Here is a 112660-nt window from a genome sequence, read left to right on the forward strand (position 1 = left end):
GCGAGCGTCCTGCCTATACCATCGCCACCGGTCAGCCGGCCCCTGTACCTGGCTCGGCCGTCACGCCGGCGACCGGAACCGCACCCGCGCCGGAGGCTCCGAAGCCTTCCAGCAGCCTCGTTGCCGGTACGCGGCCGCTCGTCGTGGCCATCGATCCCGGTCACGGCGGCCAGGATCCGGGCGCGATCGGCCCCAGTGGCCGCTACGAGAAGCATGCAGTGCTCGCCATTTCCAAGGAACTGGCCCGGCAGATCAATGCCACGCCGGGCATGAGGGCCTACCTGGTCCGCGATACCGACGTCTACGTGGAACGCCCGCAACGTGCCCGCAAGGCGCGTGGCGCGAAGGCCGACATGTTCGTATCGATCCATGCGGATGCTGCGGAAAACCGCAGTGCGTGGGGTTCGTCGGTATACGTCCTGTCCCTGCGCGGCGCATCGTCGCAGCACGCGCGTTGGCTGGCCGACAAGGAAAACGCCTCCGACCTGGTCGGCGGTGTGCGCCTGACCAAGGACACGCTGTCAAACGTGTTGCTGGATCTCGCCCAGAGCGGCCACATGAAAGCGTCGCAGGACGCGGCAGGGCACGTGCTGACCTCGCTGAAGGGATTGGGCAAGACCCACAAGCCGCAGATCGAGTTCGCCAACTTCGAAGTCCTGCGCAACTCCGACATGCCGGCGATGCTGGTGGAGACAGGTTTCATCTCCAATCCGGACGAGGAGAAGCGCCTGTTCGACCCGGCCCACCAGCGCAAGGTGGCAAGCGCCGTGCTGGAGGGTATCCAGTCCTACTTCACCCGCCAGCCGCCGCCTGGCACGTTGTTCGCCGCGCGCGCGCAGGCGGAAGCCGAGGCGCGTACCGTCGCCGCCGGTGGTGCTGCCGGCGCGCCCTGATCCCGCAAGCGCTCGGCTATCATCACGTCTGAATTCCCCGGGACGGCGCGCCAGCGCCGCCAGCACGTGCCGATCCGCCAGCTCCCCGATACCCTCATCAACCAGATCGCCGCCGGCGAAGTCGTCGAACGCCCCGCGTCCGTGGTCAAGGAACTCGTGGAGAACGCGCTCGATGCCGGCGCTCGCCGCGTCGACATCGACCTGGAAGAGGGCGGCGTCCGCCTGATCCGCATCCGCGACGACGGCGGCGGCATCGCGCCGGACGAACTGCCGTTGGCGGTGTCGCGCCATGCCACCAGCAAGATCGCTTCGCTCGACGACCTGGAGGCGGTGGCCACGCTCGGCTTCCGTGGCGAGGCCCTGCCGTCGATCGCCTCGGTCAGCCGCTTTGCGCTGACGTCGCGCCGTGCGCAGGACGAGCATGGCGCTTCGTTGCAGGTGGAAGGCGGCAAGGTCGGTGAAGTGGCGCCCAAGCCGCACGCGGTCGGTACCACGGTGGAAGTGCGCGAACTGTTCTACAACGTGCCGGCGCGGCGCAAGTTCCTGCGTGCCGAACGCACGGAGATGGGCCACATCGAAGAGTGGTTGCGGTCATTGGCGCTGGCGCGCCCCGACATCGAACTGCGGGTGTCGCACAACGGGCGTCCGTCGCGGCGCTACAAGGCCGATGAACTGGAATCGCTTGCGCGGCTGGGCGAGACGCTGGGCGAGGAGTTCGCGCGCAGCGCGCTGCGCGTGGACCATGCCGCCGCCGGCCTGCGCCTGCATGGCTGGATCGCGCTGCCCGGTTACTCACGGGCCAGCGCCGACCAGCAGTACGTTTATGTCAACGGACGTTCCGTGCGCGACCGCAACATCGCGCATGCGGTGAAGATGGCCTATCAGGATGTGCTGTTCCATGGCCGCCAGCCTGCGTACGTATTGTTCCTGGAGCTCGATCCCACGCGTGTGGACGTGAACGTCCACCCGGCCAAGCACGAAGTCCGCTTCCGCGACACGCGATTGATCCACGACTTCGTCTACCGCACGCTGCATGAAGCTTTGGCGGAGACGCGGGCGGGCATGGTGCCGCAGGGCGGCGCTGCGGCACCGTTTGCCTCGCAATCCGCCACGTCCGTGCCTTCTGCATGGATGCCCACGCAGCAGTCTCCGCTGGGACTCAACGTGGCCGAAGCGCCGGCGGCATACGCAGCGCTCTATGCGTCCGCGCCCACGACGTCCCCGGACTCGCAGGCGATGTATTCCCCGTCATCCATGCCGGTGATGCCGGCGAACGACGCGGAAGGCATTCCTCCGCTGGGCTTTGCCATCGCGCAGCTGCATGGCATCTATATCCTGGCGGAGAACGCCGACGGGCTGATCGTGGTGGACATGCACGCTGCCCACGAACGCATCGGCTACGAAAAACTGAAGGGCGCGCACGACAGCATCGGCCTGCGGACCCAGCCGCTGCTCGTGCCGCTGGTGCTGGCGGTGGCCGAGCGTGAGGCGGACGTGGCCGAGCGCGAGGCCTCCACGCTCGCTGCGCTGGGGTTCGATGTCACCCGCAGCGGTCCGCAGTCGCTGAGCGTGCGCAGCATCCCGGCCCTGCTGTCCAATGCCGAGCCGGAGGCATTGCTGCGCGACGTGCTGGCGGACCTGCGCGAGCATGGCGAAAGCCGGCGCGTCGCCGCCGCGCGCGACGAACTGCTGGCGACGATGGCCTGCCACGGCGCCGTGCGTGCCAACCGGCGCCTCACGCTGCCTGAAATGAATGCACTGCTGCGCGAGATGGAAATCACCGAGCGCTCCGGGCAATGCAACCATGGCCGTCCGACCTGGACGCGCTTTTCGTTGAGCGAGATCGACCGCTGGTTCCTGCGAGGACGCTGAAATGGGGAAGAACACGGGATGGCTGGGGATGGCCATGCTGCTGGGCCTGCTGGCCGCGTGTGGGGGTGATGGCGGGAAGGGCGCGACGACCGGCAAGGTCGTGGATGCCGGCTTCCTGGCTGACAACACCGCCTGGCGCGAGCAGCGGAAGAATGAGCTCGTGGCACCGGACGGCTGGACCAGCCTCGTCGGCCTGCACTGGATCGAACTGAAATCGCACTTCCTCGGCAGCGGACCGGCCAGTGGCATCAAGCTCGCCGTGGGCCCGGCGAAGATGGGCATGTTGACCCAGCAGGAAGGCCGCATCTTCTTCACGCCCGAACGCGGTGTCGACCTGACGTTCGACGGCGAACCGCTGAAGGGGCGCGTGGAATTGCAGAGTGATCGCGATCCTTCGCCAAGCACCGTCGGATTCGATGAAGCCAAGGGCACGCTGTCGGTCATCGAACGCGGAGGACGGCACGCCTTGCGCGTGAAGCATGCCGATGCCGAGTCGCGTACGCAGTTCGTGGGACTGGACTACTGGCCCATCCAGGAAGCCTGGCGCGTGGAGGGGCGCTACATCGCGCACCCGCCGGGCAAGACGTTGACCATCGTGGACGTGATCGGCGTGACCAACGAGTCACCGAATCCCGGCGCAGTCGAATTCGAACGCGATGGCAAGACGTTCCGGCTCGAAGCGCTGGGTCCGCCCCAGGGGCCGTTGTTCTTCGTGCTGGCCGACCGCACCAGCGGGCACGGCAGCTATCCTGCAGGCCGTTTCCTCGATGCGGACGGACCCAGCAACGGCAAGGTGGTGCTGGACTTCAATCGCGCCTACAACCCGCCGTGCGCGTTCACGCCGTACGCCACCTGTCCGCTACCACCGGCGGAGAACCGGCTCGACCTGCTGGTCGACGCAGGTGAAAAGGCATATGCAAAGCCCATCAAAGTGCTCTGAAAGGAAGGATCCGATGCTGTTGCGCCGTTCGCTGAAAACCCTCGTGCTGGCCGGGCTGCTGGGCAGCGCGTCCGTGCTGGCGGCAGACGCCCCCAAGGTGACGGGAGCGCCCGTACCGCTGCTGTGGAAGGTGTCCGACAAGGACAACGCGGTCTACCTGCTCGGCTCGTTCCACCTGCTGCGGACCAGCGACTATCCGCTTTCCGTCGACGTCGACGCCGCATTCGCCGATGCCGAGCGACTGTTGTTCGAACTGTCGCCCGAGGAAATGCAATCCCCGGCGCTGCCGCAGCTGATGATGCAGGCGGCCATGCGCACCGATGGCAAGACGCTCCAGCAGGACCTGGACGCGGCGACATGGACCCGGCTTGACGCGTGGGCCGGCAAGAACGGTGTGCCGCTGGCTACCTTCAACGGTTTCGAGCCCTGGTTCGTCGGTCTCACCATCAGCATCGTCGAGATGACCAAGCAGGGACTGGATCCGAAGCTGGGCCTGGACAACCACTTCATGGACAAGGCCAAGGTCGCCGGCAAGCCGACCGGCGGGCTGGAACGTGCGCAGGAACAGATCGGCGTGCTGGACGGTATGGACGCCAGCGAGCAGCGCCAGTTCGTCACCGAAGCGCTGGAACAGGCCGACAAGGGGTCGGCGGAAACCGAGCGACTGCACCAGGCCTGGCGTCGCGGCGATGCCGAAGGCCTGTGGGCCGGCATGACAGCCGACATGAAGCGCCAGTACCCGCGCCTGTACCAGCGCATCAACGTGGACCGCAACGACGCGTGGGTGCCGAAGATCCGGCAGATCCTCACCCAGCCCGGCGACGACGATGCGCTGGTCGTCGTCGGCGCCTTGCATCTGCTGGGCAAGGATGGCGTGGTGGAGAAATTGAAGGCGCAGGGGTATGCGGTCGAGCGCGTGTGCTCGGCATGCGCGAAAGGCGGTCGTTGACCCGCCTGGAACTCAGGGCGCCTGGACCGGCTCCATCACGATGCAGTCGACCGGGCACGCAGGCACGCAGAGTTCGCAGCCCGTGCACAGCGGATCGATCACCACGTGCATGTGCTTGGCACCGCCGATGATGGCGTCCACGGGGCAGGCCTGGATGCACTTCGTGCAGCCGATGCAGTCGGCTTCGACCACCACCGCGACGATGGCCGGCTTGTGGGTGCCGCGCGTGCGATCATAGGGCAGCGGCGGCACTTCCAGCACCCTGGCGAGGGCTCGCGCGCCCTCATCGCCGCCGGGCGGGCAATGGTCCACGCGGGCGTCGCCACGTGCCATCGCCTGGGCGTACGGCAGGCATCCGTCATAGCCGCACTGGCCGCATTGGGTCTGCGGCAGCAGGCGGTCCAGCCGTTCGACCAGATCGGCGTTCATCGCCGTGGCGCGGCCTCGCGGATCAGCGCACCGGCATGCCGGGCAGGGCGCCGGCATCCGCATCCAGCAGCGCCAGCGCGCCACCGTCGAAACCGGCCGACAGGATCATGCCCTCACTGACACCGAAGCGCATCTTGCGCGGGGCGAGATTGGCGATGAACACCACGTTGCGACCCACCAGCTTCTCCGGCTCGCCGTAGCTGGTGCGGATGCCGGAAAAAATCTGTCTCTGGCCCAGGTCGCCCGCGTCCAGCAGGAAGCGCAGCAGCTTGTCGGAACCGTCGACGAAACCGCATTCCAGCACCTTGCCGATCCGCAGGTCGAGCCGGGCGAAGTCATCGATGCCGATGACACTCGCGGCACCCTGGGTTTCCGCCGTCGCCACGGGTTTCGTTTCCGTCTTCTTCTCCGCTACGGCAGGTGCGGGTGCGGCCAGGGTGTCCTTGGAGGCGTCGGTCATGGCGTCGATCAGTTTCGGGTCGATACGGGTGAACAGCGGCGAGTAGGGCTGGATGGTGTGGCCGAGCAGCGGCGCAGTCACGTCGCCCCATACCACCACCGGCGCGCTGAGGAAGGCTTCGGCCTCCGCCGCCGTGCGCGGCAGCACCGGCTTCAGCGCGGCGGCCAGGATGCGGAACAGGTTCAGGCCCTGCGTGCAGACGGCCTGCAATCCGGCGTCGGCGCCGTCCTGCTTGGCGATCACCCAGGGCTTCTCGTCGTCGATGTACTTGTTGGCCTCGTCCGCCAGCGCCATGGTCAGACGCAGTGCGGTGGCGGGCTCGTTGCGTTCATAAGCCTCGGTGATGGGGCCGAGTGCGTCGACGAAGCGCTGGTACATCGCCGGTTCCGGCAACACGTCCGCCAGCTTCCCGCCAAAGCGCTTGTCGATGAAGCCGGCGCAGCGACTGGCCAGGTTGACGAACTTGCCCACCAGGTCCGCGTTCACGCGTGCGATGAAGTCGCCCAGGTTCAGATCAAGATCATCCACGCCGCCCGCGGACTTGGCCGCGTAGTAGTAGCGCAGCGCCTCCGGCTCCAGGCCGACGTCCAGGTAGGTACGCGCCATGATGAAGGTGCCGCGCGACTTGGACATCTTCGCGCCATCCACGGTCAGGTAGCCATTGACGTGCAGGCGCGTGGGCGCGCGCAGGCCGACGCCCTGCAGCACGGCAGGCCAGAACAGGCCGTGGAAGTTGACGATGTCCTTGCCGATGAAATGGTGCAGTTCGGTGTCGGTGCCCGCCTTCAGGTACGGGTCGAAGTCCATGCCCAGGCGCGCGCACAGCGTGCGGAAGCTGCTCAGATAGCCGATCGGCGCATCCAGCCACACGTAGAAATACTTGCCCGGCGCGCCGGGGATCTCGAAGCCGAAGTAGGGCGCGTCGCGCGAGATGTCCCAGGCGCGCAGGCCACCCTCCGCATCGAGCCATTCGCGCAGCTTCGCCTTGACGCCCGGCAGTGCAACGTCGCCGGCCAGCCATTCGCGCAGGAACGCCTCGAAGCGGCCGACCTCGAAGAAGTAATGTTCGGAATCGCGGATCTCGGGGGTGGCGCCCGACAGCACGGATTTCGGTTCCTTCAACTCCGTCGGTGCGTAGGTGGCCCCGCACACTTCGCAGTTGTCGCCATACTGGTCGCCCGAACCGCAGTTGGGGCAGATGCCCTTGATGTAGCGGTCCGGGAGGAACATGCCCTTGGCCGGGTCGTAGAACTGCGCGACGCTGCGGCGCGCGATGTGGCCACCGGCCTCCAGGCGCCCATAGAACGCTTCGGTGAGCTCGCGGTTGGCGACCGAATTGGTGGAGTCGTAGTGGTCGAACGCCACGCCGAAGGCGGCGAAGTCGCGTTCGTGCCCGGCCTGGATACCGGCGATGAAGACTTCGGGCGTGACGCCCGCCTTCTCGGCGGCCAGCATAATGGGCGTGCCATGGGTGTCATCGGCACAGACGAAGAAGACCGTGTCGCCGCGCATGCGCCGTGCCCGCACCCAGATGTCGCCCTGGATGTAGCCCACCAGGTGACCGAGGTGCAGCGGTCCGTTGGCGTACGGCAGGGCGTTGGTGACGAGGGCGGTGCGGCTCATGGGGTGCTTCGCGACGGGGGGCCGCGATTATCGCATGGACCGGTGCGCGCCCTTCCTGCGCCCGGAACGCGACGGGCCCGGCATGACCGGGCCCGCAGCACTGCTGGAACAGCGGTTACTGGCGGATCCAGGTCTGCGACTTGCAGATGAAGGCGATGCAGCCGGAGACCTCCAGCTTCTTGCCGCCCTCGATCAGTTCCATCTTCGACTTGTACACCTTGCCTTCGTCGGGCTTCAGGATCGTGCCGCCGCTCCATTCGTTGGCACCGTCGGCCTTCATGCCACGGATGATCTCCATGCCGGTGATGGGCTTGTTCTTGCGGTCGTCCTTGCACTTGTCGCAGACCGGATTCGGCTTGCTCGGATTGAGCAGCTCGATGATCCGGCCGCTCAGCGTACCGTTGGCGGCACGGGTGATTTCCACGATGGACTTGGGCTTGCCGGTATCGCTGTCGATGGTCTTCCAGCGCCCGGTCGCGTCGGCAGCGGCGGCCGACAGCGACAGGCCAAGCAACGGAACGGCCAGGCAGGCGGCCAACAGGGTCTTGCGCATGTTCCCCTCCCAGGGATGTCGGTCAGACCCGCCGACGAGGATCGGCGGGGTGGCCTCTTTATACCGCATCCGGTGGGGTATGGAAGGACTCAGCCGTCCTTCCGCGTCCCCAGCTCGCTTTCGTTCCGTTCAGGCGTCTCCGGCTCGGTGGCATCGACGTCAGGCTTGGCGTCCGGGATGCGGGAGGCGGGTTGCTGGGCGGGGAGTTGCTCAAGGTCGCCCACGCTGACGCGACCGATGCGGGGCTTCATCCAGACGTTGTCGTGCCAAGCTTGGTACTGCTTCGGGTCCCAGTACTTCTCGTCGAAGAACTTGCTGCCGTCGATCTGTTCGAAACCATTCGGCCCCGGCACGTAGATCTGCACGTTGCCCGCAAACCCGGTACGGCTGCCGGTGATCTTCCGCCGCTCGCGCCGAAGGGTGGTCGCGATGCGCGGCTGGGCCGCCGCATCGCCATACTTGGCGTATACCGCGGCACCTTCTTGCACTGCGCGCTGCCGCTCCGTCTCATTCAGCGCGTTCCAGTAACGCTCGCGCAGCCCGAGGAATCCTGCATAGCCGCGTTCAGCGGCGAGGTCCATCCAGGCATAGGCCAATGCCACATCCTTGGGGGCGCCCTGACCGTTCCACAACATCTCGCCCACCATGCCTTGCGAGGGCTTGTCGGCATAGAAGGCGGCGCGCTGGAAGAACTTCAGCGCATCCTCGTACCGCCCTTGCTTGAATTCCTCCATGCCGAGCAGCCGGTACCGCAGGTCCGGGTGAGCCGACAGGAAGCCGGCCGACAGCATCAACCTGTCTTGGGTCGGGTCCGGTGCAGCAGCGTTCTGCGCCAACGATGTCATCGCCGTTGTCGGCAGGAGCAGTGCGGCAAGCAGCATCACGGTTTTCAGCGGCTTCATGAACATCCTTTTCCCCGAGAGCGTGCCGACCATTCTGTGAATTCGATCGCGGGACTGCCTGTATCGAAAGTCACGATGGGACGACGATAAATAAACGGCCGGCCCTCGTGGGGCCGGCCGTTGACGAAACCACGTGATGCTCAGTTGGTGCGATTGGGAGAGCCGACCGTGACGGTGCCGCCGATGTGGCGCGAGAAGAACTCCAACATGGTCGTGTATAGCTTCACGCGGTTCTCCACATCATAGAAACCGTGCATTTCGCCCGACTGGATGATCATACCTTCCGGCGGATTGCCGGCCGCGATCAGCGCCTTGTTCATCAACTCGGTCTGCTCCGGCGGTGTGCGTACGTCGCGGGCACCCGCGGCAAGGTAGACCGGAATCTTCACTTCGCCGGCACGACGCGCCGGCGAGTTCTCGGCCCAGGACTTCGTGTCGCTGCCATGGGTACGACGGAGGTAGCGCTGGCCGGATTCGCGCTCCGGGATGTCGCCCTTCTTGAACATCATGTCCACGTCGTAGACGCCGACATAACCGAATGTGCACTGGAACAGACCGGGTGCGCGGATCGGCGCCATCAACGAGGAGTAGCCGCCGAAACTGCCACCGTAGATGCAGATGCGGTCCTTGTCGACATAACCTTGGCCGATGGCCCATTGGGTCGCGTCGACGATGTCGTTCTGGATCCCCTGGCCCCATTGCAGGTGGCCGGCGTCCTGGAACGCCTTGCCGTAGCCTCCCGAGCCGCGATAGTTCACCTGCAGGACGGCGTAGCCACGGCTGGCCAGCAACTGCGCTTCCCAGTTGAAGCCCCAATTGTCGCGCGGGCCGATCGGGCCGCCGTGGGGATTGACGATCAGCGGCAGGTTCTTGCCGTTGGAGCCATGGGGCAGGGTGAGGTATCCGTGGATGAGCTTGCCGTCGCGCGATGTGAAGTTGAACGGCTTGACGGAGGCCATCTTCTTCTTGTCCAGCTCCGGCTTGCGCTGCATCAGGAACCGCGCCTTGCCCGTGTCGCGGTCGTAAAGATACAGCTCGCCGGGGTTGCTGTCGCTGTATACGCTGACGATGATCTTCTTGCCATCCTGCGTCTGGCTGGCAAAGTCGACCATCTGCCCTTCGAAAGCGCCTGCGAGCGAGGCATAGAGTTCGGCGTCCGGGCTATTCTCGTCGATCAGCTTCACGGCGGGAGCGCCGGCCTCGGTCACCACGCCGACCAGCGTGGATTCGTCGGTCGACCAGATGTAGTCGGAGACCTCGGCGACCTTGTCCTGGAACAGCGGAGTGAACTCGCCGGTCGCCGTGCTCAGCGTCCCCACGGCGGCCGGGGCCTTGCCGTCGTCCTGCTCCGCATACACGGTGCCAGCCACAGTCGTGCGGATCACGGACAGGTGCTTGCCGCCGGACTTGGAGGCATTGACCAGCGTCCAGCCCTTGTCGTCGCGCCGGTAAAGCTCGGTGCGCTCATCGTATTCGCCTTCTTCGTCCTTGCTGGACGAGCAGACGGCGAAACGCGGCTCCTTGTCGGCGTCCAGCGCGATGCTGCAGTTCTCCTTCGGCGCGCGACCCAGCGAGACACGGCGGCCGCTCAGGGTGTCCATGCGGTAGACCTCGGTGCCGACGCCTTCAGACGAGCGCGGACTCGTCGCTTGCATGATCACGTTCTGGTCATCGTCGCGCAGCGTATCGAGCAGCGAGAAGCGCTCCGAACCCACGGTCTTGCCGCGTTGGGTCGCATCGCGGGTACCGTAGAAGATCAGCGGGCGCGGCTGGCTGCCGTCGGCGTTCACCGCAAACCACTCGCCGGTATTGAAGGGCTGCGCGTAGCCGCCCAGCTTCTTGATTGCGTTAAACATCAGGCGGTCCGGGCTGACCCAGTAGAAACTGCCTACGCTCTTGTTGTCGGGCAACTGATTGACTTTGACCAGCTTCAAGTCGCTGGTGCGCATGACGGCGAGCACGTCCTGCTCGCCCTTATCCACGGTGATGGCCAAGTACTCACCATTCGGCGAGATCTTGACGGTGCCGTATGCCGGATGACTGACGAAATCCCTGATGGGCGCCAGCTGTGGTGCGGCCGAGACGCTCAAGGGAAAAGACATCACCAACGAGAGGGTGATCATGAGGGCATTCTTGCGTTTCACGGACTTCTCCTGAATTCCTAAGTGCCGATCGATTCGATACGTTTACCAAACAAAAGCCCGGCTTGCGCCGGGCTCCTGCCAATCATGATCACTGATCAGTTGAACTTGTAGCTGAAGCTGACGAAAACTTCGCGCCCGATTGGGCTGTAGGCACGCCAGAAGAAGGGATACGTATTGAACGTATCGTCTTCAGGAGCCAGCTCGTCGAGGACGTTGTTGATCGCGATGCCGACCGTTGCCTTTTCGGTGATCTTCTTCGACACCTGCGTGTTCCAGATTACGTAGGAACCGATGCGACCCGTCTCCGCCCAATTCGGCAGGGAGCCCCAACGATAGCCGTTGAGGTTGACGTTCCAATCGTCCCGTTCCCAGTTCACTTCCCAGTTGACGCGGCTGCGGAAGTTGAAGAACTGCTTGTCATCGCGGATGTTGCGAATGCCGCTGCCGGGGAACTCTTCTTCTTCCAGCTTCAGCACGTGGGTCCAGCCCAGGCCGAAATTGAAGTCGCCCAGGCGATCGGTATCCAGCTGATAGCGCCACTTCGCGTCGATGCCAGAAGTTTCCAGCATCGACTGGTTGAACGGGAACGACAGGTAAGAATCGATCTCGTCGTCGTTGATTGCATCCACGCCCGTGCGCGTCACCAGGCTGGTGAAGAACCGGCAAGCGTCCGAGGTGCCATCGACGGTGCTGCCGTTGCGATCGGTACCGAGCAGGCACGCCGCCTCTTCCCGCATGAGGTAGCTAGTGGAGATGTCGCTGACAGCGCCTTCCAGTTTGATCCGGTAGGCATCGACGCTGATCGACATGTTGTCCGTCACGTCCCACACGACGCCAAGCGTTGCGGAACGTCCCTCTTCCTCTTGCAGCTCCGTGCTGCCGCTGCGAGTACCGAAGACGCTGTAGGTGTATGCAGCGGCGCCGCACGGGTTCGGACTGCCAGCCGGCGGAGCCGGGTTCAGGCCGTCGCGGCGGCAACGGTACTCGTCGAGCACGGTGGTGAAGAAGCCGGATTCCTTCGCGAAGACATAGTGCATGTCCGGTGCGCGGAAGCTGGTGGCGTAGCTGCCGCGGATCAGCAGGCTGTCGACGGGGCGGAACTCGAGGCCGGCAGACCAGGTAAAGGCGCCGTCCACCTCGGTGATGTCATCGTACTTGTCGTAGCGGCCCGCCAGATTCATCTTCAGCGTTTCGAAGACCGGGATGCTGAACTCCACGCCAAGTGCGTATCGGTCGCGATCTCCGCCACCGCCGGTGCCCGTCAGGTTGTAGATCGGGTCGGGACCGGTGTAGTCGGGCGCGATGCGAGGGTCGTTCTGCAGATCATACTTCTGGCTGGCAGCTTCGATCGTCGCCGCTATGCCTAGTGCGCCCGCCGGCAGTTCGAACAGATCGCCGGATAGCGTGAACGACGCCTGGGACACTTCGGATTCGGCATCGGTGCCCACTGTGGTGATCAGCGAACGGTAAGTATCACCCGTCAGCGGCGTGAAGAAGCGATTGACGTTGAAATTGACGACCGGATACGGACCTTGAAAGAGGCCTGTGTTCGGTCCCAGGAAGTACTCGCGGATTGCATTAGCGCGGAAACGCGGCTGCTTGACCTCCAGGTCATAGCGCGCGTGCGAGATCGCCGCCTCCCAGTCGAAGCGATCGTTGAACAGGGTGCCCCTCAAGCCGGCCGCAACGTCGAACGAACGTTCGCTGACGGTCGTCTGTTGCGCACCCAATCCACCCAACTCGCTCGGCGTGAAGATGCGCTGCGAGTCCAGGATGGCACGACGGGTGGCGTCGTAAACCAGGCCGGACTGCCAGAACTGCGTTGCAGAAGCGATCTTAGCGTCCGCGCTTGACGCACTGATTTGCGCGAAGGCCTGCAGGCCGCCGTCGAAATCATACGTTCCGTACAGATAACCACTCAGGTTCTCGTCGGAGTTGCGGATCTGCTGGGTCGCGGGATAGCCAAAGTAGCCGCAGGTTCCGCGGGCTTCGAGCTCGTACTCACTGAAGCGCGCACAAGCCGAAGCGGGCGTGTCGCCGGTGGGATAGATGTACGCGTTGAGGCCCGTACCAATGGAACGGTTGCGCAAGCGCAAGCCGATCGTTGCCAGCGCGTTCTGCGGCTCGACGGAGGGATCGTCGCGGTAGGAGTCCATGAAGTCGCGCTGCGAAGCGAAGATTTCTTCGCGCGTGAGGTACTCGGCCGCGTACGTCACACTCCAGTTGTCGCCGGTCTTGCCACCGACCCACTGGACGCGACCGCTGTCGCCGCCACCGCGGGTGGTGGTGCCGCCGCGGAAGGTGACCATGTCGCCTTCATAGTTCGACTTCATGATGATGTTGACCACACCGGCCACAGCGTCGGAGCCGTAAATTGCCGACGCGCCTCCCGACAGCACTTCGATACGTTCGATGGCTGCTGCGGGAATGTTGGCCAGGTTCACCGCATTCGACTGGCTGTTGTAGGGCAGCGGGTAGTCGGCGGTGCGGCGGCCGTTGACCAGGACCAACTGGTAGCCCGGGCCGAGGCCGCGCAGGTTCAGGAAGCTGGCGTTAGGGGTAAAACCGTTCTGGTTCAGTTCGTTCTGCACCGAACCGGTGAACTCGGTCAGCGTGTTCAGAGCGTCGTAGACGGTCGAGAAACCCTGCTTCTCGATGTCTTCAGCCGTGATGACCGTGACCGGGGCGGGACCCTCGATTTCGGCCTTCTTGATGCGCGAGCCGGTCACCGTGACCTTGTCCAGCGTGGACGTCGCTTGCGAAGACTGCTGAGTGGAGCCGGCCTCTTGGGCGATCGCGGTGCCCGCGAACGGCATGACTAGAGCAGTGATCAATGCCGCGCTGAGGCGGCTGCGCTTGGGCGCAATCGTATTGCGAACTGACATGTGGTGAATCCCCTAAACTGTCAATGGATGCGGCCCCCACTGGACTGATCCTTCAGCCCCAGCCGCACGTAAACGTCCTCGTGACCCGACGTTAACATGGGATTAACGCGGATGCCCATAGCACGGAAACATGTTACAGGCGTTACTGTTGTAAACGTGACCTACGTCACAATTTTATCCAGGAGCTGGCTTGAAAGTGGAATACCTGTCTCAAATCACGCTGCCTGGAATGCCGGCAGAGCTGAACATAGGCCTCCGTTGGAGCGCCTCCTCCGGGTCCTCCGGGGAGGAGGTCTCCCTGCTGGCCGGATTTCCGCTTGAAGGGATGCGGAGCGGCATCGAGTCGCAGGTTGTGGAGGCTCTGGCTGCGCGGCAGCTGCGACTGGCCTCCCTGTCGCTCACCTCCCGCATCGCCTCCCACGCCGTCCAAGGCGCCCTGTCCCCGCACCCCCGCGTCCGCAACGTCATCGCGGTCGGCTCCGGCAAGGGTGGGGTGGGGAAATCCACCACGGCGGTGAACCTGGCCCTGGCGCTGGCTGCCGACGGGGCGCGGGTCGGTGTGCTAGATGCCGACGTCTACGGACCCAGCGTGCCGGCCATGCTGGGCCTGTCGGGGCGGCCGGACAGCCCGGACAACAAATCGATCGAGCCGATGCGGGCGTTCGGGGTGGAGGCCATGTCCATCGGGCTGCTGGTGGACCAGGACACCCCCATGATCTGGCGCGGACCGATGGCCACGTCGGCGCTGATGCAGCTGTTCAACGACACCCTCTGGGGCGATCTGGACTATCTGCTGATCGACCTGCCGCCGGGTACCGGCGACATCCAGCTGACGCTGGCGCAGAAGATCCCGGTCGCGGGGGCCGTCATCGTGACCACGCCCCAGGACATCGCGACGCTGGACGCGAAGAAGGCGCTGAAGATGTTCGAGAAAGTCGAAGTGCCGGTGCTGGGCATCGTCGAGAACATGGCCGTGCATACGTGCTCCAACTGCGGCCACATCGAACACCTGTTCGGTCAAGGCGGCGGCGAGCGGATGGCGGCCCAGTACGGGGTGCCGCTACTGGGCTCGCTGCCGCTGGACATCGCCATCCGCGAGCAGGGGGATGCCGGCCAGCCGGTCGTGGTGGCTGCACCGGACTCGCCCGTCGCGCAGGCCTACCGGCAGACGGCGCGGGTGATGGCGGCCACGCTGGCGCAGCGGCCGCGGGCGACCGTGCCCATCGCCTCGTCGCTGGTCTAGCGGCCAGCCGAAGACGGCGGGCCGGGGCCCGCCCTACAATTCCCCGTCCGTCGCGCGCCGCCCGCGCGACCTTTGCCCCCAGACCAGGATTTGCATGAGCATCAAGAGCGACCGTTGGATCCGCCGCATGGCCGAACAGCAAGGCATGATCGAACCGTTCGAGCCGGGGCAGGTGAAGCAAGTCAACGGCGAACGGATCGTCAGCTACGGCACCTCCAGCTACGGCTATGACGTGCGCTGCTCGCGCGAATTCAAGGTGTTCACCAACATCAATTCCACCATCGTCGACCCCAAGCACTTCGACCCGAAGAGCTTCGTGGACATCGAAGCCGACGAGTGCATCATCCCGCCGAACAGCTTCGCGCTGGCACGCACGGTGGAGTTCTTCCGCATCCCTCGCGACACACTGGTGGTCTGCCTGGGCAAGAGCACCTACGCGCGCTGCGGCATCATCGTCAACGTCACCCCGCTGGAGCCGGAATGGGAAGGCCACGTGACGCTGGAGTTCAGCAACACGACGCCGCTGCCGGCACGCATCTACGCCAATGAAGGCGTGGCGCAGATGCTGTTCTTCCAGTCCGACGCCGACGATGTCTGCGAGACCAGCTACAAGGACCGTGGCGGCAAGTACCAGGGCCAGACCGGCGTGACGCTGCCGCGCACCTGAGCGTCTCTCGATCACGTTGAAAGGAATCAGCATGCAGACACCGCCGCAGATGCCGCAAGATCCCTACCACGCTCCCGACGCCGATGTTGCCGGTCCGCACGGCGCGGGGGCACCGGATTCCGATTTGCGCTGGCTACGGTTGGCCGCCGTGCTGATCGATGGCTGCATCGGGCTCGTGGCGATCGTGCCGCTGATGTTTGTCGGAGGCTACTGGCAGGCGGCATTCGAAGCGGGACGGTCCGGTGGTCTCGGGCTGATGCCGTTTGGTACGACGCTGCTATGGGCCGTGATTGGCTTCGTCGTGTTCGTGCTCATCCAGGGTTACCCCTTGCACGCGACGGGCCAGACCTGGGGCAAGAAGCTGCTGTCCGTCAGGATCGTCGATCTGCAGGGCAACAAGCCTTCGTTGGTGGACCTGTTGGTGAAGCGCTACCTGCCGACGCAAGCCATCGCCAATATCCCGTGCCTGGGAATGCTGTACGTGCTGGTCGATTCGCTGATGATCTTCCGCCAGGACCAGCGCTGTCTGCACGACCTGATCGCGGGCACGCGCGTCATCCGCGCCAACTGATAGAACGTCGTCGCGTCAGTGCTCCGCGCCGGCCGCAAGGCGGGCATCCATGCGTGTATTCAGCGCCACCTTCACGGCAAGACGGAGCGCTTCGGTCACCGTCTCCACCGCCACACTGGGTGTGCCGGGATGCATGGATGCCTGGGCAGGCGAGTAGGGGATGTGGATGAAGCCCGCGCGGACGATGCGTTGGCGCCGCAGCGCATGCATTAGTCCGTAGAACACGTGGTTGCAGACGTAGGTGCCGGCGGTCTGCGAAACCTCCGCTGGAAATCCCGCTGCGTTCAGCGCGTGGCGCATCGCTTTGACCGGTAGCGTCGAAAAGTAGGCGGCCGGACCCTCCGCGACCACCGGCACATCGACCGGTTGCTGGCCCGTATTGTCGGGAATGCGTGCATCGTCGATGTTGATCGCCACGCGCTCGAGCGAGAGCTGCGCGCGACCGCCGGCCTGGCCGACGCAGATCACCAGCGCAGGGCGCATGTCCCTGAGCGCGGCGCGCAGCGCTTTCAGTGACGCGCCGAACGCGACCGGCAACTCGCGCGCCACCACACGATGCCCGGCGATGCGCGTGCCGTGCAGCGCGGACACCGCCTGCCAGCTGGGATTGACCTGTTCACCACCGAACGGCTGGAAGCCGGTCAGCAGCACAGTGCGCGTCATCATCATCGGATATCCCGGCGGCAGAGGATCAGCGGAAACATAGCCAGGCCATCAGCAGCACGTTGGTGCCCATCAGCCACAGTCCGGTGGCGGCCTGCGCGCGGATCACGCCGTACTGGTCGTCGAGCCCCAGCAGCACCGCCGGCACGATGTTGAAGTTGGCGGCCATCGGCGTCAGCAGCGTGCCGCAGTAGCCCGTCAGCATGCCGATCGCCCCCAGGATGGCCGGGTCGGCACCATGCCGTTGCACCAGCAGCGGCAGGCCGATGCCGGCCATCATCACCGGGAATGCGGCAAACGCATTGCCCATGATCACGGTGAACACCACCATGCCCAGCGCGAAGGCCAGCAGGCAGGCCATGCGGCTGTCGGCGGGGATCACCATCGAGACCAGCGATGCCACCGCTTCGCCCACGCCACTGGCCGCGAACACGCCACCCAGGGTCGCCAGTACGAGCGGCAGCAGCGCCGCCCAGCCCAACGTGTCCAGCAGCCGCCGGCCTTCGTCCGCGGCCTGCAACGCACGCTGGCGCGTCACCACCACCGCCGCGAGCGCGGAGACCGTGCAGGCCAATGCCAGCCCGGTCAGCGTGAGGCCGGTGGAAGCGAACAGCGGTGTTCCGCCAAGCGATACGTGCGGCCCCGCCACCACCACCAGGATGGTCAGCGCGGGAATCAGCAGCGCGGGCAGGAACAGGCGATGTCCCAGCCGCAGCGCGGAGGCGAGGCGCTCGGCTTCGGGCGCTTCATCCTGCGGTTCCCGTCGCATGCGCGTGGCCATCAGGGCGAGCGCGATGACCGCGGCACCGGCCAGCTGCGCGGGCAGCGGGTCGCCGGCCTTGCTGGCGCGCAGCACGTGCCCGCCGCCCGCGAACAGCAGCGCGATCAGGCCCCAGAACGCGGCGTGTGCATACCGGTGCTGGCGAAGGTTCCGCCACCCTGCGTAGGCCAGGAAGGCCGCCAGCAGCAGGTAGAACTGGTCAATCGACAGCATCGCTGCGCTCCTTCGGCACAGCGTGGCGATCCAGCCCGCGCTGGAACAACACGATGCGCACCGCGTGGATGACGAACGCGGCAATCGCCGTCGGCAGCGCCCACAGCGCGATCTGCAGCGGCTCCAGCGCGATGCCGTGCTGGGCGTAAAAGCCCTGGATCAGCAGCACCGCCCCGAACGCCAGGAACACGTCTTCACCGAAGAACCGGCCGATGTTGTCGGTGGCGGCGGCCATCGCATGCACGCGTTGCGCTTCCTCGCGCTGGAGGGGCGCGCGGGTCTTTTCCGCGGCCGATTCGGCCATGGGGGCCAGCAACGGGCGCACGGTCTGCGCATGGCCGGCAATGTCGATCAGTCCCACCATGCTCAGCCCCTGGCGCACCAGCAGATAACCCGCAAGCAGCCGCGAAAGCGTCAGTCCGCGCAACTGCGCGATCCAGCGCAGCGCGTGCTCGCGCAGACCTGCGCGTTCCAGCAGTCCGATGGTGGGCAGGGTCAGCGCGAACATCAGCAGCGCGCGATTGGAGACGAAACTTTCCCCCAGCAAGGCCAGCAGTTCGGAGATCGACTTGCCGGCGGCCATGCCGCTGACCAGGCCCGCGCCGACCACCACGATCACCGGGTTGAAGCGCAGCACGAAGCCCGCGACCACCACCGCGATGCCCAGCAATGGCCAGTAGTTCATGCGCGACGCTCCATGCTGCGTACCGCGAAACCGGCCGCTTGGATGGCTTCGCGCAGCGCACGCGCGAAGGCCGCGGCGTCGGCGCGGTCGCCATGCAGGCAGATGCTGTCGGCCTGCAGGGGTACTGGAGGTCCGGTGCGAGAGACCACTGCACCCTCCCGCAACATCCGGGTGACCTGCGCCACCGATGCTTCGACGGAAGGCAGGCATGCATCGGCATGGGTGCGCGGCGTCAGGCTGGCATCGGATTCGTAGCGGCGCTCGGCGAAGGCTTCATGCGCCACCTTCAGGCCCCGTCGTTCACCGGCGGCAGTAAGCGCGCTGCCGGAAAGTCCGTACAGCACCAGGCCGGGATCGTGGTCGCACACGGCCTGCGCGATGGCGCCCGCGAGCGCCGCATCCTGCGCCGCCTGGTTGTACAGCGCGCCATGCGGCTTGACGTGGTGCAGGCGTCCCCCGGCGGCACGCACGAAGCCATCCAATGCCGCGATCTGGTACAGGGTGAGCGCATACGCGGCGGCGGGTTCGATCGCATGCGGAATGCGGCCGAAGTTGTCGCGGTCCGCATGCGACGGGTGCGCGCCGATCGCCACGCCGTTGGCCAGGCACAGCGCTACTGTCTTCTGCATGGTGAGCGGCGACCCGGCATGGAAGCCGCAGGCGATGCTGGCCGAACTGATGAAGGGCAGGAGCGCGGCATCATCCCCGCAGTCCTCGCCCAGGTCGCAGTTGAAATCGATGTCGCGCGTTGCGTGCATGCGTTGAGCGTACCCCAGGCTTACAGGCGTTGTGCGATGGCCAGCCGCAATCGCGCCAACCGGTGCTGGTACCCGAGCGCGAGTGCGCGGGCTTGCCGCAGGTCGATAGGTTCGAAGTGGACGGATTCGCCGGGGCGCAGCTGGGCCGCCCGGCCCAGGTCGCAGGCAATCACATGGCCCAGGCGCGGGTAACCGCCCACCGTCTGTGCATCGGCGAGCAGCAGGATCGGCTGCCCGTCGGGAGGAAGTTGCAGCGTGCCGACCGCCACCGGCTCGGAGATGCCGCTGCCGTCCTGGGCTTCAAGCGGTGCCCCGTCCAGTCGAAGACCCTGCCGGTTGCTGTTCGGATGGACGCGCCAGCGCTGCGTGCCGAGCGCCGACGCTGCTGCGTGGAGCAACGGGACATAGCGCAGCACGTGCCGATCCACGGTCCACGGATCGTCGGGATCTATCCACCAGGCAGGAAACCGCGGCTGCGGAGCGGCAGCCTGTGCGCTGCCGGAAGGCAACAGATCGCCAGCACGCAAAGCACGCCCTTCATGACCGCCGAAGCCGCCGCGCAGGTCGGTGCTGCGGCTGCCCAGCGTCGGTGCGACATCCATGCCGCCGGTCATCGCCAGCCAGGCGCGCGCGCCGTCGCGGACCGCGCCCAGTTTCAGCTCTCCGGCCGGTAGATGGATGGGGCGACCCATCGGCAAAGGCAGGTCATTCCACGAGGCCTGCACGTGTGCGCCCACCAGTGCGATGAGGGAGGGGCGGGGCAGGCGAAGGCGTGGCCCCTGCAGCACGATCTCCAGCCCCGCGCAGGATTCCGCGTTGCCGACCAGCCGGTTGGCCAGTGCGAGCGCAGACGGATCCAGTGCGCCGGCGCGCGCAACGCCCAGGTGACGCCAGCCGGTGCGGCCCTGGTCCTGCACGGTGGTCTGCACACCCGGTGACAGCACTTCCCAGCGGCTCATGCGGCACCCGCCAGCGCGGCGAAGGCTTGCGCATCGATCGGCACGAAGCGGACCTCATCACCCGGCAGCAGCAACGAGGGCGCATCGCGCAGCGCATCGAACAGCACCAGTGGCGTGCGTCCGAGCAGGCGCCAGCCACCGGGGCTCGCATGCGGATAGATGCCGGTCTGCGCGCCGCCCACGGCCACGGAACCGGCGGGTACGCGTGCGCGCGGCGTCGCCAGTCGCGGCAGCGCGAGCGCGGGATCCAGGCCCAGCAGGTAGGGGAATCCCGGCGCGAAGCCGATCATTGCGACGCGATAGAGCGGTGCGCTGTGGCGCGCGATCAGCTCGGCTTCCGCCAGCCCGAGTTCACGTGCGGCCGCTGCGAGGTCCTCGCCGAAACCGGCGCCGTAGCACACCGGAACTTCGTGCAGCGTAGGCGTCGCATTCTCGAGGGGCGACGGCGGATCCGACCACCCGGCCACGGCCTGCGCGATCACCTCACGGGGATCCTCGCCCGGCATGTACGCGCTGTCGAAAAACACGCCGAGGCTGGCGTAGGCCGGCACCAGGTCGCGCAGCCATGCGGGTGCCAGGCGGCGCAGATGAAGGGCCAGCGCATGCACGCGCTGGTTGGTGGCGCCGTCGATGCCATCGCCGAAGCGCACCAGCAGCGCATCGTCACCCAGCAGTTCGATCAGGGGGGCGCTCATCGCAGCCGTTGCTGCCAGCGGGCAACCTCGTCAGCCAATGCCCCGGGGGCGTGCCGGACCGCCGCGCCGCTGCCCCACACCGGCCCCGGCCATGCCGCATCGCCCTCATGCCGTCCGACCAGGTGGACATGCAGTTGCCGCACGATGTTGCCGAGTGCACCAATGTTGAGCTTCTGCACGCCATCCTGAGCACGGATCAGGTGGCCCGCCTGATTGATCTCGGCCAGCAACAGGCGTTGCTGGCCGCCGTCCAGTTCCAGCCATTCGGTGACGTCTGCGACGCGCGGCACCAGCACCAGCCAGGGGAAACGCATGTCGTCCATCAGCCGGACTTGCGACAGCGGGCCGTCGGCGATGAAAACACTGTCGGCGGCCAATCGCGGGTCGAGGACGAAGTCGCTCATGAAAGGTGGGTCCTGAAGAAATCGAGCGTGCGCTGGCGCGCCCTCTGGGCACTGGCGGGATCATAGTCGGCGCGCAGGTCGCAGTTGAACCCGTGTCCGGCGGGGTAGGTATGCACGGCCATCTGCGGAAGGGCGTCGCGATGCGCCTGCACCATGTCCGGTGGGATGGAGGCATCCTGTTCGCCGAAATGGAACATCACCGCTGCGCGGGGCGTCTCACCCAGGAACGGCAGGTTGCGCGCGCCGTAATAGCTGACAGACGGCAGGCCCAGCCGCAGCGCGGCGAGCAGCGCGACCGTACCGCCCCAGCAATAGCCCACGCTGCCGATCCTGCCCTGGCCCGCCAGCGCATCGGCCGCGGCGCGGGTGATGTCGGATGCGCGCTCCAGGCCCAATGCACCGATCAGGACCTTGCCGCGCGCGATGCCGTCGGCATCGTAGTCCAGTTCCACGCCGTGCTCGACCGGGTCGAAGTAGGCAGGTGCCAGCGCGACATAGCTGTCGCGCGCAAATCCTTCGGCCACGGTGCGGATATGCGGATTGACGCCGAAGATCTCCTGCACCACGACCAGCGCGCCGCGCGGTGTTCCCTGAGGATCGGCCCGCCAGGCATGGATGCGGCCATGCGGGGAATCGAAATGGGTCCAGTAGCCCATGCATGCGGTCCGGTCGTGGGGAACGGGACAGTGTAGGGCGCGCGCGGCGGGGCTGTGTGCCGGGGCTGGCTGAACGCTCCAGCCCTGGCCGCCGGTGGCCGGAGGCTATAATCCGCGCCCCGTACATGCCGCCGCCGTACTCCCCATGTCCCTGCAGAACCCCAAGGTGGGCTTCGTCAGCCTCGGCTGACCCTGACATATTTTGCGTAGATTCGGGCGGTTTTCCGCCAGTCGGACGCGGCGAAAACTAAAAAAACCCCAGAATTTCTGGGGTTTTTGGTAAGGCCGATTCAGCAGATGCAAGAGCTAGAGGGTGACCAGCTCCGCGAGCTTAGCCGCGATGCCTGCCATCGGCTCCTCTGCAGTGTTCAAGCCGCTCCGTGAGCCGAGCAGAGGACTGACTTCGCGGAGAGCCTCATACGTCGTGTCGTGCACAATGGGAACGAGCAAGTCACGCGCCAAGAGGGCTGAAAGTTCTTTGTCAGCGATGCCTTCTGCCGCGACACGGGTTAGCAGCGCAGGGGTCACAAGCACGATCCCGACTCGCGACTTCGCCAACCCCTTATCGATTTCACGAAGCAACGACGAGCCGAGCAGGACGTCCTTCTCGCTGAACCACACGGAGACACCGTGGGACTCAAGCTGATCGTGGAGTTCTTTCGCAGCTCCTTTCCGGTCATCCCACGCATGACATAGGAAGACGTCTCGGAGATCGGGTACCGTCGCTCGTCTTTCAAAGCTTTCGCGGACGGGCGTGAGTGTCCGCACTTCTGCCGGCGTGTAAACCGTAGGAGAACCTGCTCGCGACCAGCGCGGTCTTGAATTGCCGCCAGACCCGCCGCCACTGCTACGGCCTCCCGAGCTGCCACTGCTCCCTGACTGGTAATAGGGCGGTGAGTAGGGTGGTGAATAGGAGGAATACGATCCATATCCGCGAGAGCGGCCGCCGCATGCGGGACATTCCGCTGCTCCGCTGGCGGTGCGATGTCCTCTGGTTGGTGCTGTGCATCTAGCCATGTCGTAGAACCTCCTATCCGTGATTGTTCATTGAAATTCAAACGCTAGAGTGTCCCCAACCCGGAAATTCCGGATCTTTGTATCGCTATTGCACCGCCTTCAGATGGCGTGCAGGCCGGTCATCGAGTGGTTTAATGCCGTAGGCCATGCACATTTCGGAGGGATGGATGTGCAATGCACTAGATAGTTCAGCGATGCTGTACCCCAAGTCGCGAAGGTGTAGATCAACAATTTCCGACAGCACCTTGGCAGGCTCTCGTCGTACAGCAACTGACTCGGGTTCCGCCCGCCTATAGCCCAATGCACTCATCTGCCGCCATAGGTATTGCGCCTGTGCGTCTGACGTGGCTCCAACGGACTGACTGCGCATAAGCAGCGCGGCCATTGAAACGCGCCAAACTGGCTTCAGTGAAGCCAGCTTCTCGATACTAATTCGGTCAAGAAGGTATGGTCGAATGTCGCGGCGCGGCATCAGTAGTGCACTGGCGAATTTGTTTGCCTCATCCTCCATCGAGGGCGAGGGCACGCTATGCATGATGAGATGCCCCAGCTCGTGGGCAAGAGTGAAGCGCTGCCTATCTCCCGGGGCGCTCATATCGATAAAAATACAAGGCGGAGTGCCCAGTGTCCGGATTGTCAGGCCATCAACGCCAATGGAGGAAAGGTCGCACTCAATGACAATGATGCCAGCGCGTTCGATGTACGACACGAGATCGTAGAGAGGGCCGTTCGGGATGAGCCAAGTGCGACGAACCATCTCAGCAATGAGTTCGACGTCGCCGTCATATGCATCCACATCAAGGGCCGGCAGCGGAAGCTCACCGCTGAATTCAGCTGCTGCAAGCAGGCGCCGCACATGCATCAGCCTGATGTTTAGGTCTGCTTCGAGCTTTTCCAGTGCCCGACTTCCCGTACTTGCTTTGCGGCGGTACATGGCGTTGCCGTGCAAACTTATGGGCAAGCCGAATGCTCGATCTGGCTCAAAAAAAATGCTACTCGGAAAATCGACTGCTTTGGCGATTCGCTCTATTACTTCGCTCGCTGGATCCGTGATTAACCCTGCCTCCATTTTAGAGATGGCGGCCTGCGACACGCTCGCCTCGTCAGCGAGTTGAGCTTGGCTCTTGCCGCGGGCCTGTCGCACCGTGCGAAGAATTTCCTTATTGAAAGTAACCATTACTGCTTGCCGGTATCGGCTGCCTCGTCTTGTTTCTTCTTTTGCGTCTTCGGGCGCACCAAGCCAGTGGACGCGCTGTTCTTTGCAGGAGCGGAGTCTGGCTGATTGCTGGGCAGGGCGACAACAGATTCTTGGCGCAAGAGGGAATACGTCCATTCAACACTCTTGCCGTTCCGGGCGACCACAGCGATGTCGCTGATGCTCGTGCCAGTCTTGTCTAGTACGTAGGTCACTTCCACGCGCTGGGCGGATGAGACCCCTGTAAGAGGGAGCTGGGGATCATGGAAGCACAGGGCTTCTTGTGTGGGGTAGTTACTGGTAAAGCCCGAGCTGTCGGCCTTCTTGAGTCGGAACGCCACTTTGCCGTCCACCAAGAAGTGGAACGAATGATTCTTCGGCACAACCTTCACGTTCGACATTTGGGAGATTGCGACCGTGGCGTAGTGGACCGCCTGCTCCCATACGAAGTTGGCGCGACCACGCTTCTGCCAGTGGCCTGCGTATGGCGTGCCCCGCCAGTCCTTCCAAGCACGCAGAAATGCATCAGTCAGGACTGGCTCCAGAGGAGCTAGGGCGGTTTCCACGGTCGCGCGGTCTGGGAGTGTCATGTTCGTCTTCGCGGTGGCGGCGACGACAAATCTTGCATCAAATTATAACCAAGTCAATAACCGGCGCTGCTGGTACGATGCCGCCCCCTTGAGGGTCGCTGCTGGGTGCCTGTGGGTATCCATTGCCCGCCCGAAGTCGGCAATTCTCGCAGCCGTTGAATCGACCAGGGCTCTAGGCACCCAAGAAATCCGAGAAAATTGTTTTGAATCAATCTGATGGGCGATTGTCCTGCTGATCTTATTTCGGTAGGAAAAATGCTCCATGAGTCGATTCAAAATCCCGAGAAATATCTTATGAATCAATTACATACATCGCCAAAGGTTGGATTCGTATCGTTGGGGTGCCCGAAGGCCCTGGTCGACTCCGAACGCATCCTCACCCAGCTCCGTGTGGAGGGATACGACATCGTGCCGACCTATGACGCAGCCGACGTGGTGGTGGTGAACACCTGCGGCTTCATCGACTCCGCCGTAGCCGAATCGCTCGACGCCATCGGCGAGGCGATGAACCAGAACGGCAAGGTCATCGTCACCGGCTGCCTGGGCAAGCGCCCGGAGCAGATCCGCGAGCAGTACCCCGATGTGCTGGCGATCAGCGGCCCGCAGGACTACCAGAGCGTCATGGAAGCACTGCATGCGGCGCTGCCGCCGAAGCACGATCCGTTCGTCGACCTGGTGCCGGACTACGGCATCAAGCTGACGCCGCGGCACTACGCCTACCTGAAGATCTCCGAAGGCTGCAACCACCGCTGCAGTTTCTGCATCATCCCGTCAATGCGCGGCGACCTGGTGTCGCGTCCCGTCGACGACGTGCTGCGCGAAGCCGAGCGCCTGGTGCGAGGCGGGGTGAAGGAACTGCTGGTGGTGTCGCAGGACACCTCCGCGTACGGCGTCGACGTGAAGTACGCCGAGCGCGAGTGGCGCGGCAAGGCGTACCAGACGCGCATGAAGGCACTGTGCGAAGGACTGGGCGAACTCGATGCCTGGGTACGCCTGCACTACGTCTATCCCTATCCGCACGTGGACGACGTTGTCCCGCTGATGGCCGAAGGCAAGGTGCTGCCGTATCTGGACATCCCGTTCCAGCATGCCAGCCCGCGCATCCTCAAGCTGATGAAGCGCCCGGGTGCTGTCGACAAGACGCTGGAGCGGGTGAAGCGCTGGCGTTCCATCTGCCCCGACATCACCCTGCGCTCGACGTTCATCGTTGGCTTCCCGGGGGAAACGGACCAGGAGTTCGAAGAACTGCTGCAGTTCCTCGACGAAGCGCAATTGGATCGCGTCGGCGCGTTCGCCTATTCGCCGGTCGAAGGCGCCGCCGCGAACCTGCTGCCGGATCCGGTGCCGGAAGAAGTCAAGCAGGAGCGCCTGGCGCGCTTCATGGAGAAGCAGGCGGAGATCTCCGCCGCCCGTCTCGAGGCCAAGATCGGCACCGTGCAGCAGTGCCTGGTCGACCTGATCGAAGACGACATCGCCGTGGCGCGCTCGAAGGCCGATGCGCCGGAGATCGATGGCCTGGTGCACATCCAGAATGGCGGCGAGCTGGGTTTGCGCGTCGGCCAGTTCGTCGACGTCGAGATCACCGAGAGCGACGAACACGACCTGATCGGTGATGCCATCGCCGGAACGGCAGGCACGCCGCTCGATCTCAAGGTGCTGTGACCGCGCCAGCGACAGGAGCACACGCGGGCAATGGCCGGCGTCGTTTTGTCGCACCCTTGCGTGAGCAGGTGGATGCCGCGTGTTTCCGGCATCCCGTGTTCGGCGGGTATGGCGAGCACCTGGACCTGATGACGGCCACGCGATGGCCGGATACCGAAGCCCTCAATGCGCGGATGCCGCCGTCGGGGCATCGCTTCGTGATGCAGGACGCGACCCTGCTCGCCGACGGGCTGCACTACGAAGCACGCATCGCACAAGGGCGCATCGCAACGCGCGCAGAGAACTGGCACGACCTGTTCAATGCCATGGTCTGGATGCGCCACCGGGCCCTCAAGCACGCCCTCAACCAGCAGCAGTGCCGACATATCGCACGAATGGGGACACGTGAGCGCAGTCCTGCCCAGCAGGCGCTGACCCAGTTCGATGAAGCCGGTGTCATCGTGCAGGTGCGTGACCCGGTGCTGCTGGATCTGTGGGACCGACACGACTGGGCGGCGCTGTTCCATGCGGATGCCGGGCGCTGGCGCAGCGGCGACATCGTGGTGGCTGCCGTGGTGGGGCATGCGCTGATGGAGCAGATGCTGGTGCCGGGGCGCCTGCTGGTCGGCAAGTGCCTGGTGGTGCTGGGCGATCCGGTCGACGGTGTCGCGCGCGTGGCCGATGCGATTTCAGCCGGTGCGATCCTCGTCACTCCGGCGGACCTGCGGCCCCTGCCGTTGGCCGGCATCCCGGGATGGCACTCGGACCAGAGTGAAACGTTCTATGCGCAGGGCGACTACTTCCGGCCGTTGCGGAATGGTCGCGTCTACCCGCGACCGCTGTGAAGATCAGCCCGGGTAGCTGACATCCACCAGCACGAAGTGGGTGATGCCGCCGGGTAGCTCCACGGCGAACTCGTCATCGACACGCTTCTTCAGCAGTGCGCGTGCCAGTGGCGAGTCGATGCTGATCCAGCCGAGGGTTACGTCGGTCTCGTCGGGTCCGACGATGCGGTAGCGCGAGACTTCGCCGCTGGCGAGGTTTTCCAGCTCGATGGTGGCGCCGAAAAACACGGCTTCCGGATCGCTGGGTGCGGTGTCGACCACGCGCAGCGCTTCCAGCCGCTTGCTCAGATAGCGCACGCGACGATCGATCTCGCCGAGCTGCTTCTTCCGGTACGTGTACTCCGCATTCTCCGAGCGGTCCCCCTCGGCGGCGGCGGCGGCGAGCGCCTTCACCACTTCAGGGCGCCTGACGCGCCACAGATCGTCCAGTTCCGCTTTCAGGCGATCGTGGCCTTCGCGAGTGATCAGGGCGGTGCTTTTCTCGCCCGGCGGGCGCCAGCGCGACACGTCAGCGATCCCCGGCGGTGTCCGCGCGCCGCAGCGTGCGCCCGCGGGGATCGTCGACCGGTTCGATGCAGCTGCCTGCGGTCAGCGCCAGCAGGTCGTCGTCATGGATCGCGAATTCCTGCGTCGGCTGATCATCGTCCGGCGTGAGCTGCACGCAGGTGCCGTTCCAGGTCACCGACCAGCGGCCGGCGTGTGTCGGCGCAGCCTGCAGGTCGTCCTGGCAATGCGCCTGCAGGGTGTAGCGTCCGTCGGCGCGCAGGTCCAGTAGCACGTTCTGCATCACGCAACCGGTGGACGGCAGGCTGCCGAAGAACGGACCGGCGAAGGTCGCCGGTGTCGGGTTGGCGGCCGAAGCCGCCAGCGACAGGGCGATGCCCGGCATGACGAAAAACCACTTCATGCGCATGCGATCAGCGTCGCCCGCCGAAGATGCTGCCCAGGATGCCGCGCACGATCTGGTTGCCCAGCTTGGTGCCGATGGTGCGGGTGGTCTGTTTGGCCATCGTCTCGATCATGCCCTGGCGGCGCTTGGTGCCGAACACCGCATCCTTTACTGTCTGGCCGAAGCCGCCGGCATCCGGGTCGTCCTTCTCGGTCTTCGCGGCGGGCGCATTCGCGGTTTCCATCGCCGATTCCGCACGCTTGGCCAGCATCTCGGCAGCAGATTCGCGATCGATGGCGGTGTCGTACTTGCCGCCCACCGGACTGCCGTTGCGCACCTGCTGCCGCTCGCTCTCGTTGATCGCCCCCATGCGGCAGCGGGGTGGCGACACCATCGTCTGCTGCACCGGTGCCGGAATCCCCTTGTCCTGCAGCGTGGACACCAGCGCTTCGCCGGTGCCCAGCTTGGAGATGGCCTGGGCCACGTCCAGCTTCGGGTTCGGCACGAATGTTTCCGCCGCCGTCTTGACCGCCTTCTGATCGCGCGGGGTGAAGGCACGCAATGCATGCTGCACGCGGTTGCCCAGCTGGCCCAGGATGTTGTCCGGCACGTCGTCGGGGAACTGCGAGCAGAAGTACACGCCCACGCCCTTCGAGCGGATCAGGCGCACGACCTGCTCGATGCGCTGCTGCAGGGCAGCGGGTGCATCGTCGAACAGCAGGTGCGCTTCGTCGAAGACGAATACCAGCTTGGGCTTGTCCAGGTCGCCGACTTCCGGCAGCGTCTCGAACAGCTCCGACAGCAACCACAGCAGGAAGCTGGAATACAGGCGCGGCTTCAGGATCAGCTGGTCCGCGGCCAGGATGCCGATCACGCCGCGGCCGTCGGTGTTCGTTCGCATCAGGTCGGCCAGTTCCAGCGCCGGCTCGCCGAAGAACATCTCGCCGCCTTCCTGTTCCAGCCGAAGCAGGGCGCGCTGGATGGCACCCACCGACTGTGTGCTGACCAGGCCGTAACTGGTGGAGATGTCCTTGCGCTCGGCGGCAACCAGGCCCAGCAGTGCACGCAGGTCTTCCAGGTCGAGCAGCAACAGGCCGCGGTCGTCGGCCAGTTTGAACACGATGTCCAGCACGCCGCTCTGGGTATCGTTCAGTTCCAGGATGCGCGAGAGCAGCGTGGGGCCCATCTCGCTGACCGTGGTGCGGACAGGGTGGCCCAGCTTGCCGTACAGGTCCCAGAAAATGACCGGGTTTGCACCGGGGGTGTAGTCGGCGATGCCGATGTCCTTCGCGCGCTGCATGACACGCTCGCTGCCGTCGCCGGCAGCGGCCAGGCCGGCCACATCGCCCTTCACGTCGGCCATGAACACGGGTACACCCATGCGCGAGAATCCCTCGGCCAGCGTCATCAGCGTGACCGTCTTGCCGGTGCCTGTCGCGCCGGCCACCAGACCGTGCCGGTTGCCGAACTTCGGTTGCAGCGTGACCGGAATGTCGTCCGTGACGCCCTTGCCCAGCAGGATGGGATCCATGTTCAACCTCGCGTGATGGTGCCCGGATTCTAGCGGCTGGATGCTGCATCGGGGGAAACGTTCCATGACGTACGACCTTGCCCGGGGCGCACGGCGGGGGCTACCCTCCCGACTCACACTCTGGATGCTCACCTGATGTCGTTTGCGGTTCCTTCCTGTCTGCGCTATTGGCCCGTTGCGGCCGCCCTTTCCCTGCTGCTGGTCTCGCCCCTGTCACTGGCCCAACGGGTGTCCGCGCGTGACCGCGCCGCCGCCGACGCGCTCGAACAACGCATGGCGGCCGCGGAAAAACGTTACCGCGATGGCCTGGTGCTGGTGGCCAACAGCGATCCGCGTGGCGCCAGCGAGAGTGACGCGGCGCTGGAGGACATGGAGGATGTGCTGGATGCCTGCATCAAGCAGCGCGGCTGCCAGGTGCCCACCTTGCTGGCAACGTACAAGCGCCTGCTCAAGGGCAATGCCGATGCGCAGGGTGAAGATGATGCAAGCGAGGGCGAAGCGATCGATGCGCTGGACGACGGCACCGACCACGCCATTCCGGCGGGCACGCCGGTGCCGGAGACGGCCCGCACCACGGCGTTGCTCAACGACCAGCGGCACGCGTTCGATCGCATGGTGGAGTACAACCCGGCGGTCCAGGCCGGCATCCGCCGCTGGCTGACCGACATGCGCCCGGCGTTGATCGACAGCTACGAGAACTACCAGAACATGCGTTCGGACCTGTATCCCGCGTGGGAGCGCAGTGGCCTGCCGGAAGCCTTGCTGTTCGGCATCATGGCCAAGGAGTCGAACGGCCGCGTGCATTCGACTTCGCGCGCGGGCGCGGCGGGCCCGATGCAGTTCATGTTCCACACCGGTGCTCGCTTCGGACTCGGCCGCGATGCGAGCGGCTTCGATACGCGCTACGACCCGTATGCGTCCGGCCAGGCCAGTGCGGAATACATGAACGAGCGCATGCGCGGCCTCAACAACAACATCGAACTGGCGCTCGCGGCCTACAACGGCGGTGAAGGCCGGGCGGCCCGCGTCTATCGCGAGAACAGCGGCCTGGGTTTCTGGGACGACGTGGTCTACAGCCAGTTCCCCGGCGAGACGCGCGACTACGTGCCGATGGTGATCGCGGCGGCGTGGCTGTTCCTGCACCCGCGCCAGTACGGCCTCGAGTTCCCGAAGGTCAACGCGCAGCCGGCACCGCTCAAGCTGGCGCGCGACGCATCCATCTACGAACTGACCATCTGCCTGGGCAACGGCGGCACGCGCGAGGGTTACATGCGCACGCTGCGCAACCTCAATCCGCGCTACCAGCCGGAAAGCTGGATCCCGGCCGGCACCACGTTGAAGGCCAATACGCGCATCGTCGGCCTCTACAACCGTCATTGCGTCAGCGGCCCGCGCGCCGAACTGGCTCGCACGCTGGTCAATGCGGATCCCGCCGCCGCGATCCGGCGCACGCGGCTGACAGGCAGCGTTGCGGTGGGCGACGTGACGCCGGTGGCGGGCGTACCGACCACGGTCGCCACCGGTGAACCCAAGCCGGCGGAACCCAGGAAAGAGCAGGCGCGCGAGTACCGCGTCGCCAAGGGCGATACGCTGGGCCGGATCTCGCAGCGCTTCCAGTGCGACCTCAAGAAGCTGGCGCAGGCCAACAGGCTGAAGGCGCCGGCCTACTCGGTGCGGCCGGGGCAGGAATTGACGCTGGAGAGTTGCAGGAAGTAATCCCGGGTTCCGGTGACCATGGAGGCAAGCGATACCCATTCGGGTGTCGGCGAAGCATCGCGTCGTGTATCTCGCGGATTGTCTGTTCCCGTGCATGCGTCTTTCGTGTCACTGCTCCTTCCCGGGGCGTAAACGCCTGTACGTAAATGGATGAACCGATCGCGACAGCGTGCGGGTGCCATGTGACGCCTGTGAAATGTGCGCCTGCGCGCATTCGTGGGTGAGGGGCAGGAGTACACATGCACTGCTGATTCGTCAGCGCACCCTTCACAAGGAGATAGTCATGTCTATCAAGACGTTCCTGCTTTCGTCTGCATGCGCGGCTGCATTGGTGCTCGGGTTCTCATTCACGTCGAAGGCAGACGATCCGTGTACCGAATGCTGGCTGGCATGCGATCAGTCCTACAGGATCTGCATGCAGGGCGGGCAATACACGCCCGCCCAGTGTCGTACCAGCCTGAACACATGCCGCTTCATCACCTGCGGTAACTGCGAAGTCCCCTGATCCGGCAGCGACACGCCGCGGGGATGGCCCCGCGGCGTAGGGAGGTGCATGTGAAAATGAAAAAGATGCTTCCACTCGCGGTGGTCGCGGCGGCCCTTCTGGTGGGACTGGGTGCGGGGCGCGTCTACAGCGCCCATAAACTTGCGAAATCGAACGATCTCGTCGTCACGCGTGGCGATTACGATCTCTATCTCGTGCGCCCTGGCCAGGTCGCGTTCTATTCCCTGCAAGCCTGTGGCGGCTGCGAAAAGACACGCCGATTGCTGCGGGAGTTGGGAGTGGATTACGTGGAGCGGCCTGCCGACACGTCGATGGTGCATCGCCAGGAATTGCACCGGCTCGATGCGAAGCGCGTCCCTGTCATCGTGACGGCGGGCTACAAGCTGGAGGGGTATGGCCGGGACAGGACGATCGCGCTGCTTGAAGAGCAGGGATACCTTCGCTCCGGGAATCGTTGACGGAGCCGACGGATGTCCGACGTCCTGCGGCGAGGCGGCGTTGAGCAGGCGCGCGTCGCAACACGGTCGGCGTCCGCCATCAGGCGGTCAGACGTGCCAGCGCCTGTCCAAGACGCACCGGCGATTCGGCCTTCAGCTCCGGCGACAGCGTCGCCACGCCCGGCGGCAACAGCACGATGACGGTCGAACCGTAGTTGAAGCGCGCCATCTCCGCGAAACGCTCCAGCGTGATGTCTTTGCCGCGGTAGTCCTTGCGGGTGATCGCGGTGCCGTAGGCGGGAATCTCTTCGCCGCTCCACACCGTCTCCACACCGGAGACCAGCAGCGCGCCGACCATCACCGACACCATCGGACCGAAATCGGTGTCGAAATGGCAGACCAGGCGCTCGTTGCGCGCGAACAGGCGCGGCACGTTCGCCACTGCATCGGTGCCCACGCTGAAGAGGCGGCCGGGCACGTGCACCGTCTCGCGCAGCGTGCCGGTCCACGGCATGTGCACACGATGGTAGTCGCGCGGCGACAGGTAGACGGTGGCGAACAGGCCGTTGCGGAACGGTTCCGCGGCCGCGGCATCGCCCAGCAGTTCGGCGGCGGTGAACGACTGGCCCTTGGCCTGGAAGATGCGGCCGTCCTCGATGGGACCGCACTGGCTGATATGGCCGTCGGCCGGCATCAGCAGCGCGCGCGGATCGGCGTCGGCGACGCGCGCACCGGGCTTCAGCGCGCGGGTGAAGAAGGCGTTGAAGCTGGGATACGCCTTGGGATCGGGCTCGGCGGCTTCGCCCAGGTCGACGTTGAACTTCCGCGTCACCGTGTCGATCAGCCACTGCTTGGTGCCGGGCGACGTCGAATACGCCAGTCGGCGCGCCAGCGACGACAGCAGGCGGTGCGGCAGGACGTAGGTCAGCGAGGTCAGCAGGCTCATTTCGCAGATGCCTCGGTCAGCGCACGCATGTCCGCGGCGATCGCCTTCGGCTGGAACGGCGGGCGGATCAGGCCAGCCAGGCGTCCCTGCGGGTCCAGCACGCCGATCGCGGAGGAGTGGTCCATGCTGTAGTCGTTCGGATTCTGCTCGAACCCGTCACCGGGCACTTTCATGAAGACGAAGCCCAGCGACTTGGCGAAGTTCTCCAGCGTCGGGACATCCGCCGTCGCGGCCATCGTGTCGGGATGGAAGGCATGCGCGTACTCGCCGATGCGGGTGGGCGTGTCGCGTTCCGGGTCCACGGAGACGAACAGCACGCGCGGGCGGGTGGAGTCGGGCAGGTCCTTCCACTGGGCCTGGGCCTGGGCCAGTTCGGCCAGCGTGGTCGGGCAGACATCCGGGCAGAAGGTGAAGCCCAGGAATACCAGCGTCCAATGGCCTTTCAGCTCGCCGTCGGCCAGCTGGGTGCCGTCGGACTGGCGCAGCGAAAAGGGTGGCAGCGGGCGCGCCTGCGGGAACAGGGTCACCGTCTGTGTGGCCGGCCATTGCGTGGCCGGCGTGACGGGGCCGAAGAACTTCTGTGCGGCCAGCAGGCCCAGGCCGGCGGCGAGCGCCAGGACAAGGATGAGGCCGATCTTCTTGTTGAACATGCAGTGGGATTCCCACGAGGAGGAGGGCACGGCCGGCGGGCCGGAGCCGCATGGGCGCGGCATGAAGGCCGCCATGATACCGGGGCAGCCCCTATAATCGGCGGCCTTCGCCGTCCCGGCGTCTTCACAAGCATTGCCATGACCGCCGACGTCGCCGCAGAACTGCATACGATCATCGACCTGATCCGCTACGGCGCCAGCCGTTTCAACGCCGCCGGCCTGACCTTCGGCCACAGCTACGACAATGCGCTGGACGAAGCCTCGCACCTGGTGCTGCACACCCTGCACCTGCCACCCGATCTCGGCCCGGCCTATGGCCAGGCACGGCTGACGACGGCGGAGAAAGCGAAGATCCTGGGGCTGTTCGAGCGCCGCGTGGATGAGCGCGTTCCGGTGGCCTACCTGACCGGCGAAGCCTGGTTCGCGGGCCTGAGCTTCAAGAGCGATGCGCGCGCACTGGTGCCGCGTTCACCGATCGCCGAGCTGATCGAATCGGGCTTCGAGCCCTGGCTGGGCGGCCGCGAAGTGAACCGCGCGCTGGACCTGTGCACGGGCTCGGGCTGCATCGCCATCGCGATGGGCCACTACAACCCGGACTGGCAGGTCGACGGCGTCGACATCAGCGACGACGCGCTTGCGCTGTCGGCCGAGAACAAGGCGCGCCTGCATGCCGACAACGTGCACTTCATCAAGTCCGACCTGTTCGGCGGCCTGACCGGCCGCCACTACGACCTGATCGTCACCAATCCGCCTTACGTCACCAACGACGAGACCGACGCGCTGCCGAAGGAATACTCCTACGAGCCGGAACTCGGCCTGCGGGCAGGCGACGACGGCCTGGACCTGGTGCTGAAGATCCTGCGCGATGCGCCGCTGCACCTCAGCCAGGACGGCCTGCTGATCTGCGAAGTGGGCGAGTCCGAGCGTGCGCTGGTGAAGCTGCTGCCCGACGTCGAGTTCGCCTGGATCGAATTCAAGGTGGGGCAGATGGGCATCTTCGCCGTCGAATGCGCGGAGCTGATCCGCCACAACGCGCGCATCACCGCGCTCGCCGCCACGCGAAAATAACGCGCCGGGACCCCGCGCTGCACGCGCAGCGGTTGCGCCTGCAACCGTCGCGGCCGGCGTTGGCGCACTGCACAATAGGGTGGCCGGTATGCGATGCTTGAAGGCCCGGCACCGATAGTTCCCATCCGCGGAGCGGCGCTTGAGCAGCAACAGTTTCGGAAAACTCCTCACGGTCACCACGTTCGGCGAATCGCACGGGCCGGCGATCGGCTGCGTGGTCGACGGCTGCCCGCCGGGGCTCGAGATTGCGCCGGAGGAATTCCGCCACGACCTGGAGCGCCGCGCCACCGGCAAGTCGCGGCACACCTCCGCGCGCCGCGAGGCCGATGAGGTCGAGATTCTCAGCGGCGTCTACGAAGGCCGCACCACCGGCACGCCGATCGCGCTGCTGATCCGCAACACCGACCAGCGCAGCAAGGACTACGCGGACATCGCGCGGCAGTTCCGTCCCGGCCATGCCGACTACACCTACTGGCAGAAGTACGGCATCCGCGACCCGCGTGGCGGCGGGCGCTCGTCCGCGCGCGAAACCACCATGCGCGTGGCCGCCGGCGTGATCGCCAAGAAGTGGCTGCTGCAGCGGTACGGCGTGATGGTGCGCGGTTACCTGTCGCAACTCGGGCCGATCACCCCCGACGGTTTCGACTGGAGCGCGGTGGAAGACAATCCGTTCTTCTGGCCGCATGCCGCGCAGGTGCCGGCGCTGGAAACCTACATGGACGCGCTGCGCAAATCGGGCGATTCCATCGGCGCACGCGTCAATGTCGTTGCCGATGGCGTGCCGGCCGGCTGGGGCGAGCCGATCTACGGCAAGCTCGACGGCGACCTGGCGGCCGCATTGATGAGCATCAACGCCGTGAAGGGCGTGGAGATCGGTGACGGCTTCGCGGCGGTCACCCAGAAGGGCACCGAGCATCGCGATCTGATGACGCCAGCGGGCTTCCTGTCCAACCATGCGGGCGGCATTCTCGGCGGCATATCGACCGGCCAGCAGGTCACCGCCTCCATCGTGTTGAAGCCCACCTCCAGCCTGCGCCTGCCCGGCGCCACGGTGGACGTGGACGGCAGTACCGTGGACGTCATCACCACCGGCCGCCATGACCCGTGCGTCGGCATCCGCGCCACGCCGATCGCCGAGGCGATGATGGCGCTGGTGCTGATGGACCAGGCGCTGCGCCACCGCGCGCAATGCGGCGACGTGGGCGAAGTGCCGCCACACATTCCCGGCAGCGTCGATGGCTGAGTCGCGGCCGCGTGTCTGGGTGTCGCAGCCGCTGTTCGACGATATCGTCGGACGGCTTGCCGCGCACTTCGACATACGTTCGACGGCAGAAGTCACCGAGTACACGCCGCAGGCCATCGCCGCGGCATTGCGTGACAGCGCGGGTGCGCTGGTGACGCTGAACGAACGCATCGGCCTCCGGGAAATCGCCGATGCGCCGCAATTGCGCGCCATCGCCAACGTCGGCGTGGGCTACAACAACCTTGACGTCGATGCGCTGACACGGGCGGGCATCGTCGCGACCAATACCCCGGAGGTGTTGACCGAGACCACCGCCGACTTCGGTTTCGCGCTGCTGATGGCGACCGCGCGACGCATCACCGAGGCCGAGCGCTGGCTGCGTGACGGGCAGTGGCAGCAGTGGTCGTTCGGTACGCTGCTTGGCGCCGACCTGCATGGCAGCACACTGGGCATCGTGGGCATGGGTCGCATCGGGCAGGGCATCGCACGGCGCGCGCGTGGCTTCGACATGCGCGTGCTGTACCACAACCGCAGTCGCCTGCCGCAGGCGATCGAGCAGGAGTGTGGCGCGGCCTACGCCGGCTTCGACGACCTGCTCGCACGGGCCGACCACGTGATGCTGGTGTTGCCGTACTCGCCGCAGGCACACCATCTGGTCGACGCGTCGGCGCTGGCGAAGATGAAGCCGACGGCCACGCTGGTGAACATCGCGCGTGGCGGCATCGTCGATGAGGTGGCACTGGCCGACGCGCTGGCCAGCGGCCGGCTGGCCGCTGCAGGGCTGGATGTCTACGAAGGCGAACCGGCCGTGCGCCCGGAGCTGCTGGCGCTGCGCAACGTGGTGCTGACCCCGCACATTGCCAGCGCCAGCCTGGCCACGCGCCGTGCCATGGTCTCGCTGGCGGTGGACAATCTGATCGCCGCGCTCGGTGAAGGCCCGGATGCGGGCAATCCGCCGACGCCGGTCAATCCGGATGCGCTGGCCATTGCCGGCACCACCAAAACCATCATCGCCAAACGACAGGGAGCCTGAGGCACGCCCGCAGGTTCCCCGAACACAGCCAACACGTGTCTGCTGTCTTCATTCCTTTCTTCGCGAAAACCCATCCATGAGCAACCAGAACCGAACCTTCAACATCGCCGTCGTGGGCGCCACCGGCGCCGTCGGCGAAACCATGTTGTCCATCCTGGCCGAACGCAACTTCCCCGTCGGCAAGCTCGTCGCACTGGCCTCCGAGCGCTCCGCCGGCAGCACCGTCGAGTTCAACGGCGAGAAAATCACCGTGCAGGACCTGGCCACCTTCGATCCCGCCGGCATCGACATCGCGCTATTCTCCGCAGGCGGCGGCATTTCCAAGGAGTTCGCGCCGAAGTTCGCTGCGGCAGGCGCCGTCGTCATCGACAACTCCTCGGCGTTCCGCTACGACGCCGACATCCCGCTGGTCGTCAGCGAGGTGAATCCGGAGCAGGTGCAGAACCGCCCGCGCGGCATCATCGCCAACCCGAACTGCTCGACCATGCAGATGCTGGTGGCACTGGCCCCGATCCATCGCAAGTACGGGATCGAGCGCATCAACGTGGCGACCTATCAGTCGGTGTCCGGTGCTGGCCGTTCCGCGCTGGAAGAGCTTGGCCGCCAGACCGGCGCGCTGCTCAACTTCCAGGACCCGGATCCGCAGCGCTTCCCGGTGCAGATCGCCTTCAACCTGATCCCGCATATCGATGATTTCCTCGACAACGGCTTCACCAAGGAAGAGATGAAGCTGGTGTGGGAGACGCGCAAGATCCTCGGCGACGACAGCATCCAGGTGAATCCCACGGCGGTGCGCGTGCCGGTGTTCTACGGGCACTCCGAAGCCGTGGCCATCGAGACCCGCGACAAGATCACCGCCGCCGAGGCGCGCGCGCTGCTGGAAGCCGCCCCGGGCATCGAAGTCGTCGATGACCGCGCGCCTGGCGGCTATCCCACGCCCGTCACCCACGCCTCCGGCACCGACGCCGTCTACGTGGGCCGCATCCGCGAGGACATCTCGCATCCGCGCGGGCTGAACCTGTGGATCGTGTCCGACAACATCCGCAAGGGCGCGGCCCTGAATGCCGTGCAGGTGGCGGAACTGGTGGCGAAAAACGGCTGAGCGGCTATAGTCGTGGCCGGGAAACATGGGGAAGGGCCGTGAAACCGAAGCACAGACCTCGGGCGGCAAGACTCCTGCTGGCCGGCATGATCGGGCTGGGGCTCGCGTTGCTGAGCAACGTGGCCCTCGCGCTCGGCCTGGGGGAGATCAAGGTCAAATCGCAGCCCGGACAGCCTCTGCTGGCCGAGATTCCGATCATTTCCAGCGAGCCCGGCGAGCTGGAACAGCTGAGCGCGCGCCTGGCGTCGCCGGTGACATTCGAGCGCGTGGGCCTGCCGCGGCCACAGGGCCTGGTCAATGAACTGGATTTCACCGTCGCGCTGGATGATGCGGGGCGCCCCGTGGTCCGCGTCACCAGCCGCACGCCGGTCGATGTGCCGGCAGTCAACTTCCTGATCGAGGTCGATTGGGGGCAAGGCAGGCTGGTACGCGAATACTCCGCGCTCGTGAGTGCGCCAGGAACGCTGGCGGCTGCCGAGCAGCCGGTGATCGACGCGCCTCTGGCGGCGCCCTCGGACACCATCAGCCGAGCGGTCGAGCCGGTCGTCGTGGCGACGCCGGAACCTCCACCCGTGGCGCAACCGGCTCCCGAGGCGCCGGTGCGTGCAGCGCCGGAGCCCGTGGCCACCGCCGCACCCGCGCCGCAGGTTTCCCCGGGCGACACGCTGGCGCCGGTGCGCAGGGGCCAATCGCTGTCGCAGATCGCGGCGCCACTGGCGCGCGAGCAGGGCTACACCCTGGACCAGGCGATGGTGGCACTGCTGCGCGCCAATCCCGACGCCTTCATCAATGGCAACGTAAACCTGCTCAAGCAGGGCGCGGTGCTGCGCGTGCCGGAAACGGCCGAGGCACAGACGATCCTGGAAAGCGAAGCGGCGGCGCTGGTGCGCAGCCAGATCGCCGAGTGGCGGCGCGCGCGCGCGCCGATCCCGCAGCCAGCGGCCGTGGTCGAACCGATGGCGCCTGCTCCGGCGTCTGCGTCGCCCGCGCCCCAGGTGGCGGAAGCGCGCCTGGAAATTGCGCCCGCGGCGACGGGCACGTCGGGTTCTGGAACGCAGTCCGGCCTCAACGCCGGTGGTGAGGGCGAGATGTTGGCGAACGAGCAGTTGCAGCAATCGAAGGAAGACCTGGCCGCGCGCGAAGCGGAAGTGCAGGAACTGCGTTCGCAGGTCGCGGACCTGGAGAAACTCAAGGCACAGCAGGAAAAACTGCTGGCCATGAAGGACAGCGATCTCGCCGCCGCCCAGCAGCGGTTGGCGCAGAGCAATGGCAGTGATGGCGGCGTACCGGTGTGGGCGTGGGCGGGCTTCGGCCTGCTGTTCGCAGGCGCGCTGGCATGGGGCTTCGCACAGCGTCGCAAGCGTCTGTCGCCAGCGCCGGCACCGCGCAGCGGCGTGTTCGGCGAGACACCGGCCGTCAGCCGCGCCGTCGAACTCGCGGCGGGAATGCCGACGGCTCCGGTGGAGGACCCAGCGCCCAGCCCGACGCTGCAACCCGTGATCGTGCCGGCGGCTGCGCCGTCCAGGCCGGCGGCGAAGCCGGCACCGGTCGCGGCCGGTCCCACGTGGCATTCCGGCGGTGCGCCCGCCGCCGTCGCGACGCCTGCCCCGGCACCCGTGGGCCGCGAGCGGCTGGAACTGGCGGTGGCCTACCTGGACCTGGGCGATGTGGTCACGGCGCGCGACCTGTTGAACGAAGTCGCCGCCGGTGGCGACACCGCCGCCCGCGATGAAGCGCTGCAGTTGCTGCGCGAGATCGGATGACCGGGTGATGCGCTGATGCGTTACGCGCTGGGCGTCGAATACGACGGCGGCGGATTCCTGGGCTGGCAGCGGCTGAGCAAGTCCGGCACGCCGGACGACACCACCACCATCCAGGCGGCGCTGGAGGGCGCGCTGTCGTCGGTGGCCAATGCCCAGGTGAACACCATCTGCGCCGGCCGCACCGACGCGGGCGTGCATGCGCAATGCCAGGTGGTGCATTTCGACAGCGATGCCGCGCGCGACCCCCGAGGCTGGCTGCTCGGCACGACGGCGCGGCTTCCGCCTGCGGTGTGTGTGCGCTGGTGCCAGCCGGTGGCGGAGGACTTCCACGCCCGTTTTTCCGCACGCGCGCGCCGCTACCGCTATACGCTCGTGAACCGGTTGGCGCGCCCCGCGCTGGAGCGCCAGTACCTCAGCTGGGAACGGATGCCACTGGACGATGGCGCGATGCATCGTGCCGCGCAGGTACTGCTGGGTGAAAACGACTTCAGCGCGTTCCGCACCGTCCACTGCCAGTCCCCGCATGCGATGCGCAACCTGCATGCGATTTCGGTCACGCGCCATGGCGAGCGTGTCGTGGTGGACGTACAGGCCAATGCCTTCCTGCACCACATGGTGCGCAACATCGTCGGCTCCTTGCTGGTGGTGGGGCGTGGCGAACGGCCCGAAGGCTGGATCGCCGAACTGCTGGCCGGGCGCGACCGCACGGTGGCCGGCCCGACGGCGCCTCCGGATGGGCTGGTCTTCGTCAGTCCGCTGTATCCGCCCCAGTGGAAGATGCCTGCGGAAGTGACGTTGCAGGACGTACCGGGCAGCTCCGCCAGCACGCTGTAGCAGTGCCCTTCCGCGCGACGCTGGTGTGCCGGATCGCGGAAAGCGCCGCACCCGGGTGTGCCCCCACGGGGCCTGCCGAAAGCGGCTACGCTTCTCCCTCGCCTGATCGCCTGCGCCCACCATGCATACCCGCATCAAGTTCTGTGGCCTCACCCGCGCCGAGGATGTCCGCCTCGCCATCGAACTGGGCGTGGACTACCTGGGGCTGGTGTTCGCGCCACGCAGCCCGCGCCACCTGCTGCTGGGCCAGGCGCGCATGCTGCGCGAGCTGGTGCCTGACGAGATCGCGGTCGTTGCCCTGGTGATGGACAACCCACGGGGTGAAGTGGAGCAGATCGTCGAGTCGCTGCAACCGGACGTGTTGCAGTTCCACGGTGCCGAGGACGATGCCTTCGCCGTGTCGTTTGGTCTGCCTTTCTGGAAGGCGATCGCGATGGGCGGGCAGGGCGATGGCGCTTTCGCGACCCTCGCGGCGTTTCCCGGCGCGCAGGGGTTCCTGTTCGACGGTCATGCCGCGGGGGAGCAGGGCGGCAGTGGCCAGCGCTTCGACTGGCGGCGCATGCCGGTCGCCACCGACAAGCCGTTCCTGCTGGCGGGTGGCCTGTCGCCGGAGAACGTGGGGCTGGCGTTGCGCACGGCACGTCCCTGGGGCGTGGATGTGTCCAGCGGCATCGAAGCGAGCCCCGGCATCAAGGATGCCGACAGGATGCGGCGCTTCGTCGACGCAGTGCGCGTGGCGGACGCCCGGCCTTCGCCGTAGGCGCTAGGCGAGTTCCGCGCGCAGCCAGTCGGCCAGCGCTGCGATGCGCAGATCAGGATTGCCGCGTGCGCTGCACAGCGCCCACTCGCCCCCGGTGTCGACGAACCCCCAGGGCGCCACCAGGCGGTCGCTGTCGAGATCGGACTGCACCAGTTCGCGTGGTGCGATAGCGACGCCCAGGCCCGCGATGGCGGCCTCCAGCAGATAGGTGAGGTGGTCGAAGCCGGTGCCCAGGCGCGGCGCGTCCGGCAGTTGCCGGGAGGCGAACCAGCGCGGCCACGCCTGCGGTCGCGAAACGGTGTGCAGGAGGGGCTCGTCCCGCAATGCCGATGGCAGAGCATCACGCAGCGCCGCGAAGCGCGCGTGGTGGGGGCTGAGCACGGGACCGATCTGTTCGGGCGCCAGCGTCCGCACCTGCCATGCCGAAGGCCATGGCGCCTCGCCCAGCAGCAGGGCCGCGTCCAGGCCGGCCGTGGCCAGATCGATCCCGCCTTCCTGTGCGGACAGGTGCAGCGTCAGGTCCGGCAGGTCGGTCGCCAGCCGTTCCAGCCGGGGGATCACCCAGCGCGCAAGCAGGCTGCCGGGACAGCCCAGCACCAACGCGGCCGGCCTTCGTTCGCGCTGCAACGCGCCCCAGCCGGCCTGCAGGCTGGTGAATGCGTCGCCGGCCAGGTCGCGCAGGCGCTGCCCATCGGCAGTCAGCGCGAGGCCTCGCCCTTCACGGACGAACAGCGGCCGGCCCAGCGCATCCTCCAGTGTGCGGATATGGCGACTGATCGCGCCGTGGGTGACATGCAGTTCGCCGGCCGCCCGGCTGAGGCTGCCCAGGCGGGCGGCGACCTCGAAGGCTCGCAGGGCGTTGAGGGGTGGCAGGGAACGTGACATTGCGTGAGTTTAAGTCACGGATCGATGATATTTCATCGTTTTTCCGTTGATGACCTGTGCGCTAGAGTGACAGCCCGTGAAGACTGTCCTGCCGCCCATGCCTGCTCCCGCCGACTACCACGCTTACCCTGATGCCGCCGGCCATTTCGGTCGCCACGGAGGCCGCTTCGTCGCCGAGACCCTGATGGGGCCGCTGCAGGAGCTGGCGGCCGCCTATGACGCCGCGCGGATCGATCCGGCCTTCATCGCTGCCTTCGACAAGGACCTCAAGCACTACGTCGGCCGCCCCAGTCCGATCTACCACGCCGAGCGCCTGAGCCGGGAAGTGGGCGGCGCGCAGATCCTGCTCAAGCGCGAAGACCTGAACCACACCGGCGCGCACAAGATCAACAACACCATCGGCCAGGCCCTGCTGGCCAGCCGGATGGGCAAGAAGCGGATCATCGCCGAGACCGGTGCCGGCCAGCATGGCGTGGCCAGCGCCACCGTCGCCACGCGGCTGGGCCTGGAATGCGTGGTCTACATGGGCGCGACCGACATCGAGCGCCAGAAGATCAACGTCTACCGGATGAAGCTGCTCGGCGCGACCGTGGTGCCGGTGACCAGCGGCTCGGCCACGCTGAAGGACGCGTTGAACGAGGCGATGCGCGACTGGGTGACCAACGTGCACGACACCTTCTACATCATCGGCACCGTCGCCGGCCCGGACCCGTATCCGCGCATGGTGCGCGACTTCAATGCGGTCGTCGGCCGCGAGGCGAGGGTGCAGATGCTGGCCGACTACGGCCGCTTGCCGGACGCGATCACCGCCTGCGTGGGCGGCGGCAGCAACGCGATCGGCCTGTTCCATGCCTTCCTCAACGATTCGGGCGTGCGCATCGTCGGTGCGGAAGCGGCTGGCGACGGCATCGAGACCGGTCGCCATGCGTCCTCTTTGTCGGCAGGGCGCATCGGCGTGCTGCATGGCAACCGCACCTACGTGATCTGCGACGACGACGGGCAGATCATCGAAACCCATTCGATCTCGGCAGGCCTGGATTACCCGGGCGTCGGGCCGGAGCACGCCTTCCTGAAGGACAGCGGGCGCGCCGAGTACGTCGGTGTCACCGACGAGGAGGCGCTCGCGGCGTTCCATCGCCTGACCCGCACCGAGGGCATCCTGCCCGCGCTGGAATCCAGCCACGCCGTCGCGCAGGCGATCAAGCTGGCACGCGATCTGCCGAAGGACCAGCTGGTGCTGTGCAACCTGTCCGGCCGCGGCGACAAGGACGTACACACCATCGCGGCGCGCGAAGGCATCACCCTGTAACCCTGCAGGAGGGGCTTCAGCCCCGACCGTGGACTCCGAAAGCGGTCGGGCTGAAGCCTCTCCTGCAACGGCCGACCCATCCAGCACCGTGAGCACGTCATGTCCCGTTTCGAACACAAATTCGCCGAGTTGAAGGTCGCCAACCGCAAGGCCCTGGTGCCCTTCATCACCGCTGGCGACCCCTCGCTGGAATCCACCGTGCCGGTGATGCATGCGCTGGTAGCTGCCGGTGCCGACGTGATCGAGCTGGGCGTGCCGTTCTCCGACCCGATGGCCGACGGTCCGGTCATCCAGCGCAGCTCGGAGCGCGCGCTGGCGCGAGGGGCCGGCCTGCGCTACGTGCTGGAGGCGGTGGAGGTGTTCCGCCAGCAGGACGATGCCACGCCCATCGTGCTGATGGGCTACCTGAATCCGGTCGAGATCCATGGCCCGGCGCGTTTCGCGCGGGAGGCCGTCGCCGCCGGCGTGGATGGCGTGCTGCTGGTCGACCTGCCGCCGGAAGAAGCCGGCGAGACGCGCGCCATCTTCGACGAGCATGGCCTGGCACTGATCGCACTGGTGTCGCCGACCACCTCGCCGGAACGCCTGCGGATGCTGTGCGATACCGCGCAGGGCTACCTGTATTACGTCAGCTTTGCCGGCGTCACGGGCGCGTCCGACCGCCTGGACATCGGCGCGGCGGGCGGGCGCCTGAAGCAGCTGCGGGTGGACTCCCGTGTGCCGGTGGTGGCCGGCTTCGGCATCAAGGACGCGGCCAGTGCAGCCGCGATGGCTGCCGATGCAGACGGCGTGGTGGTCGGCAGCGCGCTGGTCGCGGCGTTGGCCGAAGCGGGCGCGGACGCACCGGCCCGAGCCTCCGCCTTCCTGGCCCCGCTGCGCGCGGCAATGGACGGCTGAAGCACCGTACGGCTGTGCATGGACGACTGAGCTAAACTGCCGCGCTAATCCATCAGGCCCCTCCCGGGGCAGGCAGCAAGACCACGCATGAGCTGGCTCAGCAAACTGATGCCGTCGGGCATCCGCACCGAAGGCAACGCAGGCAAGAGCAAACGCAGCGTCCCCGAGGGCCTGTGGGAAAAATGCGACCGCTGCGGCGCGGTGCTGTACCGCCCGGAGCTGGAAGAGAACCTGGAGGTCTGCCCGAAGTGCAGCTTCCACATGCCGATCCGCGCCCGCGCCCGCATGGCGGCGTTGTTCGACCCGGGCAGCACGCGCGAGATCGGCGCGGCACTGGGCCCGACCGATGTGTTGAAGTTCAAGGACCAGAAGAAGTACGCCGACCGCATCAAGGCCGCGCAGAAGAGCACCGGCGAGCGCGATGCGCTGATCACCCTGCAGGGCACACTGAAGGGCCGTGACCTGGTCGCCAGCGCGTTCGACTTCGCCTACATGGGCGGCTCGATGGGCTCGGTGGTCGGCGAGCGTTTTTCCCTCGGCGCCGAGAAGGCGCTGGAGATCGGCTCGCCGTTCGTGTGCTTCTCCGCCAGCGGCGGCGCGCGCATGCAGGAAAGCCTGTTCTCGCTGATGCAGATGGCCAAGACCTCCGCCGCGCTCGGCCGCCTTCGCGAGGCCGGCCTGCCGTACATCTCGGTGATGACACACCCCACCACGGGTGGCGTGTCGGCCAGCTTCGCCATGCTGGGCGACATCAACCTGGCTGAGCCCGAAGCACTGATCGGCTTCGCCGGCCCGCGCGTGATCGAGCAGACCGTGCGCGAGACGTTGCCGGAGGGTTTCCAGCGTTCGGAGTTCCTGGTGGCGCACGGCGCCATCGACCAGATCTGCGACCGCCGCGAGCTCCGTGACCGCCTGGCCGACCTGCTGGCGTTGATGATGCGACAGCCCAAGCCCGAACAAAGCGACCTGGTGACCGCATGAGCCGCAAATATTTCGGCACCGATGGCATCCGTGGCCGCGTGGGCACCAGCCCGATCTCCGCCGACTTCGTGCTGCGCCTGGGCAACGCGCTGGGCCGCGTGCTGTGCCAGAACGCCGGCGATGCGCGTCCGGTGGTGGTGATCGGCAAGGACACGCGCATTTCAGGCTACATGTTCGAAGCGGCGCTGGAAGCCGGCCTGGTCGCCGCCGGCGCCGACGTGCAGTTGATGGGCCCGATGCCCACGCCTGCGGTCGCCTTCCTGACCCGCACGCTCGGTGCCGACGCCGGCATCGTGATCAGCGCGTCGCACAACCCGCACTACGACAACGGCATCAAGTTCTTCTCGGCCGAAGGCGAGAAGCTGGATGACGCCACCGAACTGGCCATCGAAGCCGCGCTGGATGCGCCGTTCTTCACCGCCGAATCCGAGAAGCTCGGCAAGGCGATCCGCACCCGTGATGCGGTCGGTCGCTACATGGAATTCTGCAAGGCCAGCGTGCCGCGCCGTTTCGACCTGAAGGGACTGAAGCTGGTGCTGGACTGCGCGCATGGCGCGACGTATCACATCGCACCGCTGCTGTTCCGCGAACTGGGGGCCGACGTCATCACCATCGGCGCCGAGCCGAACGGCGTCAACATCAATGACGGCGTGGGCTCCATGCACATCGACAGCCTGGCTGCGAAGGTGCGCGAGTCCGGTGCCCATCTGGGCATCGCCTTCGATGGCGACGGCGATCGGGTGCTGATGGCCGACGGGCAGGGCACGCCGGTCGACGGCGACCAGCTGATCTATCTGCTGGCGCGTGACTGGCAGGCGAGCGGGCGGTTGCGTGGCCCGGTGGTCGGTACGCTGATGACCAACTACGGCCTGGAACGCGCGCTGGCCAAGCTCGAGATTCCCTTCGTCCGCACCAAGGTCGGCGACCGCTACGTGCACCAGGCACTGGTGGAAGGCAATGCGGTTCTCGGCGGTGAAGCGTCAGGCCATCTGCTGTGCCTGGACCGCACCACCACCGGCGACGCCATCATCGCCGCGCTGCAGGTGCTGGAAGCCCTGAGGCGTCGCAAGGTCTCGCTGCGTGATGCGCTCGATGGCCTGGCGATGCTGCCGCAGAAGACCATCAATGTGAAGCTGGCCAACGGCGCCAAACCCACCGAGGCCGCGAGTGTGCAGGCCGCACTCGCGCAGGCGCAGGCGGCGGTGTCGGGCCGCGGCCGGGCATTCCTGCGCCCTTCCGGCACCGAGCCGGTGGTGCGCGTGACGGTCGAGGCCGATGACGACGCGCTGGTGAAGGACACGCTGGAAACCCTGGCCGAGGCCGTGCGGGCTGCCGCCGCCGCTTGAGCCTGATCAATGAACACCTGGCGCGGGAACGCTTCAATGGCGCTCCCGCGCAACACACCTGTTGGAGCAGAACCGCATGAGTGCCCGCATCCCCACCCTGGACATCACCCGTTTCGACACCGACCGCGAGGCCTTCGTGGCCGAGTTGGGCGCGGCCTACCGCGAATGGGGGTTTGCCGGCATCCGCAACCATGGCATCCCGCAAGCGCAGATCGATGCGGCCTACGACGTGTTCAAGCGTTTCTTCGCACTGCCCGACGAGGCAAAGAAGCAGTATCACGTGGCGGGCGGTGGCGGTGCGCGCGGCTACACGCCGTTCGGCGTGGAGACCGCGAAGGACTCCAAGCACTTCGACCTGAAGGAGTTCTGGCATATCGGGCGCGAGATTCCCGACGATTCGAAGTACCGCGACGTGATGCCGCCGAACCTGTGGCCGGACGAAGTGCCCGGCTTCCGTGAGCACGGCTATGGCCTGTACCAGGCGCTGGACCAGTTGGGTTCGCGCGTGCTGTCGGCGCTGGCGTTGCACATCGGCTTGCCGGAAACCTACTTCGCCGACAAGACGGATTCCGGCAACTCGATCCTGCGCCCCATCCACTACCCGCCGATCACCGCCGACGACATCCCGAACGTGCGTGCCGGCGCGCACGAGGACATCAACCTGATCACGCTGCTGGTGGGTGCCAGCGCCGCGGGCCTGGAAGTGAAGTCGAAGCAGGGCGAGTGGGTGCCGTTCACCTCCGACGCCGACACCATCGTGGTCAACATCGGCGACATGCTGCAGCGCCTGACCAACCACGTGTACCCGTCGACCACGCACCGCGTGACCAACCCGCCGGGCGAGCAGGCGCGCCAGCCGCGCTATTCGGTGCCGTTCTTCCTGCACCCGAATCCGGACTTCCTGATCGACGTGTTGCCGTCCACGGTCACGCCGGACAATCCGAAGCGCTATCCCGAGCCGATCACGGCACAGGGTTATCTGGAAGAGCGCCTGCGCGAGATCAAGCTCAAGTAGGAGCGCCGCGCAGGCAAGAAGCGTCGGAGGATGGCCCGCTCCCGCAGATTGCCAGGCGCCCTGCACGAGCGCCTTGGGCTGGTCGCTCAGTCCAGCGGTCGCACCTTGCGGGAGTTGCGTGCCATCAGCCCCATCGCCCACCGGTACGGCAGCAGCTTCGCGATCGCGTGCAGCAACCGGTAGCGCCATCCCGGCACCACCAGTACCGCGCCACGTTCATTGCCGTCGATGCCGGCCCGCGCCACGTCGGCCGCTTGCAGCCACATCGTCGATGACACGCGCATGCGTGCGCGGGTGCCGGTGACATCGTGGAACTCGGAATAGGTGAAGCCCGGGCACAATGCGGTCACCTTGACGCCGCGCTCGGCATTCTCCAGCGCCAGCGCTTCGCTGAACTTCACCAGGAAGCTCTTGGCCGGCGCATACAGCGTCTGCCCGTCGGCGGCCGGCATCAGGGCGGCGAACGAGGCGACATTGAGGATGCGACCCTCGCCGGAGGCCCGGATCGACGGCAGCAGGCGCCACGTCAGTTCGCAGACTGCGGTCACCATCACCTGCAGGAATGCCGCGTGATCGGACCAGTCGCTGCTGCGATAGCGTCCCGGCAGGCCATAGCCGGCGTTGTTGACCAGGATGCGGACCCTCACCCCGCGCTGCTCCAGTTCGCTGGCCAGCGCGGCGGGCGCCGCAGGGTCGGCCAGGTCGGCGGCCACCACTTCCACGGGCACCTGCGCCTGTAGCTCCTCCGCCAGCGCCTGCAGCCGTTCCGCACGCCGGGCCGTCAACACCAGCGGGACGCCACGGCGGGCATATTCGCGCGCAATCTGCTCGCCGATGCCGCTGGAGGCGCCGGTGACCAGTGCATAGCCGGGGGACTGGGCAGGGGAGGCATCTGGCATGGACGGATCCTGATCGGGAGGGGCGGGTCGGCGAGCACGATAACGTGGCGGGTAGGTGCGACGGCAAACATCCGCTAGACTGCGCGGCCCCGAACTGGACAGGAATTGGTCTTATGCGCCGCAAGCTCGTGGCTGGGAACTGGAAGCTCCACGGCAATCGCGGTTTCGCCACCGCGCTGATGGACGAGTTGGTCGCCGGCCTCCCGCTGGACGGCGTGGACCTGCTGGTCCTGCCGCCATTGCCCTACCTGGGCGAGCTGATCGAAGACTACGGCCACCGGGGTATCGCGTTCGGCGCGCAGGACGTCAGCAGCAACGAGAAGGGCGCATACACCGGCGAGGTGTCGGCCTCCATGCTGGTCGACGTGGGCGCGCGGTACGGCCTGGTGGGTCATTCAGAGCGCCGCCAGTACCACAACGAGAGCAGCGAGTTCGTGGCGCGCAAGTTCGTCGCGGCCAAGCACGCCGGCTTGATCCCCGTGCTCTGCGTGGGCGAGACCGAGCAGCAGCGCAAGGACGGCCAGACCGAGTTCCGGATCCTCAAGCAGCTGGAAGCCGTGTTCGACCTTGCCGGACCGCAGGCCTTCGCCGATGCGGTGATCTCCTACGAGCCCGTCTGGGCCATCGGCACTGGCCTGACCGCCACGCCGGAGCAGGCGCAGGCCGTCCATGCCTTCATCCGTGGCGAAGTGGCCGCACGCGATGCTAGAATCGCCGATTCGCTGACCCTCCTGTACGGAGGCAGCGTGAAGCCCGACAACGCCGCGGAACTGTTTTCGCAGCCCGATGTCGATGGAGGGCTGGTGGGCGGTGCTTCACTGGTCGCCCGGGATTTCCTGGCCATCGCGCAGGCGGCGGCCGGTCGGGGGTAGCCCCTGGCAAGACCGGACCCTCGCGGGCCGGACGACTCAACCGGTTGAGACTGATTCCGATGCAGTGGATGTTGATCCTGAATGTGGTTTACGTGCTGGTGGCCATCGCCATCATCGCGCTGGTGCTGATGCAGCGTGGCTCGGGTGCCCAGGCCGGTTCCGGCTTCGGCGGGGGCGCTTCAGGCACGGTGTTCGGCGCGCGCGGCGCGTCCAACTTCCTGTCCAAGAGCACCAAGTGGCTTGCCATCGTGTTCTTCGGGATCAGTCTGTTCATGGCGTGGTACGCCACGCACAGCGCGCGTCCGACCACGCAGCAGAATCTCGGCGTGATGTCGCAGCTGCCGGCGGCACCCGCTGCTCCCGCGGGCGAACTGCCGAAGCCGTCGACCGTGCCCAGCACGCCGATCCAGCAGGCTCCCGCACCGACCGGCACCGTGCCTGCCGCACCGCAGGATGCAGTGCCCGCAGGCGAACAGGCGCCGGCGACACCGCCGCAGGGCGGCTGAGCCCGGCTACAATGGCGGGGTGCGCGAAGCGCTGCGCAAAGGTTTGATTGCCCAGGTGGCGGAATTGGTAGACGCACTACCTTGAGGTGGTAGCGACGAAAGTCGTAGGGGTTCGAGTCCCCTCTTGGGCACCAATACAGCGGGTCGGCATGAATGTCGTTCCCGCAGCGAAAAACCCGCCATCCGGCGGGTTTTTTCTTTTGTCGACAAGCGCGATATGCGCGGGTAATCGTTTACTAGCGAGTTCACGAACCGTTACAATCCCGGCGATTCATCGGGCGCCCGGTACGTGTTGCGGAAGGGCTCCCGCGGAAGGTGGGCCCGGGCGGCGTCGCCAAAGGGTCGGTCGCGGCGCACACCGTGGCCGGGCGGGCGATGCAAGCCCCATTCATGCCGAGCCGCAGTCATGCGCGCCGGCGGATAGGACAAGAAGAGACAAGCGAGTGCTGGCCAACTACCTGCCCACCCTGTTGTTCCTGATCGTCGCCACCGGCATCGGCATCGCGCTGATGGTGGCCGGCCGCTTCCTGGGGCCGCGTCGTCCGGACGCGCAGAAGCTGTCCCCGTACGAATGCGGCTTCGAGGCTTTCGAAGACGCGCGCATGAAGTTCGACGTGCGCTATTACCTGATCGCCATCCAGTTCATCGTGTTCGATCTGGAAATCATCTTCATTGTTCCGTGGACGCTGGTGTTCCAGGAGCTGGGCCCGCGTGCACTCGTCACGATGGGCCTGTTCGTGGGCATGCTGTTCCTCGGCTTCATTTACGTTTGGAAGAAGGGAGCGCTCGAATGGGAGTGATCCAGACCGTCGACCGTCTGATGAACAACCCGATCCCGGAAGGGCGGGTGGACGACATCCTGCGCCCCGAAGGCGACAACCCGCTGCTGGAAAAGGGCTACGTCACCACCAGCGTCGATGCGCTGATGAACTGGGCGCGCACCGGTTCGATGTGGCCGATGACATTCGGCCTGGCGTGCTGTGCGGTGGAGATGATGCACGCCGGCACGTCGCGCCTGGACCTGGATCGCTATGGCGTGGTGTTCCGCCCGTCGCCGCGCCAGTCCGACGTGATGATCGTGGCGGGCACGCTGGTCAACAAGATGGCCCCCGCGCTGCGCAAGGTCTACGACCAGATGCCCGAGCCGAAGTGGGTGATCTCGATGGGCAGCTGCGCCAATGGCGGCGGCTACTACCACTACTCGTACTCCGTCGTGCGCGGTTGCGACCGCATCGTGCCGGTGGACGTCTACGTACCCGGTTGCCCGCCCACGGCCGAGGCGCTGGTGTACGGCATCCTCCAGTTGCAGAAGAAGATCTGGCGCACGCAGACCATCGCACGCTGATTCCTGCTTCCCCCGACATCCCCCTTCAGAGCACGCCACGCCCCATGGCAGAGCAAGCTGCAAACTTCACCGACCAGCTGCGCGCCCGCTTCGCGGACGCGACGGTCAGCGTGGCCGAGCCGCGCGGCGAAATCACGCTGGAAGTGCCGTCCGCCTCCTGGCACGCCGTCTGTCTGGCGCTGCGCGACGAGTTCGGTTTCGAACAGGCCGTCGATGTCAGTGGCGTCGATTACCTGGGCTACGGCAGCACCGAATGGGACACAGCCGATGTGTCCTCCGAGGGCTTCAGTCGCGGCGTGGAGGGTTTCGGCCCGGGACGTTTCAACTGGGAGCAGCGCCCGCAGGGTGCCTCGCAGCCCAACCGCTTCGCGGTGGTCCTGCACCTGCTGTCGTACCAGCACAACCGTCGCGTCCGCGTGCGCTGCTTCGCACCGGATGACGGTCTTCCGGTTGTCGCGTCGCTGTGCGACGTATGGCCGGGCCTGAACTGGTTCGAGCGCGAGGCATTCGATCTGTACGGCATCATCTTCGAAGGTCATCCGGACCTGCGCCGCATCCTGACCGATTACGGTTTCGTCGGTCATCCGTTCCGCAAGGACTTCCCGCTGATCGGCAACGTCGAAGTCCGCTACGACGAAGAGAAGAAGCGCGTGGTGTACGAGCCGGTCACTTCGGTCGAGCCACGCGTCGGCGTGCCGCGCGTGATCCGCGACGACGCGCGCTACCAGACCGCCGCCGGCGAAGCCGCCGCGCGCGAGGGCAAGGCATGAGCAATCCGCAATCCGGCGCCGCGTTCGCCAGCAATCCTGCCGAAGCCAGGCAGGAGATCCGCAACTACACGTTGAACTTCGGCCCGCAGCACCCGGCCGCACACGGTGTGCTGCGCCTGATCCTGGAAATGGACGGCGAGACCATCGTCCGTGCCGATCCCCATGTGGGCCTGCTGCACCGGGGCACCGAGAAACTGGCCGAGTCCAAGCCGTTCAACCAGTCGATCGGTTACATGGACCGCTTGGACTACGTGTCGATGATGTGCAACGAGCACGCCTACGTGCGGGCCATCGAGACCCTGATGGGCATCGAGGCACCGGAGCGCGCGCAGTACATCCGCACGATGTTCGACGAGATCACCCGCATCCTGAACCACCTGATGTGGATCGGCTCCAATGCGCTCGACCTCGGGGCGATGGCAGTGATGCTGTACGCCTTCCGCGAGCGCGAGGAGCTGATGGACTGCTACGAAGCGGTCAGTGGTGCGCGCATGCATGCGACGTACTACCGCCCCGGCGGTGTGTACCGCGACCTGCCGGACCGCATGCCGAAGTACAAGGAATCGCCGTGGCGCAAGGGCAAGGCGCTGAAGCAGTTCAACCAGGCGCGCGAAGGCTCCCTGCTGGACTTCCTTGAAGACTTCACCAACGAATTCCCCAAGCGCGTCGACGAATACGAGACGCTGCTGACCGACAATCGCATCTGGAAGCAGCGCACCGTCGGCATCGGCGTGGTTTCGCCCGAGCAGGCGCGCGCGCTGGGCATGACCGGCGCGATGCTGCGTGGTTCGGGTATCGCCTGGGACCTGCGCAAGAAGCAGCCCTACGCCAAGTATGACGTGGTCGATTTCGACATTCCGGTCGGCGTGAACGGCGACTGCTACGACCGCTACCTGGTCCGTGTCGCCGAGATGCGCCAGTCCAACCGCATCATCCAGCAGTGCGTGAAGTGGCTGAAGGCCAATCCCGGCCCGGTCATGGTGCAGAACTTCAAGGTCGCGCCCCCCTCCCGCGAGGAGATGAAGGACGACATGGAAGCGCTGATCCACCACTTCAAGCTCTTCAGCGAGGGCTACTGCGTGCCGGCCGGCGAGACCTATTCCGCCGTCGAGGCGCCGAAGGGCGAGTTCGGCTGTTACCTGGTGTCCGATGGCGCCAACAAGCCCTTCCGCGTGAAGCTGCGCGCCCCGGGTTTCGCGCACCTGTCCTCCATGGACGAGATCGTGCGCGGCCACATGCTTCCCGACGTCGTTGCGATGATCGGTACCTATGATCTTGTCTTTGGTGAGGTGGACCGATGAGGGCCACGGGTAATTTCGAGGCGGCGCAGAACGTCGATCCGCTGGTGGCGTTGAGCGACAAGACGCGCGCGCACATCGATCATTGGCTGACCAAGTTCCCGCCGGACCGCAAGCGCTCCGCGGTGCTGCAGGGCCTGCATGCCGCGCAGGAACAGAACGAGGGCTGGCTGACCGACGAGCTGATCGCCGCTGTCGCCAAGTACCTCGACTTGCCGCCGGTGTGGGCGTACGAGGTGGCCAGCTTCTATTCGATGTTCGAGACCGAGAAAGTCGGCCGCAACAACGTGGCCTTCTGCACCAACATCAGCTGCTGGCTCAACGGCGCCCAGGACCTGGTCGCCCACGCCGAGAAGAAGCTGGGCTGCAAGCTGGGCGAGTCCACCGCCGATGGTCGCGTGTACCTGAAGCGCGAGGAAGAGTGCGTGGCCGCGTGTTGCGGCGCGCCGGTCGTGGTCATCAACGGCCACTACCACGAGAAGCTGACGCCGGCGAAAGTCGACGAGCTGCTGGACGGGCTGGAGTAAGCGCATGGCAGGCCATTCCCACTATTCCGAAGGCTACGGCCCGGTCGGCCCCGCTCCCAAGGAGCATCAGGCCGTCTACACCACGCTGCATTTCGACAAGCCGTGGTCGTACGAGAACTACCTGAAGACCGGCGGCTACGCTGCGCTGCGCAGGATCATCGAAGAGAAGATCCCGCCGGCCGACGTGGTCGAAATGGTCAAGCAGTCCGGGCTGCGCGGCCGCGGCGGCGCGGGCTTCCCCACCGGCCTGAAGTGGAGCTTCATGCCCAAGGGCGACATGCAGAAGTACATCCTCTGCAACTCGGACGAATCCGAGCCGGGTACCGCCAAGGACCGCGACATCCTGCGCTACAACCCGCACGCGGTGATCGAGGGCATGGCGATCGCCTGCTACGCCACCGGTTCCACCGTGGGCTACAACTACCTGCGCGGCGAGTTCCACCACGAACCCTTCGAGCATCTGGAAGAAGCCACCGCCGAGGCCTACAAGCACGGCTGGCTGGGCAAGAACATCCTCGGCTCGGGCGTCGACATCGACCTGTACAACGCGCTGGGCGCGGGCGCCTACATCTGCGGCGAAGAGACCGCGCTGATGGAGTCGCTGGAAGGCAAGAAGGGCCAGCCGCGCTTCAAGCCGCCGTTCCCGGCCAATTTCGGCCTGTACGGCAAGCCGACCACGATCAACAACACCGAAACCTACGCATCGGTGCCGGCCATCGTGCGCAACGGCGCCGAGTGGTTCATGAACCTGGGCAAGCCCAACAACGGCGGCTGCAAGATCTTCTCGGTCTCCGGCCACGTTGCGCGTCCCGGCAATCACGAGATCCGCCTGGGCACCTCGTTCGCCGACCTGCTGGAGCTCTGCGGTGGCATGCGCGAAGGCCGCAAGCTCAAGGCCGTCATTCCGGGCGGTTCCTCGATGCCGGTGCTGCCGGGCGAGGTGATGATGGGCCTGACGATGGACTACGACAGCATCCAGAAGGCCGGCTCCGGCCTGGGTTCGGGCGCCGTCGTCGTCATGGACGACACCACCTGCATGGTGCGTGCGTGCCAGCGCATCGCGCGCTTCTACTTCAAGGAAAGCTGCGGCCAGTGCACGCCGTGCCGCGAGGGCACCGGCTGGATGTACCGCATGCTGACCCGCGTCGCTGAGCACAAGGCCACCCTTGAGGACCTGCAGACGCTGCGAGCGGCCGCAGGACAGATCGAAGGCCACACCATCTGCGCGTTCGGCGAGGCCGCCGCGTGGCCGGTGCAGGGCATGCTGCGCCACTTCTGGCACGAATTCGAATACGCGATCGTCAACAAGCGTTTCCTCGTCGACGACGAGCGGGACGGCACGGTGGTCCGTTCCAACCTGGAGGTGGCCGCGTGAGTGCGCAGCCCGTGAATCCCAACCTGCCGCCGGACCACGTCACCGTCTTCATCGACGGACAGGAACTGGCCGCGCCCAAGGGTTCGATGATCATCCAGGCCGCCGACAAGGCGGGCATTCCGATTCCACGCTTCTGCTACCACGAGAAGCTGCCGATCGCCGCCAACTGCCGCATGTGCCTGGTGGAAGTGGAGAAGATGCCCAAGCCTGCGCCGGCGTGCGCCACGCCAGTGATGGATGGCATGAAGATCGCCACGCGCAGCGACAAGGCGTTGAAGTCGCAGCGCAACGTGATGGAATTCCTGCTGATCAACCACCCGCTCGACTGCCCGATCTGCGACCAGGGCGGCGAGTGCGAGCTGCAGGATCTCTCGCTAGGCTATGGCCGCTCGGTCAGCCGCTTCCAGGAACGCAAGCGCGTGGTGCCGGACGAGGACATCGGTCCGCTGGTCGCCACGGAGATGACCCGCTGCATCCAGTGCACGCGCTGCGTGCGCTTCACCGCCGACGTCGCCGGTACCTACGAGCTGGGCGGCATGTATCGCGGTGAAAACCTGCAGATCGGCACCTACGACGGCAAGCCGCTGACCACCGAGATCTCGGGCAATGTCATCGACGTCTGCCCGGTGGGCGCGCTGACCAACAAGGTGTTCCAGTTCCGCGCCCGTCCGTGGGAACTGATCGCGCGCGAATCCGTCGGCTTCCACGATGCGATGGGTTCCAACGTGTTCTACCACTCGCGCCGCGGCCAAGTGCTGCGCACCGTGCCGCGCGAAAACGAGGCGGTCAACGAATGCTGGCTGTCCGACCGTGACCGCTATTCGCACCAGGGCCTGTATGCCGACGACCGCGCGGTGAAGCCGCTGCTGAAGGTCAACGGCGGCACACCCGATGAAAGCTGGCGCGAAGTGTCCTGGGCCGAAGGCCTGGCCGCCGCTGCCGAGATCCTGCGCGCGAACAGGGGCGACAGCCTCGGCGTGCTGGTGCACCCGGCGGTGTCGAACGAGGAGGGCGGCCTGCTGGCAAAGCTCGCCGACGGCCTCGGGACCGGCAACCTGGACCACCGCATCAACAACCGCGACTTCTCCGACGGCGCGGTGGCGGAACCGTTCGCGCTGCCGCTGGCGGAGATCGAGCAGGCCGATGTCATCGTGCTGTTCGGCACCAACATCCGCCACGAACTGCCACTGCTGCACCAGCGCATCCGCAAGGCCGTGCGCAAGGGCGCCAAGGTGCACGTGGTCAATCCGGTCGACTTCGACTTCGCGTTCAGCATCGCCGGCAAGCACATCGTCGCGCCGTCGAAGCTCGGTGCTGCGTTGAACGACGCCGCGCTGCGCGACGTCGCCAAGGCCGGCAACCGCGCGGTCGTGATCGTCGGTGGCATCGCCGAGAGTCATCCGCAGGCAGCCTCGCTGCGTGCCGCCGCGGCGGACTATGCGTCCGCGACCGGCGCGTCGCTGTGCCGCATCCCGCAGGGCGCAAACGCCGTCGGCCTGGCGCGCCACGGCGTGCTGCCGAGCGCGCGCGACGCGGCCGGCATGTTCGCCGAGCCGCGCAGCGCCTATGTCATTTACGGGATCGAGCCAGGCCTCGATTTCGCCGATACGCCGGCCGCGTCCCGCGCGCTGGCCTCTGCGAAGGTCGTGGCGTTCAGCCATTTCGCCTGCAAGTCGACGCGCGACGTGGCCGACGTGATCCTGCCGATCGGCCTGCTACCTGAAATCGACGCGACGCTGACCAACCTGGACGGCAAGGACCAGCACGCGCAGGCCGCCGGCAAGCTGCCGGGCGAGGCCCGTGAGGGCTGGACGGTGCTGCGTGCACTCGGCGGCGAACTGCAACTGGCCGGCTTCGAGTTCACCGATGCCGCCGGGATGCGCGAAGCGATCAGCAACACGAAGCCTGTCGCCATCGCGACATCGGCGGCACCGGCAGTGAATGGTCAGGGTCTCGAACTGGCGGTCAGCGCGGCGATCTATCGCACCGACGGCACCGTCCGTCGTGCCGAAGCGTTGCAGGCGCATCCGCTGAATGTCGGCGCCCGCATTGTCCTGAACCCTGCCGACGCGCAGGCTGCGGGTGTCGCTGACGGGCAGATGGCCAAGGTCGGCAATGGCATCGGCACGGCCGCGTTGCCGGTGGTGGTGGATGCCCGCGTCGCTGCGGGCGCCGCGTGGATCGAGAGCGGCTACGGCGCGACCGCGCCGCTGGGCGCAGGACGTGTCACGGTGGTGAGCGCATGAACGAGCTGTTGATCAACGCCGTCGGCCCCCTGCGCGAGTGGTTCTTCGGGCTGGGCGACATCGGCATGGTGCTGTGGATCGTGCTGAAGATCCTGGTGATCGCCATGCCGGTGATCATCTCGGTCGCGTTCTACGTGGTCTGGGAGCGCAAGCTGATCGGCTGGATGCACGTGCGCCACGGGCCGATGTACGTGGGCATGGGCATCTTCCAGGCCTTCGCCGACGTCTTCAAGCTGCTGTTCAAGGAAATCATCCAGCCCAGCAGCGCGCAGAAGACCATGTACATCCTGGCGCCGCTGATCACGCTGGCGCCGGCCTTCGCCGCGTGGGCGGTGGTGCCGTTCGATTACCAGCTGGTGCTGTCGAACGCGAACGCCGGCCTGCTGTACCTGCTGGCGATGACCTCGCTGGGCGTGTACGGCATCATCATCGCCGGCTGGGCCTCGAACTCGAAGTACGCCTTCCTCGGCGCGATGCGCTCGGCCGCGCAGGTCGTCAGCTACGAGATCGCGATGGGCTTCGCGCTGGTGGGCGTGCTGATCGCCGCCGGCAGCCTGAACCTGACCGACATCGTGATGGCGCAGTCGGGTAACGCCGGCTTCTTCGAGTGGTTCTGGCTGCCGCTGTTCCCGCTGTTCATCGTGTACTGGGTGTCCGGCGTGGCCGAGACCAACCGCTCGCCGTTCGACGTGGTGGAGGGCGAATCGGAAATCGTCGCCGGCCACATGGTGGAGTACTCGGGTGCGGCGTTCGCACTGTTCTTCTTGGCCGAATACGCCAACATGATCCTGGTCAGCTTCCTGGTGTCGCTGTTCTTCCTGGGCGGCTGGCTGAGCCCGCTGCAGGGCTGGATCACCGCAGACGTATCGCCGTGGATCAACTGGATCTGGACCGGCGGCTGGCCGTGGCTGCTGCTGAAGGTGCTGTTCTTCGCCAGCGCGTACATCTGGTTCCGCGCCAGCTTCCCGCGCTACCGCTACGACCAGATCATGCGGCTCGGCTGGAAGGTGTTCATCCCGCTGACCATCGCATGGATCGCGGTGACGGCGTTGCTGGTGTTCTTCGGTGTGTTCGAGAAGGGTGTGTAAATGAACAAGGTTGTGCACTACTTCAAGAGCCTGATGCTGCTGGAACTGATGCAGGGCCTGTGGCTGACGCTGAAGTACACCTTCAAGCCGAAGTACACGCTGATGTACCCGATGGAGAAGTTCCCGCAGTCGCCGCGTTTCCGTGGCCTGCATGCGCTGCGCCGCTATCCCAACGGCGAAGAGCGCTGCATCGCGTGCAAGCTGTGCGAGGCGGTGTGCCCGGCGCTGGCCATCACCATCGACTCGGCCCCGCGCGAGGACGGCACCCGCCGTACCACGCGCTACGACATCGATCTGTTCAAGTGCATCTACTGCGGCTTCTGCGAGGAAAGCTGCCCGGTGGATTCGATCGTGGAAACGCACGTGCTGGAGTACCACTTCGACAAGCGTGGCCAGAACATCGTGACCAAGCCGCAACTGCTGGCGATTGGCGACCGGCTGGAAGCCGAAATCGCCGAACGCCGTGCCGCCGACGCCGCCTTCCGCTGAGGTCCAAAGAATGGATTGGGTTTTGATCAGCTTCTACGCCTTCGCCACCGTCGCGGTCGTCGCCGCCGGCGCGGTGATCAGCGTGCGCAACCCGGTGCATGCCGTGCTGTGCCTCATCCTGACGTTCTTCTCGGTGGCCTGCACCTGGCTGCTGGTGGGCGCGGAGTTCCTGGGCGTCGCCCTGATCCTCGTCTACGTGGGCGCGGTGATGGTGCTGTTCCTGTTCGTGGTGATGATGCTCGACATCGATGTCGACGCGCTGCGCGAGGGCTGGGTCAAGTTCCTGCCCGCAGGCCTGCTGGTGGCGGTCGTGATGCTGGTGCAGATGCTGGTGCTGATCGGCATCAAGGCGAGGATGGCGGTGCCGTTCCCGGACAACGCCGCCTCGGCCGCGGCCGACGTGTCCAACACGGCCTGGCTGGCGCGCACGCTGTTCACCGAGTTCCTGCTGCCGTTCGAGTTCGCCGCCGTCATCCTGACCGTCGCCGTGGTGGCTGCGGTGATGCTGACGCTGCGCAAGCGCACCGGCATCAAGACGCAGGATCCGGGCGAGCAGTCGCGCGTGAAGGCGAGCGATCGCATCCGCATCATCAAGATGTCCGCGGAGAAGCCGGTGCGTGAAGCGCCGTCCACCCCGGCGGGCGAAGGGGAGGGCACGCCATGATCACGGTCGGTCACCTGCTGGCACTGGGCGCGGTGCTGTTCTGCATCAGCCTGGCGGGCATTTTCCTGAACCGCAAGAACGTCATCGTGCTGCTGATGTCGATCGAGCTGATGCTGCTGTCGGTCAACATCAACTTCGTCGCGTTCTCGCGCGAACTGGGCGACGCCGCCGGCCAGATCTTCGTGTTCTTCATCCTGACCGTGGCCGCGGCCGAGGCCGCCATCGGCCTGGCGATCCTGGTCACCCTGTTCCGCACCCGGCGCACGATCAACGTCGCCGAAGTCGATACGCTCAAAGGCTGATGCACCGATGACCGGTATGGAAGTCCTCCTTTCCAAGAACGTGCTGCTGGCGATCGTGCTGGCGCCGCTGCTGGGCAGCATCATCGCCGGGCTGTTCGGCCGCTTCGTCGGTCGCGCCGGCGCGCACACGGCCACCATCCTGGGCGTGGCGACCAGCTGTGCGCTGTCGTGCTGGGTGCTGTACCAGCTGGTGGCGCAGGGTGCGTCCCCGTTCAACCAGAACCTCTACACCTTCTTCGAGGTCGGCAACATCACCGGCCACGTCGGTTTCATGATCGACAAGCTGACGGCGATGATGATGGTGGTGGTGACCTTCGTGTCGCTGCTGGTGCACATCTACACCATCGGCTACATGGCGGAAGATCCGGGTTACCAGCGGTTCTTCAGCTACATCTCGCTGTTCACCTTCAGCATGCTGATGCTGGTGATGAGCAACAACTTCCTGCAGCTGTTCTTCGGCTGGGAAGCGGTGGGCCTGGTGTCGTACCTGCTGATCGGCTTCTGGTTCAAGCGTCCGACGGCGATCTTCGCCAACATGAAGGCGTTCCTGGTCAACCGCGTCGGCGATTTCGGCTTCCTGCTCGGTATCGGCTGCGTGCTGCTGATGTTCGGCACCCTCGACTACGCCACCGTGTTCGCGAACTCGCCGATGCTGGCCGGCAAGGCCGTGCCGGTCTGGTCCGGCGCGCTCACCCTGTTCGGCGAAACCTGGCAGGTGCTCGACCAGCCGGTGATCTGGTCGATGGCCACGCTGACCTGTATCTGCCTGTTCATCGGCGCCATGGGCAAGTCGGCACAGGTGCCGCTGCATGTCTGGTTGCCTGATTCGATGGAAGGCCCCACGCCGATTTCGGCGCTGATCCACGCGGCCACGATGGTCACCGCCGGCATCTTCATGGTGGCGCGCATGTCGCCGCTGTTCGAGCTGTCGCAGACGGCTCTGGACTTCGTGCTCTTCATCGGCGCGACGACCGCACTGTTCACCGGCCTGATCGGCATCGTGCAGAACGACATCAAGCGTGTCGTGGCGTATTCCACGCTGTCGCAGCTGGGTTACATGACGGTGGCGCTGGGCGTGTCGGCCTACTCGGCCGCGGTGTTCCACCTGATGACGCACGCCTTCTTCAAGGCGCTGCTGTTCCTGGCGGCTGGCTCGGTCATCATCGGCATGCACCACGAGCAGGACATGCGGAAGATGGGCGGCCTGCGCAAGTACATGCCCATCACCTGGATCACCAGCCTGATCGGCACGCTGGCGCTGGTCGGGACGCCGTTCTTCTCCGGTTTCTACTCGAAGGACACCATCATCGAGGCCGCCAAGCACCACCAGCACGTGGCGCACGAGGTGGGCAAGGAAGTGGCCGAGATGGGCGTGATGGCCGCGCAGGGATACCAGGGGCCGAGCGAGTGGATCGCCAACTACGGTTACTGGGCGGTGCTGTTGGGCGTGTTCGTCACCAGCTTCTACAGCTTCCGGCTGCTGTACCTGACGTTCCATGGCAAGGAGCGCTTCCGGGATGCGCACGCGGACCATGGCCATGGCCACGATGCCCATCACGACCATGCCCACGATGACCATGGTCACGACGATCACGGCCACCACGGCGCGCATGAGCCGCACGAATCCCCGTGGGTGGTGACGGTGCCGCTGGTGCTGCTGGCGATTCCGTCGATCCTGATCGGTTTCTTCACCATCGGTCCGATGCTGTTCGGCACCGACTGGACGGGTCACCACGAAGCGACGCCGTTCTTCCTCGGCGCGATCGACTTCCTGCGGATCGATCCGAATCTGGCCCTGTCGCCGCGCGACACCGTGATGGCGTTGAAGGCAGAGTTCCACAGTCCGTGGGAGTTCGCCGTGCATGGCATGAAGATGCCGCCGTTCTGGTTGGCACTGGGCGGCTTCGTCCTCGCGACGTTCCTGTACCTGTTCAAGCCGGAACTGCCGGGCAAGGTCCGCAACAGCGCGGTCGGCGCCTTCCTGACCAATATCCTGGACAAGAAGTACTGGGCCGACCATCTCTGGATCAACGGCTTTGCCGGTGGTGGCGTGAAACTGGGCAAGGCGTCCCGCGCCTTCGACAGCCACGTGATCGACGGCGCGGCGGTGAACGGCACGGCCAAGCTGGTCGACCTGGGCGCGCACCTGCTGCGCAAGACCCAGTCCGGCTACCTGTACCACTACGCGTTCGCGATGATCGTCGGCCTGATCCTGCTGTTGGGCGTCGTCATCAAGTTTTGGCAGTAACGACCTGACGCCGCCGCTCCGGCGGATCGTCCTGGCGAAGAACTCAACGGATAACACAACGTGTCGAACTGGCCCCTGCTTAGTGTTCTGATCTGGCTGCCCATCCTGGGTGGCGCGCTGGTGCTCGCGCTGGGCAATGCCCGCGCGGATGCGGCCCGCTGGCTGGGCTTCGCGGTGGCGGTGCTGACCTTCGTCTTCAGCGTCGGGCTGCTGACCGGGTTCGACTACGCCAACCCGGGCCTGCAGTTCGTCGAAAACCATGCGTGGATCCCCAGTTTCGACATCCACTACAACCTCGGCGCCGACGGCATCGCGGTGGCGCTGCTGCTGCTCAACACGCTGATCACCGTGCTGACGCTCGCCGGCGCGTGGGGCTCGGTGAACAAGCGCGTGGCGCAGTACGTGGCCGCGTTCCTGATCCTGGAAGGCCTGACCAACGGCATCTTCGCCGCCAGCGACGCGGTCCTGTTCTACGTGTTCTTCGAGGCGATGCTGATTCCGATGTTCCTGATCATCGGTGTCTGGGGCGGTCCGCGCCGCATCTATGCCTCGCTGAAGTTCTTCCTGTACACGTTCCTCGGCTCGGTGCTGATGCTGGTCGGTCTGGTGTATCTGTACATCAAGGGTGGCAGCTTCCAGCTGGCCGACCTGTACGCGATGCCGCTGACGGCGAAGGAACAGACTTGGCTGTTCTTCGCGTTCCTGATCGCATTCGCGGTGAAGATTCCGATGTTCCCGGTGCACACCTGGCTGCCGGATGCGCACGTCGAGGCGCCGACTGCCGGTTCGGTGATCCTGGCGGCCATCGCGCTGAAGATCGGCGGCTACGGCCTGCTGCGCTTCAGCCTGCCGATCGTGCCGGATGCCGGCCACGAGTGGGCGACGTTCGTCATCGTGCTGTCGCTGATCGCCGTGGTCTACGTGGGCCTGGTGGCGCTGGTGCAGGACGACATGAAGAAGCTGATCGCCTATTCGTCGGTCTCGCACATGGGCTTCGTCACCCTCGGCATCTTCATCGCCTTCAGCCTGGTGCGCGACTACGGCAACCTGGACGGCGCACGCCTGGGCCTGCAGGGTGCGATGGTGCAGATGATCAGCCACGGCTTCATCTCCGGTGCGATGTTCACCTGCGTCGGCGTGCTGTACGACCGCATGCACACCCGCATGATCAAGGACTACGGCGGGGTCATCAACACGATGCCGTGGTTCGGCGCCTTCTTCATCCTGTTCGGCATGGCCAACTCCGGCCTGCCCGGCACCAGCGGCTTCGTCGGCGAGTTCATGGTCATCCTGGCCAGCTTCCAGCAGCATCCGCTGATCGCTTTCTTCGCCGCCACCACGCTGGTGATCGGTGCGGCCTATACGCTGTGGCTGGTCAAGCGCGTGATCCTCGGCGACGTGGCCAATGCCCATGTGGCCGAGCTGAAGGACGTGTCCCTGCGCGAGGCGTTGGTACTGGGCGGGTTCGCCGTCTGCGTACTGGCGCTGGGTGTGTATCCCAAGCCGCTGACGGACCTGATGGAGCCGTCGATCGCGCAACTGGCGATGCAGCTCGCCAACAGCAAGCTGTAAGGAAGAACCATGACGACGCCGATGCCCATCTCCGCCGCCGACCTGCAGCCGCTGCTGCCGGAGCTCACCCTGATCGCGGGCGCGTTCGCGCTGCTGATGCTGGACCTGTTCCTCGACAGCTCCCGCCGCGTCATCACCCACGCCCTGGCGCTGGTCGTCATGGTCGCGGTGGTCTGGATGCTGGCGACCGGTGTGGGCGGGCAGGGCAGCGTGTTCAGCGGCATGTTCGTGCGCGACACGCTGGCCGATGTCAGCAAGGTCGTGATCGTCGCCGTCAGCGCGTTGTCGCTGGTCTACGGCTGGCCGTACCTGCGCGAGCGCAACCTGTATCCGGGCGAGGCGCCCGTACTGGTGATGTTCGCCACCGCCGGCATGATGGTGATGGTATCGGCCGGCAGCCTGGTGATGGTCTATCTGGGCCTGGAGCTGCTGGCGCTGTGTTCCTATGCGCTGGTGGCGCTGAACCGCGACGACGGCCTGGCGACCGAAGCGGCGATGAAATACATCGTGCTGGGTTCGCTGGCGTCTGGTCTGCTGTTGTACGGCATGTCGCTGGTGTACGGCGCGACCGGTTCGCTGCAGTTGCCGGCGATCTTCGATGCCACGGGCGCGGCACTGGCAGGTGGCGGTGAGCAGCGCATGCTGTTGCTGACCGGCGTGGTGTTCATGGTGGCGGGCGTGGCCTTCAAGCTGGGCGCGGCGCCGTTCCACATGTGGCTGCCCGACGTCTACCAGGGCGCCTCGACGCCGGTGACGCTGTTCATCAGTGCGGCACCGAAGCTTGCCGCGTTCGGCATGGCATTCCGCCTGCTGCAGGATGGCGTGGGCCCGGCCGCGGCGCAGTGGCAATGGCTGCTGGCGGGACTGGCGGCGGCGTCGCTGGTGATCGGCAACGTGATCGCCATCGCGCAGACCAACCTGAAGCGCATGCTGGCGTACTCCACGGTGTCGCACGTCGGCTTCCTGTTGGTCGGTTTCGCGGGCGGCGGGGAGACGGGGTATTCGGCAGCACTGTTCTACGCGATCAGCTACGCGATCATGTCGGCGGCGGCGTTCGGCGCGATCATCGTGCTGTCGCGCCAGGGCTTCGAGGCCGACAGGATCGACGACTTCAAGGGCCTGAATGCGCGCAATCCGTGGCAGGCAGGCCTGGTGCTGTGCGTGATGGCGTCCCTGGCCGGTGTACCGCCTTTCCTCGGCTTCTGGGCCAAGCTGGTCGTGCTGGGCGCGGCGGTCAACGGCGGTTTCCTGTGGCTGGCCATCGTCGGCGTGCTGTGCGCGGTCATCGGCGCCTTCTACTACCTGCGCGTGATCAAGGTGATGTACTTCGACGAGCCGGTGGGCGAGATTCCGCCGCCGCGCGCCGATCGCGTGGTGCCGATCGTGTTCGGCGTGAACGCGCTCGCGCTGCTCGCGCTGGGCGTCGCGTGGAATCCGATCATGGCGTGGTGCAAGCTGGCGTTCGCCGGCTGAGGCCGGATCGCCGGCAACGTTTGCAGGCAACGTCACCGGCAATGGGCCGCCGGTGGGGCTCATGAACGCGATGTTTCAACTTGGTGCACGGCAAGGCTTGCAATGCACCGGCGTATTCATCATAATTTCGCTTCTGCTGCGGGGTGGAGCAGTCTGGCAGCTCGTCGGGCTCATAACCCGAAGGTCGCAGGTTCAAATCCTGCCCCCGCTACCATGTTTGTCCGAGGCCGCCTGAGTACAGGCGGCCGACGAAAAACCTGGGCACGCAACGACGCATGTTCCTGTCGTTGCACCGACATCCAGCGTATCGGACAAGGGGCCCATCGGGCCCCTTGTTTGTTTCAGCGATACGCACGGCACTACCAAACCACCGGCATCGAATCCGTGAGCGAGAAGGCCAACCACATCGCCAACCTGCTGGCACCGACGGTCCAGGCCCTGGGCCTGGAGCTGCTGGGCATCGAGTACCTGCCGGCTCCCGGCAGCGCCACGCTGCGCCTGTACATCGATGTGCAGGAAGCCGAGCGCGATACGCGCCACGTCAACGTCGAGGACTGCGAGGCGGTGAGCCGCGAAGTCTCGGCGCAGCTGGACGTGGAAGATCCCATCACCGGCAACTACACGCTGGAAGTGTCCTCGCCCGGCGTTGACCGGCCGCTGTTCGAACTGGCCCACTTCGCCCGCTTCCTGGGCGAGACGGCCAAGGTGGTGCTCAAGCTGCCGCAGGATCGTCGTCGCCGGCTGCAGGGCACGATCAGCCGTATCGAAGGCGAGGACATCGTGTTCACCGTGGACGACGCCGAAATGACGGTGGCGTTCGATAATATCGACAAGGCGCGCCTGGTCCCCGACTGGGCGGCGCTGGGCCTGGCGCCCGAGAAACCCGGTGGCGGCCGCAAGGCCGGTGCCAAGGCTGGGGACGCCAAGCGCGCACCGGCCAAGAAAGCCAAGAAAAAACCCAACCAACCGGCGGCCCGCAAGCCGCGCGCGGAGTGATCAATGAGTAAGGAATTGTTGCTGGTCGTGGATGCGGTGGCCAACGAAAAGGGCGTGCCGCGCGAAGTCATCTTCGATGCCATCGAGGCCGCCCTGGCGTCCGCCGCCAAGAAGCGCTACATGGACCAGGACGTGCAGGTGCGCGTCACCATCGACCACAAGGACGGCAGCTACGAGACGTTCCGCCGCTGGGAAGTGGTGGCCGATGACGTGGTGATGGAGTCGCCGGACCGCCAGATCCGCCTGATGGATGCCGAGGACGAAGCCGAAGGCGCCGAAGTGGGCGACTGGATCGAAGAGAAAATCGAGAACCCGGATTTCGGCCGCATCGCCGCGCAGGCCGCCAAGCAGGTCATCGTGCAGCGCGTGCGCGAAGCCGAGCGCGCGCAGGTGGTCGATGCCTGGAAGGACCGCGTGGGCGAGCTGGTCACCGGCGTGGTCAAGCGCGCCGAGCGCGGCAACATCTACGTGGACCTGGGCGGTAACGCCGAGGCCTTCATCCCGAAGGACAAGGGCATCCCGCGCGACGTGCTGCGCGCTGGCGACCGCGTCCGCGGCTACCTGTTCGACGTGCGCTACGAACCGCGCGGCCCGCAGCTGTTCATCAGCCGCGCCGCACCTGAATTCATGATCGAGCTGTTCAAGCTGGAAGTGCCGGAAGTGGGCCAGGGCCTGGTCGAGATCAAGGCCTGCGCACGCGATCCGGGCGACCGCGCCAAGATCGCCGTGCTCGCGCACGACACCCGCACCGATCCCATCGGCGCCTGCATCGGCATGCGTGGTTCGCGCGTGCAGGCCGTGAGCAACGAGCTGAACGGCGAGCGGGTGGACATCGTGCTGTGGAACGACAACCCGGCCACCTTCGTCATCAACGCGATGGCACCGGCGGAAGTGCAGTCGATCATCGTCGATGAAGAGAAGCATTCGATGGACCTGGCCGTGGCGGAAGACCGCCTGGCGCAGGCGATCGGCAAGGGCGGCCAGAACGTGCGCCTGGCCAGCCGCCTGACGGGCTGGCAGCTCAACGTCATGACCGCCGACCAGGTGCAGGCCAAGAGCGAGGCCGAACAGGCCGTCGCCCGCCAGCTGTTCATGGACAAGCTGGAAGTGGACGAGGAAATCGCCGCCATCCTGGTCGCCGAGGGCTTCAGCACGGTCGAGGAAATCGCCTACGTGCCGGTCGGCGAACTGCTGGCGGTCGAGGGCTTCGACGAGGACATCGTCGAGGAGCTGCGCTCGCGTGCCCGCGATGCCCTGCTGAACGAGGCGCTGGCCGAGGAAGAGGGCCTGGAGGAGAACCACCCGGCCGAGGACCTGCTGGCGCTGGAAGGCATGGACGAAGAGACGGCGTTCGCGCTGGCCTCGCATGGCGTCCGTACCAGCGAGGACCTGTCCGACCTGGCCGCCGACGAAGTGGTCGAATTCGGCATCGAGGGACTGGACGAGGGCCGCGCCGCGGCGCTGATCCTGGCCGCCCGTGCCGAAGAGATTGCTCGTTTGGAGCGCGGCGCATGAGCGCCGCCCGGGCTCGCCTGGGACGCGGCGCATGAGCCACCCATGAACACCGCCCTGGCACCCGCAGGGCTTAGAATTCCCCCTCTTGAAAAGGGTTGCCCCACCACCACCGGGGGGGCGCAACACCCAACCTAGGATCCGAATGTCGCAGCAAACCACCATCCGCAAGCTCGCTGAACTGGTCAATACGCCGGTCGAGAAACTCCTGGAGCAACTGGCCGAGGCCGGGATGAGCTTCAGCGGTCCCGACCAGGTCGTGACCAGCATGGAAAAAGTGAAGCTGCTCGGCTTCCTCAAGCGTTCCCACGGCAAGAGCGATGCCGCCGCGGATGATGCCGGGTCGAAGAAGATCACGCTGAACCGCCGCAAGGTGCAGGAAGTGACCGTCGCGGCCGGCCGCAGCAAGACCACGGTGAACGTGGAAGTGCGCCAGAAGCGCACCTACGTGAAGCCGACCGACGCCGAATCCGTCAGCACCAACTGGCAGAACGAACCGGATCCGGAACGCGCCGAGATCCTGCGCAAGCTGGAAGAGTCCCGCCAGCGCAACCTCGACGAACAGCAGCGGCTGGCCCAGGAAGACGCCAAGCGCGCCGAAGAGCTCGAGCGTCGCCGGCAGGAAGAAGCCGCCGCGCGTGCCGAAGCGGAGGCCGCGCGTGCGCAGGCCGATGCCGAGGCAGCGGCACTGGCCGCCGGTGCCGTCGCCGTGGACGGTGACGAGCCTGCGCGCCCGGCGAAGCCGGCGACCCCGGGCCACCACGTGCCCAAGATGGTCGTGCGCAAGGATCCGCCGCGTACCGACGACCGCAACAATGCCGCGGCCGCCAAGCACAAGACCCGTGGCTCGCATGCGATGGTGGCCGGCGTCGAAGACGACGACAACACCAGCCGCTTCGCAGGCCAGTTGCACCTGTCCGCCGCCGATCGTGCCCGTCGCGGCGCTTCGCGCGGCAAGCCCAAGCCGCCGCGCCGCCATGAGCAGAGCCGCGGTGGCGGCGGTGCGCATGGCTTCGAGCGTCCGACCGCGCCGATCGTGCGCGAAGTGGCGATCGGCGAGACCATCACCGTGGCCGACCTGGCGCAGAAGCTCGCGCTGAAGGGGGGCGACGTGGTGAAGGCCCTGTTCAAGATGGGCGTGATGGCCACCATCACCCAGTCCATCGACCACGACACCGCCGCGCTGATCACCGAGGAACTGGGCCACAAGGCCGTCCGTGCCGATGCCAACGACGTCGAGAACGAACTGCTGGCGCATTCGGAAGAGCAGCAGGGCGAGAAGGTCGCGCGTCCCCCGGTGGTCACCATCATGGGCCACGTCGACCACGGCAAGACCTCGCTGCTGGACTACATCCGCCGCACCAAGATCGCCAGCGGCGAAGCCGGCGGCATCACCCAGCACATCGGCGCGTACCACGTGGAAACGCCGAAGGGCGTCATCAGCTTCCTCGATACCCCGGGCCACGCCGCGTTCACCGCGATGCGCGCCCGTGGCGCCAAGCTGACCGACATCGTGGTGCTGGTGGTCGCGGCGGACGACGGCGTCATGCCGCAGACCCGCGAAGCCATCCAGCACGCCAAGGCGGCCAAGGTGCCGCTGATCGTGGCGGTGAACAAGATCGACAAGTCCGACGCCGACCCGCTGCGCGTGAAGAACGAGCTGCTGGCCGAGGAAGTGGTCGCCGAAGACTTCGGCGGCGACACCCAGATGGTCGAGATCTCGGCCAAGACGGGCCAGGGCGTGGACAACCTGCTGGACGCCATCTCCATCCAGGCCGAACTGCTGGAACTGAAGTCGGTCGAAGACGGCCGCGCCAGCGGTGTGGTCATCGAATCCTCGCTGGACAAGGGCCGTGGCCCGGTTGCGACGGTGCTGGTGCAGCAGGGCACGCTGAAGAAGGGCGACTACCTGGTCTGCGGTGTCCAGTACGGCCGCGTGCGTGCGCTGTTCGACGAAACCGGCGCACAGCCGCCGTCGGCCGGCCCGTCCATCCCCGTGCAGGTGCTGGGTCTGTCCGGCGTGCCCGAGGCTGGCGATGATTTCGTCGTGGTCGAGGACGAGCGGTTGGCCAAGGACGTGGCGCAGCAGCGCGACACCAAGCGCCGCGAATCGCGCCTGGTGCAGTCCGCCGGCAGCCGCATGGAAGACATCATGGCGCAGCTGGGCAAGGGCGAAGGCCAGCTCAGCCTCAACCTGATCATCAAGGCCGACGTGCAGGGTTCGGTGGAGGCGCTGCGTCATTCGCTGACCGCGCTGTCCAACGAATCGATCCGCATCAACATCATCCACTCCGGCGTGGGCGGCATCACCGAGTCCGACGCCAACTCCGCGGTCACCTCCAAGGCTACCGTCATCGGCTTCAACGTGCGTGCCGACGCCTCCGCGCGTCGCATCATCGAAGCCGCCGGCGTGGACCTGCGGTACTTCTCGATCATCTATGACGTGATCGACCAGGTGAAGCAGGTGGCCTCCGGTCTGTTGGGCGTGGAGATCCGCGAAGAGATCATCGGCATCGCCGAAGTGCGCGACGTGTTCCGCAGCTCCAAGTTCGGTGCGGTCGCGGGCTGCATGGTGGTCGAGGGCACGGTCAAGCGGAACAAGCCCATCCGCGTGCTGCGCGCTAGCACGGTGGTGTTCGAGGGCGAACTGGAATCGCTGCGCCGCTTCAAGGAGAACGTCGACGAGGTGCGCAATGGCACCGAGTGCGGCATCGGCGTGAAGGCCTACAACGACGTCCAGCCGGGCGACCAGATCGAGTGCTTCGAGCGCATCGAAGTGCAGCGCACGCTCTGAACATGCCGACCAAGTCGTTCCACCGCACCGACCGCGTCTCCGCCCAGCTCCGTCGCGAGCTGGGCACGCTGGTGCACGAGGCCGTGCGCGAGCACGGCCTGCCGTCGGTCAGCGTGTCCGACGTGGAAGTCACCCGCGACATGGCGCATGCCAAGGTGTTCGTCACCGCCCTGATGCCCGAGCGTTCCGTGGAAGCCGTGAAAGGCCTGAAGGAACTGGCCTGGGGTTTGCGCATGGAACTGGCGCGTCGGGTCAAGATGCGCCACGTACCCGAGCTGCATTTCCACTACGACGATTCCGTCGACCGCGGCGAGCGCATCGAGAACCTGCTGCGCGACCTGCCGCCCCCGCCGGAAGACGAGTGACCCCGCGTTTCCTGTAGACGCTGCGACAACAGCGGCACAGGGCTCCCCGGACGTCATCCGAATGCGGCAAGGCCACGGTCGCAGCTTACGCAGCTCCTACAGAAGGTCATCCCGCTTCCGATGTCGCCGCCGAAGCTCAAGTTCCGTTCGCTGGATGGCCTGCTGCTGCTGGACAAGCCGCAGGGGATGAGTTCGAACGCCGCGCTCCAGGTCGCACGCCGGCTGTTCCGGGCAGAGAAGGGCGGGCATACCGGCAGCCTCGATCCGCTCGCCACCGGCCTGCTGCCCCTGTGCTTCGGCGAGGCGACCAAGATCGCCGGCCTGTTGCTGGGATCCTCCAAGGCCTACGACACGGTCGCCGTGCTGGGTACCACCACCGATACCGACGATGCCGACGGCACACCACTGCGTGAACGCGCGGTGCCACGGCTGGATGCCGCCACCTTGGACGCCGCGCTGGCCCCGCTGAAGGGACGCATCCGTCAGCGCGCCCCCATCTATTCGGCGCTCAAGCAGGGCGGCGAGCCGCTCTATACCAAGGCCCGCCGCGGAGACGTCATCGAAGCGCCCGAACGCGACGTCGATGTCCACGCCATCGAGGTGCTCGGGATCGCGCCGGACCGGCTCTCCCTGCGGGTCGAGTGCGGTTCCGGCACCTACGTGCGCAGCCTGGTCCGTGATCTGGGCGAGGCGCTGGGCTGCGGCGCCCACGTGGCCGAACTGCGTCGTCTCTGGGTCGACCCGTTCAGGCAACCGCGCATGTATTCCCTGGACGCGTTGCAGGCGCTGGCTGAACAGGGTGGGGAAGCCGCCCTCGAGGCGTGTCTGCTGCCCATCGAGGCTGGCCTGGCCGGCTTCCCCCGGGTCGACGTCGACGCCATCGATGCGCGCCGGCTGGCGCAGGGCCAGAAGCTGCGCGGACACCCCCCCCGCGACGGCACGGTCGCGATCCACGGGCAGGACGGCCGCGTCCTGGGGCTGGGCACGGTCGATGCCGACGGCACCCTCTCGCCGCAGCGATTGTTCGCCTGGGCGGTCGCCGGCACCGCCACCAAGGGCGGCAACGGTCAATAAAACCTTGTTTCACAAGGCCCCCGCGGCTACACTACGCCGCCGGTTTCGCGCCGGCATTTCCTTATTTCCCCAGCTTCATCAACGGCGAGCCAGGCGGTGCGCGCGGAGGACACCCGCGTTCCTGCAGGCCACGCATCAACAGAGAGAAACCATGTCCGTCGATACCCAGAAAGTGATTGCCGACAACGCCCGCGGCGCCAACGACACCGGCTCCCCGGAAGTGCAGGTCGCCCTGCTGACCGCCCGCATCGAGCACCTGAGCGGCCACTTCAAGACCCACAAGAAGGACCACCACAGCCGCCGTGGTCTGCTGCAGCTGGTCAACCGCCGCCGCAGCCTGCTTGACTACCTCAAGAAGAAAGACAACGAGCGCTACAAGACCTTGATCGAGAAGTTGGGTCTGCGTCGCTGATATACCCCCCACCGCGGCGCAGAGATGCGCCGCGGTTTGCATTTCAGGGAACGGAATGCGCTGCATCCGCTGGCCGCACCGGGCCCGCCCCGCACAGCACCACCGGCCGGACGCATCCGGCCAGCCGCACGCGACAAGGGTCGCGTGAGGTCCAACCCGCACAAGGCACCTCAAGGAACCAACGTGGCAAAAATCACCAAAACCTTCCAGTACGGCAAGCACCAGGTCACCCTGGAAACCGGCGAAATCGCCCGCCAGGCGGGCGGTGCCGTCATCGTCAAGTTCGATGACACCGTGCTGCTGGTCACCGCCGTGGCGGCGAAGTCGGCCCGCGAAGGGCAGGACTTCTTCCCGCTGACGGTCGACTACCAGGAGAAGTTCTACGCCGGTGGCCGCATCCCGGGCGGCTTCTTCAAGCGCGAAGGTCGCGCGACCGAGAAGGAGACCCTGATCTCCCGCCTGATCGACCGCCCGCTGCGCCCGCTGTTCCCGGAAGAGTTCCGCAATGAAGTGCAGGTCATCGCCACGGTGATGTCGCTGAACCCGGAAATCGACGGCGACATCCCGGCCCTGATCGGTGCTTCCGCCGCCGTCGCCCTGACCGGCGCGCCGTTCAACGGCCCGATCGGTGCCGCCAAGGTCGGCTACGTCAACGGCGAATACGTGTTGAATCCGACCGTCAGCGAACTGAAGGACTCCAAGCTGGAGCTCGTCGTCGCCGGTACGTCCAACGCCGTGCTGATGGTGGAATCCGAAGCCGCCGAGCTGTCCGAAGACGTGATGCTGGGCGCCGTGATGTTCGGCCACCGCGAAATGCAGAAGGTCATCAACATCATCAACGAGCTGGTCACCGAAGCCGGTACCAAGAACTGGGACTGGTCTGCGCCGGCCAAGAACGAGGCGATGATCTCCGCGCTGAAGGAAGCCGTGGGCACCCAGCTCGAGTCCGCCTTCCAGGTGCGCGACAAGCTGCAGCGCCGCGACGCCATCGCCGCCATCAAGAAGGACGTGCTGCAGCAGCTGGCCGGCCGTGCCGAAGCCGATGGCTGGAGCGCCGGCGCGCTGTCGAAGGAATTCGGCGAGCTCGAGTACCAGACCATGCGCGGTTCCGTGCTGGCCACCAAGGTCCGCATCGACGGCCGTGCGCTGGATACCGTCCGCCCGATCTCCTCCAAGGTCAGCGTGCTGCCGCGCGTGCACGGCTCTTCGCTGTTCACCCGTGGTGAGACGCAGGCGATCGTCGCCGTCACCCTCGGCACCGCGCGCGATGGCCAGGTGATCGACGCCGTCGGCGGCGAGTGGAAGGACCACTTCCTGTTCCACTACAACTTCCCCCCGTTCTCGGTGGGCGAAGCCGGCCGCATGATGGGCCCGAAGCGTCGCGAAATCGGCCACGGCCGCCTCGCCAAGCGCGGCGTGCTCGCCGTCATGCCGACGATGGAAGCTTTCCCGTACACCATCCGCGTGGTCTCGGAAATCACCGAGTCGAACGGTTCCTCCTCGATGGCTTCGGTCTGCGGCAGCTCGCTGGCGCTGATGGATGCCGGCGTGCCGATCAAGGCGCCGGTGGCCGGCATCGCGATGGGCCTGGTGAAGGAAGGCAACGACTTCGTCGTGCTGAGCGACATCCTGGGTGACGAAGATCACCTGGGCGACATGGACTTCAAGGTCGCCGGTACCGCCAACGGCGTGTCCGCGCTGCAGATGGACATCAAGATCGAAGGCATCACCGAAGAGATCATGAAGCAGGCGCTGACGCAGGCGAAGGCCGGCCGGTTGCACATCCTGGGCGAAATGGCCCATGCGATGACCTCGCCGCGCCAGGAGCTGAGCGAGTTCGCGCCGCGCCTGATCACCATCAAGATCCACCCCGACAAGATCCGCGAAGTGATCGGCAAGGGCGGCTCGGTGATCCAGGCCATCACCAAGGAAACCGGCACGCAGATCGACATCCAGGACGACGGCACCATCACCATCGCCTCGGTGAACGGCGCCGCCGGCCAGGCCGCCAAGGCCCGCATCGAGCAGATCACCTCCGACGTCGAGCCGGGCCGCATCTACGAAGGCAAAGTCGCCAAGATCATGGACTTCGGTGCGTTCGTCACCATCCTGCCGGGCAAGGACGGCCTGGTGCACGTGTCGCAGATCTCCAACGACCGCGTCGAGAAGGTCAGCGACGCGCTGAAGGAAGGCGACGTGGTGAAGGTCAAGGTGCTGGAAGTCGACAAGCAGGGCCGCATCCGCCTGTCGATCAAGGCCGTGGAAGAAGGCGAGGGCGTGTCGGCCGAGTAAGCCGCACGACATCGCGACGCGATACGGAAAAGCGGGCTTCGGCCCGCTTTTTCTTTGACGCGCCCATGAACCTTGAGAAGCGCGGCTCCTCCCTCTCCCCGCAGGCGGGGAGAGGGTGCCGAAGGCGGGTGAGGGGCAGCCGGAGCCGCGATCGTTCATGGCGCGCAACGCATCGAGTGTGCTTCTTCCATCGCCTTGTTCGTTGTTCCCGCCGTCGCTTTGAGTGCGTTGGCTTCGTCGCCCCTCATCCGGCCTTCGGCCACCTTCTCCCCGCAGGCGGGGAGAAAGATTCATGCCATGCGCGATCGCGCAGGACACAGCGTCTTCATGCACGCGAAGAATGCCGCCGTGCCGTCGACGATAATGGCGTCATGAATTCGACGAATACACGCGCAGCCGCGCCAGTCTCCCTCTGGTCCGGCCGTGGCCTGGTGCTGCTCGGCATCGTGCTGTCCGCATTCAACCTGCGTACCGCGGTGACCTCGCTCACACCGCTGCTCGACACCTTGGGCGATACGTTCGGCTTCGGCGCGACGATGACGGGAGTGTTCGGCATGCTGCCGACGGCCGCATTCGCGCTGTTCGGTGTGGCGACGCCGGCACTGGCGCACCGCATCGGCCTGGAGCGGACGGCGTTGCTCGCCATGCTGCTCGCCATGCTCGGCCTGCTGCTGCGCAGTGCGGCGGGCGACACGACGGCGCTGGTGGCGGCCTCGCTCACCGCGCTGGCGGGCATGGGCATCGGCAACATCGTGCTGCCGCCGCTGGTGAAGCGCTACTTCGCCGATCGCGTGGGTACTGTCAGCACGCTCTACATCACCGTGCTGCAGGCGGGCACCATCCTGCCCGCGCTGGTCGCGGTGCCGGTAATGGAAGTCGCCGGCTGGCGCATCTCGCTGGGCCTGTGGGCCGTGTTTGCGGCCGCATCGGCGGTACCGTGGTGCCTGGTGCTGTGGCAGGAACGCAGCAAGGCCTCGCCTTTGGCGCGCACGCACGATGCCGCCGTCACCGTCGACGACGAAGCGCCCGAGCTGGCCGCGCCGCGACCGCCGGGTCGCGCATGGCGCTCGCCGGTGGCGTGGGGCATGGCGCTGATGTTCGGCATGACCTCCTTGGTGACGTACTCGATGTTCACCTGGTTGCCGAAGCTGCTGGTCGAGGCCGGGGGCACGCCCGCGCTGGGTGGCACGATGGTCGCACTGTTCTCCACGCTGGGGCTGGCGGCCTCGCTCACCATGCCGCTGATCGCGGTACGCATGCGCAATCCCTTCATCGTGGTCGTGGTCTGCGCGGGCTTCTACGCGGCGGCGTTCACCGGTCTGCTGCTCGCACCGATGGCCGCACCTGCCCTATGGGTGGCGTTGCTTGGCCTGGGGCCCAGTACGTTCCCGCTGTCGTTGACGATGATCAATCTGCGCACGCGCACGCCGGAGGGGTCGGCGGCGTTGTCCGGTTTCATGCAGGGGGTGGGTTACACGTTGTCCTGCGCGGGGCCGCTCGCCTTCGGACTGCTGCACGAATACACGCACGGCTGGTCATGGCCGATGGCGTTCCTCGCCGCCTGCGTCGGCGTGCTGTTGGTCGGCGGCTACCTGGCCTGCCGGCCGCGCTATCTGGAAGATACTTGGCACTAGTGGGCAGGATGATGTGCGCTGAATTCCGGGCGCTCGCCGACACCATCATCTCGCCCATGTCGACGGCTTACAGGAAGTCACAACGACTTCCGGCAGGGGTTTGCGGGCCGCGGCAGTGCTATCTAGTCGCTTTCCTGACCGTTGCTGGGGAGCATCCGCATGACCACCCGTCGTGACCTGTTCAAGCTGGGCGCGCTGGCCGCCGCCGCGGCCGCGCTGCCGTCCTTCGCTTCCGCTGCCAGCGAGGGCAAGCCGGTGGGGAAGGCAGCCAAGCCGCTGAACATCCTGGTCCTCGGCGGCACCGGCTTCACGGGTCCGTTCCAGGTCGACTACGCGCTCAAGCGCGGGCACAAGGTCACCCTGTTCAACCGCGGGAAGCGGCCGTCGCCGGAATGGCCCGCCGCCGTCGAACAACTGCACGGCGACCGCAATACCGGCGACCTGGCCGCACTGAAAGGGCGCACGTGGGACGTCTGCATCGACAACCCCACCAGCCTGCCGTTCTGGGTGCGCGATGCCGGCCAGGTGCTGAAAGGCAACGTGGGGCACTACCTCTTCATCTCCACCATTTCGGTATACGCCGATGGCGGCAAGCCGGGCATCAACGAGGATTCGCCGCTCGCCGTCTACAAGGGCAAGGATGCGATGGCTGAAACCCAGGAGACCCTGCGTGCCGACATCGAGAACCTCTATGGCTCATTGAAGGCATTGAGCGAAGCCGAAGCCCGCAAGCAGTTCGGCAGGAACGTCACCATCGTGCGCCCGGGTTACATCGTCGGTCCGCGCGACGAAACCGATCGTTTCACCTACTGGCCGCACCGGGTGGCGCAGGGCGGCGAAATACTGGTGCCCGGCCAAGGCAACGATCCCGTCCAGATCATCGACGGCCGCGACCTGGGCGAATGGATGATCCGCCTGGCCGAAGCGAAGACCACCGGCACCTTCAACGCCTGCGGCCCGGATTACACGCTCGGCATGGATGCCCTGCTGCATGGCTGCCAGGCCGTGACCGGCGGCGGCATGACGCTGACCCACGTGACGCCCGAGTTCCTCGAGCAGCAGCAGGTCGGCCTGCCGATCTGGGTGTCGCCGAGCCACTCGCAGTACGGCGGCTACGGCGCGGTCAGCAATGCGCGCGCGATCACGGCGGGCCTGACCTTCCGCCCGCTCGCAACGACCGTTGCCGACCTGCTGGCCTGGTTCCGCGGCCTGCCGGCCGAGCGCCAGGCCAAGCTCAATGCCGGCATCACCCGCGACAAGGAAGCCGAGTTGCTGAAGGCGTGGCACGCGCGCAACGGCTGAGCGCGCGCCGCTGTCCCTGTAGGAGGGGCTTCAGCCCCGACCGACCCGTCACCGCAGGCCGACGCTGCGGACGGACGTGAGCGCTTGTACGCCGCGCGGGTGCCTGCCGTTCGAGACCGGCCAGCATCGGGGCTGACGCCCCACCTGCGGGCGCTGTGCCCTCAACGCTCCCGTCGCACCAGCATCCGGTCCACCGGGCCGCGACGTTGCCAGTCGGGGACGGCGCGTTCGATGGCCGTTACCGGTGTGGGTGCGCCGGTGACGGTATCCGGCACCACCAGCGACGGGATCGACGTGGCGGTGGTCGCAGCACCTTCCGACTTCGGAGCCAGATCGGTGCCCTGCATGAGGCCCAGTGGGGCGTAGCCGGTGTAGCCGGGGAAGACCTGGCTGAGGTTGGCGTTGCCCATGCGACGGATGAGGATTTCCGACATCACGCGGCGGTAGTCGGTGGTCACGGGCACGTCGCCGAACGTGGGCGAGAGGATTTCCGGATTCAGTCCGGGCCAGCTGCCGTAGAAGCGGCGCCCGTTCACCGGCCCGCCCAGCACCAGCATCGGGTTGCCGTAACCGTGGTCCGTGCCGCCGTTGGCATTGGCGCGCACGCGGCGGCCGAACTCGGACTGCACCACTACCGTCACGCGCGCCATTTCGCCGGTGCCGTTGAGCTCGGCGTAGAACGCGGCCAGCGCGGCGGAGAGTTCGTTGATCTTGTTCTGGTAGTAGTGGTAACCGCTGCCGGCGGTACCCTGGCCTTCGTGCGTGTCCCAGCCGCCCAGGTCCAGCGTCGCGTAGCGCAGGCCCAGGTTGAAGCGGATGGTCTGCGCGATGGTCCACAGCTGTTGCGCGAAGTTGCCGGTCGGCCAGCTGGCCGGCAGGCTGGCATAGCCCTGTTGTCCGATCAGGCGCAGCGCGCCGTCGGCGCGGCGGCCGCTGGTCTCGAGACCCGTCTGGCCATTCCACAGCGACGCCACCGTCTCGCTGACGCCGCGCAGACCGCTGGGTGAATCGCTGCGCGTGCGCTGCCAGCTCCACGCCGTGGTGTTGAGCGAGAAGTCGGACGGACTGCTCATCGTCAGCGCATCCACCGCGCCCATCAGGCCCGCCGGTTGCGTGCCGCTGACGCCCAGCGCGGGCAGGGTGCCGGTGCCGTTGGGCCGGGTTTCCCAGGCGCGCGTCATCCAACCGGTCGGCGAGCCGTACTTCCCGGGCGTGCCCAAGTCGATGTACAGCTGCGCGTCGAAGTGGCTGCGGGTGACCGTGGTCGCCATGCCGCAGGCATGCACGATGGCCATCCTGCCGTCGTTCCACAGGTCGCGCAGGCCGCTGGCGGACGGGTGCAGGCCGAAGCCGGTGCCGGCACCGCCGGACAGCGTCAGCGGCAAGGCTCCGTAGGCACCACTGGTCTCGATTTTCAGGCTGGGACGCGCTTCCTCATAGAAGCCGCGGTCCACGCCGTCGATCGGCACGACCAGGTTCAGGCCATCGATGCCGCCCCGCAGGAACAGATGCACGACGGTGTCGTAGCTGTTGACGGCGGCATCGACGGGATCGGCGAACATCAGGCTGCCGCCCGCAGTGCCGACGATGGCGGCTGCGCCGCAGCCTTTGACGAACTCGCGTCGGGTCAGTCGGAAGTCGGTCATCGGGGCCTCAGCGGCTCATGAATTCGGGAGTCATCAGGATCAGCGCCACCAGGCTGCGCAGGCGCTCGTGGTTGTAGTGCCGCTTCAGGTCGCTGCCCTGCCACGTGTTGGTATCGGTGATGACATAGGTGTTCGGATCGCCGTTCTGCGCCATGAACGCCACCAACGCTTGTTTGCGCGCGGCTTCGGGCTGGTAGCCCAGCAGGCGCGTGCACCACCAGGTGACCAGCGTGTTCGCGGTCCAGTTGGCGACCGGCACATTGGCGCGCGTGGTGTCCACGATCGGGTGCAGCGGCACCTCGCCGTCCTTGCTTTCGGTCAGCCAGCCCAGCAGGCGCCAGGTCATCGCGAAGGAATTCGAACCCGACCACGCCAGGCCCGTGTCCGGGTAACCGTTGGGTGCCGGCCAGTTGTAAGGCGTGTGCCCTGTGAAGCCATACAGCCACATGAAATCGCCGCTGCGGCCGTGGTCCAGGCGGATCGTCCAGTCGCCGCCCAGCGTCCGCATCGCCGCGACCGATGCGTCGAACGGGCGCCGGTTCTTCTGGCCGAAGCTGTTGATGAAGTCGTCGGAGTTCAGGATGTGCCGCAGCACCAGTTCGATCTGGTTCGGCGCGCGCCAGTTGGCACGGAAGATCGCCGCCGCGCTGTCGATCAGCGCCTGCTTCGGCGTGTCGCTGATGAAGCGGCGGATCAGTTTCTTGCAGATGAACTTGGCCACGCGCGGATGGCTGGCCAACCGGTCCAGCACGTCGCGACCGTCCTTCAGCGCGGGCTGTTCGGGATAGATCAGCATGCCGAGCAGGAATTTCGGGCCGGCGTCATGCCACGACTGGCGATAGACGAAGGTGCCGTCGTTCTCGGTGGGGAACTGCCAGTGCCCGTTCTTCGCCGACCAGCCGGTGAAGGCGGCCGAGGTTTCGTACACGTCGATGTCGGTGTAGCCGATGGGATACGCCGGATCCTCGGGGCAGGGCGGCACCTGGAACGGGTCCATGAAGCCGAGGTAGTTCTCAGCGCCCAGGGTGTGCAGTTCCAGCAGTTCGCGGGCGAAGTTTTCATTCGGGCCCGAACGCGAATTGCTGATGTTGTCCAGGTAGTAGAGCATCGCCGTGCTCTGGGCCACGCCTTCCAGCATCGTGCGGAAATTGCCCTTGGCGTTGGCGCGGATCACGTCGCGGTCGTAGTGCACGAATACCGGGCCGACGCTGAAGTCGGTACCCAGCACGTTGAAGTGGTCGTGCCAGAAGTTGATCAGCACTTCACGCAACTGCCTGCGCGAGTACACCGCGCGCACGAAGGCCGCGCGCTGCACCTCATTGGCCGGGCGCATGCGGATGTTGTGCTCGGGGTCCGTCACCACGTGGTCGGCCCACAGCTGGGTCAGCGACTTGTTGAGGGTGATGTAGCCGCCGGCGGTGAGCCGGTTGGTGACGGCGCTGTCGTCGATGGCGTCCCAGTTGAGCTGCCAGTCCACGTAGTTGGCCAGGCGCTGGCGGTCGCTACTGCCCAGCGCGTTGAATTCGGCGATGCTGGCGGCGGTGGCGCCGTAGCTGAGGTTGTTGAGCGCCTGCACGGCGAACGGCGGCCGCGCCATCGTCATCAGGGAGGGGTTCGACTGCCCCATCATCACGCGGCCACCGCCGGGTGCGGCCACGGCTGCCGCCTCCGGTGCGGGCGTGGTGTCCTTCGGACTGGCGCGTTCGCCGCCCTTCCAGCCGTACAGGCGGTTCAGGCGTTCCCGGACCTGGGCGCCAAGATCGGGCGCTGCGACGTACGGTTTTGCCTGGACGCGGGCGTCGAGGCGTGCACGCGTGCCCACGGCCTTGCGTCGCCACGGGCCACGCGCGAACAGCCGACGCCACGGGACGGTGTAGTACGCCATGCGGATTTCCCTGACTTCCCCGGAATGCGGGAAGTATTGGCCAAGCGCCGCCCGGCGTTTGCGACCGCGCGCACAGGCCGGTCATGCCATGCGTGGCGTCAGACCAGACCCGTGGCGTAGAACACGCCGATCACCACGAACACGGCGGTGGTCTTGATCAGGGTGATGGCGAAGATGTCCTTGTACGACTGCCGGTGGCTGAGGCCGGTGACGGCCAGCAGGGTGATGACGGCACCATTGTGGGGCAGGGTGTCCATGCCGCCGGAGGCCATCGAGGCCACGCGGTGCAGCACGTCCATCGGGATGCCGGCCGCGTTGGCATTGGCGATGAAGCTGTCCGCCATCGCGGCCAGTGCGATGCTCATGCCGCCGGACGCCGAGCCGGTGATGCCGGCCAGCGCGGTCACCGAGATCGCCTCGTTGACCAGCGGGTTGGGGATGGCCTGCAGCGCGTTGGCTACGACGAGGAAGCCGGGCAGGGCAGCGATGACGGCGCCGAAGCCGTATTCCGACGCCGTGTTCATCGACGCCAGCAGCGCGCCACCGATGGCGCTCTTCGTGCCCTCGGCGAAACTGGCGAACACCGGCTTCCACGCGAATGCGATCACGGCCACGATGCCGACCAGCAGCGCGCCCTGTACGGCCCAGATGGCGGCCACCTTCGAGACGTCCTGCACCACCGGTGCCGGGCTGCCGATCACCGCCGGCACGAACGATTGGCTTTCGCCGTAGAAGCCGGGGATCCATCGGGTGAACAGGAAGTTCGCCACGCCGACGAGCAGCAGCGGCAGGATGGCGATGAGCGGATGCGCGAGCCTGTCGCCCTTGAAGGGTTCCGGTTCATTGCGCAGATCGTCGTTGCCGGCATAGCCCTCTCCGTTGCGCGCGGCCACGCGGCGGCGCCATTCCAGGTAGCACATGCCGACGGTCAGGATGAATACGCCGCCGAGGATGCCCAGCACCGGTGCGGCCCATGCGGTGGTGCCGAAGAACGAGGTGGGGATGATGTTCTGGATCTGCGGCGTGCCGGGCAGCGCATCCATGGTGAAGGTGAAGGCACCCAGCGCGATGGTGCCCGGCACCAGCCGCTTGGGGATGTTGCTCTGGCGGAACAGTTCCGCCGCGAACGGATACACCGCGAACACCACCACGAACAGCGACACCCCGCCGTAGGTCAGCAGCGCGCACACCAGCACGATCGACAGCATCGCGCGCTGCGCGCCGACCACCTTGATGGTGCCTTGCACGATCGCCTTGGAGAAACCCGATATCTCGATCAGCTTGCCGAACACCGCGCCCAGCAGGAACACCGGGAAGTACAGCTTCAGGAAGCCGACCATCTTGTCCATGAACAGGCCGGTGAACATCGGTGCGACCAGCGAGGGATCGGTCAGCAGCACCGCGGCCAGCGCCGCGATGGGCGCGAACAGGATGACGCTGTAGCCGCGGTAGGCCACGAACATCAGGAAGCACAGCGCGGCCAGCACGATCAGGAACGACATCCACTACTCCTCGGCCAGCGCCGCTTGCAAGTGCGGCGAGTATCCGCAGCCGCACGCCGGGCGGCCCACTGTACGAAGGTACGATGCCGCCCGCGCGGCCCGCCCCCTAGTGTTCGCTTCAATCGGCGGCATCCGTCCGCCGCCATGTCATACCCGGGAGGAGGGGAGACCCATGAAGCGCAAGCACCTGAGCCTGGCCATCGGTTGTGTCCTGTTGTCGTCCGCGCCAATGGCGTGGGCGCAGGACGGCACCACGGCCGCCAAAACGCCAGCCACGTCCGCCACCACGCTCGATGCGGTGAAGGTCACCGCACGCAAGCGCGAGGAAACCCTGCAGGACGTGCCGGTGGCGGTGACCGCCTTCACTGCGGAGACCCTCGACAAGATGGCGATCAAGGACATCGGCGACCTGGACGCGCAGGTGCCGAACCTGACCATCTATGCCGCGCGCGGTTCCACCAGCACAGTGACCGCCTACATCCGCGGCGTTGGCCAGGCCGATCCGCTGTGGGGCGTGGACCCGGGCGTGGGCATCTACCTGGACGACGTCTACATCGCCCGCCCGCAGGGTGCGCTGCTGGACGTGTTCGACGTGGAACGCATCGAAGTGCTGCGCGGCCCACAGGGTACGCTGTACGGCAAGAACACCATCGGCGGTGCGATCAAGTACATCTCGCGCGGCCTGCCGGAGGAAACCACCGGCTTCGCCTCGGTCACCGTGGGCAACTACAACCAGCTGGACGTGAAGGCGGCACTGGGCGGGTCCATCGGTGGCCAGGACAGCGGCCTGCGTGGCCGCGTGTCGGTGGCCAGCATGAACCGCGATGGCTTCGGCGAGAACACCCATACCGGCCAGGAGGTCAGCGACAAGGAGATCAACGCGCTCCGCATGCAGCTGGGTGCGTTCTCGCAGGATGATTTCGACGTGCAGTTCGCCTTCGACTACATGGACGACCAGTCCGGCGTGCGCGGCGCGAAGATGCTGGCCCCCAATCCGCTGGCCCCGGCCTATCCGCCGACCAGCGACCGCTACGACATCCGCAGCGGCATGAAGAACATCAACGACACCGAGATGAAGGGCGCCTCGGCGACCGTCAACTGGCGTCCGAACGACGACTGGGCGTTCAAGTACGTAGCGGCCAAGCGCGAATCCGACACCGAGACCAACATCGACTTCGACACCACGCCGCTGACGCTGGTGGACGTGCGTGCGTTCTACAGCGACAGCCAGGTCAGCCAGGAACTGCAGGCGAACTACGACGGCGGCGGCCGTGCCCGCGGCGTGATGGGCCTGTACTGGTTCAACGGCGATGCCGGCGGCCAGGTGCTGAACCACTTCTGGAACCCGGCACTGGCGAACAGCCTGACCAATCCGCTGTTCGGCGACACCCAGGGCGTGGTCAACACCAAGAGCATCGCGCTGTACGCGGACTGGACCTTCGACCTGACCGACCGCCTGAAGCTGGACGTGGGTGTGCGCTACACCGATGAGGACAAGCACGCGGTGGCCTTGAACCGGTTCTACACCGGCCTGGACTACGCCACTTCGTGGGGCACTGCGGCGAATTTCGACAAGACGATCAACTTCAAGAACACCTCGCCGAAGATCTCGCTGGATTACCAGATCACCCCGGACATCATGGTGTACGGCCTGGCCTCGCGCGGTTTCAAGTCGGGCGGCTACAACATCCGCGCCAACACCACGTCGGTGCCGCGTTCGGGCGAGCCGTTCGACGACGAACAGGTGGACAGCTTCGAAGTCGGCAGCAAGATGTCGTTCCTCGACCAGCGCCTGTTCCTGAATCTCTCGGCGTTCCACAACAAGTACGAGGACATCCAGCTTTCCATCTTTACTGCGTTCGATAGCAACGGGGATGGCACCGATGACAACTTCTTCGGTGACTTCACCAACGCCGGCAAGGGTACCGTCAATGGCGTGGAGATCGAGTATCAGTTCCTGCCGACCCCAAACTGGCTGATCAGTGGCAATCTCGCGTGGCTGGATGCCAAGTACGACGAGTTCCTGACGTACACCACGACGCGTCCGCCAGTCCTGGTCGATGTCGCTGACTCGCAGCATTTCACCAACGCGCCCGAATTCTCCGGTGCGATCAACGTGGAGTACCGCACGGACCTGGCCAATGGCGGCAACCTGTCGGCGCGCGTGGGCTATTCCTACCAGTCGGAAGTCTGGCCCACCACCGACCTGAGCCCGCTGATCAAGCAGGAGGGCTACGGTCTGGTCAATGCCGGCGTGATCTGGAAGGTCAACGATGCATGGAGCCTGTCGCTGCAGGGTTCCAACCTGGCCGACGAGGAATACCGCACCACCGGTTACAACATCGGGGCCTACGGCGTGCTGACCGGCTTCTACGGTCCACCGCGCCAGTACAGCCTGACCGCGCGCTACGATTTCTGAGCGCGACACCGGTGATGATGCGGGAACGGCAACGGCGGGCGAAGGCCCGCCGTTGCTGCGTTATGCTCCGGCCCATGCCGATGCTTCGCCCGACATCCGTATCTTCTTGTCGAAGCGGCCTCAGCCGTGACCGCATGCTCGATGAACGCGTCGCCTTGCGGCAGATGACATGCCGCAGCCCGCCCGCGCGGCGGGTCGTCTTCCCGGACGCTTCGTTTCCACGGTCGCGGCTGAGGCCGCTGCCACGGGGGGCCTCATGCTGAGCGTCGGCATGGTGGTGCTGGCCGGCCTGCTGTGGCTCGGCGTGCTGTTCGGATCCGCGCTGTATGCCGAGCGCCATCCGCGCGTGCTGGCGGTGCAGTGGCCGTACATCTATGCGCTGTCGCTGGCGGTGTACTGCACCTCGTGGACGTTCTTCGGCACGGTGACCCAGGCCGCTCGCTACGGTTGGCCACTGCCGCCCACCTTCGTCGGCACCATCCTGTTGTACGTGTTCGGTGCGTTCCTGCTGGTGCGGCTGGTGCGGATGGCGCGCGAGTCGAATGCCACGTCGCTTGCCGACCTGATCGCCACGCGACTGGGCAAGGACGGCTGGCTGGCGGCCACGGTCACGCTGATCGCCGCGCTCGGATTGGTTCCCTACATCGCGCTGCAGCTGAAGGCGGTGGCGATGAGCTTCGCGCTGCTCACCCGTTCGCCGGGCAACGATGCGCTGCCGGCGTGGCAGGACAGCGCGCTGTACGTGGCCCTGGCGATGGCGGTGTTCGCGATGCTGTTCGGCACGCGCCGCGCGAGCGCGGTGGAGCACAACCGCGGCCTGATCCTGGCGATGGCGTTCGAGTCGCTGTTCAAGCTGGCGGCGATGCTGGCGCTGGGATTGTTCGTGTGGTTCGGCCTGCCCGACCTGGAGGTGCCGCCCCCGGCACCGGCGCCTGCCTCCACCACCTACGGCTTCCTGCCGCTGGTGGCGCTGGGCGTACTGGCGATGTTCACCCTGCCGCACCAGGTGCACGTGGGCGTGGTGGAGTGCCGGGACGAACGCCACGTGCGTACCGCGCGCTGGCTGTTTCCGCTGTACATGGTGCTGATGGCGGCACCGCTGCTGCCGCTGGCGCGCGCGGGCGGCGCGATGTTCGGCGATGCGGTGCCCTCCGACCTCTACGTGCTGGCGCTGCCACTGTCGCAGGGGCACCAGGGCCTGGCGCTGCTGGCGTTCCTTGGCGGCCTGAGCGCGGCCACCGGCATGGTGGTGGTCAGCACGCTCACGCTCAGCCTGATGATCGGCAACCACTGGCTGGCGCCGGGCCTGTTGCGGGGCGGCTGGGTGCGCGGTACCGGACGCGACCTGCGCGGGGCCGTGCTGACGCAACGGCGCGTGGGGATCGTGGCGGTGATGCTGCTGGCGTGGGCGTACAGCCGCCTGATCGCGGGCAACGACGCGCTGGCGGATGTGGGCGCGGTGTCGTTCTCCGCATTGGCCACGCTGGCGCCCGCGCTCGCATTTGCCATCTGGCGTCCGCAGACATCGCCGCGGGCCGTCATTGCCGGCATCGTGGCCGGGTTCCTGATATGGGCATGGCTGTTGCTGTTGCCGGTGGCGATGGACGCACGCGGCGTTTCGCCGGCATGGCTGCAGACGGGGCCGTTCGGTCTGGCTGGCCTGTCGCCCGACGGCTTCTTCGGCCTCACAGGGTGGAGCCGCCTGGGCCGCGCCGTGGGTGTCAGCCTGTTCGCAGGTACCGTGGTCACGCTGCTGGTGGCCAGCTGGCGCGGTGCGGCGCCGCGCCGCGCCGACAGCCGGGGCTTCGATGCGAAGACGCTGCGTGATGCCGGCAGGCGCTTCCTGCCGCGCGAGCGCGTGGAGGAACTGCTGGCCGACGCGCCGCGCAACGGACCGGTGTCGGCGATCATCGAAGCCCGGCTCGAGCGCGAACTGTCGGCGGTGCTGGGCTCTGCGTCCGCACGGCTCCTGCTGGATGCGGCACGTCGCGAAACCGGCGACCTGGAGACGGTGGCGGCCATCGTCGGCGAAGCATCGCAGGACCTGCGCTTCAACCAGCAGGTGCTGGAGGCCGCGTTGCAGAACATGAGCCAGGGCATCAGCGTGATCGACCGCGAGCAGCGGCTGGTGGCGTGGAACCGGCGCTATGCGCAGATGTTCGGTTTCCCGTCCGATCTGCTGCAGGTCGGACGTCCCATCGCCGACCTGACCCGCTGGGCGTTGCAGCGCATGCCGCAGCGCGGACACGACGAGCATGCGCTGGACCGGCGGTTGGCCTTCATGCGCGCCGGCACGCCGCACCTGACCGAACGCGTGTTCCCGGATGGCAGCATCGTGGAGGTGCGCGGCAATCCCATGCCGGGCGGCGGCTTCGTGGCTACCTACACCGACGTCACCGCATCACGCCAGGCCGAGCGCGAACTCAAGCAGGCCAACGAGACGCTGGAGCAGCGCGTGGTCGAGCGCACCGCACTGCTGGAAACCGCCAAGCGCGAGGCCGAGCACGCCAATGATGCGAAGAGCCGCTTCCTGACCGCGATCGGCCACGACCTGCTGCAGCCGCTGCACGCGGCACAGCTGTTCACCGACGCGCTGTCGCAGCAGTTGCCGGAGGCGCGGCAGCGCGAGACGGCGCTGCAGGTGCGCGGTGCGCTGGATTCCACCACCGATCTGCTGACCGGCCTGCTGGACATGTCGCGGCTGGAAGCCGGCGGCCTGCTGCCCGAGCCGCGCGACCTGCCGCTGATGGAAGTGCTGGAGCCGCTGGCCTCCGAGTTCCGCGTGCTCGCGCATGAGCGCGGCCTGTCGTTCGACACCGTGCCGACGCGCGCGTGGGTGCATACCGATCCGCAACTGCTGCGCCGCATCCTGCAGAACTTTCTGGCCAATGCCGTGCGCTACACGGCACGCGGCGGCGTGCGCCTCGGCGTGCGCTGGCGCCGCACGCATGTACGCATCGAGGTGTGGGACACGGGACCGGGCATTGCCGAATCCGACCAGCGCCGGATCTTCGAGGAATTCCGCCGCGGCGACGATGTGCCCGGGCAGGGCTTGGGCCTGGGCCTGTCGATCGCGGACCGCATCGCCGTGCTGCTCGATGCACCGCTGTCGCTGCGCAGCCGGGTGGGGCGCGGCGCCGTCTTCGCGGTCGACCTGGTGCGCGTGACGGCGCCTGCGGCGATGCCCTCGCTGGCCGGCAAGCCCGGCCTGGCCGGTCGCCATGTGCTGGCGGTCGACAACGATCCCGCGGCACTGGCTGCGCTGCGCCAGGTGCTGGAAGGCTGGGGGTGCAGCGTGGCGACCGCCAGCAATGGCGCAGCAGCCGATGCCGCATTGCGCGAACGGAATGCGGATCTCTGGTTGTTCGACTACCACCTGGATGCGGGCGATACCGGCGTCGCGCTGGTCGAACGCCTGCGTGCCTCGCATGGGCACCGCCCATGCCTGATCCTGACCGCCGACCAGACCGATGCCGTGCGCCGTGCCGTCCGTGATGCGGAACTGCCGCTGCTGGCCAAGCCGGTGCGCCCGCTGGCGCTGAAGTCGGTGCTGGATCGGTTGTTGGCCGCGCGGGCGTCCGCCGCTGTGGGAGCGACGTAAGTCGCGAAGTGGGTTTGCGGGTGCGGCCATCGCGACTCACGTCGCTCCCACGACAGCCAACGCTAGAATGCACGGTCGTTGCACAGGAACCCGCGCATGCCCTACACCCCCATCGTCGCCACCCTCGGCTATGTGCTGTCGCCCGATCGTTCGCAGGTACTGCTGATCCATCGCAATGCGCGTCCGGACGACCAGCACCTGGGCAAGTACAACGGCCTGGGCGGCAAGATCGAACGGGACGAGGACGTGGTGGCCGGCATGCGTCGCGAGATCCACGAGGAGGCCGGGATCGACTGCGAGGAAATGGCGTTGCGCGGCACGATCAGCTGGCCGGGCTTCGGCAAGCGAGGCGAGGACTGGCTCGGGTTCGTCTTCGTCATCACGGCCTACAGCGGCACACCCTTCGCCTCCAATCCCGAGGGCACGCTGGAATGGGTGCCGGTGGAGAAGATCCTGGACCTGCCGCTGTGGGACGGCGACCGCCACTTTCTGCCGCTGGTGTTCGACGACGACCCGCGCGGATTCCACGGCGTCATGCCGTACCACGAGGGTCGCATGGTCTCGTGGGACTACTCGCGGATCTGAAGGCCTCGCTGCTTGACCCTGTAGGAGCGATGTAAGTCGCGACCGGAATGCGAAGGGGTCACTGCACCTTGGATGAGCGCTGATTCCTACGACGCATGTTCCTCCTCGTTCCTGCTATCCATGGAACGCAGGAGGTTAGGGTCCACGGTCGCGACTTACGTCGCTCCTACAGAGGGCGGTCGCATGTTCCACGCTCCGGCTTGTCCACATGCCGTGTGGATCGGGTTTGGGAAACCATGTGGATAACCGCGTCGACGCCTTGTGCTGCGGGCCTGTCAAGATGTGTGGCGAATTTTTGACCAGGCGGTGACGGGTCGGTGTCCGGGTTGTCCACACCCGGTGTGGATGGTCTGTCGATCAACATGTGGATAAGCGGTAGCAGGCGTTGCGGCGCAATGCTGTCAAGGTGTGTGGCGAAAAAATGACCGCACCTCGTCGGGGCTCGCGTCAGCTGCATGTTCCACGCGAAGGAGTTCGTCGTCCCGGCGAACACTGGGACTCGTGTTGCCTTTGCTTGGCAGTACAGCCCAAGCGAAGCAAATGCAGAGTCAAGATGGATCCCAGCATGCGCTGGGATGACGGCCAGGGGTGGCAGAGGGTTTCGTCGTCCCGGCGAACGCTGGGACCCATGTTGCTTTTGCTGGGCAGTACGCCGAGGCGAAGCAACTGCCGAGTCAAGAGGGATCCCAGCAGGCGCTGGGATGACGGCCAGGGGCGGCGGAGGGTTTCGTCGTCCCAGCGAACGCTGGGACCCATGTTGCTTTTGCCGGGCAGCACGCCGAGGTGAAGCAACTGGGGAGTCAAGAGGGATCCCAGCGTGCGCTGGGATGACGTCGGGGACTAAGGGACTGTCTCCGCATGCTACGTACGGGATTACTCGATATGTCGCGCCGGATCCGCCAGCTCGAGCTCGCGCAGCACCACGCCGGCCTGGGTGCGGTTGCGCACGCCCAGGCGGTCGAATATCGCGGACAGATGTGCCTTCACCGTGCGTTCCTGCACGTCGAGGCGATCCGCGATCTGCTTGTTCAACAGGCCCTGCGCCACCAGCGTCAGTACGCGGAACTGCTGCGGCGACAGGCTGGCCAGGCGGCCGGCGAGATCGGTGTCGTGTTCGGATGACTGGGCGCGGGCGACCGCACCGCGCAGCGAGGCCGGCAGCCATTGCTCACAGGCCAGCACACTGCGGATCGCATCCCGCAGTTCGTCCAGGCCGGAACTCTTCGGCAGGTAGCCGGCCGCACCGTGGTCCAGCGCACGCCGCACCACGCGGGGGTCGTCGTTGGCCGACACCACGACCACCGCGACCGCCGGGAACTGCGCGCGGATCGCGGCCAGGCCTGCGAGCCCGTGGTTGCCGGGCATGTGCAGGTCCAGCAGCACCAGGTCGATGTCGTCGTGCGCTTCCAGCGTGGCGATGACGCCGTCCAGCGATTCGGCTTCGCGCACCGACAGCTGCGCCACGGCATCCGCCGCCGCGCCACGCAATGCGGCGCGGAACAGCGGGTGGTCATCGGCGATCAGCAGGTTGGGCATGGGGGTTGCTGGGAATCGGGGAGGGGCAATCGTGGATCGAGCGAGCGGGTTGCCTTGAGCGGGGCAACAAAACGGATACAGGCGCTTCCCTTCTCCACTTCCGGTCCACGACTCCCGGCTTTCACTGCACCGTCCAGCCGCCGTCCACCACGATCGTCTGGCCGGTGATGTTGCGCGCGGCGGGCGAGGTGAGGAAGGCGGTGATGCCGGCCAGTTCGTCCAGGCCGATGAACACGCCCTTCGGCATCGGCTTCAGCATCACCTGGCTGACCACGTCGGCCTCGGAGATGCCGCGCGTGCGCGCCTGGTCGGCGATCTGCTTGTCGACCAGCGGCGTCTTCACGTAGCTGGGGCAGACCGTGTTGATGGTGATGTCGGTGTCGGCGGTTTCCAGCGCGATGACCTTCGAAAAACCGACCAGGCCGTGCTTGGCGGCCACGTAGGCGCTCTTGTACGGACTGGCTACCAGTGCGTGGATGCTGCCGATGTTGACGATGCGGCCGAAACCGCGTTCGCGCATGCCCGGCATCACCGCACGGGTCAGGCGCGCCACGCCCACCAGCATTACCTGCACCAGGAAGTCCCACTTCTCGATGGGAAAATCCTCCAGCGGCGAGACATGCTGCAGGCCGGCGTTGTTCACCAGCACATCGACCGGGCGCGAGATCGTCGCCAGGGCGGCATCGATGCTCTCCTGCGACGTCACGTCGAGGGCGACCGCTTCGGCGGAACCGCCGTCGGCGCGGATCTGCGTGGCCACGGTTTCGGCGGCGTCGAGATTGAGGTCGCTGACGATCACGTGGCGTCCGGCTTCGGCCAGTTGCGCGGCGATGCCGGCGCCGATGCCGCTGGCGGCACCGGTGATGAGGAGGGTATGGGTCTGTTGCATGGGGGCTCCTGCGTGCTGCGGCTAGGGTAGCAGGCAGGCGCGACGGGTTCGTGGTACCAAAGTACGATGACGGGGATTCCCGCACAGGGTAGTTTCGTGGCAATGACCGGAACCATGGGCGCCCTCCACGCATGAATGCGAACCTGCGAATGTCCTGCGGACTGTTGCTCGGCGCGGCGCTGACCGCCTGCAGCAGCACGCCGCCCAAGCCCGAGGCCGTGGCCCACATGATCCAACCGCAGCGCGTCACCGAGCACCGCGGCACCGACGACCTGCTCACGGCGGGCCTGGGCCTCGACGGCCTGCGCGCGATGGCGGCGCCCGCATTCGCCGATCCCGCCAATCCCACGTCCGCCGAACTGCGCCGCCGCGCGATTTGGGGCAACTGGCGTGGCATCGCCGACCTCTCGCTGACGGGCGGCTACGGCCAGGCCTATGGCAGCGTGGCTGCAGTACCCGGTCGCGAGTATTCGGCGCTGGCGAAGGTCCCCGGCGCTGCGCAGCCGCACCGCGTGCTGGTGCAGGTGCCGGACGATTTCGATGCCACCAGGCGCTGCGTTGTCGTCACCGCCTCGTCCGGCTCGCGCGGCATCTACGGCGCCATCGCGGTCGCCGCGCCGTGGGGCCTGCCCAAGGGCTGCGCCGTGGCCTACACCGACAAGGGCGCCGGCACGGATTACTTCGATCTGGATGAGCAGAAGGGCGCGCGCGAGGACGGCACCGTTGGCGAACTTGGCGTCGATCCGCTGGCGTTCGTGCCGGATGCGCCGGTCGGTGCCGGCGGCGTTGCCGTCAAGCATGCGCATTCCAAGGACAACCCGGAAGCAGACTGGGGCCGCCACGTGAAGCAGGCCGCGGAGTTCGCGCTGGCAGCGCTGGACCAGGCGTTTCCGCAGGCAGCGCCATTCCGCTTCGACAATACACGCGTCATCGCCGTCGGCATTTCCAATGGCGGTGGTGCCGTGCTGCGTGCCAGCGAGGAAGAAGGCGAGTGGCTGGATGCGGTGGTCGCGGGCGAGCCGAACATCCTTGCGGCGGATGCACCGGGCGCTCGTTCGCTGTACGACTACACCACGGAAGCCGCGCTGCTGATGCCGTGCGCGCTGCTGCACCTGCCGGCCGACACCCTGCCGCAGCCGCCCCTGCGCGGGCAGGTGGAACCGGTGTGGACGGCGCGTTGCGCCATGCTGAAAGCGGCCGGCCTGGTCGGTGGCGCGGATGCGAAGGCGCAGGCGGCATCGGCGCATGCGCAGTTGAAGGCGAACGGCTGGACCGACGAGGCGCTGGTGGCCGGCGCGCTCAGCGTGGGCTTCGACCTGTGGCGGGCGGTGGCGGTGACGTATGCCTCCGCGTACGGCCGTTATGGCGTGGCCGAGCATCCGTGCGGCTTCGCGTTCTCCGCGCAGAACGCCGACTTCACGGCGCGCACTGCCAGCGCCGCCGAGCGGGCCGCGTGGTGGTCCGATGGCAGCGGCATTCCACCGGGTGCCGGGGTGGGCATCGTCGACACGAAGCTGGCCGCGCCGGACTTCACTCTGCCGGGGCTGCAATGCCTGCGTGCGCTGCAGACCGGTACCGGCGAGGATGCGCGTCGCGTGCAGGCCGGCATCGCGCAGACCGCCGCGCGCTTCCCGCGCACGCGCCGTCCGGTGGTGGTGATCCATGGACTGGACGACGGGCTGGTGCCGCCGGCGTTCTCCAGCGCGCCGTATGTGGAAGCGGCGCGCGCCGCCAATCCCGACGTGCGCTACTGGCAGGTGCGGCATGCGCAGCATTTCGACGGTTTCCTGGCGCTGCCGGCCTACGGCGCGCGGTACGTGCCCCTGCTGCCGTACGTCTATGCCGCGCTGGACCAGGTCAACGCCACGCTGGATGGAAGCCGGGAGCTGCCGGCGAATGCGCTGATCAATGCCAATCCGCGGGGCGCGGGGAGCGTCGAGCTCAGTCAGCTGGCGATTCCGCGCTGATGAATCCTTCTCCCCGCATGCGGGGAGAAGGTACCCGGAGGGGGGATGAGGGGCGAGCGCGGCAACAATCCTGGCGCACGCGCATCCGGTCTCCGTTCGCCCCTCACCCGCCTTTGGCACCCTCTCCCCGTTCACGGGGAGAAGGAATGCTGCGGCGCCTTCACCCGCTTGGCCTTACTCTTGAGACTGGCCCGACACGTACGCCGCCATGTCCCGACACTTTTCGATGATCCGCGACTTCCAGCTGGCCGACTGGTTCACGCTGGGCAATGCCTTCTGCGGCACCGGTGCGGTGTTCGCGTCGATGCGTTTCCTGCAGGAGGGCATCCTGCGCGACCTGATGATCGGGATGGCGCTGATCCCGCTGGCCTTCATCTTCGACGCCCTCGATGGACGCGTGGCCCGCTGGCGCAAGCAGGCCTCGGTGCTGGGGCGTGAACTGGACTCGCTGGCCGACGTGATCTCCTTCGGCGTGGCGCCGGCGGCGCTGGCCTATGCCTGCGGCATGCAGGGTGGCTGGGACTGGCTGGTGCTGTCGTACTTCGTCGCCTGCGGTGTCAGCCGGCTCGCGCGCTACAACGTCACCGCCGAGACGCTCGCCGATGGTGGCGACAAGGTGAAGTTCTTCGAGGGCACGCCCATTCCCACCAGCCTGGCCCTGGTCATCGTGCTGGCGGTCGCGGCATACCTGGGCCATGTGGGGCCCGACCTGTGGCTGGGTGCGCTGAAGCTCGGTCCGTGGCAGCTGCATCCGCTGGTGTTGCTGTACGCCATTTCCGGCACGCTGATGATCAGCAAGACGCTGCGGATCCCCAAGCCCTGATCGTGAGGTGAAGGTGCGTCATGCACGCGCCGCCTGCCGCGGCTAGAATCGGTCGGGAAGGGAGGGCACATGACGAATTCCGTTCCACCGTGGCCGGGCGACTTCGAGTCGGTGGCCCAGCAGTACTGGAGTCTCTGGGGTGATGCCCTGCGACAGGCCGGCGGTGCGCCGACCATGTCCATGCCGGGCGCCGTGCCGGGTTGGCAGCAGACCGTCGACTGGTGGTCGAAGCTGGTGCCGGGTGGCCAGCCCCAGGTGGACGAAGCGGTCGGGCGCTTCCAGCGGCAGGCCAGCCAGTGGTTCGGCCAGATGCAGCAGGTGGCCGCGCAGTTCACCGGCCGCGACCACGACGCCACCGATATCGGCCGTGCCTGGCGCGAGGCGCTGGGCATGGCCACGCCCACGCCTGCCGGCAATCCGTTCGCGGACATCTTCCGCAGCATGCAGGGTGGCGCGCATGGCATGGATGGCTGGATGCAGCAGATGCAGCCCTGGCTGGAAGGCCTGCAGCGCGATGGCGACCGCTGGCTGCACCTGCCGACCTTCGGCCTGGCGCGCGAGCACCAGGAACGCTGGCAGCACCTGGCGCAGGCGCAGAAGGACTACCAGCAGCAACTGCGCGATTACGACCAGCTGATGCTGAAGGTGGCGCAGGATGCGTTCGTGCGCTTCGAGCGCAAGCTGGAGCAGCATGCCGAGCCCGGCCGCCAGTTGCAGAATGCACGCGCATTGTTCGACCTCTGGATCGATGCGGCCGAAGAGGCCTATGCGCAGGTCGCGATGTCCGATGATTTCCGCCACGTCTATGGTGGACTGGCGAATGCGCAGGCGCGCCTGCGACTGGGCGTGCAGCGCGAAGTCGAGCAGGTCTGCACGCTGTTCGGCATGCCGACGCGGACGGAAGTCGATTCCGCGCATCGCAAGATCGTCGAACTCGAGCGCGCGCTGCGCAAGCTGACGCGCGCGCAGGTCTCGCCCGCGCGCCGTGCCGAGGCACGGCATGTGCCTGCGCCGGTCGAAGCCCCCGTCACCGCGGAACCGGCCCCAGCGCCCGCGCCCGCAAAGCCGAAAGCCGCGAAGGCGCGCACGCTTCCCCGCCGCACGCCAGCGAAGGCCGCGCCGAAAAAACGCGTCGTCGCCAAGAAGACGGCGCCGAAGAAACGCGCACGCCGGGCCGTCGCTGCGGCGGCGCCGGCCCCCACCCGCAAGGAACCCGTACCCGCGGTGGCCAAGGCGGCCACGCGGACGCCAGCCAGGACGAAGAAGGCGCCCGCCAGGAAAACACCGAGGACGGTCGCGGCGAAACCTGCCCCCCAAAAACCTGCCCCCACGGCGCGTGCGAAACCACCGTCGACCTCGGTCGTATCGATGAAGGACTGGGTGGCACGCAACGCCGCGCGGGACGCGACCGTCGACGCGCCCAAGACCGGCAGGAAGACCAAGCGGGGTAGCCGCAAGTGAACGGACCGCTCAACTTCACCGCCGAGGCCCTGGCCCACGAAGCCACCACACTGACGCAGAAGCTCTCCGCCGGCCTGCACACGCTGCCGGAGGTGGAGGATGTGCACTACGGGGCCACCCAGAAGCAGGAAGTCTGGCGCGATGGCAAAGTGGTCCTGTACCGCTTCATAGGCGAGAAGGCCCCCACCGCGAAGGTCCCGCTGCTGATCGTCTACGCGCTGGTCAACCGGCCGTACATGGTGGACCTGCAGCACGACCGCTCGCTGGTGAAGGGCCTGCTGGCGCAGGGTGAGGATGTCTACGTCATCGACTGGGGCTATCCGGACCGCTCGGACCGCTATCTCGAACTCGACGACTACATCAACCGCTTCATCGACGGTGCGGTGGACCACCTGCGCGACAGCAGCGGACGCGATGCCGTCAACGTGCTCGGCATCTGCCAGGGCGGGGCCTTCTCGCTGTGCTATGCCTCGCTGCACCCGGACAAGGTCAAGAACCTGATCACCATGGTCACGCCGGTGGACTTCCATACGCCGGACAACATGCTTTCGCACTGGACGCGCGAGCTGGACGTGGACCTGTTCGTGGATGCGCTGGGCAATGTGCCGGCGGACATGATGAATGCCTGCTACCTGATGCTGAAACCGTTCCGGCTGAACCTGCAGAAGTACGTCGGACTGGTCGACATCCTGGATGACAAGCGCGCCATCGAGGATTTCCTGCGGATGGAAAAATGGATCTTCGATTCGCCTGACCTGGCGGGTGAGGCCTTCCGCCAGTTCATCAAGCAGTTCTACCAGCGCAACGGCTTCATCAAGGGGGGCATCGAGATCGGTGGCGAGGCCGTGGACCTGGGCTTCGTCGACATGCCGGTGCTGAACATCTATGCCGAACAGGACCATCTGGTGCCACCGGATGCGTCGCGTGCCTTGAAGGACGTGGTAGGCACCGCCGACTACACCGAACTGAGCTTCAAGGGGGGCCACATCGGCATCTACGTGTCCAGTCGTGCACAACGCGAAGTGCCTTCGGCCATCCATCACTGGCTGGGCCAGCGCGCGCGCTGACCGCGCGCGCTGCGCTCTTTGCAGGAGCGACGCAAGTCGCGAGCGCGCCCCGATGGATCCCGGGTATCGCGATGATGAACGCGTCGCAACGCGACCGGTAGGCGAACGATGGGATACTGGAGCATCGGGCCGTGCGGTCGCGACTCACGTCGCTCCCACAAAAGAAAATGGCGTGCTTGCTTCACTTGTCTTGCGGTAGGGTAACCACATGCTGTCACGCTGCACCGTCGCTGCCGTTCTGCTCGCCGTCGTCGGCCCGGCACTCTCTGCACCTTCGGCGACCGCCAAGCGCGAGATCCAGGGATTGATGGATGCGCTGTCGGCCTCGTCCTGCGAATTCCAGCGCAATGGCGCGTGGCATGGGCGCGAGGAAGCGCGCAAGCACCTGCAGCGCAAGTACGACTACCTGCTGAAGCGTGACCTGGTCGATACCGCCGAGCAGTTCATCGAGCGCGCCGCCAGCAAGAGCAGCATGAGCGGGCGTGCCTACCTGGTGCGTTGTCCGGGACAACCGGCGCAACCGGCGGCGACGTGGTTCAGGCTGAAGCTGGACGCGCTGCGTGGTTCAGGCGGCCCCGGCCGCTGACGCGATAGACTGGCCGCGAACAACCGTGGGGAGTTGCCGGCGATGAACAACACCACTTCCAAGCCCTTCGCGCGCTCGCTGAACGATCGCATGATCGCGGGCGTCATGGGGGGCATTGCGCACCGTTATGGATGGAGCCCCACGCTGTTGCGGGTGATCTTCGTGATCGTGTCGATCGCGTCCGCGGCGTTTCCGGGCATGCTGGTCTACCTGATCCTCTGGCTGTTGATGCCCAACGAACAGGACTGAACCGTGGCCTCGACGATGCTCTGGGTCGCGCGTGCGCTCGGCATCGTCTGGGCCGTTCCCAACACGCTCATCGGGGCCGTTGCCGGCGTTGTCGGCATGGCGTTCGGGGCACGTGTCGAATGGAGCCGGCGTGATTTCGCGCTGGTGTTCCACCGCTGGCCGTGGGGCCCGGGGGGCGCCATCACTTTCGGCAACAGCATCCTGCACACCGGTGACACGCTGGAGGCGGAATGCATCACCTACGAACACCGCGCCGGCCGCATGCAGCATCCGCCTATCCGCCTGGGCGACCACGAGCGTGCGCACGTCTACCAGTACATGGTGCTGGGCCCGCTGTTCCTGCCGGTGTACCTGCTGTGCGGCGGCGTCAGCGTACGCAATCCCTTCGAACGTGCCGCCGACCGCTACGCGCTGACCGGCGAGGGCTGGTGGCCTTCGCGTTCTCCCTAGGTCAGTGGGGCTTCGCGCGACCGGAACCGGACTTCTTGCCGCCACCGTCCTGCTTGTTCACGGTGGCCCATGCGATGCGTTCCGCATCTTCCTTTGAACGGCCGCGTTCGCGTTCGCTTTCCTCGATGTGTTCCGCCTGGCGTTTCTGCTTGCCGGTATAGGCGGATTTGTCGCCACGGGGCATGACGGTGCTCCGGTGTGGATGAATGGCCAGCGTGCGGCTTCCCGCGTAATCGCCGCATGACGGCCACGTTAACGGTGCGCAACATCGCTGCCCCGGGTCACCGTTCCAGGCGTTCGAAGGAAAACAACGGCCACAGCGGATGCTTGCGGCGTTCGATCAGCGCGCGCAGCAGGCCGGCACCGAGCATGCTGTAGGTGATGCCGTTGCCACCGTAGGCCATGGCGAAGTGCACGCGCGGCCCCCATTGTTTGTGCGGGCCGAAGAAGGGCAGGCCGTCGGCGGTCTCGGCGAACGTGCCGGCCCATGAGAAAGCCGGCGTGACCTCCCACTCCGGGAACAGATGGTGCAGCCGCTTCAGCAGTGTCCGTGCCTTCTTCTCGACGCGCGCATCGCGTTTGGCCGGGATGTCCACGGCATCGTCCTCGCCGCCCAGCAGCAGGCGACCGTCGGCGGTGCTGCGCGCATACAGATAGGGGCGTGCGGTTTCCCACAGCAGCGTGTCCCGGAGGAAGCCGAGCTGCTCGTCGGGCAAGGGGTCGCTGATGACCGCATAGCTGCTGTGGTTGCGCGCCACGTTCTGCCGCAACCAGTGCTGGCTGGCATACCCGGCCGCGATCACGAGATGCGCGGCGCGTACGCTGAAACCCGTCACCGTGCGCAGCGTCACGCCGCGCGACGTCGCATGCAGGTCGGTCACGCGCGTGCGGTCGAATACCGCAGTGCCCTGGCGATGCAGGCGTTGCAGCAACCGGTGGGTCAGACGGTAGGGATCCACCTGCGCGGCCTGGGTGCTGAGCAATGCCGCTGCCGCCTCGAAGCCGTAGTCTTCCCGCACCCGGTCCGCCGACAGCAGTTCCACCTCCAGTCCGTGGCGCAGGCGCAGGGCATGCTCGTCTTCCATCGGCCGCACGTCGCGACGCCGGCTGGCGTAGTAGAGGCTCTTGTTGCGCGCGAAGCCGACATCGCGCCACGGCGCGGCGACCTCGCGCAGCTGGTCGATGGCCCCGGCGCAGGCAAGGTAGGCGAGGGCGGCATCGTCCTCGCCATAGCGCTTGGCCAGGTCGACCATGTGGGTGTCGATTTCGTACTGCAGCAGCGCCGTGCTGGCGGCCGTGCTGCCCCAGCCGATGTCCCGCTGCTCAAGCACCGCGACATCGAAACCATGCCGCGCCAGTTCATCCGCAATCAGCGCACCGGTGATGCCGCCACCGAGCACGGCGACATCGCAGCGATGGTCGGACGCCAGCGGCGGGAACGCCTGCATCAGGCCATTGCTGACCGCCCAGAAGGGGTACCCGCTCTTGAGATCCATGCCTGTCCCGCGCCGTGACGACGACGCCATGCTGGCAGGCAAGGCGGGACGGAACGGTGAAGGCGTGGTGTTCCGTCAGCGCGGCAATGCGCCCTGCAGGAACAGCTCCACCGACGCGAGCGCCTGGGCTTCCAGCGTGTCGACATCCGGCAATTGCGGACTGCCGGCCGCAAGCCGGAATATCTGGTCGCCGAACAGGCTCATGTAGAACTGCGCCGCCGCTGCCTTGGGCGACGCCAGTTGCATGCGTCCGGCGGCCACCTGCTGTTCGAAATAGTCCGCAAGCGTGGCGCGGATGGACGCCACCGCGTGGTCCAGGAACCAGTCGCGCAGGGCGGGGAAGGATTGTCCCTCGCCGATCACGATGCGGTAGACCACCTGCGAATCGGTACGCGCCATCACCTGTGCCATGCGGATCGCCACCCGGCGCAGCGCCTGTTCGGGGGGCAGCTCGGTCAGGTTGAGGTCGCTGAGCAGGTGGATATGCATGTCCAGCCGGCGCTCGAGGATCGCGCTGGCCAAGCCTTCCTTGTCGCCGAAGATCCGGTACAGGGTGGCAAGCGAGCCTCCGGCGCGGGCGACGATCTCGCTCAGTCGCGCATGCTGGTAACCCTTCTCGGCAAAGACTTCGGTGGCGGCGTCGAGGAACTTCTCCGCACGGATCTCGCCACGCCGGCACAGGTCCACCTGTGGGCGGGGACGCAGCGGCGAAGCCGTCGAGGATGCATCGTTGAAAACGTTTTCCAGATATTCGGAAGAAATGCTCATGGGAACTCCCTGCGCACGTCCGGTTGCGACGATCTTCGCAGCCTAGCAAAAAGGTCATGCGACTGTTGCAACCGCGTGACATCGGCATGGCATCCCGGCACCCGTCGGCGGGCGCGACGCCTCGCGCGCTTGACCTGGACGGGGTGTCGGGGCCGACGGGCCGACAGACGGGAGGGAAGATGCGGCGGATATCGGGATGGGTGCTGGGCTGCCTGTGGGGCATTTGCGTGACCACGGAGCCGGCGCGGGCGCAGACCTGGGTGATCGAGCAGGCGACCGGGGTGGCTTGGCCCGACGGCCGCATCGCGCCGGGCGTGGATGCGGACCTGGCGTTGCCGGGCACGACCCCGCCACCGATGTGCTGGCGCTGGCCGACGTGGTGCGGGTGATGCGCGCGGGTGAGATCCAGTACGAAGCCGCCGAGCAACCGCACTCGGCTCAGAGGTAGCGCGTGATCGCCGGTGCCTGCTGCCAGTTGTCGTGCGCCCCGTCCACGTAGGTGATCGGCGCGGCGTCCAGTTCCTCGGGCGTGGCGTCTTCCAGGCACCCCAGGTTGACGCCGTAGATCCGCTGCCCGTCCGGCACGTTGTTGCCGATCCCGAACGGCCGCACGCCGCAGGTGCGGCAGAAATGGTGCGAGTTGCGCAACGCATTGAACCGGTACTCGACCAGCTCGCTTTCGCCCGCCAGCAGGCGGAAGGCGTCCGGCATCACGATGGCCGGCCAGAACCGGTTGCGCCGGCACACCGAGCAGTTGCAGCGATAAGTGGGCCGGGTCAGGTCAATGTCCGCCTCGAAGCGGACCGCGCCGCAATGGCAGCTTCCCCGATAGGTCTTCAGCATGCGGCCTCCCGTGCCGATATCGTTCCGGGGGCTGACGGGGTCGCCCCGCCGTGCCTGGCCGATGGGCGGGAGCATACCGGACCCCTCCACTCCCGGAGCCGTGCATGCTGCAAACCGTCGACGTTGCCGAGCTGCGGCCCGGCATGTACGTGCAGAAGCTGCTCGGCCCGTGGATGCAGCACCCGTTCTGGCGCACCTCGTTCGTCCTGGACGAGGCACGCTTGGCGCAACTGCAGGACAGCGGCGTGGAGCAGGTGGTGGTCGACCTGTCGCGCAGTCAGGGAGACGGAGAGGACGGAGGCGAAGAAGAGGCCGTTCCCGGGACCGTCGACGCCCCACCCGTCGCCGAACCTGCGGAAGCGCGGCGCCGCCCCGTCGTGCACGACAACACCGTCAGTCTGGCCTCGGAGCTGGCCCGCGCACGCCGCATCTGCGACGAAGGGCGCGAGGCCGTGGAGGCCATGTTCCGTGAAGTGCGGCTGGGCAACGGCGTGGATGCCGGCCGCGTGCTGCCGCTGCTGGACGAGATCACCGGTTCCGTCGATCGCCACCCCACGGCGCTGGTCAGCGTGGCGCGGCTGAAGGACGCGGACAGCTACACCTACCTGCACTCGGTCGCCGTCGGCGCGCTGATGGCCATGCTGGCGCGGCAGCTGCAGTTGCCGGAGGAGCAGGTGCGCGATGCGGCGCTGGGCGGGCTGCTGCACGACATGGGCAAGGCCATGCTGCCGCAGGACGTGCTGAACAAGCCTGGCAAGCTGACCGACGAAGAGTTCGACATCGTCCGCCAGCACCCCGTGCACGGCGAACGCCTGCTGCGCGAGGGCGGCGTAAGCCAGGAAGCGGTGCTGCATATCGCCCGCCACCATCACGAAAAGATCAACGGCGGCGGCTATCCGCAACGCCTGTCCGGCGCGGAGCTGCCGCTGCTGACCCGCATGAGCGCCATCTGCGACGTCTACGACGCCATCACCTCAGATCGCCCGTACAAGGCCGGCTGGGACCCGGCCGAATCGCTGCGCCGCATGGCCAGCTGGCAGGGGCATTTCGACGAGATGCTGATGAAGGCGTTCGTGCGCAGCATCGGCATCTACCCGATCGGCGCCCTGGTGCGGTTGTCCAGCGACCGGCTGGCGGTGGTGGTGGAACAGAACCCGGCCACGCTGCTGGCGCCGCGCGTGCGGGTGTTCTATTCCGCCAAGTCGCGCACGCACCTGCTGAGGGTCGACGTGGACCTGGCCACGGCCGGTGAGCGCGAGCGCATCGTGGGCGTGGAGTCGCCCGCCAAGTGGGGTTTCCGCGACCTGGAGAAACTCTGGCTGCCCTGATCGCCTGTCGTTGTCGATCTCGGCCGCGCCCGTTCGTCGCAAGGTCAGTGTCCAATGCCCCGGGAGGCAGACCATGCGATTCCTTTCGATGATCCGGATCGACGAAACCACCGGCCAGCAGCCCAGCGAGCGGCTGATGACCGACGTGATGGCGCTGATCGGCGAGATGTCCGCCGCCGGTATCCTGCTTGACACCGCAGGCCTGCTGCCCACCGCGCAAGGTGCCCGCGTCCGCTCGCGCTTCGGCGAGATCCGGGTCACCGACGGCCCGTTCACCGAAGCGAAGGAGGTCATCGGCGGCTATGCCATCCTGCGTGCCGATTCGCTCGACGACGCCATCGCCCACACCCGCCGTTTCCTCGACGTGCATGGCGATGAATGGGATATCGAATGCGAAGTGCGCCCCATCGAGGAACCGCCCGCCGACGCCCTCATCGCCGGCTGACCGGAGGAGAAGCCCATGCAGACCTACACCGGCAGTTGCCATTGCGGCGCCGTGCGCTTCGAGTGCGAGCTCGACCTCGCCGCCGGCACGCGTCGCTGCAACTGCAGCTTCTGCCTGAAGACGCGCATGTGGAAGGTGTTCGCCCTCGACGAGGGCTTCCGACTGCTCCACGGCGCCGACGCCCTGTCGGATTACCAGGCCCACGCTTCGGAATGGCCCGCCGGCCATGTACACCACTACTTCTGCCGCCATTGCGGCGTGCGCGGTTTCAGCAAGGGATACCTGGAGATGGCGCCCTTCAACGGCTGGTTCCACGCGGTCAACGTCGCCACCCTGGACGGAATGGACGATGCACGGTTCGCTGCCATCCCCGTGCAGTACGAGGATGGGCGCCACGACGACTGGGACCATCCGCCGGCATCGCCGTCGTACCTGTAAGTGCCGGCCCTCCGTGGACTTCCGGCACGTGTCCCGCGCGCGGACCTCCCCCATGATCGCCTTCCATCGATGACGCGACCGAAGGCGAACGCCATGTCACTGCTGTCCCTCGTCCTGGCTGCCGCCAGTGCTTCCGCCCCGGCCGCGCCTGCAGCCGATCCCGCCACGCTCGCCGCCATCGAGGCGACCTGCTTCGACTACGTCGACGGCCAACTGGAAGGCGATCCGGCGCGCGTGGCGCGCGCGCTGCATCCGGACCTGGCCAAGCGCGCCGTGATCGGCGATACGCCGGACGAGCGCCTCGGCCTGCGCCGCATGTCGAAGGAAGAACTGGTCAGCCTGACCCGGCAGGGCGTGCTGAAAACGCCGAAGGATGCGTGGAACCGCACCTGCCGCGTGCTCGATGTCACCGCCGAGACGGCCGCCGTGCGCCTGGAGACCCCGTGGTTCGTGGACCACTTCCACATGGGCCGGTTCGATGGACGCTGGATCATTGTCAATGCGCTGTGGCATTCGAAGCCGCGCTGATGACGGGCGCGCGCGGTGATGCGTTGGAGGGACAGAGATCGTGCCGCACGGCATGGTGGCAGACGTCGTCGCATCCGGCGCCCATGTGCGAAGAGATTCCCACCCGGTAGTGTTCCTGCGTGAGCCGTTCGACCATCAGGTGGATCCGCATGGGCGTACCCCGCGTGTAGACCAGGAGGACACGGTCATCCGGGGCCGCGATCCCGTGCAGATACATCGATCGGCTCCGCGCGAACGCATCAACCTGATCGAAGAGGGCAGGGAGGTCGCGCGCTTCAAGCGTGCAGACCTGCACATGGCCCAACTCGAAGATGTCCGGCTTGTCGCCATTCGCATCAGGGTGGTACTCGATGTAGGCGGGATCCCGACCACATCCCATGCATGCCATCATCGCAATGGTCATCAGCACGTGTGCCATGCCGGTGGCCGGGATCACGGTGCGCCGATGGGCGAGCGCGCGGCCTTTCTGAAGAGTGCGGACGACAGTAGCCAGATGGCCGTGCAGAGGCCGGTAACCGCCAGCACGGAGACCGCGGACTCATGCGCCTGCATCAGTAGTGCGATGGCGCCCACCGCCATCTGCGCCAGGGCCATGGCCACCAACAGGCGCGCCATCCTTCGTGGTTGCAGGCGGACCAGGAGAGCGCCCACGCCCCCCATCACCAGCACCCCCATGAACAGCAGGTTCGCCGGGTCCTCCGGTTCACCCACGATGCCCACGGCCAGGTTCGCCCACACCAGCAGGAACGCCGCACCGATCGCGATCACGCTCGCGGCCAGGTAGGCCGGCACGCGCGCGACCCGCGCCATGGCTTCGAAGGCGAGGCAGGCGGTCAGCAGCATGGCGCCGAACAGTGCGAAATCGAATGCCGTCCACACGACGTCGGCGGTGAACTGCATCGCCACCCAGGGCAGCAGCAACAGTGCAGCGGCACCACCCCACGCCAGGGAGCGCAGCAGGCGGATCCAGTGTGTCGCGTCAGGCAGGGTGTCGCTTGTCATCGTCATCTCTCCCGGGACCCCGTCGAGGTCGCGGGGACATGCTGGGCCGGGGTGATGGGCAGCTGGCGGAGGCTGTGTGAAGCCAGTGCGAAGTCAGGGCGCCGCCGCCGTGCGGTGCGCATAGCTGAGCACCCGGGTGACCTGCCATTGGCCGTCGCGTTCGCGCCAGACCATCACGAAGTCGGCTTCGCCTTCGCAGGTGCCGGACGACAGCGCGCAGAACCGGTGCGTGCCTTGTGCGATCGCGCCGAAGCCCTTGATCGGGAATACCTCCAGCGTGCCCGGCACCCGTTCGCGCCGATAGTGGCCGCATACGTTGTCGCGGGTCCGGCCGATCATGTCCTCGCGCGTCCAGGTGACGCCGCCGTTGTCGTGGTAGAACTCCACGGCCTCGTCGAAGTAGGCGGCGTGCTTCACCAGTTGCGCGGGATCGGCGCAGGTATTGAAGGTATCGAACACCGCCGTATCCAGTGCATCGATCACCTGGGTGAGCTGTTCGGGCGTGCGCTCGGCCGCAGCGGCGGATTCCACCGCGCCGAACAGCAGCACGGTGCCCATCGACCCCGACAGCGCGGCCTTCGCCATGCGCGACCGAACGACGCTCATGCCGACACCAACGGTGCGCGTGGACGCCCGCCCAGCAGTCGCGCCGGCAGCATCAGCACGGCGTGCAGGAACGAGAACAGGGCGGAGAAGGTGATGCCCACCAGACGGAACGGCAGCGACAGCAGCCACACCAGCGGCCACGCCACCAGCGCCAGCAGGGCGAGCGGCCAGCACAGCACGAACAGCAGGCACCAGGCGAGCAGGGCGATGAGGGTCTTCACGGAGAGGCTCCTTCGGTCGGCGCGCCACCAACGGGCGGCATGCGGACAGCGTGCCGGGGCAGGGTGCGGCGGACAATGCGCGCGCGACGAAAGCACGGCACGGGCGACCAAGCCCGGTGCATGGTGGACGAAATATATCTGCGCGCAGGCCTCCGCGACCCGGTGTTCAGTCCGCAGCGTTGATCGTCTGCAGCAGCTGGGTGACCCGGTAGGGCTTGGGCAGGTAGCGCACGCGGTCCGGCAGCGGCGGCAGTTCCGCGCGCGGATGGCCCGAGGCAAGGATCACGCGGGCATCGGGATGCAGGGCAGCGGCTTCCCGGGCCACATCGATGCCGGAGATGTGGCCCGGCATGGCCACGTCCGAGATCACGACATCGAAGTGCGTCCCGTCATGCAGGCATGCCATGGCCTTCTGGCCATCGATGGCCGTCACGACCTCGAACCCGGCGATCTCGAACGCATCCGAGAGGATGTCGAGCAGGTCGGCTTCGTCGTCGATCAGCAGCAGGCGTCTGGCGTCGGTCATTCGGAATCTCGTGGGACGGGAAGGCAAAGGGAAACGGTGGTGCCCTCGCCGGAAGCGCTTTTCAGTTCCGCGAATCCGCCGGACTGGCGCGCGAACCCGAACACTTGGCTCAGGCCCAGTCCGCTGCCCTTGCCCACCTCCTTCGTGGTGTAGAAAGGCTCGAACACGCGTGCCTGGTCTTCCACCGGAATGCCTTCGCCGTTGTCGCTGACCTGGATGCAGATGAAGCGACTGGGTGGCGCATCCGCAGCGTGCGGGAGCGCGCAGTCTCGCAGCGTCGCCGTGATCGCGATGTGACCTCCGGCAGGCATCGCATCGCGACTGTTGGACACCAGGTTGAGCAGGGCGGCCTCCAGTTGTTCGCGGTCGACATCGATCCCGGGCAGGTCGTCATCGAAGCGGGCATGCAGGGTCACGCCGTCGTGGCATGCGCGCCGCAACGTATCCATCGCATCGTGGATGACGGTGGCCACGGAATGCCGTTCCGACACCAGCACGCGTCCGGTGCCGAAGGTCAGCAACTGCCGGGTGAGCAGCGCGCCACGCTCCGCCGCCCGCATCGCGCCCTGCAGATGCTTCTTCGCCTTGGGTTGCATCGTGTAGTGATCCACGAGTTCCAGGCTGTTGATGATGATGTTGAGCAGGTTGTTGAAGTCATGCGCCAGGCCCAGCGTCAGCTTGCCGATGGCTTCAAGCTTGTGCGACTGCAGGAGGGCATCGCGGGATTGCTCCAGCCGTTCCTGGTGTTCGAGGCGGTCGGTGATGTCGCGCGTGACCTTCGCGTAGCCGACCAGCACGTCGTCCTGCCAGATGGGGTCGATCACCACGCTGGCATGGAACGCGGAGCCATCCTTGCGCACGCGCCAGCCCTCCGCGGTGAAGCGTCCTTCCGCCCGTGCGATACGAAGTCCCCGCGCGGGTGCGCCACTGGCGATGTCATCCGGGGTGTAGAAGCGCGAGAAGTGGGTGCCGATGACTTCATCCCGGGTGTAGCCCTTGATGCGCTCGCCACCGGTATTCCAGCTGCGCACATACCCTTCGGTGTCCAGCATGTAGATGGCGAAGTCGACGACGCCATCGATCAGACGCTTGAGTTGCCTTTCTTCGATGTCCGGAAGCTGGTCAGCGGTCCCGCTGTCCGGCATGGGATCCATATGCGCGGCGTCGCGATCGGAATCGGGAGCTTCGCGCTGATCGGTTCGGGCGGCGGATTTCGACGTGTCGGGCATGGCCGGCGAGCACTTGCGTCAGGACGCGGGGGGCAGTTCCGCGACCGCACGGAGCAGGGCGGTCTGGCGTTCCAGCATCCAGCGTGCGGCCCAGCCCGAACCGGCATCCAGCGAGCGTACCGCAACCTGCTCCTGCGAAATGCCCTTGCCGGAGATCAGGATCCTGGCCATCCATCCCTGTCGTTCGGGGCCGATCTCGACGATGGGTTGGCCGTGGCAGACGAGGGTTCGTCGTTGATCCTCCACTCGCCACGAGAAGCCATCCGGCAAAGGTGCTGATATGCGCGTGGACACGGTGATTTCCCCTCAGGTGTGCGTCACCCTCGCATGAATGGCGTTCCTGACGCGTGACGACGCACACCGCAGAGCACGCAGCACCGCACAGGAACGCGGGCTTCACCTGAGCCCCGCGCGCCTGAACGCGCGCTCCCGCTCACGTCGGCGGCGTGTAGTCCGCCAGCACTTCGCCATCCACCGAGACCAGCCGGTCCAGGCGGATGCGTTCGCCGGTGTCGAGTTCGGCGTATTCGCTGCCCCCGTTCGCATACAGCGCGATGATCCGTGCATTGCGTTGCTGCTGCACGCCGTCTTCATCCATGAACCGGATCGATGCCGTGCTGCGCCGGGTCGCCGTGGTTTCCAGTACGTCGTGGAATTCGCAGTTGATCGGTGCGTAGGGCGTGGAAGGCCGGGTCATGGCGTGGCGCCTGGGCAGGTGGGCGCGCAGGGCGCGGGGTGGAGTATCGTGCGCCCGGAAACGCCGGAAAGGGAACCGCCAGCCATGGAACACGACACGTGAGCACGCCGGTACAAGGCCGCACGGGCCAGGATCCCGATCTGCTGCGCCGCCTGTTGCGCGCGAAGGACCGGATGGATGCCGCCTCGCACGAGGCGTGGCCGGTGCAACGCCTCGCGCGCGTGAGCCATGTGTCCGAAGCGCACTTCGCGCGCTCGTTCAAGGAAGCCTTCGGCATTCCACCGCACCGCTACCTGCTGACGCGCCGCATCGAGCGCGCCAAGGCGCTGCTGCGCGACACCGATACGCCCATCCTCGACATCGCCCTGCAGACCGGCTGGAGCAGCCTGGGCACGTTCGGCCGCACCTTTCGCGACATCACGGGCGAGAGCCCAGGCGAACTGCGTGCGCGTGAACAGGCCGCCCGTCACGCGCTGGAATGCGTTCCGCACTGCTATGTCAGCGCTGCCTACAGGCCCGGCCTCACCACCGCAGTTTCGGAGAAGCGGCGGCAGGAGGGCGGTGATACAAAAGCGCCCTCAACCAGGCAGGAGGTTCCATGAGTCAGGGTATCGGGGTGGTCGGTGTGTATGTCCGCGATCAGGATGAAGCACTGGCGTTCTATGTCGACAAGGTCGGGTTCCGCGTGCACACCGACGTACGCAACGGCGACTACCGCTGGCTGACCGTGCAGCATCCCGACCAGCCATCCGTGCAGCTCGGCCTGTTCAAGGCGCAGCCGCCGGTGCTGGACGACGCCACCGCGCAGGCGGTCAACGGGATCGTCGCCAAGGGCGCCATGCCGCCGCTGGTGCTCAACGTGGACGACTGCCACGCCGAGTACGAGCGCATGCGCGCCAACGGCGTGGAGTTCACCCAGGCGCCGGAAGCGCGCTACGGCAATGTCGATGCCAACTTCCGCGACCCCTCGGGGAACGGTTGGAAGATGATCGAGTCCCGGCGCGCGGCGCACTGAGCGTCCACGCCATCGTGTCGCTTGCACAGGAGATCGCAATGAACGGGAACGCGTGGATCCGTCAGTTCCATCGTTGGCTGTCCATCACCTTCACCCTGGCCGTCATCGCCAACCTGCTGGTCATGGGGCAGGAAAAGATCGCACTGTATGTCGGCCTGTTCACGTTGCTGCCGTTGGCGTTGCTGCTGCTCACGGGCCTATATCTGTTCGCGCTGCCGTATCTCGGCAAGCGCCGCAGCGGTGCACGCAGCGGGTAGATCGACGTGCGACCGGTTCCATCACCCCGCCCAGCAGAGGACGCCCGATGAAGTATCTGATTTCCTTTCCCAGTGCTGCGATGGTCGTATCCGGCGACGAACTTGAAGCGGCCGGCCGCGATTCGCGCGCGGTGATCGAGCAGGCGAAAGTCGCGGGGGTGTACGTCTTCGGCGGAGGCATCGACGAGAGCGTGGCGCCGGTGCTCGTGTCGGGCGATGGCGCTTTCGCCGAAGGCGGATACCCGTGGGCGCCGCCGCTCAACGGCGGTTTCACCGTACTCGAACTGCCATCCCGCGAGGAGGCCATCGCTTGGGCGGCGCGCATCGCGAAGGCGTGCCGATGCGAGCAGGAGCTGCGGGTGTTCATGTTCGATCCGGCGTCGTGAGGCGGTAGGCGCGCGGTCAGCGGGATAGGTTGGGCTGAGCCTGCGAAACCCAACATCGGAGCGTCGGACGATGCGCGATGTTGGGCTTCACTTCGTTCAGCACAGGCTATGGCGTGTGTTTTCCGCTAGCCGCGCGCTATGCGGAGGCAGTCGCCCTCAGTCCTCGATGGCTTCCACGCCCTGTCGATCCAGTTCCGCCAGGCGATCGCGCATGGTGGTGAGTTGCTCGGGTGTGTGGCCGATCCAGCCCTTCACTTCGGCGACCACACGCAGCGGATCGCGCGTCCGATATGACCGGGTGGGATTGCCCGGGAAGCGCTGGTTGGTGAGGTTGGGATCGTCCTCGAACGGGCCGGTCGGCTCGACGATGTAGATGTGTCCGCGGCCTTCGCCGGCCGCAAGCTCTGCGCCCCATGTGGCTGCTTCCAGCATCGCGGTCAAGTAGATGTACCTGGCGATGCGGCGCTTTCCGAAGTTTGAAGTGCAGCCCGCGACGATCAGGTCGCCGGGCGCCAGTTTCGCCTTGGTGCCGTGGTAATAGATCTCGGTATCGCGCATGGGGGTGGTGTTCCGGTGGCCTGCCATATCGACAGGCCGGCGATACTGCAGCCCGCGGCGGGCCTTGCCGCAAGCCCCCGGGCGTTATATAAATTAAGGGTGGGAGGCGCAGCGCGCCTCCTTTTTTTGTGCGCTTTGCGATGGCGCGAATGGCTGGCAGGATGGGGGCAGGAGTGTCGTGTCGCCTGGGAGTCGGTCAGTCATGAAGCAGCTGTCCCGCGTCGTGGTTTCGTGTGTGTTGCTATGCGGCCTGACCGCCTGCGGTTGTGTGGACGAATACGTCGACACGCTGCCATCTCCCGACGGTACGCTGAAAGCCGAGCTGCGCCATTGCGGCTGCAGCCTGACCACCTACCGGCGCACGCAGGTGACGGTGCTGGAGTCTTCGCGCAAGGCCGAGTGCATGGCCTCCACCGGCGTTGCCGGGTTCGATGCCCCCTTCGACCACGCACCGCTGAAGCTGCGTTGGCGGTCCAACGACACGTTGCATGCGAGCTACCCGGACTATCCCGACTTTCCGCAGACGCAGTACAGCGCGGGTGACCCGGCGAGGCCCAAGGTGACGCTGGTGTTCCAGGGCGAGCCTTAGAGGGCGCTTGGCTGATGACTGACACCCGGCCTGCGCGGTGCTACGGCGTCGCGAGGTTCACCGGTCGTCCGGAAGCAATTGCACTCTGCCCCCAGTTTCCTGGCCCAACCTGGGGTTCTATTCAACTTGGCGAGAGGCCCAGTCACCTGCACGGCGGGCTTCTTCAATCCAATCCAGGGCTTCGCGGTAGCCATCTTCGCTTTCCAGGACGCGGTCCGTCAGGGGCCGCCCTGTCAGTGTGAAGTACGCACCGAAGTCCGCAGGCGTGAGTCCGGCGGCCTCGGCGGCTTGGTGGAACAGGTGCCAGCGAATTGCGCGCTTCTCGAGTTCGTAGCGTGGCCAGAACTCTGTAAGGACGTCTGCACCCGCACGCACGCGATTGGCCGGCTCTCCCAGGCGCTTGTCCTTGGGGGCGAGGCGCTTGGCGACGGCGAGGAGCAGGTGTGCCACGTCCTGGCGCTCTACGGTCCCATTCGCCGTCTGCAGTTGGTCTGCACACCGATGCAGGGCAGCGGATAGCTCGTGGAGCGAGGCCTGGATGTACGGATTCGGGTGGTCTTTGATCATCGTCCGACAGTGCACGGGCCGCGAATAGCGCCCATCCACCACGGTAGACGTGTGGCGGGGCCATTTCCCTATGGCGATGGGCGCGATATCTCCCGTGGCGATGAACCCGATGTTCGCGAACTTAACCCGCAGCCGCTGCCCCGGTACGAAGTGGCGCATCTCGAAAGGCTGCGACTCGGGATGCCATACGCCCAGCAGGCAGAGGCGCCTCGGGCACGCACGGTACTGGTGATGCGCCTGTACCAGCGGATGCTGGCCGCCGAGATGGCGCTGGGCAGCGACATCATGTCGAACAGC

General features: G+C 66.5%; 111 protein-coding genes and 2 tRNA genes (1 of these 113 cut by a window edge). 70 read left to right on the forward strand and 43 right to left on the reverse strand.

From position 1 onward, the window contains the following. The 4 genes from AC3DET_RS09040 to AC3DET_RS09055 form a co-directional block, all read left to right on the forward strand. On the forward strand, positions 1-893 hold the 3' portion of the coding sequence (locus AC3DET_RS09040; RefSeq protein ID WP_446538580.1) for an N-acetylmuramoyl-L-alanine amidase. Its footprint begins 688 nt before the window's first position; 893 of the gene's 1581 nt are visible here — the last part of the coding sequence; its start codon lies beyond the left edge, outside the window; the stop codon is at positions 891-893. Between the two features lie 66 nt (positions 894-959). Continuing rightward, entirely contained in the window at positions 960-2765 is a 1806-nt protein-coding gene (mutL, locus tag AC3DET_RS09045; RefSeq protein WP_488391398.1) for a DNA mismatch repair endonuclease MutL, read from the forward strand. Position 2766: 1 nt separating this feature from the next. Continuing rightward, on the forward strand, positions 2767-3705 hold the full coding sequence (locus tag AC3DET_RS09050; RefSeq protein ID WP_446538578.1) for a DUF1684 domain-containing protein: 939 nt from the start codon (positions 2767-2769) through the stop codon (positions 3703-3705). Positions 3706-3718: 13 nt separating this feature from the next. Then, positions 3719-4654, forward strand: a complete 936-nt coding sequence (locus AC3DET_RS09055) for a TraB/GumN family protein (RefSeq protein WP_488391399.1) — start codon at positions 3719-3721, stop codon at positions 4652-4654. Positions 4655-4666: 12 nt separating this feature from the next. Here the strand turns inward: AC3DET_RS09055 and rnfB are convergent, their stop codons facing one another. From rnfB to AC3DET_RS09085, 6 genes are all read right to left on the reverse strand, one after another. After that, the gene (rnfB, locus tag AC3DET_RS09060) at positions 4667-5083 is read right to left on the reverse strand and encodes an Rnf electron transport complex subunit RnfB (RefSeq protein WP_446538576.1); all 417 of its coding nucleotides are present in this window, start codon (positions 5081-5083) and stop codon (positions 4667-4669) included. A gap of 22 nt (positions 5084-5105) precedes the next feature. After that, on the reverse strand, positions 5106-7166 hold the full coding sequence (gene metG / locus AC3DET_RS09065) for a methionine--tRNA ligase (RefSeq protein ID WP_488391400.1): 2061 nt from the start codon (positions 7164-7166) through the stop codon (positions 5106-5108). 115 nt (positions 7167-7281) lie between these two features. Continuing rightward, positions 7282-7719, reverse strand: coding sequence for a DUF2147 domain-containing protein (locus AC3DET_RS09070; RefSeq protein WP_192201453.1), 438 nt, complete (start codon positions 7717-7719; stop codon positions 7282-7284). Between the two features lie 89 nt (positions 7720-7808). Beyond that, positions 7809-8654, reverse strand: coding sequence for a tetratricopeptide repeat protein (locus AC3DET_RS09075; RefSeq protein WP_488391401.1), 846 nt, complete (start codon positions 8652-8654; stop codon positions 7809-7811). Between the two features lie 107 nt (positions 8655-8761). After that, a complete protein-coding gene (locus AC3DET_RS09080; protein WP_488391402.1) occupies positions 8762-10765 on the reverse strand; it encodes an alpha/beta hydrolase family protein in 2004 nt (667 codons plus the stop codon). A 95-nt stretch (positions 10766-10860) separates the two neighbouring features. Next, a complete protein-coding gene (locus AC3DET_RS09085) occupies positions 10861-13650 on the reverse strand; it encodes a TonB-dependent receptor plug domain-containing protein (protein ID WP_488391403.1) in 2790 nt (929 codons plus the stop codon). A 391-nt stretch (positions 13651-14041) separates the two neighbouring features. Between AC3DET_RS09085 and apbC the strand changes: the two genes are divergently transcribed. From apbC to AC3DET_RS09100, 3 genes are all read left to right on the forward strand, one after another. Continuing rightward, positions 14042-14893 (forward strand): iron-sulfur cluster carrier protein ApbC, encoded by an 852-nt coding sequence (gene apbC, locus AC3DET_RS09090; protein WP_488391720.1) that lies wholly within the window; start codon positions 14042-14044, stop codon positions 14891-14893. A gap of 94 nt (positions 14894-14987) precedes the next feature. After that, positions 14988-15560 carry a dCTP deaminase gene (gene dcd / locus AC3DET_RS09095; RefSeq protein ID WP_062353420.1) on the forward strand — a complete coding sequence of 191 codons (573 nt, stop codon included), beginning with the start codon at positions 14988-14990 and terminating at the stop codon, positions 15558-15560. A 31-nt stretch (positions 15561-15591) separates the two neighbouring features. Then, on the forward strand, positions 15592-16131 hold the full coding sequence (locus tag AC3DET_RS09100; protein WP_192201449.1) for an RDD family protein: 540 nt from the start codon (positions 15592-15594) through the stop codon (positions 16129-16131). Between the two features lie 15 nt (positions 16132-16146). Here the strand turns inward: AC3DET_RS09100 and pcp are convergent, their stop codons facing one another. The 11 genes from pcp to AC3DET_RS09155 all read right to left on the reverse strand — a co-directional run bounded on the left by pcp (position 16147) and on the right by AC3DET_RS09155 (position 24747). After that, a complete protein-coding gene (gene pcp / locus AC3DET_RS09105; RefSeq protein ID WP_337731043.1) occupies positions 16147-16797 on the reverse strand; it encodes a pyroglutamyl-peptidase I in 651 nt (216 codons plus the stop codon). Positions 16798-16822: 25 nt separating this feature from the next. Continuing rightward, positions 16823-17788 carry a DUF979 domain-containing protein gene (locus AC3DET_RS09110; RefSeq protein ID WP_488391404.1) on the reverse strand — a complete coding sequence of 322 codons (966 nt, stop codon included), beginning with the start codon at positions 17786-17788 and terminating at the stop codon, positions 16823-16825. Next, positions 17775-18473 carry a DUF969 domain-containing protein gene (locus tag AC3DET_RS09115; RefSeq protein WP_488391405.1) on the reverse strand — a complete coding sequence of 233 codons (699 nt, stop codon included), beginning with the start codon at positions 18471-18473 and terminating at the stop codon, positions 17775-17777. Before AC3DET_RS09115 ends, AC3DET_RS09110 begins: the two co-directional genes overlap by 14 nt. Further along, positions 18470-19231 (reverse strand): 5-oxoprolinase subunit PxpA, encoded by a 762-nt coding sequence (locus tag AC3DET_RS09120; protein ID WP_488391406.1) that lies wholly within the window; start codon positions 19229-19231, stop codon positions 18470-18472. The genes AC3DET_RS09115 and AC3DET_RS09120 overlap by 4 nt, the downstream gene beginning before the upstream one ends. 20 nt (positions 19232-19251) lie before the next feature. After that, positions 19252-20190 (reverse strand): 5-oxoprolinase subunit C family protein, encoded by a 939-nt coding sequence (locus AC3DET_RS09125; RefSeq protein ID WP_488391407.1) that lies wholly within the window; start codon positions 20188-20190, stop codon positions 19252-19254. Beyond that, positions 20187-20885: a 5-oxoprolinase subunit PxpB gene (gene pxpB, locus AC3DET_RS09130; protein WP_488391408.1), complete on the reverse strand. Its 699-nt coding sequence runs from the start codon at positions 20883-20885 to the stop codon at positions 20187-20189. The genes AC3DET_RS09125 and pxpB overlap by 4 nt, the downstream gene beginning before the upstream one ends. Beyond that, positions 20882-21289 (reverse strand): HIT domain-containing protein, encoded by a 408-nt coding sequence (locus AC3DET_RS09135; protein WP_337731037.1) that lies wholly within the window; start codon positions 21287-21289, stop codon positions 20882-20884. Before AC3DET_RS09135 ends, pxpB begins: the two co-directional genes overlap by 4 nt. Beyond that, positions 21286-21945, reverse strand: coding sequence for a dienelactone hydrolase family protein (locus tag AC3DET_RS09140; protein WP_337731036.1), 660 nt, complete (start codon positions 21943-21945; stop codon positions 21286-21288). Before AC3DET_RS09140 ends, AC3DET_RS09135 begins: the two co-directional genes overlap by 4 nt. Before the next feature lie 306 nt (positions 21946-22251). Further along, positions 22252-22962 (reverse strand): toll/interleukin-1 receptor domain-containing protein, encoded by a 711-nt coding sequence (locus AC3DET_RS09145; protein ID WP_488391409.1) that lies wholly within the window; start codon positions 22960-22962, stop codon positions 22252-22254. An 85-nt stretch (positions 22963-23047) separates the two neighbouring features. After that, positions 23048-24139, reverse strand: a complete 1092-nt coding sequence (locus AC3DET_RS09150) for a helix-turn-helix domain-containing protein (RefSeq protein WP_488391410.1) — start codon at positions 24137-24139, stop codon at positions 23048-23050. After that, positions 24139-24747, reverse strand: coding sequence for a hypothetical protein (locus tag AC3DET_RS09155; RefSeq protein WP_488391411.1), 609 nt, complete (start codon positions 24745-24747; stop codon positions 24139-24141). Before AC3DET_RS09155 ends, AC3DET_RS09150 begins: the two co-directional genes overlap by 1 nt. A gap of 294 nt (positions 24748-25041) precedes the next feature. Between AC3DET_RS09155 and rimO the strand changes: the two genes are divergently transcribed. Together rimO and AC3DET_RS09165 are read left to right on the forward strand one after the other, a co-directional pair. Beyond that, positions 25042-26409 (forward strand): 30S ribosomal protein S12 methylthiotransferase RimO, encoded by a 1368-nt coding sequence (gene rimO, locus AC3DET_RS09160; protein ID WP_488391412.1) that lies wholly within the window; start codon positions 25042-25044, stop codon positions 26407-26409. Further along, positions 26406-27233: a DUF3025 domain-containing protein gene (locus AC3DET_RS09165; RefSeq protein ID WP_488391413.1), complete on the forward strand. Its 828-nt coding sequence runs from the start codon at positions 26406-26408 to the stop codon at positions 27231-27233. Before rimO ends, AC3DET_RS09165 begins: the two co-directional genes overlap by 4 nt. 3 nt (positions 27234-27236) lie before the next feature. Here the strand turns inward: AC3DET_RS09165 and greB are convergent, their stop codons facing one another. The 3 genes from greB to AC3DET_RS09180 are packed head-to-tail and all read right to left on the reverse strand — an operon-like array spanning position 27237 to position 29653. Beyond that, positions 27237-27740, reverse strand: a complete 504-nt coding sequence (greB, locus tag AC3DET_RS09170) for a transcription elongation factor GreB (RefSeq protein WP_488391414.1) — start codon at positions 27738-27740, stop codon at positions 27237-27239. Between the two features lies 1 nt (position 27741). Next, entirely contained in the window at positions 27742-28140 is a 399-nt protein-coding gene (locus AC3DET_RS09175; RefSeq protein ID WP_488391415.1) for a copper resistance protein NlpE N-terminal domain-containing protein, read from the reverse strand. A gap of 10 nt (positions 28141-28150) precedes the next feature. After that, the gene (locus AC3DET_RS09180) at positions 28151-29653 is read right to left on the reverse strand and encodes a helicase HerA-like domain-containing protein (protein ID WP_488391416.1); all 1503 of its coding nucleotides are present in this window, start codon (positions 29651-29653) and stop codon (positions 28151-28153) included. Positions 29654-29788: 135 nt separating this feature from the next. Here AC3DET_RS09180 and AC3DET_RS09185 point away from each other — a divergent pair, with 135 nt between their 5' ends. Beyond that, positions 29789-31369, forward strand: coding sequence for a transglycosylase SLT domain-containing protein (locus AC3DET_RS09185; RefSeq protein ID WP_488391417.1), 1581 nt, complete (start codon positions 29789-29791; stop codon positions 31367-31369). A gap of 561 nt (positions 31370-31930) precedes the next feature. Continuing rightward, positions 31931-32332: a glutaredoxin family protein gene (locus tag AC3DET_RS09190; RefSeq protein ID WP_337731029.1), complete on the forward strand. Its 402-nt coding sequence runs from the start codon at positions 31931-31933 to the stop codon at positions 32330-32332. A gap of 79 nt (positions 32333-32411) precedes the next feature. Here the strand turns inward: AC3DET_RS09190 and asd are convergent, their stop codons facing one another. Then, positions 32412-33257, reverse strand: coding sequence for an archaetidylserine decarboxylase (asd, locus tag AC3DET_RS09195; RefSeq protein WP_488391418.1), 846 nt, complete (start codon positions 33255-33257; stop codon positions 32412-32414). Then, positions 33254-33907 carry an SCO family protein gene (locus AC3DET_RS09200; protein ID WP_337731027.1) on the reverse strand — a complete coding sequence of 218 codons (654 nt, stop codon included), beginning with the start codon at positions 33905-33907 and terminating at the stop codon, positions 33254-33256. Before AC3DET_RS09200 ends, asd begins: the two co-directional genes overlap by 4 nt. A 138-nt stretch (positions 33908-34045) precedes the next feature. Between AC3DET_RS09200 and prmB the strand changes: the two genes are divergently transcribed. The 7 genes from prmB (at position 34046) to AC3DET_RS09235 (ending at position 41710) form a co-directional block, all read left to right on the forward strand. Beyond that, a complete protein-coding gene (prmB, locus tag AC3DET_RS09205) occupies positions 34046-34975 on the forward strand; it encodes a 50S ribosomal protein L3 N(5)-glutamine methyltransferase (protein WP_446538556.1) in 930 nt (309 codons plus the stop codon). A 139-nt stretch (positions 34976-35114) separates the two neighbouring features. Continuing rightward, a complete protein-coding gene (gene aroC, locus AC3DET_RS09210) occupies positions 35115-36218 on the forward strand; it encodes a chorismate synthase (protein ID WP_488391419.1) in 1104 nt (367 codons plus the stop codon). After that, the gene (locus AC3DET_RS09215; RefSeq protein WP_488391420.1) at positions 36211-37251 is read left to right on the forward strand and encodes a 2-hydroxyacid dehydrogenase; all 1041 of its coding nucleotides are present in this window, start codon (positions 36211-36213) and stop codon (positions 37249-37251) included. Before aroC ends, AC3DET_RS09215 begins: the two co-directional genes overlap by 8 nt. A 76-nt stretch (positions 37252-37327) precedes the next feature. After that, positions 37328-38353 carry an aspartate-semialdehyde dehydrogenase gene (locus AC3DET_RS09220; protein ID WP_488391421.1) on the forward strand — a complete coding sequence of 342 codons (1026 nt, stop codon included), beginning with the start codon at positions 37328-37330 and terminating at the stop codon, positions 38351-38353. A gap of 38 nt (positions 38354-38391) precedes the next feature. Further along, complete coding sequence (locus AC3DET_RS09225) at positions 38392-40116, forward strand: FimV/HubP family polar landmark protein (RefSeq protein ID WP_488391422.1); 1725 nt, start codon at positions 38392-38394, stop codon at positions 40114-40116. Between the two features lie 15 nt (positions 40117-40131). Further along, on the forward strand, positions 40132-40950 hold the full coding sequence (gene truA, locus AC3DET_RS09230; protein ID WP_488391423.1) for a tRNA pseudouridine(38-40) synthase TruA: 819 nt from the start codon (positions 40132-40134) through the stop codon (positions 40948-40950). A 121-nt stretch (positions 40951-41071) separates the two neighbouring features. Continuing rightward, positions 41072-41710, forward strand: coding sequence for a phosphoribosylanthranilate isomerase (locus AC3DET_RS09235; RefSeq protein ID WP_446538550.1), 639 nt, complete (start codon positions 41072-41074; stop codon positions 41708-41710). A 3-nt stretch (positions 41711-41713) separates the two neighbouring features. On the opposite strand, the gene AC3DET_RS09240 is transcribed toward AC3DET_RS09235, so the two are convergent. Then, positions 41714-42595: a LysR family transcriptional regulator gene (locus tag AC3DET_RS09240; protein ID WP_488391424.1), complete on the reverse strand. Its 882-nt coding sequence runs from the start codon at positions 42593-42595 to the stop codon at positions 41714-41716. Between the two features lie 97 nt (positions 42596-42692). Between AC3DET_RS09240 and trpB the strand changes: the two genes are divergently transcribed. The 5 genes from trpB to AC3DET_RS09265 all read left to right on the forward strand — a co-directional run bounded on the left by trpB (position 42693) and on the right by AC3DET_RS09265 (position 48143). Further along, complete coding sequence (gene trpB / locus AC3DET_RS09245) at positions 42693-43904, forward strand: tryptophan synthase subunit beta (RefSeq protein WP_488391721.1); 1212 nt, start codon at positions 42693-42695, stop codon at positions 43902-43904. 99 nt (positions 43905-44003) lie between these two features. Continuing rightward, the gene (gene trpA, locus AC3DET_RS09250; protein ID WP_488391425.1) at positions 44004-44801 is read left to right on the forward strand and encodes a tryptophan synthase subunit alpha; all 798 of its coding nucleotides are present in this window, start codon (positions 44004-44006) and stop codon (positions 44799-44801) included. An 87-nt stretch (positions 44802-44888) separates the two neighbouring features. Beyond that, positions 44889-45782: an acetyl-CoA carboxylase, carboxyltransferase subunit beta gene (gene accD / locus AC3DET_RS09255; protein WP_192201423.1), complete on the forward strand. Its 894-nt coding sequence runs from the start codon at positions 44889-44891 to the stop codon at positions 45780-45782. Beyond that, positions 45779-47128 carry a phosphoglucosamine mutase gene (glmM, locus tag AC3DET_RS09260; RefSeq protein WP_446538546.1) on the forward strand — a complete coding sequence of 450 codons (1350 nt, stop codon included), beginning with the start codon at positions 45779-45781 and terminating at the stop codon, positions 47126-47128. The genes accD and glmM overlap by 4 nt, the downstream gene beginning before the upstream one ends. 76 nt (positions 47129-47204) lie before the next feature. Beyond that, positions 47205-48143: an isopenicillin N synthase family dioxygenase gene (locus tag AC3DET_RS09265; RefSeq protein ID WP_446538545.1), complete on the forward strand. Its 939-nt coding sequence runs from the start codon at positions 47205-47207 to the stop codon at positions 48141-48143. A gap of 86 nt (positions 48144-48229) precedes the next feature. Here the strand turns inward: AC3DET_RS09265 and AC3DET_RS09270 are convergent, their stop codons facing one another. Beyond that, positions 48230-49042, reverse strand: a complete 813-nt coding sequence (locus AC3DET_RS09270; protein ID WP_488391426.1) for an SDR family NAD(P)-dependent oxidoreductase — start codon at positions 49040-49042, stop codon at positions 48230-48232. Between the two features lie 113 nt (positions 49043-49155). Here AC3DET_RS09270 and tpiA point away from each other — a divergent pair, with 113 nt between their 5' ends. From tpiA to AC3DET_RS09405, 27 genes are all read left to right on the forward strand, one after another. After that, complete coding sequence (gene tpiA, locus AC3DET_RS09275) at positions 49156-49914, forward strand: triose-phosphate isomerase (RefSeq protein WP_446538544.1); 759 nt, start codon at positions 49156-49158, stop codon at positions 49912-49914. 68 nt (positions 49915-49982) lie between these two features. Further along, positions 49983-50420, forward strand: coding sequence for a preprotein translocase subunit SecG (secG, locus tag AC3DET_RS09280; protein WP_488391427.1), 438 nt, complete (start codon positions 49983-49985; stop codon positions 50418-50420). A gap of 49 nt (positions 50421-50469) precedes the next feature. Further along, positions 50470-50554: transfer RNA gene (locus tag AC3DET_RS09285), tRNA-Leu, on the forward strand. 309 nt (positions 50555-50863) lie between these two features. Further along, entirely contained in the window at positions 50864-51220 is a 357-nt protein-coding gene (locus tag AC3DET_RS09290; protein ID WP_055943822.1) for an NADH-quinone oxidoreductase subunit A, read from the forward strand. After that, positions 51211-51765, forward strand: a complete 555-nt coding sequence (locus AC3DET_RS09295; RefSeq protein WP_093299488.1) for a NuoB/complex I 20 kDa subunit family protein — start codon at positions 51211-51213, stop codon at positions 51763-51765. The genes AC3DET_RS09290 and AC3DET_RS09295 overlap by 10 nt, the downstream gene beginning before the upstream one ends. 44 nt (positions 51766-51809) lie before the next feature. Continuing rightward, entirely contained in the window at positions 51810-52535 is a 726-nt protein-coding gene (locus AC3DET_RS09300; RefSeq protein ID WP_192201417.1) for an NADH-quinone oxidoreductase subunit C, read from the forward strand. Next, the gene (locus tag AC3DET_RS09305; protein WP_446538542.1) at positions 52532-53836 is read left to right on the forward strand and encodes an NADH-quinone oxidoreductase subunit D; all 1305 of its coding nucleotides are present in this window, start codon (positions 52532-52534) and stop codon (positions 53834-53836) included. Before AC3DET_RS09300 ends, AC3DET_RS09305 begins: the two co-directional genes overlap by 4 nt. Continuing rightward, on the forward strand, positions 53833-54360 hold the full coding sequence (gene nuoE, locus AC3DET_RS09310; RefSeq protein WP_192269026.1) for an NADH-quinone oxidoreductase subunit NuoE: 528 nt from the start codon (positions 53833-53835) through the stop codon (positions 54358-54360). Before AC3DET_RS09305 ends, nuoE begins: the two co-directional genes overlap by 4 nt. A gap of 4 nt (positions 54361-54364) precedes the next feature. After that, positions 54365-55735, forward strand: coding sequence for an NADH-quinone oxidoreductase subunit NuoF (gene nuoF, locus AC3DET_RS09315; RefSeq protein ID WP_337731012.1), 1371 nt, complete (start codon positions 54365-54367; stop codon positions 55733-55735). Continuing rightward, positions 55732-57981, forward strand: coding sequence for an NADH-quinone oxidoreductase subunit NuoG (gene nuoG / locus AC3DET_RS09320; protein ID WP_488391428.1), 2250 nt, complete (start codon positions 55732-55734; stop codon positions 57979-57981). Before nuoF ends, nuoG begins: the two co-directional genes overlap by 4 nt. Next, a complete protein-coding gene (nuoH, locus tag AC3DET_RS09325; protein WP_337731010.1) occupies positions 57978-59069 on the forward strand; it encodes an NADH-quinone oxidoreductase subunit NuoH in 1092 nt (363 codons plus the stop codon). Before nuoG ends, nuoH begins: the two co-directional genes overlap by 4 nt. Continuing rightward, a complete protein-coding gene (gene nuoI, locus AC3DET_RS09330; protein WP_055943845.1) occupies positions 59070-59558 on the forward strand; it encodes an NADH-quinone oxidoreductase subunit NuoI in 489 nt (162 codons plus the stop codon). Between the two features lie 10 nt (positions 59559-59568). After that, complete coding sequence (locus AC3DET_RS09335; RefSeq protein ID WP_488391429.1) at positions 59569-60222, forward strand: NADH-quinone oxidoreductase subunit J; 654 nt, start codon at positions 59569-59571, stop codon at positions 60220-60222. Beyond that, positions 60219-60524, forward strand: a complete 306-nt coding sequence (gene nuoK, locus AC3DET_RS09340; RefSeq protein ID WP_192201411.1) for an NADH-quinone oxidoreductase subunit NuoK — start codon at positions 60219-60221, stop codon at positions 60522-60524. Before AC3DET_RS09335 ends, nuoK begins: the two co-directional genes overlap by 4 nt. 16 nt (positions 60525-60540) lie before the next feature. Next, positions 60541-62772 carry an NADH-quinone oxidoreductase subunit L gene (gene nuoL, locus AC3DET_RS09345; RefSeq protein WP_488391430.1) on the forward strand — a complete coding sequence of 744 codons (2232 nt, stop codon included), beginning with the start codon at positions 60541-60543 and terminating at the stop codon, positions 62770-62772. A 60-nt stretch (positions 62773-62832) separates the two neighbouring features. Beyond that, positions 62833-64344: an NADH-quinone oxidoreductase subunit M gene (locus tag AC3DET_RS09350; protein WP_192201409.1), complete on the forward strand. Its 1512-nt coding sequence runs from the start codon at positions 62833-62835 to the stop codon at positions 64342-64344. A 9-nt stretch (positions 64345-64353) separates the two neighbouring features. Further along, a complete protein-coding gene (nuoN, locus tag AC3DET_RS09355) occupies positions 64354-65817 on the forward strand; it encodes an NADH-quinone oxidoreductase subunit NuoN (protein ID WP_488391431.1) in 1464 nt (487 codons plus the stop codon). A gap of 137 nt (positions 65818-65954) precedes the next feature. Further along, a tRNA-Met gene (locus AC3DET_RS09360) sits at positions 65955-66031 on the forward strand. Between the two features lie 170 nt (positions 66032-66201). Next, positions 66202-66813 carry a ribosome maturation factor RimP gene (rimP, locus tag AC3DET_RS09365; protein ID WP_488391432.1) on the forward strand — a complete coding sequence of 204 codons (612 nt, stop codon included), beginning with the start codon at positions 66202-66204 and terminating at the stop codon, positions 66811-66813. A 3-nt stretch (positions 66814-66816) separates the two neighbouring features. Continuing rightward, a complete protein-coding gene (nusA, locus tag AC3DET_RS09370; protein WP_337731005.1) occupies positions 66817-68328 on the forward strand; it encodes a transcription termination factor NusA in 1512 nt (503 codons plus the stop codon). A 142-nt stretch (positions 68329-68470) separates the two neighbouring features. Continuing rightward, positions 68471-71119 carry a translation initiation factor IF-2 gene (infB, locus tag AC3DET_RS09375; RefSeq protein ID WP_446538534.1) on the forward strand — a complete coding sequence of 883 codons (2649 nt, stop codon included), beginning with the start codon at positions 68471-68473 and terminating at the stop codon, positions 71117-71119. A 2-nt stretch (positions 71120-71121) separates the two neighbouring features. Then, a complete protein-coding gene (gene rbfA / locus AC3DET_RS09380) occupies positions 71122-71484 on the forward strand; it encodes a 30S ribosome-binding factor RbfA (RefSeq protein WP_488391433.1) in 363 nt (120 codons plus the stop codon). A 120-nt stretch (positions 71485-71604) separates the two neighbouring features. Continuing rightward, entirely contained in the window at positions 71605-72558 is a 954-nt protein-coding gene (gene truB, locus AC3DET_RS09385) for a tRNA pseudouridine(55) synthase TruB (protein WP_488391434.1), read from the forward strand. 151 nt (positions 72559-72709) lie between these two features. After that, positions 72710-72970 (forward strand): 30S ribosomal protein S15, encoded by a 261-nt coding sequence (gene rpsO / locus AC3DET_RS09390; RefSeq protein WP_162336597.1) that lies wholly within the window; start codon positions 72710-72712, stop codon positions 72968-72970. A gap of 183 nt (positions 72971-73153) precedes the next feature. Then, positions 73154-75262 (forward strand): polyribonucleotide nucleotidyltransferase, encoded by a 2109-nt coding sequence (pnp, locus tag AC3DET_RS09395; protein WP_446538532.1) that lies wholly within the window; start codon positions 73154-73156, stop codon positions 75260-75262. A gap of 371 nt (positions 75263-75633) precedes the next feature. Then, positions 75634-76896, forward strand: a complete 1263-nt coding sequence (locus tag AC3DET_RS09400; protein WP_488391435.1) for a CynX/NimT family MFS transporter — start codon at positions 75634-75636, stop codon at positions 76894-76896. A gap of 159 nt (positions 76897-77055) precedes the next feature. Then, positions 77056-78198 carry an NAD-dependent epimerase/dehydratase family protein gene (locus tag AC3DET_RS09405; RefSeq protein ID WP_488391436.1) on the forward strand — a complete coding sequence of 381 codons (1143 nt, stop codon included), beginning with the start codon at positions 77056-77058 and terminating at the stop codon, positions 78196-78198. 161 nt (positions 78199-78359) lie between these two features. Here the strand turns inward: AC3DET_RS09405 and AC3DET_RS09410 are convergent, their stop codons facing one another. The 3 genes from AC3DET_RS09410 to AC3DET_RS09420 form a co-directional block, all read right to left on the reverse strand. Continuing rightward, positions 78360-79844 carry a DUF1501 domain-containing protein gene (locus AC3DET_RS09410; RefSeq protein WP_488391437.1) on the reverse strand — a complete coding sequence of 495 codons (1485 nt, stop codon included), beginning with the start codon at positions 79842-79844 and terminating at the stop codon, positions 78360-78362. Positions 79845-79851: 7 nt separating this feature from the next. Then, positions 79852-81729 carry a DUF1800 domain-containing protein gene (locus AC3DET_RS09415; RefSeq protein WP_488391438.1) on the reverse strand — a complete coding sequence of 626 codons (1878 nt, stop codon included), beginning with the start codon at positions 81727-81729 and terminating at the stop codon, positions 79852-79854. Positions 81730-81827: 98 nt separating this feature from the next. After that, positions 81828-83231 carry a GntP family permease gene (locus tag AC3DET_RS09420; RefSeq protein WP_488391439.1) on the reverse strand — a complete coding sequence of 468 codons (1404 nt, stop codon included), beginning with the start codon at positions 83229-83231 and terminating at the stop codon, positions 81828-81830. Positions 83232-83403: 172 nt separating this feature from the next. On the opposite strand from AC3DET_RS09420, the gene AC3DET_RS09425 reads away from it, so the two are divergent. From AC3DET_RS09425 to AC3DET_RS09435, 3 genes are all read left to right on the forward strand, one after another. Beyond that, positions 83404-85650: a TonB-dependent receptor gene (locus AC3DET_RS09425; RefSeq protein WP_488391440.1), complete on the forward strand. Its 2247-nt coding sequence runs from the start codon at positions 83404-83406 to the stop codon at positions 85648-85650. Positions 85651-85906: 256 nt separating this feature from the next. Then, entirely contained in the window at positions 85907-89251 is a 3345-nt protein-coding gene (locus tag AC3DET_RS09430; RefSeq protein WP_488391722.1) for a hybrid sensor histidine kinase/response regulator, read from the forward strand. A gap of 96 nt (positions 89252-89347) precedes the next feature. Then, a complete protein-coding gene (locus AC3DET_RS09435) occupies positions 89348-89836 on the forward strand; it encodes an NUDIX hydrolase (RefSeq protein ID WP_488391441.1) in 489 nt (162 codons plus the stop codon). An 873-nt stretch (positions 89837-90709) separates the two neighbouring features. Here the strand turns inward: AC3DET_RS09435 and AC3DET_RS09440 are convergent. Together AC3DET_RS09440 and AC3DET_RS09445 are read right to left on the reverse strand one after the other, a co-directional pair. After that, positions 90710-91372, reverse strand: a complete 663-nt coding sequence (locus tag AC3DET_RS09440; RefSeq protein WP_192201391.1) for a response regulator — start codon at positions 91370-91372, stop codon at positions 90710-90712. A gap of 121 nt (positions 91373-91493) precedes the next feature. Further along, a complete protein-coding gene (locus AC3DET_RS09445) occupies positions 91494-92261 on the reverse strand; it encodes a 3-hydroxybutyrate dehydrogenase (RefSeq protein ID WP_337730988.1) in 768 nt (255 codons plus the stop codon). Positions 92262-92410: 149 nt separating this feature from the next. On the opposite strand from AC3DET_RS09445, the gene AC3DET_RS09450 reads away from it, so the two are divergent. From AC3DET_RS09450 to AC3DET_RS09480, 7 genes are all read left to right on the forward strand, one after another. Next, positions 92411-94228, forward strand: coding sequence for a 3-hydroxybutyrate oligomer hydrolase family protein (locus tag AC3DET_RS09450; protein ID WP_488391442.1), 1818 nt, complete (start codon positions 92411-92413; stop codon positions 94226-94228). A gap of 208 nt (positions 94229-94436) precedes the next feature. Continuing rightward, positions 94437-95051 (forward strand): CDP-alcohol phosphatidyltransferase family protein, encoded by a 615-nt coding sequence (locus AC3DET_RS09455; protein ID WP_192201389.1) that lies wholly within the window; start codon positions 94437-94439, stop codon positions 95049-95051. A gap of 69 nt (positions 95052-95120) precedes the next feature. After that, positions 95121-96512, forward strand: coding sequence for a class III poly(R)-hydroxyalkanoic acid synthase subunit PhaE (gene phaE / locus AC3DET_RS09460; RefSeq protein WP_488391443.1), 1392 nt, complete (start codon positions 95121-95123; stop codon positions 96510-96512). Beyond that, positions 96509-97579, forward strand: coding sequence for a class III poly(R)-hydroxyalkanoic acid synthase subunit PhaC (locus AC3DET_RS09465; RefSeq protein ID WP_337730985.1), 1071 nt, complete (start codon positions 96509-96511; stop codon positions 97577-97579). Before phaE ends, AC3DET_RS09465 begins: the two co-directional genes overlap by 4 nt. A gap of 208 nt (positions 97580-97787) precedes the next feature. Next, entirely contained in the window at positions 97788-98165 is a 378-nt protein-coding gene (locus AC3DET_RS09470; RefSeq protein ID WP_488391444.1) for a YfeK family protein, read from the forward strand. A gap of 42 nt (positions 98166-98207) precedes the next feature. Further along, a complete protein-coding gene (locus AC3DET_RS09475) occupies positions 98208-98414 on the forward strand; it encodes a PspC domain-containing protein (RefSeq protein WP_192201385.1) in 207 nt (68 codons plus the stop codon). 15 nt (positions 98415-98429) lie between these two features. Next, on the forward strand, positions 98430-98864 hold the full coding sequence (locus AC3DET_RS09480; RefSeq protein ID WP_446538788.1) for a hypothetical protein: 435 nt from the start codon (positions 98430-98432) through the stop codon (positions 98862-98864). A 1-nt stretch (position 98865) separates the two neighbouring features. Here the strand turns inward: AC3DET_RS09480 and AC3DET_RS09485 are convergent, their stop codons facing one another. From AC3DET_RS09485 to AC3DET_RS09495, 3 genes are all read right to left on the reverse strand, one after another. Next, positions 98866-99048, reverse strand: a complete 183-nt coding sequence (locus tag AC3DET_RS09485) for a hypothetical protein (protein WP_337731936.1) — start codon at positions 99046-99048, stop codon at positions 98866-98868. A 97-nt stretch (positions 99049-99145) separates the two neighbouring features. After that, positions 99146-100360 carry an NAD(P)/FAD-dependent oxidoreductase gene (locus AC3DET_RS09490; RefSeq protein WP_488391445.1) on the reverse strand — a complete coding sequence of 405 codons (1215 nt, stop codon included), beginning with the start codon at positions 100358-100360 and terminating at the stop codon, positions 99146-99148. A 75-nt stretch (positions 100361-100435) separates the two neighbouring features. Further along, positions 100436-101128 carry a TetR/AcrR family transcriptional regulator gene (locus AC3DET_RS09495; protein ID WP_298122995.1) on the reverse strand — a complete coding sequence of 231 codons (693 nt, stop codon included), beginning with the start codon at positions 101126-101128 and terminating at the stop codon, positions 100436-100438. 227 nt (positions 101129-101355) lie between these two features. Between AC3DET_RS09495 and AC3DET_RS09500 the strand changes: the two genes are divergently transcribed. Then, a complete protein-coding gene (locus AC3DET_RS09500; RefSeq protein WP_488391446.1) occupies positions 101356-101517 on the forward strand; it encodes a hypothetical protein in 162 nt (53 codons plus the stop codon). Between the two features lie 49 nt (positions 101518-101566). Here the strand turns inward: AC3DET_RS09500 and AC3DET_RS09505 are convergent, their stop codons facing one another. After that, positions 101567-101971, reverse strand: coding sequence for a GFA family protein (locus tag AC3DET_RS09505; RefSeq protein ID WP_337730982.1), 405 nt, complete (start codon positions 101969-101971; stop codon positions 101567-101569). A 104-nt stretch (positions 101972-102075) separates the two neighbouring features. Here AC3DET_RS09505 and AC3DET_RS09510 point away from each other — a divergent pair, with 104 nt between their 5' ends. From AC3DET_RS09510 to AC3DET_RS09525, 4 genes are all read left to right on the forward strand, one after another. Beyond that, positions 102076-103299 carry a cyclic di-GMP phosphodiesterase gene (locus tag AC3DET_RS09510; RefSeq protein ID WP_488391447.1) on the forward strand — a complete coding sequence of 408 codons (1224 nt, stop codon included), beginning with the start codon at positions 102076-102078 and terminating at the stop codon, positions 103297-103299. A gap of 73 nt (positions 103300-103372) precedes the next feature. Next, a complete protein-coding gene (locus tag AC3DET_RS09515) occupies positions 103373-103744 on the forward strand; it encodes a YciI family protein (RefSeq protein ID WP_488391448.1) in 372 nt (123 codons plus the stop codon). A gap of 15 nt (positions 103745-103759) precedes the next feature. Beyond that, positions 103760-104182, forward strand: a complete 423-nt coding sequence (locus tag AC3DET_RS09520; protein ID WP_488391449.1) for a GFA family protein — start codon at positions 103760-103762, stop codon at positions 104180-104182. A gap of 93 nt (positions 104183-104275) precedes the next feature. Next, on the forward strand, positions 104276-104710 hold the full coding sequence (locus tag AC3DET_RS09525) for a nuclear transport factor 2 family protein (protein ID WP_192201377.1): 435 nt from the start codon (positions 104276-104278) through the stop codon (positions 104708-104710). Here AC3DET_RS09525 and AC3DET_RS09530 read toward each other — a convergent pair. From AC3DET_RS09530 to AC3DET_RS09565, 8 genes are all read right to left on the reverse strand, one after another. Further along, positions 104679-105128, reverse strand: coding sequence for a hypothetical protein (locus AC3DET_RS09530; protein ID WP_488391450.1), 450 nt, complete (start codon positions 105126-105128; stop codon positions 104679-104681). The genes AC3DET_RS09525 and AC3DET_RS09530 overlap by 32 nt on opposite strands. 14 nt (positions 105129-105142) lie before the next feature. After that, positions 105143-105712: a hypothetical protein gene (locus AC3DET_RS09535; RefSeq protein WP_488391451.1), complete on the reverse strand. Its 570-nt coding sequence runs from the start codon at positions 105710-105712 to the stop codon at positions 105143-105145. A 93-nt stretch (positions 105713-105805) separates the two neighbouring features. Continuing rightward, complete coding sequence (locus tag AC3DET_RS09540; RefSeq protein ID WP_488391452.1) at positions 105806-106318, reverse strand: nuclear transport factor 2 family protein; 513 nt, start codon at positions 106316-106318, stop codon at positions 105806-105808. Beyond that, a complete protein-coding gene (locus AC3DET_RS09545; RefSeq protein ID WP_277726553.1) occupies positions 106315-106539 on the reverse strand; it encodes a hypothetical protein in 225 nt (74 codons plus the stop codon). Before AC3DET_RS09545 ends, AC3DET_RS09540 begins: the two co-directional genes overlap by 4 nt. A gap of 166 nt (positions 106540-106705) precedes the next feature. Next, a complete protein-coding gene (locus AC3DET_RS09550; RefSeq protein WP_192201371.1) occupies positions 106706-107065 on the reverse strand; it encodes a response regulator in 360 nt (119 codons plus the stop codon). Then, on the reverse strand, positions 107062-108210 hold the full coding sequence (locus AC3DET_RS09555; protein ID WP_488391453.1) for a two-component system sensor histidine kinase NtrB: 1149 nt from the start codon (positions 108208-108210) through the stop codon (positions 107062-107064). The genes AC3DET_RS09550 and AC3DET_RS09555 overlap by 4 nt, the downstream gene beginning before the upstream one ends. Before the next feature lie 102 nt (positions 108211-108312). Then, positions 108313-108465, reverse strand: coding sequence for a hypothetical protein (locus AC3DET_RS09560; RefSeq protein WP_337730972.1), 153 nt, complete (start codon positions 108463-108465; stop codon positions 108313-108315). A gap of 262 nt (positions 108466-108727) precedes the next feature. Then, complete coding sequence (locus AC3DET_RS09565; protein WP_488391741.1) at positions 108728-108991, reverse strand: hypothetical protein; 264 nt, start codon at positions 108989-108991, stop codon at positions 108728-108730. 173 nt (positions 108992-109164) lie between these two features. On the opposite strand from AC3DET_RS09565, the gene AC3DET_RS09570 reads away from it, so the two are divergent. The 4 genes from AC3DET_RS09570 to AC3DET_RS09585 are packed head-to-tail and all read left to right on the forward strand — an operon-like array spanning position 109165 to position 110649. Beyond that, on the forward strand, positions 109165-109593 hold the full coding sequence (locus AC3DET_RS09570; RefSeq protein ID WP_488391723.1) for a helix-turn-helix transcriptional regulator: 429 nt from the start codon (positions 109165-109167) through the stop codon (positions 109591-109593). Further along, positions 109590-110006 carry a VOC family protein gene (locus AC3DET_RS09575; protein WP_488391454.1) on the forward strand — a complete coding sequence of 139 codons (417 nt, stop codon included), beginning with the start codon at positions 109590-109592 and terminating at the stop codon, positions 110004-110006. Before AC3DET_RS09570 ends, AC3DET_RS09575 begins: the two co-directional genes overlap by 4 nt. Positions 110007-110044: 38 nt before the next feature. Then, on the forward strand, positions 110045-110263 hold the full coding sequence (locus AC3DET_RS09580) for a hypothetical protein (RefSeq protein ID WP_192201365.1): 219 nt from the start codon (positions 110045-110047) through the stop codon (positions 110261-110263). Between the two features lie 47 nt (positions 110264-110310). Next, a complete protein-coding gene (locus AC3DET_RS09585) occupies positions 110311-110649 on the forward strand; it encodes a YciI family protein (protein WP_337730969.1) in 339 nt (112 codons plus the stop codon). Between the two features lie 156 nt (positions 110650-110805). Here the strand turns inward: AC3DET_RS09585 and arr are convergent, their stop codons facing one another. Further along, positions 110806-111207, reverse strand: a complete 402-nt coding sequence (arr, locus tag AC3DET_RS09590) for an NAD(+)--rifampin ADP-ribosyltransferase (RefSeq protein ID WP_488391455.1) — start codon at positions 111205-111207, stop codon at positions 110806-110808. A 202-nt stretch (positions 111208-111409) separates the two neighbouring features. Between arr and AC3DET_RS09595 the strand changes: the two genes are divergently transcribed. After that, on the forward strand, positions 111410-111796 hold the full coding sequence (locus AC3DET_RS09595) for a hypothetical protein (RefSeq protein WP_337730967.1): 387 nt from the start codon (positions 111410-111412) through the stop codon (positions 111794-111796). 117 nt (positions 111797-111913) lie between these two features. On the opposite strand, the gene AC3DET_RS09600 is transcribed toward AC3DET_RS09595, so the two are convergent. Beyond that, complete coding sequence (locus AC3DET_RS09600; RefSeq protein WP_488391456.1) at positions 111914-112522, reverse strand: PD-(D/E)XK nuclease family protein; 609 nt, start codon at positions 112520-112522, stop codon at positions 111914-111916. Positions 112523-112660 lie beyond the last annotated feature (138 nt).

Source organism: Pseudoxanthomonas sp. 97-1-1 (assembly GCF_057773125.1).

Bases quoted from the DNA above. Each gene is read 5' to 3' on its own strand.
- AC3DET_RS09535 (WP_488391451.1), bottom strand. From the start codon at position 105,712: ATGACAAGCGACACCCTGCCTGACGCGACACACTGGATCCGCCTGCTG.
- AC3DET_RS09530 (WP_488391450.1), bottom strand. From the start codon at position 105,128: ATGGCACACGTGCTGATGACCATTGCGATGATGGCATGCATGGGATGT.
- AC3DET_RS09490 (WP_488391445.1), bottom strand. From the start codon at position 100,360: ATGGATCTCAAGAGCGGGTACCCCTTCTGGGCGGTCAGCAATGGCCTG.
- AC3DET_RS09480 (WP_446538788.1), top strand. From the start codon at position 98,430: ATGCTCTGGGTCGCGCGTGCGCTCGGCATCGTCTGGGCCGTTCCCAAC.
- AC3DET_RS09305 (WP_446538542.1), top strand. From the start codon at position 52,532: ATGAGCAATCCGCAATCCGGCGCCGCGTTCGCCAGCAATCCTGCCGAA.
- dcd (WP_062353420.1), top strand. From the start codon at position 14,988: ATGAGCATCAAGAGCGACCGTTGGATCCGCCGCATGGCCGAACAGCAA.
- AC3DET_RS09425 (WP_488391440.1), top strand. From the start codon at position 83,404: ATGAAGCGCAAGCACCTGAGCCTGGCCATCGGTTGTGTCCTGTTGTCG.
- AC3DET_RS09050 (WP_446538578.1), top strand. From the start codon at position 2,767: ATGGGGAAGAACACGGGATGGCTGGGGATGGCCATGCTGCTGGGCCTG.
- AC3DET_RS09235 (WP_446538550.1), top strand. From the start codon at position 41,072: ATGCATACCCGCATCAAGTTCTGTGGCCTCACCCGCGCCGAGGATGTC.
- AC3DET_RS09200 (WP_337731027.1), bottom strand. From the start codon at position 33,907: ATGTTCAACAAGAAGATCGGCCTCATCCTTGTCCTGGCGCTCGCCGCC.
- AC3DET_RS09295 (WP_093299488.1), top strand. From the start codon at position 51,211: ATGGGAGTGATCCAGACCGTCGACCGTCTGATGAACAACCCGATCCCG.
- AC3DET_RS09410 (WP_488391437.1), bottom strand. From the start codon at position 79,844: ATGACCGACTTCCGACTGACCCGACGCGAGTTCGTCAAAGGCTGCGGC.
- AC3DET_RS09335 (WP_488391429.1), top strand. From the start codon at position 59,569: ATGGATTGGGTTTTGATCAGCTTCTACGCCTTCGCCACCGTCGCGGTC.
- AC3DET_RS09115 (WP_488391405.1), bottom strand. From the start codon at position 18,473: ATGAACTACTGGCCATTGCTGGGCATCGCGGTGGTGGTCGCGGGCTTC.
- AC3DET_RS09435 (WP_488391441.1), top strand. From the start codon at position 89,348: ATGCCCTACACCCCCATCGTCGCCACCCTCGGCTATGTGCTGTCGCCC.
- AC3DET_RS09495 (WP_298122995.1), bottom strand. From the start codon at position 101,128: ATGAGCATTTCTTCCGAATATCTGGAAAACGTTTTCAACGATGCATCC.
- rbfA (WP_488391433.1), top strand. From the start codon at position 71,122: ATGCCGACCAAGTCGTTCCACCGCACCGACCGCGTCTCCGCCCAGCTC.
- AC3DET_RS09520 (WP_488391449.1), top strand. From the start codon at position 103,760: ATGCAGACCTACACCGGCAGTTGCCATTGCGGCGCCGTGCGCTTCGAG.
- AC3DET_RS09565 (WP_488391741.1), bottom strand. From the start codon at position 108,991: ATGACCCGGCCTTCCACGCCCTACGCACCGATCAACTGCGAATTCCAC.
- AC3DET_RS09575 (WP_488391454.1), top strand. From the start codon at position 109,590: ATGAGTCAGGGTATCGGGGTGGTCGGTGTGTATGTCCGCGATCAGGAT.
- AC3DET_RS09570 (WP_488391723.1), top strand. From the start codon at position 109,165: ATGGATGCCGCCTCGCACGAGGCGTGGCCGGTGCAACGCCTCGCGCGC.
- AC3DET_RS09585 (WP_337730969.1), top strand. From the start codon at position 110,311: ATGAAGTATCTGATTTCCTTTCCCAGTGCTGCGATGGTCGTATCCGGC.
- AC3DET_RS09450 (WP_488391442.1), top strand. From the start codon at position 92,411: ATGTCCTGCGGACTGTTGCTCGGCGCGGCGCTGACCGCCTGCAGCAGC.
- AC3DET_RS09075 (WP_488391401.1), bottom strand. From the start codon at position 8,654: ATGGTCGGCACGCTCTCGGGGAAAAGGATGTTCATGAAGCCGCTGAAA.
- AC3DET_RS09215 (WP_488391420.1), top strand. From the start codon at position 36,211: ATGGCTGAGTCGCGGCCGCGTGTCTGGGTGTCGCAGCCGCTGTTCGAC.
- nuoF (WP_337731012.1), top strand. From the start codon at position 54,365: ATGGCAGGCCATTCCCACTATTCCGAAGGCTACGGCCCGGTCGGCCCC.
- AC3DET_RS09415 (WP_488391438.1), bottom strand. From the start codon at position 81,729: ATGGCGTACTACACCGTCCCGTGGCGTCGGCTGTTCGCGCGTGGCCCG.
- AC3DET_RS09240 (WP_488391424.1), bottom strand. From the start codon at position 42,595: ATGTCACGTTCCCTGCCACCCCTCAACGCCCTGCGAGCCTTCGAGGTC.
- arr (WP_488391455.1), bottom strand. From the start codon at position 111,207: ATGCGCGATACCGAGATCTATTACCACGGCACCAAGGCGAAACTGGCG.
- AC3DET_RS09595 (WP_337730967.1), top strand. From the start codon at position 111,410: ATGAAGCAGCTGTCCCGCGTCGTGGTTTCGTGTGTGTTGCTATGCGGC.
- AC3DET_RS09085 (WP_488391403.1), bottom strand. From the start codon at position 13,650: ATGTCAGTTCGCAATACGATTGCGCCCAAGCGCAGCCGCCTCAGCGCG.
- AC3DET_RS09145 (WP_488391409.1), bottom strand. From the start codon at position 22,962: ATGGCTAGATGCACAGCACCAACCAGAGGACATCGCACCGCCAGCGGA.
- AC3DET_RS09270 (WP_488391426.1), bottom strand. From the start codon at position 49,042: ATGCCAGATGCCTCCCCTGCCCAGTCCCCCGGCTATGCACTGGTCACC.
- AC3DET_RS09220 (WP_488391421.1), top strand. From the start codon at position 37,328: ATGAGCAACCAGAACCGAACCTTCAACATCGCCGTCGTGGGCGCCACC.
- truA (WP_488391423.1), top strand. From the start codon at position 40,132: ATGCGTTACGCGCTGGGCGTCGAATACGACGGCGGCGGATTCCTGGGC.
- glmM (WP_446538546.1), top strand. From the start codon at position 45,779: ATGAGCCGCAAATATTTCGGCACCGATGGCATCCGTGGCCGCGTGGGC.
- infB (WP_446538534.1), top strand. From the start codon at position 68,471: ATGTCGCAGCAAACCACCATCCGCAAGCTCGCTGAACTGGTCAATACG.
- AC3DET_RS09430 (WP_488391722.1), top strand. From the start codon at position 85,907: ATGCTGAGCGTCGGCATGGTGGTGCTGGCCGGCCTGCTGTGGCTCGGC.
- metG (WP_488391400.1), bottom strand. From the start codon at position 7,166: ATGAGCCGCACCGCCCTCGTCACCAACGCCCTGCCGTACGCCAACGGA.
- AC3DET_RS09470 (WP_488391444.1), top strand. From the start codon at position 97,788: ATGCTGTCACGCTGCACCGTCGCTGCCGTTCTGCTCGCCGTCGTCGGC.
- AC3DET_RS09505 (WP_337730982.1), bottom strand. From the start codon at position 101,971: ATGCTGAAGACCTATCGGGGAAGCTGCCATTGCGGCGCGGTCCGCTTC.
- nuoL (WP_488391430.1), top strand. From the start codon at position 60,541: ATGGAAGTCCTCCTTTCCAAGAACGTGCTGCTGGCGATCGTGCTGGCG.
- AC3DET_RS09445 (WP_337730988.1), bottom strand. From the start codon at position 92,261: ATGCAACAGACCCATACCCTCCTCATCACCGGTGCCGCCAGCGGCATC.
- AC3DET_RS09180 (WP_488391416.1), bottom strand. From the start codon at position 29,653: ATGGATCCCATCCTGCTGGGCAAGGGCGTCACGGACGACATTCCGGTC.
- AC3DET_RS09560 (WP_337730972.1), bottom strand. From the start codon at position 108,465: ATGGCCAGGATCCTGATCTCCGGCAAGGGCATTTCGCAGGAGCAGGTT.
- AC3DET_RS09150 (WP_488391410.1), bottom strand. From the start codon at position 24,139: ATGGTTACTTTCAATAAGGAAATTCTTCGCACGGTGCGACAGGCCCGC.
- AC3DET_RS09550 (WP_192201371.1), bottom strand. From the start codon at position 107,065: ATGACCGACGCCAGACGCCTGCTGCTGATCGACGACGAAGCCGACCTG.
- AC3DET_RS09300 (WP_192201417.1), top strand. From the start codon at position 51,810: ATGGCAGAGCAAGCTGCAAACTTCACCGACCAGCTGCGCGCCCGCTTC.
- AC3DET_RS09400 (WP_488391435.1), top strand. From the start codon at position 75,634: ATGAATTCGACGAATACACGCGCAGCCGCGCCAGTCTCCCTCTGGTCC.
- AC3DET_RS09515 (WP_488391448.1), top strand. From the start codon at position 103,373: ATGCGATTCCTTTCGATGATCCGGATCGACGAAACCACCGGCCAGCAG.
- AC3DET_RS09265 (WP_446538545.1), top strand. From the start codon at position 47,205: ATGAGTGCCCGCATCCCCACCCTGGACATCACCCGTTTCGACACCGAC.
- tpiA (WP_446538544.1), top strand. From the start codon at position 49,156: ATGCGCCGCAAGCTCGTGGCTGGGAACTGGAAGCTCCACGGCAATCGC.
- AC3DET_RS09510 (WP_488391447.1), top strand. From the start codon at position 102,076: ATGCTGCAAACCGTCGACGTTGCCGAGCTGCGGCCCGGCATGTACGTG.
- AC3DET_RS09100 (WP_192201449.1), top strand. From the start codon at position 15,592: ATGCAGACACCGCCGCAGATGCCGCAAGATCCCTACCACGCTCCCGAC.
- AC3DET_RS09155 (WP_488391411.1), bottom strand. From the start codon at position 24,747: ATGACACTCCCAGACCGCGCGACCGTGGAAACCGCCCTAGCTCCTCTG.
- AC3DET_RS09580 (WP_192201365.1), top strand. From the start codon at position 110,045: ATGAACGGGAACGCGTGGATCCGTCAGTTCCATCGTTGGCTGTCCATC.
- truB (WP_488391434.1), top strand. From the start codon at position 71,605: ATGTCGCCGCCGAAGCTCAAGTTCCGTTCGCTGGATGGCCTGCTGCTG.
- AC3DET_RS09125 (WP_488391407.1), bottom strand. From the start codon at position 20,190: ATGAGCCGCTGGGAAGTGCTGTCACCGGGTGTGCAGACCACCGTGCAG.
- AC3DET_RS09185 (WP_488391417.1), top strand. From the start codon at position 29,789: ATGTCGTTTGCGGTTCCTTCCTGTCTGCGCTATTGGCCCGTTGCGGCC.
- asd (WP_488391418.1), bottom strand. From the start codon at position 33,257: ATGAGCCTGCTGACCTCGCTGACCTACGTCCTGCCGCACCGCCTGCTG.
- AC3DET_RS09120 (WP_488391406.1), bottom strand. From the start codon at position 19,231: ATGCACGCAACGCGCGACATCGATTTCAACTGCGACCTGGGCGAGGAC.
- trpB (WP_488391721.1), top strand. From the start codon at position 42,693: ATGCCTGCTCCCGCCGACTACCACGCTTACCCTGATGCCGCCGGCCAT.
- nuoE (WP_192269026.1), top strand. From the start codon at position 53,833: ATGAGGGCCACGGGTAATTTCGAGGCGGCGCAGAACGTCGATCCGCTG.
- accD (WP_192201423.1), top strand. From the start codon at position 44,889: ATGAGCTGGCTCAGCAAACTGATGCCGTCGGGCATCCGCACCGAAGGC.
- trpA (WP_488391425.1), top strand. From the start codon at position 44,004: ATGTCCCGTTTCGAACACAAATTCGCCGAGTTGAAGGTCGCCAACCGC.
- nuoH (WP_337731010.1), top strand. From the start codon at position 57,978: ATGAACGAGCTGTTGATCAACGCCGTCGGCCCCCTGCGCGAGTGGTTC.
- AC3DET_RS09190 (WP_337731029.1), top strand. From the start codon at position 31,931: ATGAAAAAGATGCTTCCACTCGCGGTGGTCGCGGCGGCCCTTCTGGTG.
- AC3DET_RS09110 (WP_488391404.1), bottom strand. From the start codon at position 17,788: ATGCTGTCGATTGACCAGTTCTACCTGCTGCTGGCGGCCTTCCTGGCC.
- nuoI (WP_055943845.1), top strand. From the start codon at position 59,070: ATGAACAAGGTTGTGCACTACTTCAAGAGCCTGATGCTGCTGGAACTG.
- AC3DET_RS09455 (WP_192201389.1), top strand. From the start codon at position 94,437: ATGTCCCGACACTTTTCGATGATCCGCGACTTCCAGCTGGCCGACTGG.
- AC3DET_RS09070 (WP_192201453.1), bottom strand. From the start codon at position 7,719: ATGCGCAAGACCCTGTTGGCCGCCTGCCTGGCCGTTCCGTTGCTTGGC.
- AC3DET_RS09420 (WP_488391439.1), bottom strand. From the start codon at position 83,231: ATGTCGTTCCTGATCGTGCTGGCCGCGCTGTGCTTCCTGATGTTCGTG.
- AC3DET_RS09540 (WP_488391452.1), bottom strand. From the start codon at position 106,318: ATGAGCGTCGTTCGGTCGCGCATGGCGAAGGCCGCGCTGTCGGGGTCG.
- pxpB (WP_488391408.1), bottom strand. From the start codon at position 20,885: ATGAGCGCCCCCCTGATCGAACTGCTGGGTGACGATGCGCTGCTGGTG.
- prmB (WP_446538556.1), top strand. From the start codon at position 34,046: ATGACCGCCGACGTCGCCGCAGAACTGCATACGATCATCGACCTGATC.
- AC3DET_RS09600 (WP_488391456.1), bottom strand. From the start codon at position 112,522: ATGCGCCACTTCGTACCGGGGCAGCGGCTGCGGGTTAAGTTCGCGAAC.
- nusA (WP_337731005.1), top strand. From the start codon at position 66,817: ATGAGTAAGGAATTGTTGCTGGTCGTGGATGCGGTGGCCAACGAAAAG.
- AC3DET_RS09135 (WP_337731037.1), bottom strand. From the start codon at position 21,289: ATGAGCGACTTCGTCCTCGACCCGCGATTGGCCGCCGACAGTGTTTTC.
- secG (WP_488391427.1), top strand. From the start codon at position 49,983: ATGTTGATCCTGAATGTGGTTTACGTGCTGGTGGCCATCGCCATCATC.
- nuoN (WP_488391431.1), top strand. From the start codon at position 64,354: ATGACGACGCCGATGCCCATCTCCGCCGCCGACCTGCAGCCGCTGCTG.
- AC3DET_RS09555 (WP_488391453.1), bottom strand. From the start codon at position 108,210: ATGCCGGACAGCGGGACCGCTGACCAGCTTCCGGACATCGAAGAAAGG.
- nuoK (WP_192201411.1), top strand. From the start codon at position 60,219: ATGATCACGGTCGGTCACCTGCTGGCACTGGGCGCGGTGCTGTTCTGC.
- phaE (WP_488391443.1), top strand. From the start codon at position 95,121: ATGACGAATTCCGTTCCACCGTGGCCGGGCGACTTCGAGTCGGTGGCC.
- pcp (WP_337731043.1), bottom strand. From the start codon at position 16,797: ATGATGACGCGCACTGTGCTGCTGACCGGCTTCCAGCCGTTCGGTGGT.
- AC3DET_RS09140 (WP_337731036.1), bottom strand. From the start codon at position 21,945: ATGGGCTACTGGACCCATTTCGATTCCCCGCATGGCCGCATCCATGCC.
- AC3DET_RS09485 (WP_337731936.1), bottom strand. From the start codon at position 99,048: ATGCCCCGTGGCGACAAATCCGCCTATACCGGCAAGCAGAAACGCCAG.
- AC3DET_RS09440 (WP_192201391.1), bottom strand. From the start codon at position 91,372: ATGCCCAACCTGCTGATCGCCGATGACCACCCGCTGTTCCGCGCCGCA.
- AC3DET_RS09475 (WP_192201385.1), top strand. From the start codon at position 98,208: ATGAACAACACCACTTCCAAGCCCTTCGCGCGCTCGCTGAACGATCGC.
- AC3DET_RS09055 (WP_488391399.1), top strand. From the start codon at position 3,719: ATGCTGTTGCGCCGTTCGCTGAAAACCCTCGTGCTGGCCGGGCTGCTG.
- rimO (WP_488391412.1), top strand. From the start codon at position 25,042: ATGAATCAATTACATACATCGCCAAAGGTTGGATTCGTATCGTTGGGG.
- AC3DET_RS09405 (WP_488391436.1), top strand. From the start codon at position 77,056: ATGACCACCCGTCGTGACCTGTTCAAGCTGGGCGCGCTGGCCGCCGCC.
- AC3DET_RS09175 (WP_488391415.1), bottom strand. From the start codon at position 28,140: ATGAAGTGGTTTTTCGTCATGCCGGGCATCGCCCTGTCGCTGGCGGCT.
- AC3DET_RS09525 (WP_192201377.1), top strand. From the start codon at position 104,276: ATGTCACTGCTGTCCCTCGTCCTGGCTGCCGCCAGTGCTTCCGCCCCG.
- rnfB (WP_446538576.1), bottom strand. From the start codon at position 5,083: ATGAACGCCGATCTGGTCGAACGGCTGGACCGCCTGCTGCCGCAGACC.
- rpsO (WP_162336597.1), top strand. From the start codon at position 72,710: ATGTCCGTCGATACCCAGAAAGTGATTGCCGACAACGCCCGCGGCGCC.